The sequence below is a fragment of the Halomonas llamarensis genome, from assembly GCF_023555005.1.
GTDB lineage: Bacteria > Pseudomonadota > Gammaproteobacteria > Pseudomonadales > Halomonadaceae > Vreelandella > Vreelandella llamarensis.
In genome coordinates this window covers 228,884-344,226 of the sequence record NZ_JAMJPJ010000001.1, presented here as the reverse complement: position 1 = coordinate 344,226, position 115,343 = coordinate 228,884, and the positions used below count along the sequence as shown (strand labels likewise).

The following is a 115,343-nucleotide window of genomic DNA, read 5'->3' as shown; positions in this document are numbered from 1 at the left end:
CCGCGATCAGCGCTTCTGCCTGGGGCTGGTGTTTAGTTAACTCGCCTAATTGGCGGGTCAGCGTTTGCATCTCTTGCCAGGTGTCGGTGCCGGGGGAGTAAAGCGTGAATGAGGTGACCGGGGCGATTCGCTCCAGGCGCGGCGTCAAACCGGAAAACATAGGGGAAATCAGCGTCTGCTTCGGGGGCGCGTGGGCCAGCAGTTCTAGGTTGGGCTGGGAGCGTAGCCCCATATCAGTGGTGCTTTCGGGGATGCGCGGCTCGCCCACCCATTGATGGTAGTCACTTTGCTGGGCGACGCTGCTGACAGGCGCGCCAATCGCCAGCAAGGTTTCGGCAATCGTCCAGTCCATTGTAGCCCACTGCGAAGAGGCCAAACTGCTTTGTGGCCCCACCAATATTAACAACACGTACGTAATAAAAGCGGGCAAAGAGCGTAACGGCATGCGCATCAAACCACCACTGCCGTGTCGGTCATCCGAAAGCCTGCGGTATTGACGTCAAACATGGTGGCTCTCCTGCCCGTTAACGCAGCGATATGTGGACTTATTAGCAAGGCGAATTCTAATCAAATAAAAAGTTTTATCAAACGCATTGGTGCATACGAACGGTTGGTGTTGCGATATGTAAGAGTAATAATTATCATTTGTTGCCGTATGATCTCCACATGACGATATCCACAAAGGCTCGCGTCTCATGTTTTACTCCTTGCTCCCCGCTATTCCGTCATCTTCGCCATTAGCACCGCAACCGTTAGCCGCCGCTGTTCGATGGGCCCTGTGTGCCTCAGCGTTAGGCTGTTTTGCATTTGGCGCGTCGCCGTTGTTGGCTCAAGAGAATATAGGCGAAAAGGACACCATGGTGGTGGTCGGCTCACGCACACCGACTCAGATTAACCAGATTCCTGGCACGGTGTGGGTAGTTGACGATGCGCAGCTAAAAGAGCAGATCGAAAGCGGCGCCGATCTAAAAACCGCGCTGGGTAAGCTGGTGCCGGGACTCGACCTTGCTCCCCAAGGGCGTACTAACTATGGTCAGAACCTGCGCGGACGCAGTGTCCAGGTGCTGATCGATGGTGTTTCGCTCAATAGCTCCCGCGGCCTGTCCCGTCAATTCGATTCCATCGACCCCTTTAACATCGAACGCGTGGAGGTTCTCTCCGGTGCAAGTAGCCTCTATGGCGGCGGAGCCACTGGTGGGATCATCAATATCATTACACACAAGGGTGCTGCAGGGGGTCCCGATTGGCGCACCGAGGTCGGCGTCACCACGAGCTTCAATGCCAGCGACGATCTCGACAAACGTATCGCTCAATCCGTCAGCGGTGGCAATGAGCGGGTGCAGGGGTACCTCGGCGTAGCGCTGCGGGACAATGGTCGCCACTACGACGGCAACGGCGACGAGATTTTCCCTGACATTGCCCAGACCGACTTGCAGGATAATCGCAGTATCGACGTGCTGGGTAACCTAAACGTAAATTTGGCCGCCGACCAGACACTGGAGCTCGGCGCTCAGGTCTATCGTTCACGCTTCGAGGGGGACCGCGGGGTTTACTTCCCCCACCTGGATGCCGCCACCCCCAATCTTGATGACGCGCAGATCCGTGACGGTTATCGCTCGGACCGTGACCCGACCACCGATCGCCACATGGTCAACCTGCAGTATCATCACGCCGATCTGCTGGGCCAGAACTTCTATCTGCAAGCCTTCCACCGCGAAGAGGAAGCCAGCTTTCAGGCGTTCCCTTACCCGGTCAGCGACGGATCCGAGTTTCGTGCGTCCAAGCAAAATACCGACCTGAGCGGGTTAAAAGCGCTGTTTGATGCCGAGCTGACCGACAGTATCTCGCTCACCTATGGTGCGGATTACGACCGCGAACGCTTCGATGCTAACCAGATGATATTCGACAAGAGTATCTCGGACGCCACCGGCGGCCTCGTTCAAGACGCCATCAACGTCACGCCGCGCTATCCGGATTACCAAGTCGATACGCTGGCGGCTTTTGCCCAAGGCGATTGGCAGGTGACGGAGGAACTCGCGCTTTCAGCGGGCGTGCGGCGACAGCACATGGATGTCGAGGTGGGCGATTTCAACGCCATTCCCGGCGGTGAGAACGACTACGACGCCACGCTGCTAAACGCCAGCGCTTTATATGATTTCGGTAATGGCCATCAAAATTGGTTGCGCTATAGCCAAGGCTTCGAGCTGCCCGACCCGGCCAAATACTATGGCAAGAGCGCCGAGGTCAGTGTCGCCGAAAATCCGCTATCCGCCATCGAGACTGACCAGGTCGAACTCGGCTGGCGTTACCAGGGAGGGGATTGGATGACGCAGGCCGCGCTCTACTATTCGTGGTCCGACAAGGCAGTCGAAAACTCCCAGGACCTGAGCGTCACGGTGGTTGACGATAAGAAGCGCGATTATGGCCTTGAGGGGGCTGTAACCCGCTACTTTGACAATGGCTTCGAAGCAGGTAGCACGCTCCATCTGGTGCGTTCCGAGCAAAAAGCAGAGACGGGTAGCTGGAAGAAGCGCGACGCTCGCTATGCCTCTCTTTCCTCCGCCACGGCCTTTGTCGGTTGGACAGACTATGTGCGTTCGGCGCGCCTGCAGGCCAATCACGCTTTTGATCTAAAGGACGCCGCAGACCGTGAGATTGATGGCTACACCACGCTGGATCTTGCTCTGAGCCAAAAAACCGATGTCGGTAAGTTCAGCCTTGGCGTGCAGAATTTGCTCGACGAAAGTTACTCCACGGTTTGGGGGCAGCGCGCTGCGATGTTTTATTCGCCCTATTATGGCCCGGAGTACCTCTATGATTACCAAGGCCGCGGCCGTACCTACAACGTGACGTGGTCGTTGGCTTACTGATGTGTTCAGGACACCGCCGCCCGGGCTTTGTCGGACGGTGGTGCCTGATGGGAACGAGATTTTACAGCGATAGTCGACGACAGTACCTGTACCTGACGACATCGTAGGAGACGCCATGAATAGCGACAACATGAATGAAAGCGGCGATTTCTGGTGCGACTACGGCAAGTCGCGCAGCGTGATCGGCAGCCTGACGTACCGCGGGTGAGTGTGACCCGCGGCGCCGTTCGTCAACATACCCCGCGCGATCTACAGGCCTACGGCCGGCGTTATGGCCTGGAGTACCGAGTTCCGGCACTTTCGCTCCAGGCCGATGTGCCCGTGTTGCGTGGCGTGGTGCAGGAGCGCGTCCTGGGGCCGGGGATGCAGCTGGTCGCCTCCGATGTGGAGGTGTTGTATCGCTACGAATCTTGTTCCCGGACGACGTCTCCGCTCTCCATTATCGTCCTGCTGGAAGGGCATGCTGAGGTTAACTTGGCGCGCCAAACCCTGGCCCTTACACCGGGCATGGCCTTGAGCGTTCGCCTCGATGCTCATCATGGCTTACAGGCTTTCCAGCCGGCAGGTCAGCGCCTGCGCGCCCTTACCCTGGGGCTCGACGAGACGCGCCTGAACCAGCTGGACGAGGGCGTTTCAAGCGAGCATGACTCGCGCATGCGTTCTTGGCACTTGCCGCCTGCTTTGCGCGAAAGCCTGGAGCACGCCCTGGCAGTGCCTCTGGCAAGCCCTGCTCAGGGCTTGCTTCTTGAAGGCCTTGGGCTGCAGCTGTTGGCACATGGTCTCTTCCCCAGGGAAGCTGCCAAGAGCATTTCGCTTTCAGCCCCCGGTGAGCGTCAGCGCCTGGAGCGGGTGCGCGACACGCTGCGCCATGACCCAGCCCAGCACTACTGCCTGGAAAACTTGGCCGAGCTGGCCGTGATGAGCCCTGCCAGCCTGAGACGCAAGTTCCGCGCTGCCTTTGGCTGCTCGGTGTTTGATTATCTGCGCGAATGCCGGTTGAGCCTAGCCTGCAGCTACCTTCACAAAGGTTACAGCGTGCAGCAAGCGGCTCACTTCTCCGGCTATCGCCACGCTAGCAACTTCGCCACCGCCTTTCGGCGTCGCTTTGGTGACTCACCAAGTTCCCTGTCGCGTGTAAGCTGAGCGCCGCGCATAGCCGATTGAGCATCTTGCATACCTTTTTCGGTCTTCAAAAAGTAACAATTCTCATTACACGCGAAACCCTTTTCACTATGCAGGAAACGTCCCTATGCCGATTCCACGCCCCTTGGCGCTGGCGGTATCGCTTGCCGCCTCCAGTACGGTCCTGACGGCCAACGCCCAACAAAATGACGCACTCGACCCGCTCACCATAACAGCTCAGGCGGCCACCAAGACGGAGACACCGTTCGTCGAGACACCCCAGACGGTATCCGTGATTGAACGCGAGACCTGGGAGGCCAGGGGAGCCGAGACCGTCCAGCGTGCCGCCAGCTACACGCCCGGCGTCTACACCAATCAGATCGGTGCCTCCAACCGCTACGATTACCTCGTTCTGCGCGGTTTCACCGACGGCAGCATCAACAACACTTACCTAGATGGCCTCAAGGTGATGAGCGATGGCGGCTCCTTCAGCTCGTTGGTCATCGACCCCTATTTCTTAGAGAACATTGAGGTGGTCAAGGGGCCGGCCTCGGTGCTTTACGGACGTGCCTCACCCGGCGGCCTGGTGGCTCAGACCCGCAGGCGCCCCGAGTTCGAGCATAGCGGCGAGCTGCGGTTTGGCGTAGGCAATAACGACCAGCGCAGCGTTGCCTTCGATCTCACCGGGCCGCTGGATGCCGAGCGTCGCGTCGCCTTCCGCTTGACCGGCCTCGGCCGTGCCGCCGATACCCAGTTCGGCCCTGTGGAGGAGGAGCGTTATGCGTTGGCGCCACAGCTGACCTGGGACATCACTGATGCCACCAGCCTCACCCTGCACGCCTATTTGCACCAGGACCCGGAAGGCGGATATCACTCGGGATTGCCCTTCGAAGGCACGGTCGAGGATCGCAACGGCCGCCGGATTGACAACACCTTTTTTGAAGGCGAAGACGATTTTGATCGGTTTGAGCGCGATCAGACCATGCTTGGCTATGAGTTGACGCATCGTTTCAGCGATAACCTGACAGGCCGTCAGTCGTTGCGCTACACAGAATCCGATGTTGAGCTCGAGCAGGTCTATGCTTTCGGCTGGGCCAGTGACGCCGAGCTAAACCGCTACTACTCCAGCGGCGACGAGTCGCTTCAGGCACTGGCGGTGGACAACCAGCTTGAAGCGAATCTGACCACCGGCTTTGTGGAGCACACGTTGCTGGCTGGCCTTGACTACCAGCAGCGGGACAATGATGTTATCTGGGGCTCGGGAGCGTTCCCGACCATCGATGCTTTCGACCCGCAATATGGCGCCGACCCCACTGCCCTGTACGCGGATATTCGCCGCCAACGCGAACTCGAACAGACAGGCGTCTATCTCCAGGACCAGCTGGCGCTGGGCAACTGGCGTGTGAATTTGGGGGGGCGCCACGATTGGGTGGATATCACCAATACCGAACGCGACAGCGGGGCCGAGAGCGAGCTGGATGACACCCAGTTTAGCGGTCGTGTTGGGGCACTCTATCTATTCGGCAATGGCCTGGCGCCCTATGCCAGTTACACCACTTCCTTCAGCCCCAATTCTTCCGTCGACCAGCATGGCGATTTGATAAAACCTTCCGAGGGTGAGCAGGTCGAGACCGGGCTGAAATACCAACCGGTTGGCACGCAGGATCATTACAGTCTGTCGCTATTCCACATTACCCAAGAGAACTTGGCCACTAAACGTGCCAGCGAAACCTTCTTCCGGGCCACCGGCGAGATCGAATCTCAAGGCGTCGAACTGGAAGCGCAACACCAGCTTAGCGACAACGTGAGCCTGCAAGCCGGCTACAGCTACACCGATGTGACCCTCAAGAAGACCCGTGATGCCAACGAGGGCAATACTGACAACTGGGTGCCTCGCCACAAGGCGTCGGTTTGGGGTCAGTACCGCGTCCAAGAAGGTGCCCTTGCGGGCTTGGATGCCGGCCTCGGTGTGCGTTATTACGCCGATATCTACGTGGACGAGGCCAATACCGAGAAGCTGCCTGATTACACCCTGGTGGATGCCGCCCTGGGCTATGACCTGGAAAAGCTGGGGCTTGACGATGTTTCGGCGCGGCTCAATGTCACTAACCTGCTCGACGAAGACTATGTGGGCGGCTGCAATAGCCTAAACTTCTGCTACTTCGGCGCCGAGCGCAGTGTTAAGGCGACTGTCAGCTACAACTTCTGAGCCTAATTGGCGCTCTTAAACGGCCCTTCGGGGCCGTTTTTCATGTTACTGGTCTTGAGAGCGCTGATCTTCGTTAAGGGCGCTTTCCGGGCGGCTGCCTGTGGCACCGTTTCCGCTGGGCGTTGGCTCGCTTGCGCGCCCCTCTTTGGCATCGATGGCGGCTTCCAGCGCAGCGACCTGGTCTTCCAACGCTTCGACGCGAGAGCGGGTACGCTGCAGTACGTCCATCAAGATGTCGAAATCCTCCCGCGAGACAAGCTCCAGGCGATCAAAAGCGCCGCGCACCACTTGCTGCACTCCTTTTTGAATATCTTCCGGCGCTTGCGAGGCGTTCTGCAGGCGGTCACCGATTTGCTGTGCTAGCTGGCCAATACGGTCGTGAGGCATCATGGCTCTCTCCTTTATCAGTGGTAAGTCACTCCCGTAAGGATACGCAACCCAGGGCTTTCGCGCATGTGCCCGGCGGCGAATCGGCCAAAATTATCCTGTGAAATCCGTTGCATTGTAATGATGCAGAGTGGCTAGGGCTTTGCACTTTCTTGGTGCGTGGGGAAAACGTGTGGCGCGGCGCAGTGCTTTTTATTGCATGTGTAGTATAAATGTCGGTCTTTATATTTTTGTTTTTGAAAGATTTTTTTATATGTGGCACGCAATACGCATTAGCCAAGGAAAGCACCTGGTACAGGCAGCTCATGTTGCTTTTGCCAGCACTTGTTAACCACGCAAGGGAGATACGGGATGAAACTCATCACCGCCATCATCAAGCCGTTCAAGCTCGACGACGTGCGCGAAGCGCTGGCCGATAACGGCGTTCAAGGTATTACCGTGACTGAGGTAAAAGGCTTTGGTCGTCAGAAAGGCCATACCGAGCTCTATCGTGGTGCGGAGTACGTTGTCGACTTCTTACCCAAAGTCAAAGTGGAAGTTGCTGTCGATGACTCGCGCCTGGAAACGGTGCTTGAAGCGATCTGCAGCGCGGCAAACAGCGGCAAGATTGGCGACGGTAAAGTGTTCGTCACGCCGCTAGAAGATGTGATCCGCATTCGCACCGGTGAGCGTGGCGCTGACGCCGTATAAGCCCACCGACACCTCTTTTCTTGTCAGATGGAGATTTTCCTATGAACGAGTTTGCTGAGCTGAGTTACGCGCTCGATACGTTTTACTTCTTAATCTGCGGCATATTGGTGATGTGGATGGCCGCCGGCTTCTCCATGTTAGAAGCAGGGCTTGTGCGTTCCAAAAACACCGCTGAAATCTTGACCAAAAATATCGCGCTGTTTGCCATCGCCTGCACTATGTATCTGCTGGTGGGTTACTACATCATGTACTCAAGCAGCGCGGGCGGTTTTTTGCCTAACTTGGGTTTCTTGCTCGGCGGTGAAAACAGCGTCGATGCGGTCACCGCCGGTGGTGATGACGCGCCTTACTACTCCATGCGTTCTGATTTCTTCTTCCAGGTCGTCTTTGTGGCCACGGCCATGTCGATTGTGTCTGGTGCGGTCGCTGAACGTATGAAGCTGTGGGCCTTCCTGGTTTTCGCCGTGGTGATGACGGCAGTTATCTACCCGGTTTCCGGCTACTGGACCTGGGGCGGCGGTTGGATTGATGCCATTGGCTTCTCTGACTTTGCCGGTTCGGGCATCGTCCACATGGCTGGCGCTGCAGCGGCACTGGCGGGCGTACTGGTCCTTGGGCCGCGTAAAGGCAAGTACGGTAAAGACGGTTCTATCCGTGCGATTCCCGGTGCTAATTTGCCGCTTGCCACCTTGGGTACGTTCATTCTGTGGATGGGCTGGTTTGGTTTTAACGGTGGCTCTGAGCTGAAAGTTTCCGATGTGGATTCGGCCAATAACGTGGCTCAGGTGATGGTGAACACCAATGCCGCGGCAGCAGGCGGTGTGATTGCCGCGCTGATTTTGGCTAAGCTGTGGTTCCGCAAGGCGGATCTCACCATGGCGCTTAACGGTGGGCTCGCCGGGTTGGTCGCGATTACCGCTGAGCCGCTGGCGCCGACTGCCTTAGGGGCAATGTTAATCGGTATGGTGGGTGGCGTGATCGTGGTGGCCTCCATCGTGATGCTCGATAAGCTCAAGCTTGATGACCCGGTGGGCGCGATCTCGGTCCACGGCGTGGTTGGCATCTGGGGTTGCCTGGCGGTGCCGCTCTCTAATGGCGATGCTACTTTTGGCGCCCAAATCATCGGCATGATTGGTATCTTTGCCTGGGTCTTTATTGCCAGCCTAGTGGTATGGCTGATCATCAAGGCGATCATGGGGGTCCGCGTGACCGAAGAAGAAGAGTATGAAGGTGTCGACCTTACTGAGTGCGGTATGGAAGCCTACCCCGAGTTTAGCGTCGCGAATAAATAAGCGATGCCTACCGAGTGAGCTGGCGTGCTCCTCTTGGCCTCCCTTCGGGGAGGCTTTTTTATTCTTGCGCAATGGCGGTGTATGCTTGGTAAGTTAACGTGTGACTCACCAGCGCTAGAGGACATTCTATGAAACTGATTTCTGCCATTATCAAGCCGTTCAAGCTTGATGACGTACGCGAATCGCTCTCCGATATCGGGGTGCAAGGTATTACCGTGACGGAAGTGAAAGGCTTTGGCCGCCAAAAAGGCCACACTGAGCTCTACCGTGGCGCCGAGTACGTGGTGGATTTTCTGCCCAAGGTGAAGCTGGAAGTGGCCGTAGACGACGACATGGCCGAGCAGGTAATCGATGCCATTACGCAAGTAGCCAATACCGGTAAAATTGGCGACGGCAAAATCTTTGTCATGCCGCTTGAGCAGGTGATCCGCATTCGTACCGGCGAAACGGGCAAAGACGCGGTGTAGTAGGGGTGGCCGGTTGTCCTTCGACAAGCTCAGGATGACCGGCAACAGGTTGCGCTTACGTAAGACCGACGAAACCGTTCGCTCTGAGCCTGTCGAAGAGCAGGTGATTCTGTTTTTCCTCTTACTTTATTTTTCCACTGACACTATTTTTCCACGAAAGCGCGCTCGATGACGTAATCGCCGGGCTCGCCCATGCGCGGGGAGATATTCAGGCCCAGTTCGTCGAGCAGGGCGCTGGTGTCGTCAAGCATGGCGGGGCTACCGCAGATCATCGCGCGATCCTGGCGTGGGTCGATGGGCGGAAGGCCAGTGTCTTCAAATAACTTGCCGGTGCGAATATGGTCGGTGAGGCGGCCCATGGTGTGGAAATCTTCACGCGTGACCGTGGGATAGTAAACGAGCTTCTCGGCGATTTCTTCGCCCAGGTACTCGTGTGCTGGCAGCTCGTTGGTGATGAAATCAGCGTAAGCCAGCTCAGAGACAGCGCGTACGCCGTGTACCAGCACCACGTTTTCGAAGCGTTCGTACACTTCCGGGTCTTGAATCAGGCTTAAAAATGGCGCCAAGCCCGTGCCGGTGGAGAGCATGTAGAGATTGCGCCCCGGCAGCAAGTCGTCGGTCACCAGCGTGCCAGTGGGCTTGCGGCTGACCATGATTTGATCGCCCACTTTTAAGTGCTGTAAACGCGAGGTGAGTGGGCCATCCGGTACTTTGATGCTGAAAAACTCCAGATGGTCTTCATAGTTGGGGCTGGCGATGGAGTAAGCGCGCATTAAGGGTTTGCCGTTGACTTCCAGGCCAATCATCACAAACTGGCCGTTTTTAAAGCGCAGGCTGCGCTCACGCGTGGTGCGAAAGCTAAATAGTGTGTCGTTCCAGTGGTGAACACTGAGCACTTCTTCCAAGGCAAATTTGCTCATAATGGCTGGCTCCTCATGCAGGCCGCGCTAACGCATCGGCTTAATATGCTTAAAAAGAATAAAAAATAGATTAAGTGTTGCTGCCAAGTCTAAGAAAGCGTGGTATATCTGTTAAGCGAATTATATTGATAACGTTTATCTATTATATAGATATGGGTCAGGCTTTATGCATTTTACCTTGCGCCAGCTGGAAGTTTTTGTGGCAGTGGCACAGCACGAAAGCGTCTCCCATGCGGCAAAGGCGTTGTCACTCTCACAATCCGCCGCAAGCACGGCACTGGCTGAACTTGAGCGCCAGTTTGATTGCCTGTTGCTGGATCGTCTGGGCAAACGCTTGAAACTCAATGCGCTGGGGTTCCAGTTGCTCCCCAAAGCCGTCGCGCTTCTTGACCGTGCTGAAGAGGTCGAAGAGCTACTGCGCGGCCAGCAAGGTGTGGGCGTGCTGGACGTGGGCGCCACGCTCACTATCGGCAACTACTTGGCGACACTGCTGATTAGCGACTTCATGCAGCGCTACCCAGGGAGCCGGGCGCGGTTGGCGGTGCGTAATACCCGCCATATCATCGAGGGGGTGCGCCAGCACACGCTTGATGTCGGCCTGATCGAAGGGCTATGTGACGATGAGCGGATTATCAGCCAGCCGTGGGTCGAAGACGAGCTGTGCGTGTTCTGCTCACCGCGTCATCCGCTTGCCGGGCGAGAGCATTTAGAGCTTGATGAGTTGCTGCGTGAGGATTGGATTATGCGCGAGGAAGGCTCCGGCACACGACTGACGTTGGAGCAGGCCGCCCGCCATCGCCGTGGGCGTTTTAACACCTTGCTTGAGCTTGAGCATACTGAAGGGATTAAGCGGGCGGTGGAGTCTGGCTTGGGAATTGGCTGCATCTCCCGGCTTGCGCTGCGCGACGCCTTCCGGCGCGGTAGCCTGGTACCGCTACCCACGCCGGAGCTTGATCTAAAGCGCCAGTTCACCTTCATTTGGCACCGGCAAAAGTACCTCACTACCGGGGTGCGCGAGTTTTTGCGCTTGTGCCGCGAAATGACCGCGGGCGCCAAGCGCAGCGATGATATTACACTGCCGCCAATTCCCTAGCGGCGCGTTTCAGGCGCGGGTAACGCTGAGCCCTGGCGGCCTGATTCCAACGTAAACCCATCGACCAGCTCGGCAAGGTGGTCGGCTTGGCCTTTTAACTGCTCGGCAGCGGTAGTGGACTCTTCTACTAGAGAAGCGTTCTGCTGAGTCATTTGGTCCAAGTCGCTCACCGCAATGCTCACCTGGCTGATGCCATCGTTTTGCTCTTTGGCTGCCGTGCTGATGTCGCCTAACATTTGCGTTACCCGCGTCACGCTTTGTGCAAGTTCACGCATGGCCGCTTCGGCGTCGCGCACCATTTTGGTACCGCTTTCTACCTTACCTGCTGAGGCTTCGATGCGTTGGCGAATATCTTTGGCAGCCTCGCTGCTGCGTGAGGCCAACTTGCGTACCTCATCGGCAACCACTGCAAAGCCTCGACCGTGCTCACCTGCCCGGGCGGCCTCCACCGAGGCGTTCAGGGCGAGCAGATTGGTTTGAAAGGCGATACCGTCAATCACGGAGACAATACTGTGAATCTCCTCGGAAGTGGCTTGAATATCATCCATGGTGGCCACCACCTGCTCAAAGGCGCTATCGGTTCGGGTCGCCAGCTGCGAAGCCCCTTGAGAGAGCCCGCTAGCTTCTTCAGAAGCGTGAGTGGTGTGGCTGACGGTGCTGCTGATCTCCTCCATGGCAGAAGAGGTTTGTTGCAGGCTGGCCGCGGCTTGCTCAGTACGACGTGAAAGGTCGTGTCCCCCTTGGGTGATCTCGCTAGCCGCATGGTTGACCGCTTCGCTGCTGTGGCGAACATCCAGCAGAATGGTCTGGATTTTTTCGGCAAACGCATTGAACTGCCGTGCTACCGCTGCGCTCTCGTCGCGGCCGTGTACCGGCAAGCGTTGGGTAAGGTCCCCGTGACCCGAAGCGATCTCTTGCATACGGCTGGCGAGACGTTTGAGCGGGTAGGCAATACGCCCGCCTATCCACCATAACGCCAGTAGCCCTAGCGCGGCGACGATGAGGCCCACCAGGGTCATGCCCATCGCATCGTGCCGACGCTGCTCGCCCAGCACGTTTTGCAGGGCGTTAATGTCGGCGAGCACGGCCTCTTCGGGCAGCTGTACCATTAATACCCAAGGCAATTCGCTGTCGCCGATAGTGATCGGCTGATAGCGCTCGATCATGCCGTCGTGCGTCCCGCTTTGCAGGCGTTGCTGCTGAGCCGCAGTGGTCACGCGCTTCAATATATCATCGTCAAGCACCGTCTCGGCGTGCTCGCCCAGCGTCTCCGTGCTTTGGGTATCTGCGACTAGACCGCCTCGGCCGGCCACCAGTGTCATCCGGCCAGCGCCGTCATATAGCGACTGGTTGGCGTCCTCAAGAAGTTGTTGGATGAAGTTGAGCGACAGATCCACGCCTGCTGATCCGCGAAATTCGCCATCCACCACTATCGGCGCGTTGAAGGAGGTCACGAGTAGCGTCTCGCCGTCGTAGTCGTAAGACGCGGGATCGATGATGCAGGGTGCCAGCGTTTCGCGGGGGCACAGATAGTATTCGCCTTCGCGCACGCCGGAAGCCATCAGCGACTGGCTTTCCATGGTGTCGCCCAGCGGCAATACCGCTAGCTCGCCGTCGTCGGTGCGGTACCACCAGGGCATGAAGCGCCCGCTACCATCGTGGCCGTAGCGCTCATTACCGGCGAAGCGGTCATCGTTGCCGAAGGCGTCGGGCTCCCAGCCGATGAAGGCGTCCAGTAGCGCGGGGGTTTGTGCAACGGTGTTGCGCACCATGTTGGAGAGCTGACGGCGGCTCAACCACAGCGCTTTCAGGCCTTCTTCGTCTTCTTGGCCCATCAGCGCATTGGTGTCGGCCAGTTGGGTGGCCAGTGTCATGGCGTTTTCCAGCTCGCGCTGAATGCGCTCGCCTTCCGCGCTGGCGACCGCATTCAGGCGCGCACCCAGGGCGCTTTCCAACAGCTCACTGGTGTGCTGTTCCACGGTTTGCTGGGTGCGCGAGGTGGCGATCAGATTGTAAGCCACCAAGACCACGACAATCGCCAGCAAGCAGGGGCCGGCCAGGGCGATGACGAAGGTACGTAACGAACGAAAGTGCATTAATGATCTCCCCATCAGTACGCTTTAGGGGCATTGAGTGCTGGCGCGGCAGCGCTCTCCGATAGCCTAAAGCGGCTGATGGCACCGGTGAGGTGATCGGCTTGATCTTTAAGCTGCTCGGCCGCAGTGGTCGATTCCTCCACCATGGCGGCGTTTTCCTGCGTCATCCGGTCAAGCTCGGCCACCGCCACGTTTACCTGGCTGATACCGTCGCTTTGCTCGCTGGCAGCGGAGGTGATTTCACCCAACACGTCGGTGACGCGGGTAATGTGATTGACGATGTCGTCCATGGTTTCGCCGGCGCTATGCACCAGCTTGGTGCCATATTGGACCTTGCCTTGGGAGTCTTCGATCAGGTTTTTGATGTCGTTGGCGGCGTCATTACTGCGCTGGGCCAGCTTGCGGACTTCTGCCGCCACTACGGCGAACCCACGGCCGTGCTCACCGGCGCGTGCGGCCTCTACGGAGGCGTTGAGCGCCAACAGGTTGGTCTGGAAAGCGATGTTGTTCATCAGTGTAACGATATCGCCAATTTTGCCCGAGGATTCGGCGATATCTTCCATCGTCGACGTGACCTGTGACACCGCTTCACCGCCACGACCCGCCACGTCCGACGCCGCCTGTGATAGCTGGTTGGCTTCCTGGGCAGACGACGAGGTGTGCTCGACCGTGCTGGTAATTTCCTCCATTGAGGCGGAGGTTTGTTGCAGGCTGGACGCGGTATTTTCGGTACGGCGTGATAAATCCTGGCCGCCGTTAGCGATTTCCGTCGCCGCGTTGTGAACCGCTTCACTACTGGAACGAACATCCAACAGTACGGCGTCCATGATGGCGACAAAACGGTTAAACGCTGCCGCGATATGGGTGACTTCGTCGTTACCTTCTTCCGGCAGACGCTGGGTTAAGTCGCCCTCGCCTGAGGCAATGTCGTTCATGGCATCGCGCGCAGAAAGTAAACGCCGTAGCAGCAGCTTGAGCAGCAGGCTCAGCACGATAGCTGTTAAAACAGCGACAATGACGAGCGTTAGCGTGGAGGTAGTGGCGATAGCGCGCAGGCCCGCCGTGGCCTCGTATTCATCAAGTGCCACGATTAACTGCCAGCCGCTGTCACCGCCAATGTGGCTACCCAACAGGCGTTTATCGCTGCCCTGAAGCGTCATGGGCGTCGGTTGGTTGGCTTTTGTAATGGCGCGCAGTTTTTCCGGCGTTAAGGCGCTACTGATGACGTTGGCGCGTTCTAAGGTGAGGTTCGCATCGGGGTGGGCCACCAGGGTGCCATCGGCGGTGGTCAAAAAGGCGAAGCTGGAATCCGTCGGGGCGATGTTGGCGACGATCTCAATCACGGCGTTAATGGTGATATCGGCGCCAATCACGGCGGTGAGTTCGCCGTCTGCATAGTAGGGCCTGGCAAAAGTGATCACGAGATCGCCGGTCTGTGCATCGACATACGGCGCGGTAACGATGGTGTCCCGCTCGGAAACGGCGGCTTTGTACCACGGGCGCTCGCGCGGGTCGAAGTTACTGGGAGGCTGCCAGTCGTTAAAAAAGATCGTCTCGCCTGTATCGGCGTAGCCAATATAAGTGGCCATAAAGTCGCCGGAGGCGGTGAGCTGGCGCAGGGCGGCGCTTGGATCGTCGCTCTGTGCTGCTTCATCCATGCTTTTAAGCATCGAGCGGCGGGCATCAAACCACTCGTTAAGTGCTTGAGTGTTGCCGTTTACGACCGCGTTGAGGTTGCGGCTAATTTGGGCGTTGTTGTGGTGCTTTACCGTGGCGTAGCTAACGAGGCCGTTGGCGATAAGCGCAATAGCGACCGCCGCTAGAGCAGCGAGCAGGATGCGGACTCTTAGGGATGCAAACATGGTAGCTCTCAAAATCAGGAAACATGAAAACGCTGCGCGGGTGCCACGCAGCGTTGACGTAAGTTGCCTATATCGGCAGAGATACCTCGTTCTTTAGTTGTAAGCGAAAAACGATTTATATGACTAACGCAGATCGCTAACCGCTTCTTGAATATTCGCAAGCGATGCTTTGGTTAAGTCTTTTGACAGCGTGTGAATGATGAGCTTTTGTGTGGTGGCATCGATTTTTTCACGCAATAGACCTAAGAACTTGGGCGGGGCAACCAAAATAAGTTTGTGGATCTGGTTTGCTGTGCGTGCAGTGTAAAGACGTTGGGCGACCTCCTTGGCGAATAACTCGTTTTCATGCTGTGAAGCGCTACCTTCTTCACCAGAGGAGCGTGAGGTGGTGGACATGGATTCGTGGACATCCGCACCGCGACCATCGGTGATTAAATCGCCTTCGTGTAAGCGTCCTTCTGCGTGGACTAAACTCTCTTTTTCTTCTAGCGTTAGTGTGTCGCGGGTAAAAATGCGCGCTCGTGCGGCGTCGGCTACCACGATATAGGTTGTCATCGTACGCGTGCTCCTTCTCTTCGCTGGTGCTTACCGCTGGCTTATTTCGCCATGGCAAGGGTCTCTTTCACCATGGCAAGCGTTAGCCATTTGGTCAAACGCGAGCGAGCAGCACTAATGCAAATTAACCGTACTGTGCTAGGCTCAATGCGTTCAACAATGCTGAGATGCGTCTGACTATGCCTGCTCCCCTTACTCCCGATGTCCCGCGTCTACTCAATGCGCTCGCTACCGGTAGCGCGGCGCTAGTGCAACGGCGTTTTTGGAGCAATGGCGTTAATCAGCTGTTGGAAGCGCTGGGAGAGGCCTCGGGCGTGAGTCGCGTATGGATTTTTCAGTTGCTAGAGCAAGCACCAAGTGGGCTATTGCAGGATTACGTGTTCGAGTGGGCGGCCACCTCTGACTACCGTCAGTTGACGCAAAAGCGTTTTCGCTTTTTTACCATGGCGATTGATGATCCTGAGTACGCCGATATGGTCACGCGCCGGGCGCGCGGTGATGCCCACACTTGCATTGTGTCTCAACTGCCAAACGGCTCATTGCGTGAGAACTTAGAGAGCCAGCGAATTCGCTCAATGGTGACGGTGCCCATTATGGTCAACGGCCAGTGGTGGGGTACGCTCGGGTTTGACGATTGTGAGCGCGAGGTAGACTGGGAAGGCCCCGGGCTGCAAGCATTGGCCATTGCTGCGGAGTTGATTGCTTCAGCGATTTACCGCCACCAGCTCAATAGCCGCAAGCGGCAGGTTGATTTGCTCCAACGTGTTGCTGCTTGCGGTGCCTGGGAGATTAACCCCGCCAGTGGTGCCACCTGGTGCTCTTCGGGACTGTTAGCCACCCTGGGTTACCCGCCGGATTATGCCCGCCTGCCACTACGGCGGCTTTTAGCGCATATCGTGCCGGAAGATCGCCGCAAACTATGGGCGCTTTTGCGTCACTGCTGTGGCGTGTGTAACGGCAGTTGCCGTTTAGATGTGCGCTTGATCGATCAGCAAGGAGACACCCGTTGGCACGAACTGGTGCTTGAAGCCAATTACGTCTCCGGTGGACGGCTCGCGGGTATAGCTGGCTTGGCGATTGATATTTCGCAGCGCAAACAAGTCGAAGTGCAGGCACAAACCGAGGCCGAGTTTGATGAACTGACCGGCGTGTATAACCGCCGCGGCATGGTGCGCTATATTCGTGAGCTGCTAAATAGTGGGAAGTGCCAGCGCCCGTATTTACTGCTGTTGGACATTGACCACTTCAAACATATTAACGACCGCTACGGTCACCCGGCCGGAGATGCCTTGCTCAAGACTCTGGCGATGCGTCTTGCCGCAGAGTTACGCCCCGATGACTGCCTGGTGCGCTTAGGCGGGGAAGAGTTTGCCATGGTTGTGGCTGAGCTGGGTGAGGCGCAGGTGCTTCAGCTTGCCGAGCGCTTGCGCTGCTGTATTGCCGACGACCCGTTTGTACTTGATGCGTTGCCCGGCATCGGAGGCACGCTGAGCAACCGCAAGGTCAGCGTGCCGATGACCGTTAGCCTGGGGGTGGCCACCATGATGCCGGGTGGCAATGTCGGGCACTGCCAATCGATGGCAATCGCCCAAGCCGACCAAGCGCTTTATCTTGCCAAAGAGAGTGGTCGCAACTGTGTGGTGGCCTATTGGCAGCGCTAGGTTAAACGCTCGCTTTGGGCAACAAGACGTGGCTTAAAGCACCTTGCTACGCAGCAGACTCGTCACGGCCTCGCCAATCAGTACTAACACGATGATGGCGATCAGGATGGTGGCCACGGTCTGCCAGGCAAAGGTATCAATCGAGCCTTGCAAGATAACCCCAATACCACCCGCGCCTACCAGCCCCAGAACCGTCGATTCGCGAATGTTGATATCCCAGCGCAGAATCACGATGGCAAAAAAGGCAGGCATGACTTGGGGAACCACCGCATAGGCAATTACTTTGGCTTTAGAGGCCCCGGTGGCTTCCATGGCCTCAACCGGGCGCCGGTCAATCTCCTCAATTGCCTCGCCCATCAGCTTGCCGATAAAGCCGATGGAGCGAAATATGATCGCCAGAATACCGGCGAGTACCCCAGGGCCGAAAATCGCCACGAACAGCAGCGCCCAGATAATGGTGTTTACCGAACGGCTGGCGACCAGAATAAAACGCCCAAGCCATAGGCAGGCCCGGTTTGGCGTGGTGTTCTGGGCGGCAATATAGGCCACCGGTAGGGCCAGAAAAATCGTCAGGAAGGTGGCCAGGGTGGCGATATGCACGGTTTCGATCAAGGCGCCAATGATGTTGTTTAAGCCTTCGCCACTGGGCGGCCACATACGGGCGCCAAGCCCGGTAATCTGATTGGGCGCATCCCATACCCAGGGCCAGAAGATATCAATATCGCGCACCGCCCAAAAAACCAGCATCGCGGTGGCGAGAAGCACGGCAAAGCGGATAAGACGCTGTTTGGGGTTATGGCGCTGCCAAACGTGGTCGGCAAGCTGTTGAGCGTGATCTACCATATTTTTTTCCTTACCCAGCCGCTGATGCCTTCGCTGAGCAGAATGACGGCGATAATCACCAGCAAAATGGCAAAGGCGAAATCGTAATCGTAGCGTCCAAAGGCGTTCATCAGCGTGCTGCCAATGCCGCCCGCGCCGACAATCCCGACCACCGCCGAGGCGCGCAGATTACTGTCCAGTTGATACATGGAAAGCCCTACCTGGCGCGGTAGTATCTGCGGAAAGACCGCATAGAACAGTATGGCCCCATAGCCTGCGCCTGCGGCCTTCATGGCCTCTACCTGGCCCCAGTCAATTTCTTCGATCTCTTCGGCGAGCAGTTTGCCGACAAAGCCGATCGAATAGAGGATCAGCGTCAAAATCCCCGCGAGCGGGCCAAACCCGACGGCGGCCACAAAGAGGATCGCCACGATAACCGGATGGAAGCTGCGCGAGATAATAATCACCGCCCGGCCGATGATGTAAATGGGCATCGGGGCGATATTACGCGCCGCCATGACGGCAAAGGGGATCGACAGAAGCACCCCGACCAGGGTGGCCATAATGGCGATTTGAAAGCTTTCTTTGAAGCCCGTTATCAGCAGCTCATAGCGCTCAAGGTTGGGCGGGAAACCACCGCCAAAAATTCGCCCCGCGCGGGGTAGGCCTTCTGCAATCCGTGCCCAGTTGAACGGCAGTGAGCCAAAGGCCCAGACCAGGTAGACGACGCCGACGATGATCAAGCCGTAGCGCAGCAGCGGGTTGGCAATAAACGGCGGCTTTTTCCAGGTGCGGGGTGTCGATGATTGAGCGTCAGGAGGCGTCATGGGCGTGCTCCTCCGCGGGGGTATCGGTGATCGCATCGTCCGGCGCGTCAATCCCGCCGTAGATGGCATCCAAGGCGTCTTTATTGAAGTCGGCAGGCAGACCATCAAAGATCATTTTACCGTGGCGTAAGCCCACGATGCGCTCGGTATAGGTCTTTGCCTGGGCGACGTTGTGAATATTAATCAGCACCGGCAAAGAGAGCTCGCTTGCCAGGCTTTGCAGCAGGACCATAATCTGCTCTGACGTACGCGGGTCGAGGGACGCCGTGGGCTCATCGGCAAGCAGTACGTCAGGCTCCTGCATCAAGGCGCGAACGACGCCGACTCGCTGGCGCTCGCCGCCGGAAAGCTCATCGGCGCGCTTGTTGGCGTAGTGAGCGATGCCGACGCGTTCCATTAGCACAAAGGCACGCTCGATATCGGCCTGGGGGTAGCGGCGTGAAATCGCCTGGTAGAGGTTCACGTAGCCCAATCGTCCGGCCAGCACGTTTTCCATCACGGTTAACCGGTCCAGCAGGTTAAAGCCCTGGAACACCATGCCAATTTTGCGTCGCGCACGGCGTAGTTGCGCCCCTCTCAGGCGTAAAAGCTCATGGCCGTTAAGCTTGATAGAGCCGGAGGTCGGCTCGACGAGGCGATTAATGCACCTCAGCATGGTGCTTTTACCCGCCCCCGACGCGCCTACGATAGCAACAACACTGTTTCCCTCTACCTTGAGGTCAAGCTCTTTTAGCACGGCTTCATCGTGGCCATAGCGTTTGACCAGATTGGTAATTTCCAGCATGTGTTCGTGTCCATCGTCGAGAAAATAACCGCACCGCCAATGGCGGTGCGTTAGATTTTACTCTTCCAGGTTTTCAGGCGTATAGCTCACGCCATTAGCTGCCTGGATTTGACGAATCACCTTCCAGTTGTCTTTGTAATTGATAGGAATGAACTTCTCGACGCCTTCAAACTCTTCACCGAGCTCGGTGCCCGTAAAATCAAAGCTGAAGAAGGCTTCTTCAATTTTGTCCACCAGGTCCGGATGCAGGTCGTGCGCGTAGTTGTACGAAGTGGTGGGGAAGCTGTCGGATTCGTAGATCAGACGCACGTCGTCTTCATCGTACAGGCCCCGCGCGGCCATTCGCTCGACGACTTCTGATGCCACCGGGGCAGCGTCATAGTCTTGAGCCACAACGCCGAGCATGGACTGGTCGTGGCTGCCGGAGTAGATCACTTCGTAATCTTCACCAGGGGTGGCGCCAAGCTCGGGCAGTAACGCGCGAGGGGCTTGGTTGCCCGAGTTGGAGGTCGGGGACGTGTGGGCGACACGCTTGCCCTTGAGGTCTTCTACTTCATGGATATCGGAATCGACATGGGTGAACAGCTGCAGAGTGTAACCAAATCGGCCGTCGTCGGAGCCCATCAGGGCAAACGGTACAGCACCGGCGAGATTCACCGCGAAAGGCGTGGGACCGGTGGAGAACCCGGCGATATGCAGCCGTCCGCTGCGCATGGCTTCAACCTGGGCGGCATTGGACTGCACCGCGAAGAAGCGCACATCGCGCTCGGTGACGTCTTCCAGGTGGTCGATAAAGGGCTGCCAGATATCTGAATAGATGGCCGGGTCTTCTACCGGGGTGTAGGCGAAGATCAGCGTGTCGGGATTGGCCCACTCCGATTCATTGCTGGGGCGGTCTGCCACCATGTTGCCATCTTCGTCACAATAGATATCCGCTAGGTCGCCTCGCTCACATTCAGCGTAGGCGTGGGTGGATAGCAGAGCGAATAGCGATATAGCGGTGAACATTGCAAGCGGGCGCTTGCGGAAGAGCGGCGTTGTCATAGTAAGCCTCGTTGTGCGTTGTTTTTGTGTTGTGTTCCCTCATCGGGATTTTCTACTAAGAAAGCGGGAAATGTTTCATAAGTGGACATTGGGTGTGAAGGATGATTATTTTTGAAAGCTGACACTTTCAATCTAGGGTTTGTGACGAACTTATGTCAAATACTTTACAGTCGCCTTACGACCATTGGCGCAATCGCTATTTATTAATGCGCCATGGCCATAGCCAGGCCAACCAACAGGGCGTGATTGTCAGCTCGCCAGAGCGCGGCGTGGCGGATTTCGGCCTTTCAGCGCTGGGCGAGCAACAGCTTGCCCAGCGGGTGGCCGATTGGCAGTGGCCGACCCCCACTCGCGTCGTGCATTCGGATTTTTTGCGCACGTCGCAAACGGCGGCTCACATTGCCGCCGCGTTTGGACTCACGCCAAGCGTGGAGACGCGCTTGCGAGAACGCTATTTTGGCGAGTTGGAGGGGCAGGGCGATGATCGCTACCCCAGCATATGGGCGTTGGATGCCCAGAACGCAGAGCATCAGCATCACCAGGTCGAAGCGGTGAGCGCGGTGGCAGAGCGTATGTGTGCCGTCATAGACGCTTGGGAGCAGCAGGCCAGCGGAGAAATCATTGTCCTGGTTAGCCACGGCGATCCGCTGCAAATCCTGCTCACGGCACTGGCCGGAAAGCCGCTGAGCCAGCACCGTGAGCAGTCAGCTCTGATCCCCGCCAGTATTACGCAAATAGGTGGTTAGACCTTGTCGTCAGTCGGCGGAAGTCATTAGCGTAGACTTATCGCTTTCCCGTGGTATCGCTTACTTTTGTACATTGTTTTTAACGGCGTGTTTAAACGCCTTATAAGCATTATGGGCCTCAAGCGAGACCCATAATGACGTACTTATCAACAGCTACTTGGTGGCAGGGGTTGTGGGTTAATGCCCCAGAATCTGGCTTAAGAACAACTGAGTGCGTTCGGACTGCGGGTCGTTGAAGAAGGGCTCGGGCGCGTTCTCTTCGATGATTTGCCCCTGGTCCATGAAGATTACCCGGTCAGCCACGGTTTTGGCGAAGCCCATTTCGTGAGTTACACAAATCATGGTCATGCCTTCCTCGGCCAGCTCCACCATGACGTCCAGTACTTCTTTAATCATCTCGGGGTCAAGCGCGGAAGTCGGCTCATCAAATAGCATCACGTCCGGGTGCATGCACAATGAGCGGGCAATCGCCACGCGTTGTTGCTGGCCGCCGGAAAGTTGCCCCGGATACTTGAGTGCCTGCTCGGCAATACGCACTCGCTCAAGGTATTCCATGGCTAATGCTTCGGCCTCTTTGCGCGGCTTTTTTTGTACCCACATCGGCGCGATACAGCAGTTTTCCAGTACCGATAAATGCGGGAATAAGTTGAAGTGCTGAAATACCATGCCGACGCTGCGGCGAATTTGCTCAATACGCTTCACGTCTTGGGTCAGCGGAACACCGCCCACGACGATGTCGCCTTTTTGGTGCGCTTCAAGGTGGTTGATACAGCGAATCAGGGTGGATTTACCCGAGCCTGAGGGGCCGCATACCACGATGCGCTCGCCACGCTTGACCTCAAGGTAGATATCTCGCAGTACGTGGAAATCGCCGAACCACTTATTGACGTTTTGCATCTCGACCATCAAATCGGCGGTATTAGTGGCTGCTTGTGTCATGTTGGAATCCTACTCAAAACCTGGATGTTTAAACGCATAAACGCGACATTACTGCTTATGACCGGTATTTAGCTTGCGCTCTAGGTACTGGCTGTAGCGCGACATGCTGAAACAGAAGGTCCAGAAAACAAACGCGGCAAATACATAGCCTTCTAATGAGAAACCTAGCCAGCGCGAATCAGAAAGCGCCGCTTGCACGATACCCAGCAGATCAAACAGCCCAATGATCATCACCAGCGTGGTGTCTTTAAACAGCGAGATAAACGTATTGACGATACCGGGAATCATCATCTTCAGCGCTTGTGGCATGATGATCAGCCCCATACGCTTCCAATACGTCATCCCCAGCGCCGCCGCCGCTTCATCCTGGCCTTTGGGAATGGCCTGTAAGCCGCCGCGAATTACCTCCGCCATGTAAGCACTTTGGAACAGCGTCAGGCCTATCAGCGCACGAATAAGGCGGTCAATGGTGATTTCGGAGGGTAAAAACAGCGGCAACATTACCGAGGCCATGAACAAGATGGTGATCAGCGGCACGCCGCGCCAGAACTCGATGAAAACCACGCAGAAGGATTTGACGATGGGCATGTTGGAACGTCGCCCAAGCGCCAACACAATACCGATGGGTAGCGCGCCAATCATCCCGACGCTTGCCAGCAGCAGCGTCAGCATTAAGCCGCCCCAGCGGTGAGTGGAAACGCGTGGCAAGTCAAAGTAGCCACCGTGTAAAAGCACATAGGCGATGACCGGGAAGCCTAATAAGGCAAACACGGTCACCCAGCGCTTAAACGGCAAGCGGGGAATGACCATCCAGGCAATAATGCCGGCGAACATGGCGAATACGATGTTGGCACGCCAATACTCCTCGCTGGGGTAGAGGCCATAAATAAACTGGGAAAAACGCGCGTTGATGAATACCCAGCAGGCGCCCACCCGTGAGCAATCTTCACGGCTATCGCCCACCCAGTCGGCATTAATGAAAACCCACTGAATCGTTGGCACCAATAGCAGATACAGAACATACAAGCCTAATAGCGTGAAGATGCTATTGACCGGGCTGTTGAACAGGTTGCCGCGTAGCCAGGCGATGGGGCCAATGGTGCCTTTCGGCGCTGGCTGCTCGGGTATCATGTCTTTGTTGTGAATCATAAAGTCGCCTCCGGCCTAGCGTTCGACCAGCGCAACGCGAGCGTTGAACCAGTTCATGAACATGGACACCAGCAAGCTGATGATTAAATAAACCGCCATGGTCATGGCAATGACTTCGATGGCCTGACCGGTCTGGTTAAGCGTGGTACCGGCGAAAACCGAGACGAGATCGGGATAGCCGATGGCGGTGGCCAGTGACGAGTTTTTAATCAGGTTGAGATATTGGCTGGTAAGCGGCGGAATGATGACCCGCATGGCTTGGGGGATCACCACTAACCGCAGCACTAATTTGCGCGGCAAGCTCAGTGCCTGGGCGGCTTCCGTTTGACCATGGGGAATGGCTTGAATACCCGAGCGCACGATTTCGGCAATAAACGACGCGGTGTAGATAGAAAGCGCCAGCCACAAAGCTAAAAATTCGGGAATGATGGTGATGCCACCGCCAAAATTAAAGCCGCGCAGTACCGGCATTTCCCAGGTAACCGGTACGCCAGTGACGACGAGCACTAGTAGCGGGAAGCCAAAAATAATCACCAACGACATCCAGAAAACCGGCAAGCGCTTGCCGGTGGCTTCATGACGTCGCTTGTTCCACATCACCAGGGCAATGGTGGCGATAATTGCCACGATAAAGGCGGCCGGAATGAGCCCGAATCCCGATTCAAACAGCGGTTCGGGCAGGTATAGCCCGCGCACATTGAGGAAAATGGCTTCGCCAAACGCCATGCTCTCCCTGGCGCTGGGTAAGGTACGCAGCACAGCGAAGTACCAGAAGAAAATCTGCAACAGCAGCGGAATATTACGGAACGTTTCGATGTAAGCATTGGCTAAACGCGCGATGAGCCAATTCGGTGATAACCGCGCGATGCCGACAATAAAACCAATAATCGAGGCAGCTAACACACCCAACCCACCGACCAGCAGTGTATTGAGCAAGCCGATCACGAAGGTGCGGGCGTAGCTGCTTTGGGAGGAGTACTCGACTAACGTTTGACCAATACCAAAGTCGGCTGTGTCATTCAAAAAGCCAAAGCCGGTAGTGATACCGCGGGCATCCAGGTTGGCTTGGGTATTGCCGATAATATAGATCAGGAAAGCCGCGACAACGGCGACTAAAATGAGCTGAAAAATAAGTGCGCGCTTTGCGCGGTCTCGCCAAAACGGCGGCTTGTGGCCGACGGGGCGAGCGTCTTTGGGTCGTACAGACATGGGTGGCGTCTCCGCGATACGCAAGGTCAGTCAGATGGCCCGCCATGCACTTGAATAAGAGCGGCGGGCCGGGGGTCAAGCGAGACGCTTAGCGAATCGGCGGGGCGTACTGGAAGCCACCTTCGTTCCACAACGCGTTAACACCGCGTTCAATTTCCAGCGGCGAGTCCATGCCCACGTTGCGGTTGAAGCTTTCAGCGTAGTTGCCGACTTGGCTTACGATATTGTAGGCCCAGTCAGCCTCAAGGTTCATGCCTTCGCCATAGTTGCCGTCCTGACCCAGTAGACGTGCGATATTGGGGTCTTCGGATGCCAGCATGTCGTCTACGTTATCGCTGTTAACGCCTAATTCTTCGGCGTTAAGCATCGCGAACAGTGACCATTTGACGATGTTGAACCAGGTGTCGTCGCCTTGGCGAACCACCGGACCTAGCGGCTCTTTGGAGATAACATCCGAAAGAATCATAGAAGCTGAGGGGTCGCTAAGCTGAATACGCAGAGCAGCCAGTTGCGATGTATCGGAGGTCAGCACATCACAGCGGCCCGCTTGATAGCCACCCACGGTTTGCTCAGAGGTATCAAAGACGATGGGGTTGAATTCCATGTCGTTGGCACGGAAGTAATCGGCCAGGTTCAGCTCAGTGGTGGTGCCGGACTGGATGCAGATAGACGCGCCGTCTAGCTCATCGGCACTGGTAATCCCCAAGTCGCGCGCGACCATGAAGCCTTGGCCGTCGTAAAAGCTAACGCCAGCGAAATTAAGGCCCAGTGTGGTATCGCGGGTGGTGGTCCAGGTGGTGTTGCGCGAAAGCACGTCAACTTCGCCGGATTGTAGCGCCGTGAAGCGTTCCACCGCGTTTAAAGATATATAGTTAACGGCATTCGCATCGCCCAGCACCGCTGCGGCTACCGCGCGACATACGTCAACGTCTAAGCCCTGCCAGTTGCCTTTATCGTCCGGCGCGGAAAACCCTGGCAAACCATCGCTCACACCACACTGAACGGCGCCTCGCTCCATGGTGTCTTCCAAGGTGTCGGCTTGGGCGGTTGCAGCACCGGCTAACGTAATGGCACCCGTGGAGGCTAGCAGTACGAGGTGTTTTTTGTTCATCATGGTTGTTTCCCTTCTTCGATTTAATGTCGTTATGCATGCAAATGCATGACACTAAAAACTAGCAAGGAATATGCCAAGGAAGATACGTCGCTAAATTCAGCGGTTTTCAACGTAAAATCAGCGATCTTTAGGCACGTTTTGTGGCAAAACGTGCATAAGGTGGCTAAGGGCGCACTTTACTGGTGCATATGTGTGCAGCGCGCCGCTAAATTGATTAAGCGAGCGCGTTGCGCATAAAGGGCGGTAACACGAGTGCGCCACGGTGGGTATCAGGTGTGTAGTACTGCAGCGGCATCTCGTGGTCTGCGGCAGCCTCTTCGCGAAAATAATTCACATCCGTCTCTTTACCGGCAAGCGTTACGCTCCACCAGCCGGACGGATAGACCGGCTGGGGAAACGGCAGCGTGGCGACGCTATTGAAGCCCGCTTCGCGCATGTCGTGGCGTAGCTCGCGGATGATGGTACCGCTATGGTAAAGCGGTGATTCACTTTGTTGTACCATCACGCCGCCGGGAGCGAGGATGCGGTGGCAACGCGTTAAAAAGTCGGTTTTGAACAACCCTTCCGCTGGGCCGACCGGGTCGGTGGAGTCGATGATCAGCACGTCGATGCTCTCATCGGCGGCATCGTCCACCCATTTCACGCCATCGGCAAACAGCAACTCGGCGCGCGAGTCGTTGTTGGAGGCCACCAGCGCTGGGAAGAAGCGTTCAGCCGCTTTGGTGACCTCTTTATCGATGTCGATTTGCGTGACGTGCTCAACGCCTGGGTGGCGTAGCACCTCTTTTAAGGTGCCGCAGTCGCCGCCGCCAATGATCACTACCCGCTTGGGATCCTGATGGGTGAACAACGCCGGATGAGCAATCATTTCGTGGTAGAGAAAGTTGTCGCGATCGGTCAGCATCACGCAGCCATCGAGCACCATCAGGTTGCCGTAGGTGTCGGTGGCGTACACTTCAAGGTGCTGATAGGGGCTTTGCACGTCGAGCAGTTTTTCACTCACTTTGAGTGAAAAGGCGCTGCCATGGCTGTCAAACACTTCGGTAAACCAGACGTCATGCGGTAACGGGTTCATTGGGTCGTGATCTCCCGATGATACTGTGGGCTGAGGTCATGCAGCGCGTCCATAAAGGCGGTAACGTGGTCGGGATTGGTGAACTGGTTGATGCCGTGACCAAGGTTGAACACATGGCCGGGACCAGGGCCGTAGCTCTCCAAAACCCGTGCGACTTCGGCGCGAATGGCGGACGGGCGAGCAAACAGCACATTGGGGTCAAGGTTGCCCTGCAGCGCCACTTTGTGCCCCACGCGGGCGCGGGCGTCGGAAAGCTCTGTCGACCAATCTAGCCCCACGCCGTCTGCGCCTGCACAGGCGATATGCTCAAGCCACTGGCCGCCATTTTTGGTGAACATAATCACCGGCACGCGGCGCCCGTCATGCTCACGAATCAGCCCAGAGACGATTTGCTCCATATAACGCAGCGAAAATTCCAAGTAGGCCGGCGTTGAGAGCGCCCCGCCCCAGGTGTCGAAAATCTGCACGGCTTGCGCGCCGGCGCGAATCTGCGCGTTCAGGTAGTCGGTCACCGCGTGGGCGAGTTTGTCGAGCAGCTGGTGCATGGCATCCGGCGTATCGTAAAGCATGGTTTTGACGTGGCGGAAGTCTTTGCTCGAGCTGCCCTCCACCATGTAGGTGGCGAGTGTCCAGGGGCTGCCGGAGAAGCCGATCAGCGGTACGCTGCCGTTGAGTTCGCGGCGAATGGTCGAGACCGCGTTCATGACATAGTCCAAATCGCGCTCGGCATCGGGCACTTTCAGCGCGTCCACCTCTTCCGGGGTACGCACGGTCTTTTTGAATTTCGGTCCCTCGCCGGTGACGAAGTAGAGCCCTAAATCCATCGCATCGGGAATCGTGAGGATGTCCGAGAACAGAATCGCCGCATCCAGCGGATAGCGCTCAAGCGGCTGCATGGTGACCTCGCAGGCCAGGTCCTGGTTGCGGCACAGGTCCATAAAGCTGCCCGCATCGGCGCGGCTGGCGCGGTACTCCGGCAGGTAGCGGCCGGCCTGGCGCATCATCCACACGGGCGTGCGGTCGACGGGCTGGCGGGCCAGCGCGCGGAGAAAACGATCATTGTGTAGTGCTTGAGGCATAATAAGGACTCTCGGCGTCGAATGGCTCTTAAGATAGGTATACGATGGCACCGATTATAGGGCAGCAGGGCCGCCGGATGATATGCCACGCGCTCATTGGATTAGGCGTTCAGCGCGGCAATTGCTGACGGTTCCTGCTAAAATAAGCAATCATTTTATTAACACGCTTTTCATGTACGGGTGTGCTGATCACCGAGGTAACCTGTGACCATTCGCTTTATTGCCGCTTCCCAGCTGCCCACCGCTTGGGCGACGTTTACCATGCACGGCTTCGAAGACGAGGCGACGGGCAAAGACCACATCGCCTTGACGTTAGGCGATGTGGCTGGCGACCCGCCTGTATTGGGGCGCGTTCACTCTGAGTGTCTAACCGGCGATGCGCTGTTTTCGATGCGCTGTGACTGTGGCTATCAGCTGCAGGAAGCGCTTAAACGCATCGCGGCGGAAGGGCGGGGCGTACTGCTTTATCTGCGCCAGGAAGGCCGCGGGATTGGCCTTTTAAACAAAATCCGCGCCTACCATTTGCAAGATCAAGGCGCCGATACGGTCGAAGCCAACGAGCGATTGGGTTTCGGCGCCGATATGCGCCGTTACGACCTTTGCGTGCCGATGCTCGATCACCTGGGCATTACCGCGCTCAAGCTGATGACCAACAACCCTCGCAAGGTCGATGCCTTAACCCGCGATGGCGTCAGTGTTGTCGAACGTTTGCCGATTACCACCGGGCTGAACCCGCATAACGAACAGTACCTCACCACCAAGGCAGGCAAGCTCGGCCACATGATGGCGTTGGATGATTTCACCCAGGCAAGCGACGTGGATATCGAGCGAAAGGGGTGATTCAGCGGGGGCGTTAGATGAGGAGTGCCCTGTAATGAAGACCGAACGTGAAGCGCCGTCTGAAGAGCAGGGCGAATTTAGCGAGATGGAAGAGCGGTTGCACAGCATTAGCCACGGTATCGGTGCCGTGCTTAGCCTGGTGGGAATGGCGTTACTATTGGTAACGGCGAGCTTAGCGAGTCATGTTGACCCGTGGAAGATCGTCAGTCTGAGTTTGTATGGTACGACGCTGATCCTGTTGTATACCGCCTCAACCCTTTACCACGGCATTCCTCATCGGCGCTGGAAGCGGTACTTTAAGTTACTTGACCACTGCTCGATTTACCTACTCATCGCGGGGACTTACACCCCCTTTCTGCTCGTTAATATGCGCGATACCACAGGGTGGGTGCTGTTTGCGGCAGTGTGGGGGCTGGCGCTGGTGGGCATTGCGGGAAAATTGCTTTGGCCTGAGCGTTTTGCGGTATTACGCGTGGTGATCTACCTGCTTATGGGCTGGATGATCGTACTGGCCTCAGATGAAATGGCGGCCAGTTTATCGTCGACCGGCATCGTCTTGCTGGCCGCCGGGGGCGTCTTCTACACGCTCGGGGTAATCTTCTACGCCGTGCGCGCTATCCCTTTCAATCACGCGATTTGGCATCTGTTTGTGATCGCTGGCAGCGCCTGCCACTACTTTGCGATTTATAGCACCGTTCTGCCCCACACAGCGGTGGCGACTTAGCGTACAGCGACAACTAAGCGTCCAGCGATGACTAAGCGTCCGGCGACAACTAAGCGTCCAGCGATGACTAAGCGTTCGGCGATGATTTAGTGTTCAGCGGCGGCTTTTTCACGATCCATGGCTTTAGCCATCGCCGGGCGCTTGGCATGACGCTCACGGTAGGTGCTAAGCGGCTCCGGTAGGCGGTGTTTCATACCCGACGCCCAAGTTAGCGTATGCGTGAGAAACAGGTCGGCCAAAGTGAAGGTGTCACCGACCAGGTTTTCCTGACCATGGTAGCGCCGCTCCAACACGTTTAACGCGCGCTGAAACTCCCAGGCACAGGTTGGCAAAATGGCCGGAATGCGTTTCTCCTGCGGCAGTGCAAACTTATGTTTCGCTTGTGTCCACAGTGGTTGTTCCAGCTCGGTGACGATAAAACTAAGCCATTGATCGACCTGCGCGCGAATGGAGAGATCGTGGGGTAATAGCGCGCCATCGCCATACTTCTCAGCCAGGTAACGGCAAATAGGCACCGACTCAAATAGCGTGAACTCGCCGTCTTCCAGCACTGGCACCTTGCCGTCGGGGTGGCGTGCCAAGTGCTCGGGCGTCTGCCCTTCACCTTGGTCTAACGCCACGTGCTGGCAGCGGTATTCGACACCGAGCTCCTCAAGCGTCCAAGTGGCGCGTAGCGAGCGGGCATTAGGATAGCTATAGAGCGTAATCATGGTGCCTCCTGCAAGGGGTCTTGAAAGAAAGTTTTGAAAAGAGAGTCTTGAAAAGGGAGTTGAAAGGGTGCCAGGCAGGATTATCCCCGCGCTTTAGTGATGCGCTCATAGGCGTTGGCGATCTCGCTGGTTCGCGCCTGCGCCACTTCGCGCATGCTTTCGGGGAGCCCTTTGCCCGCCAGTTTGTCTGGGTGGTTCTGGCTCATCAGGCGGCGATAGGCCTTTTTAACGTCGGCGTTGCTGGCGTCTTCCGAAACGCCGAGCACCTGGTAGGCGTCTTTTAGCGCTTCTTCGCTGGTGCCTTGAGAGTTGGCGGCCGCGCCGTGCAGCATCGCTTCGATTTGCTGCACTTCGGTCTCGCTGCAGCCGACGCCCCGGGCCACGCGAAGCATCATCTCTTGCTCGCTGTCGTGCAGCACCCCATCGGCGGCAATCGCTGACAGCTGAACCTGCAGGAATACCTGGCGCATGACGGGCTGGTGGCGGGTAAGGCGGTTTACGCTGGCAAGCTCGGCGTCAAGGTCGAAGTCGTCAGCGCGGCCGCGCTCAAACGCCGCGCGTGCCCGGTTGCGCTGTTGACCTTGCAGGCGCATCTGGTCGAATAATTTTTCGGCAATGCCCAGCTCGCCGTCGGTCACTTTACCATCGGCTTGGCATAGGCAGCCCATGACCGAAAAAATAGACTCAAGAAAGCCCTCTTGAAGGCGCATACGCGCGGCATTAAGGCGGCGTTTGAGGCGCCGCCCTAGCCACCAGCCCAGGCCGCCGCCAATCAATAAACCAGGCGGGCCGCCAATGGCCAGGCCGATCAGCGCAAACACAACAATCAGAAATAACATGGCAGTCTCTAGCGTTGAAAATAATAAAGGTTACGGCAGTCGGGCGCGGATGGCACGTTCAATCCCCGCGGCATCCAGTTCGCAGTCGCGTAAAAGCTCGGCGGGGGTGCCGTGTTCAACGAAGGCATCCGGCAGGCCCAGGTTTAACACTTCTATTTGAACGCCTTCGGCGGCAAGGAGTTCGTTGACGGCGCTACCGGCGCCGCCGGCAATCACGTTCTCTTCCAGGGTCACCAAAAGCTCGTGCTCATCGGCGGCGTGGAGCACTGCGTCGCGGTCGAGCGGTTTGATCGAACGCATGTTGATATGCGTAGTGTTTAAGCGCTCGGCGACGTCGGCGGCGGGTCCGTTTAGGCTGCCAAAGGCGAGTAGCGCAATGCGCGTGTCCTCGCCGCCCTGAACGCTGCGGCGGATCTCGGCCTGGCCGATGGGGATTGGCTCAAGGTTCTCGGGAATCTCGGCGCCGGGCCCGGTCCCACGCGGGTAGCGTACCGCCGCAGGGCCGGGGTGGTGGTAGGCGGCGCTTAGCATGGCGCGGCACTCGGCTTCATCCGCCGGGGCGAAAATCACCATGCCGGGCACGCAGCGTAAAAACGAAAGGTCCATGCTGCCGTGATGGGTGGGGCCGTCTTCGCCCACCAGCCCTGCGCGGTCGATGGCAAACGTCACGTCGAGCGCTTGCACGGCGACGTCGTGAATCAGCTGATCATAGCCGCGCTGCAAAAAGGTCGAGTAAATCGCCACCACCGGTTTCATATTTTCGCAGGCCATGCCAGCGGCGAGCGTCACTGCGTGCTGCTCGGCAATCGCCACGTCAAAGTAGCGCTCGGGGTATTGCTGGGAGAAACGCACCAGGTCGGAGCCCTCGCGCATTGCCGGGGTTATCCCCATCAAGCGGCTATCCTCAGCGGCCATATCGCACAGCCAGTCGCCGAAAACGTTGCAGTATTTTTTCTTTGCCGGCGGTTTCTTGTCGGCGGCTGACTTAGCTAGCGGTGCCGGTTTGGCGTCTTCGGGTTTTTCCAGCTTGGTAATCGCGTGGTAGCCAATTTGGTCGGCCTCGGCGGGTAGGAAGCCTTTGCCCTTTACCGTTTTGATGTGCAAAAACTGTGGGCCATCCAGCTCGCTTAAGTGGGTCAGCGCTTGGGTGAGCGAGTCCAAGTCGTGGCCGTCGATGGGGCCGACGTAGTGAAAGCCCATCTCCTCGAACAGCGTGGCGGGGCTGACCATGCCTTTCATGTGCTCTTCAGTGCGGCGCGCTAGCTCCAAGGCGCCGGGCAGGTGGGAAAGCACCTTTTTGCCCTCTTCACGCATCTTGAGATACGGCTTGCTGGACAGCACCCGCGCGAGATACGTCGCCATGCCGCCGACGTTTTCGGAGATCGACATCTCATTGTCATTGAGCACCACCAGCAGGTTGGCATCGACGTGCCCGGCGTGGGCCAGCGCCTCAAACGCCATGCCCGCGCTGAGCGCACCGTCGCCAATAATCGCGCACACACGGCGGTTTTCGCCCTGGGCGCGAGCAGCGAGCGCCATCCCCAGCGCGGCGGAAATCGAGGTACTCGAATGGCCCACGCCGAAGGTGTCGTACGCGGATTCGGCGCGGCGCGGGAACGCGGCGAGCCCGCCGTGCTGGCGAATGCTCAGCATCGCGTCACGCCGTCCGGTCAGCACTTTGTGCGGGTAGGCCTGATGGCCCACGTCCCATACCAGGCGGTCTTGCGGGGTGTTAAAAACGTGGTGCAGCGCCACAGAAAGCTCCACCACACCTAAACCGGCGCCAAAGTGGCCGCCGGAGACGCCGACGCTGTACAGCAAGTAGGCGCGCAGTTCATCGGCGAGCTGCGCAAGCTGCGCTGTGTTCATGGCCCGCAGCGCCGCGGGATGATCAAAAGAGTCGAGCATCGGCGTGGCCGGGCGCTCGCGGGGAATCTCGTCGAACAGCTTCATGGGCACTCGTTTATCCGAATCGCTAATGGTCGCGCTTGATCATGTAATAGGCTAACTCGGCCAGCGGCGCCGCGTTCTCGCCCAGCGGGGCAAGCGCGGCGATGGCCTCGTCAATTAGGGCTTGGGCTTTACGCTGTGCGCCCTCAAGCCCGAGCAAGCTAGGGTAGGTGGGCTTTTCCCGGGCCGCATCCGCGCCGGAGGTTTTACCTAGTGTTGCCGTATCGCCGGTGACATCCAATACGTCGTCGTGAATTTGAAAGGCGAGGCCAATCGCGCGGGCGTAGCGAGATAGCGACGCTAGGCGCGGGTCCGTTTCGGCGACCGCGATCAAACCGCCTAAGCGCACGGCGGCTTCGATCAGCGCGCCGGTTTTGTGCGCGTGCATGTGCGCAAGGGCGTCAACCTCCGGGTGGCCGCCCACGGCGTCTAAATCCAGCGCTTGGCCAGCCACCATGCCATCGCGACCGGAGGCGGCGGCCAGCGTGCGCACAAGGCTGCCTAAGCGCGGGTGGGGCGTGTTGGCCAGCACCTCAAACGCCAGCGTCTGCAGCGCATCGCCGGCAAGAATCGCGGTGGCTTCGTCATAGGTGATGTGGACGGTGGGCTGGCCGCGGCGCAGGTCGTCGTCGTCCATCGCCGGCAGGTCATCGTGAATCAACGAATAGGCGTGGATCAGCTCAATGGCGGCTGCCGGGGCATCGAGTGCTTCGTCATCGGCGCCTAGGGCGCGGCCTGCAAGGTAAACCAAAAGCGGACGCAAGCGCTTGCCGCCGACCAGCAAACCGTGGCGCATGGCCGCCTCTAATCGCGGGGCGGTGGCCGGGCGCGCCTCGAACAGCGCGGAAAGCGTGGCATCGACGCGGGCATTGCTTGCGTGGTGTAGGGTTTTCAGAACGGGCACCTGGGTGGCTACCATGGCGGATTCTCCTCGCCGGCGGCGTCATCGTCCGGCGCATTAAACGGCGTCACCGCCAGCCGACCGTCGCCATCTTCGCTTAGCGCGCGCACTTTCAGCTCGGCATTATCCAGGCGATTTTGCGCCTCGCGGGTAAGCCGTACGCCCTGTTCAAACGCCGTGAGCGAATCCTCAAGCGACAGCGCGCCTGATTCCAACCGCTCGACGAGCGTTTCTAGCTGCTCCACCGTAGCCGCGAAGTCCTGCGGAGGGACGTCCTGCGGGGAGGAAGATGTCGTATCACTCATTGCCGATGCCTGCCGTCTCTCAAAGCTCACGTTTGTTTAAGACCAGTGTCATGGAAAATGGCCGCTCAGTATACACCGAGCACCCCCCGGCGCGTCTGCCCGCGTTTGGCCAAATGTGATTTAACGGGCGGGTAAATGCATCGCGTTCATGCTGAGCGCGTAGACTTTTCATCCGTATCGCCCCGCGCGGGCGCCGTGGCTGTGCTAATATACGGGTCTTTCGTGAACCGGTACACGGCGCAAGCGCCGACTAATGAGGTTGATTCAGCCATGGCTAAAACGTCCCTGGACAAGAGCAAGATTAAGATCCTGCTACTCGAGGGCGTCCACCAGAGCGCGGTGGACAATTTCCATAATGCAGGTTACGAGAACATCGAGCACCTGCCGACATCGCTAGATGAAGAAACGTTGATCGAGAAGATCCGCGACGTTCACTTCATCGGCCTTCGTTCGCGCACGCAGCTTACCGAGCGCGTGTTTGCGGCGGCAGAGAAGCTCGTTGGCGTTGGCTGTTTCTGTATCGGAACCAACCAGGTCGACCTTGATGCCGCCCTTAAGCGCGGTATTGCGGTCTTTAACGCGCCGTACTCCAATACTCGCTCGGTGGCCGAGTTGGTGCTGGCCGAAGCGATCATGTTGCTGCGCGGCATTCCCGAAAAGACCGCCCGCGCCCATGAAGGCGGCTGGCTGAAATCGGCGAAAAATTCCCATGAAGCTCGCGGCAAAACGCTGGGTATCGTGGGTTACGGCAGTATTGGCGCGCAGCTTTCCGTCCTTGCGGAGTCGCTCGGCTTTAACGTCATTTATTACGATGTCATCGCCAAGCTGGGCATGGGCAATGCTTCCCAGGTCGGCAGTCTTGAAGAGCTTCTACGCCGCGCCGATGTGATCAGCCTACACGTGCCGGATTTACCTTCGACCCGCTGGATGATCGGCGAGAAAGAGATCGCGGCGATGAAACCCGGCGCGATCTTTATCAACGCCTCGCGCGGTAGCGTAGTGGAAATTGAGCCGCTGGCCGAAGCGGTGAAAGCCAGCAAGCTCAACGGCGCGGCGATCGATGTGTTCCCGGTCGAGCCGAAAGGCAACGACGAAGAATTCGTGAGTCCGCTGCGCGGGTTGCCCAACGTGATTTTAACCCCGCACATTGGCGGCTCGACTTTGGAAGCGCAGGAGAATATCGGCATCGAGGTCTCCGAGAAGCTGATCACCTACTCCGATAACGGCACCACCGTGACCTCGGTGAATTTCCCCGAAGTGGCGCTGCCCGCGCACCCGGATAAGCACCGCCTGTTGCATATTCACGACAACGTGCCGGGTGTGCTTTCCGAGATCAACCGCGTGCTGTCGGAAAACGGCATCAATATTTCCGGCCAGTACCTGCAGACCAACGAAAAAGTCGGTTATGTGGTGATTGATGTGGACAAAGCCTACGGCCCGCAGGCGCTTGAGGCGCTGAAGAAAGTCACGCACACGCTGAAAATTCGCGCGCTTTATTCGGCGCAAAACAGCTAGCTTGGTCCAAAACAACCAAACGCTGAGTGAATTTCGCTGTCATATCTGACGCCCCGCTATCGCGGGGCGTCGTCGTTGTTAATGGTCCGCCCTTTACGGGGGCGACAACCGGAGTTTTACATGCCACACCCCACCGAAACGCCGCCCATTTTGGTCGCGGCGATGTACAAATTTGTCACGCTGGATGATTTTGAAGCGCTGCGCGAGCCGCTGCGCCAAACCATGCTGGATAACGGCGTTAAAGGCACGCTGCTGTTGGCTCGCGAGGGGATTAACGGCACCGTTGCGGGCCCTCGCACGGGCGTTGAGGCGCTGCTTGCCTGGCTTACCGCCGATCCACGCTTGCGCGATATCCCCCATAACGCGGCGCATTATAAAGCGTCGTACTGTGACGAAATGCCGTTTTATCGCACCAAGGTCAAACTCAAAAAAGAGATCGTGACGCTTGGCGTGCCGGGGATCGACCCCAACGATACGGTCGGTACTTACGTTGAGCCCGAGCAGTGGAACGACATCATCGCCGACCCGGAAGTGCTGGTGATCGATACCCGCAACGATTACGAGGTCGACATCGGCAGCTTCGAAGGCGCGATTGACCCCAAAACAGCGACCTTCCGCGAATTCCCTGACTACGTGCGCGCGCATTATGATCCTACCCGGCACAAAAAAGTCGCTATGTTTTGCACCGGCGGCATTCGCTGTGAAAAAGCCTCCAGCTTTATGCTGAAAGAAGGCTTTGACGAGGTTTACCACCTGAAAGGCGGCGTGCTGAACTATCTGGAAAAAGTCCCGGAAGAGCAGTCATTGTGGCGCGGCGAATGCTTTGTGTTTGATAACCGCGTCACCGTGCGCCACGATTTAAGCGAAGGTGAATTTGAACAGTGCCACGCCTGTCGCCGACCGATTTCCGCCGAGGATATGCGCTCGCCGGATTACGAGCCGGGCATCAGCTGTCCGCACTGTATCGATTCGCTGCCGGAGAAGACCCGCGCCGCCGCGCGCGAACGCCAGCGCCAAATTGAGTTGGCTATCGCGCGCGGCAAGCCGCACCCCCTTGGGCGCGACCCGCGCGATTCTAAGCGATAGGAGAACAATGACAATGACGCCAACAACCGCGGATACGCTGGTAACACGCGATGACAACCAAGGCGTGGTGACCTTGACGCTCAACGCCCCGAAAAGCTTCAACGCGCTTTCCGAGGCCATGCTCGATGCGTTACAAAGCGCGCTTGATGAGATCCAAGCCGACAACAGCGTGTGCTGCGTGGTGCTCGCCGCCGAAGGCAAAGCCTTCTGCGCCGGGCACGATTTAAAGCAGATGCGCGCTAACCCCGATAAAGCCTACTATCAGACGCTCTTTACCCGCTGTGGCGCGGTGATGCAGTCGATTGTGAATCTGCCGGTGCCGGTCATTGCCAAGGTGCAAGGCATTGCGACCGCCGCTGGCTGTCAATTAGTCGCGAGCTGCGATTTGGCTGTGGCGACCAAAAGCGCGCGCTTTGCCGTGTCCGGCATCAACGTGGGACTTTTTTGCTCGACCCCGGCGGTGGCGCTGTCGCGCAATGTGCCGCGCAAGCGGGCGATGGAAATGCTGATGACCGGCGAGTTTATCAGCGCCGACACCGCCGCCGAGTGGGGCCTGGTTAACCGCGTCGCCGAGGATGATAGCGTGGATGAAGCGCTCGCCGCGCTCACCGACAGTATCCGCGCCAAAAGCGCAGTGGCGGTGCGTACCGGCAAAGCCATGTTCGCCCGCCAGCTCGCCATGCCACTCGATGAAGCCTACGCCTTTGCCGGTGACACCATGGCCTGCAATATGCTCGCCGACGACGTGGCCGAGGGGATCGATGCGTTTATTGAGAAACGCCCGCCCGAATGGAAGCACCGCTAGGGCGCGTCACTTTGCCTGCGCCGTGTGTTTGAGGTGAGCCTAAACGTTGGAAAGCGTTTCCGTAAACGCGACAGTCGGCGCTAAGGCGGGTTATCCTGACGCCTTTTGCGCCGTTAGGAGACGTTAGGGTGAGTGAGGTTAAGCGCAGAGTCGCCGGGCGGCCGGCAAGTGCCACCAAAGCAAGCGGTAGCCATAGTCAATCGTTAGTGCGCGGGTTGACGCTGTTAGAATACCTGTCGCAAAGCCCGCGCGGGCTTTCGCTTTCTGAGGTGGCGGAAACGGCGGAGCTTGCGCCGTCTACTACGCATCGGCTGCTGCAGGCCCTGCAAAGTCAGGGCTTCGTTACCCAGGAGAACGAGCAGGGGCTGTGGCGCATTGATGTCAAAATGTTCCGTATCGGCAATAGCTTTCTCGAAGCGCGGGATTTTGTCGCCACCAGCCGCCCGTTTCTGCGCCGTTTAACCCAAGCCACCGGTGAAACCGCCAACCTCGGCATCCGCGACGGTGACACGGCGGTGTTTCTTGCCCAGAACGAATCTCCCCAGATGATGCGCATGATCACCCGCTTAGGCTCGCGGGCGCCGCTGCATGCCTCCGGCGTGGGCAAAGCGCTACTGGCGTGGATGCCCGCCGACGAGCGCGCGCAGCTACTTGAAGGCCGCGAGCTGGTGCAAGCCACCGACAACACCCTCGCCACGACCGTATCTTTGCAAGACGAGATGGCCCGCATTCGCGCCGATGGCTTTGCCTGCGACCGCGAGGAGCATGCGATCGGCCTGCACTGTGTCGCTGCCTGTATTTACGACGAGCACGGTAGCCCCTTGGCGGCGATTTCCGTTTCCGGCCCCATGGCGCGCATTCCCGAAGCGCGGCTTCAGGAGCTCGGCGGTTTGGTGCAGGCCACCGCGGCGGAAATTACCGCGCAGCTGGGCGGCCGCGTGCCGGTGTAGCGCTCTTTGCTTAGCCTCTTTGTTATTGCGCTGGCGAGCGCCACGTTGCTGCCCGGGGGCTCGGAAGTATGGCTGGCGCGGCAGTGGTGCCTGAATGAGCCTGCACTCGCGCTGTGGGGAGTGGCCACGCTGGGCAATACGTTGGGCAGTTTAATCAACGTGGGGCTTGGGCGTTATGCCCGCCAGTTTCAAGACCGCCGTTGGTTTCCCGCCTCCCCGCAAGGTCTCGCCCGCGCCGAGCGTTGGTACCACCGCTTGGGTGAATACAGCCTGCTGCTCTCTTGGCTACCGGTGATCGGCGACCCGCTCAGCGTGCTGGCGGGTGTATTTCGCTTGCCCTGGTGGCGCGCCATGTTATGGATTTTGCTGGCGAAGGGCACACGTTATGCCCTGGTATTGGTTCTGGCGCAAACATGGCTGTTGCCTCTATGCTAGGCCCATTAAGACAGCGACAATCGCCTAGGCTGTCGCATTAACGACGTTTCAGGTTCAGTCTTCAAAACCCAGTTTTCAAAACCCAGTCTTCAAAATAGGTCTCAATAGGGAGATAGAAGCGTGACGCGACTACGATTTTTGCCTTGGTTTAGTGTTTGGCTATTCGCGCTCTTGGCGTTGATGGTAACACCGGCCATGGCACAAACCGCCAATGAAGAGGGTAATAGTGAGCAGGTCACCTTCAGTCACCTGGCCGATTTGCTGGAAAACGAGCAGTCGCGCCAGGAGCTGGTCGAGTTACTGCGTAACCAAGCGGCGCAGGTGCCTGGCGGGCTGGAAAGCGAAGCTGCCCAAGGCAGCGAGATGGTGCCCGAAGAGGTATCGCTGCCGCGTCAGCTAGCCCAGCTCACCAGCCGTGTGGTGAACGATGTCGGCGGGCAGTTAGAGCAATCGGTAGCCATTGTCAGCGAACTGTTCAGCGGCGCTGGCGCCAGCACGTTTGAACTGTCAGCGTTCACGACGGCGGCGATTAACTTGGGGTTGGTGATTCTCGCTACCTTTGTGCTGTTTATGCTGTTTCGTCGGCTGTGCAAACCGCTATTCGGCAAGATTAGCCTCTGGTCGCAAAACGGCACGGGGTTAACGCCGGTACTGCGGCTGATTGTGTGCGTCGCAGTGGCCGCCTTGGTGGATGTGCTGATCGTCGCTTTTGCCTATGTCGGCGGTAACCTCATCGCCACCTTTGCGGTGGGTGAGAGCGGGGATCTCTCTACACGCGCGTCGCTATTTCTCAACGCCTTTCTGGTGATTGAGCTGATCAAAGCCGCGGTGCGGATGCTGTTCTCGTCGCGCTACGAAGGGCTGCGGTTGCTGCCGATTTCCGCACCCGAGGCTTCCTACTGGAATCGCTGGCTGGCACGCCTTGTTGGCATGGTCGGCTACGGGCTGATGGTGGTCGTGCCGCTGGTGAACTTCTACGTGGCACCCGCCCTCGGCCAGGCGTTGGGCACCTTGATTATGGTGGCCGCGTTTATTTATGCCGTGGCGGTGATTTTGAAAAACCGCGTGCGCCTGCGCGACAACTTAATCGTGATGTCCGCCAACGCCAGCTTTACCGCTAGCCGCGTGTCGCTGCAGCTCTTTGCGCGCAGCTGGCATCTTTTTGCATTGCTCTACTTTTTGGTGGTGTTTGTGCTGACGCTCACGCGCCCTGGCGATGCGCTGCCCTTTGTGATGGTTGCCACGCTGAAAACGCTGGTGGCGGTGGTGGTCGGGCTTTTGGCCTCGTCATTTCTCACTCAGACCATTGGTCGGCGGATTACGCTTTCGGCGGAGTTGCGTCGCAAGCTGCCACTGCTGGAAAAGCGCCTGAATAGCTATGTCCCCAACGCCCTGCGGATTCTACGCACGGTAATCGGTATCGCGGTGATCATGGTGGTACTCGATGCCTGGGGCGCCTTTGATCTGGCGACGTGGTACGCCTCTGAGCGCGGTGCTAACCTCGTCGGGAACCTTACCAGTGTCGCGGTGATTTTGATTTTTGCGCTGGGGGTCTGGCTGGGGCTGGCTAGCCTGATCGAGCATAAACTCAACCCGGAAACGGGCTACGGCGAACCGTCCGCCCGGGCCAAAACTCTGTTAAGTCTGTTCCGTAACGCCCTGGCGATTGCCATGGTGACCATCACCGGCATGATCGTTTTGTCTGAAATCGGCATCAACATCGGCCCGCTGATTGCCGGTGCCGGTGTGCTCGGTTTGGCGATTGGTTTTGGTGCCCAGAAACTGGTGCAGGATGTCATCACCGGGATCTTTATTCAGGTGGAGAACGCCATGAATACCGGTGATGTGGTCACGGTGGGCGGCATTACCGGCACCGCCGAGAAGTTGAGCATTCGCTCGGTGGGGATTCGCGATCTCTCCGGCACCTTCCACTTGATACCGTTTTCAAGCGTGGACACCGTGTCTAACTACATGCGCGAATACGGCAACCACGTGGGTGAATACGGCATCGCTTACCGCGAGAGCATCGATGACGCCGTGGATCAGCTCAAGCTAGCCTTTGAAGACTTGAAAGCCAGTGAAGAGCACGGCTACAAGCTGCTGGATGACCTTACCGTGGCCGGTGTCACGGCGCTGGCGGACAGCTCGGTGAATATCCGCGTGGTAATCAAAACCACGCCGGGCGACCAGTGGGCCGTGGGCCGCGCCTACAACCGCTTGGTCAAGCTGCGCTTCGACGAGGCTGGCATTGAGATTCCGTTCCCGCATACCACGCTCTACTTCGGCGAGGACAAGGAAGGCAACTCACCGGCAGCGAACGTGCGGGTGCTTCAGGCCCAGGGGGATCGCACGACCTCTCAAGCGATCAGCCACGACGACCCGGAGCACGGTGTGCAAACCTCCGCGGAGGCAGATCAGACCAAACCCACCGACGATGACGTGTCCTAAAACGCCACGTTCGCTAGGCAAAACGGGCCGCCCCATTGGGCGGCCCGTTTTGTTGTGCGCCAGGCATGGCGCGTAAGACATCGCATACGAGGCTATCGCACCTGGGCGAGAGTGCAATGATCCTCAAAGCCCCATGGCTATCCAGAAGGGGCGGTAGTAAATGCGGCGGGTAGGTGGGAGGGAGGTCGCGCGTCTTAAAGACGTATTGGCCAACGCTGCGTGAGCGGTTGTTGGTCGACGCGTATCACCCCAGCCCGATCCGAGCCACCACGATCCCCAAGTCCAAGGGTGGGACGCGGCAGCTCGGTATTCCCACGGGTACCGACCGCCTAATTCCCATCATGAGTGGGCAAGCGGCAGGTGGTGAGGGCTTTAGCGTCAGTATTTATGCTTACTTTAATTTTTTCGAATGGAACAGGCGATAAAAGTAGCTTTTGTTGGAATGCTCGATCCATTAGCATGCTAATTAACAGAGGGAAAACATTCTTCTGTACCAACAGAAAGGAGACGTATCATGAAACTCAGGACAACGCTTTTAGCTCTTGTCATTGCTGCCGTTCCAATGGTCGCACAGGCCGGTCAGGCATCCGAGCGTACCATGCAGTTGAACGAGCCCCTGAAAGCGTCGAGTCAGGCTATTCATCAGAATGCTGACACAGCGGCGGTATCGGTCATGGATGTTTCCCAGAAGAGCGTGATCGAGGGCGACAGCACGGCCATGAAAAAAGCGCGCATTATCCTTAAAGCAAAAAATCAGCACGAGACAGATATTGAGTCGAGCGCTGATCAACTGGAACCGGCACGCAAAGCGACCACCTAACTGCGATCGCTTATAATGTGCTAACCGGCCTAAGAGCTTCAGGGCCTCGACAAGTCGTCGGGGCCCTTTTTTTTATGGAGCGCCAGGCATGGCGGGGTGAGATGGCCATAATCACCAAAGCTCGGTACTTGCACGGTTACCGACCGCCTAATCCAGCAAGCGCTGTCCCAGGACACCCAAGGCGGACCACTCAGCCCGCTACTGGCGAACATCCTGCTGGACGACATGAATCAGGCCCTGCCGAGAAAGTGGTTCAACCATCGAGGGCTGATCTCGGTACTGGATACGGTAAGATGGCTTAACCGTTCTTCATGAACCGCCGTGGTACGGAACCGTACGCCCGGTGGTGTGAGAGGACAGGGGAGGCGACTCCCCTTCTTACTCGATTGTTACGGTGGTTTTTAGCACGTTAAGGCGAATAATTCTCCGAGTGGCGTCCCTCGACGTTGATCGATTCGCCACCATCGACAAACAAAATCTGCCCCGCCACAAAGGGGTTATCCAGTACGTAGTGAAGCGCGGCCACGAGGTGTTCCGGGTCGCCTTGTCGCTTGGCCGGGATGCCTTCGATGCGCCATTGAATATAGTCGCTCGTGCGCTGCGAAGCAGGCAGCACCACGCCGGGGGCGATGCCGTTGATACGGATGCGCGGGGCAAACTCCAATGCCGCCATGCGAGTCATCTCGGCCAGGCTCTTTTTGGATAAGAGATACGCCGCATAGGGATACTGGTGGTAAGCGATTTTGTTATCGATGATGTTGACCACGCAACCCACTTCAACGGCGTCGGCAAAGTGGCGCGTCAGCAGCAGCGGGGTGAACATATTGACGCGAAACTGGGTTTCCAGCATGCCCAAATCCGTGTCGGCAAGTTTTGCGGGCTCGTACGCCGAGGCGCTGTTAACCAGCACACTCAAGCCGGTGAAGCGCGTTTTGACGTTTCTGATCAGCATGCCAAGATCATCTTCCGGGGCATCGCTTAAAAAGTTGCAGGCGAAGACCTCGCACGCGCGGCCTTTCTCACGAATGCCTTTAGCGACCTCGTCGGCCTCATGGCGCGAGCTGTTGACGTGCAGGGCGATATCGTAACCGGCGTCCGCCAGTGCTTCGGCAAAGTGGCGGCCCAGGCGTGTTGCGCCCCCTGTCACTAGTGCAGCGTTTGCGCTCATGTCGGTGTCCTCATGGCAAATGGCTTTATCACGGTGGTTTTATCTTAATGACCGTTACTCTCTGCGGCAGGAAGGCCGTTGTCAATAAGTTGTACAGTACTTCCACAGATAGGGCTTGCACAAAAAAAAGGAGGCGCTAGGCTAATAAACCAACACTACGACCCGGCCATGCCAAGGATGTGTTTATGCCTCACGCTTCAGCGACGTCTCCCACCGTAATGGCTACGCCGCCGCGGCACGAGTGCGTGATTTCGGTGGGCTCGAACATCGCCCCCGAACATCATTACGCGCAGGTGATTGAGATTCTTAACAACGAGTGCGAGTTGATCGCTCACACCACCCCCATTCTCACGACGCCGGTGGGGTATCAGGCGCAGCCGGATTTTCTCAATAGCGCCGTGCTAGTGGCCATATCGGTCACCCGGGCGGACTTCAAGGCGTATCTTAAACGCGTGGAGGACCGGCTAGGCCGCGAGCGCGGGCCGATTAAATCCGGCCCACGGACGATGGATTTGGATATCGTCGCCTGGGACGGCGAGGTGGTCGACGATGGCTATTACCAGCACACCTACGTGCGCGAACCGGTCGATGCGCTTCTCGCCGAAAGCGGGCGCACGCTAAGCGACGGCCGTTAATGCTAGGGCTCACAGGTTCTTACGGCTTGCCATGGTTGCCAAAACGAGATGACTTCTATCCAATAGCGCTTTTGTTTGCTATCACCATGAGGTGCCTGTGTCTGATCACACCCACGCGAACGATGCCATGGCGCTGTTTATTGCCCTCCACCAGTATGATTGGCAGGGTTTCTTCGATCCCAATTCGCTGCAGCGCGGCAAGCGTTATGCCAGCCAGGGACGCGTGCTGGATGGGGTCACCCTGGAGCGTGATGAAGAGTGGCTGATTCTGTCAGGAGCGGTGGAGGGCAGCGAGAAGCGGCCCTATAAGACTCATATCACCATCAACATTATTAGTCTCGATGATGAATTTATCACCGACTGTAGCTGTCCGGTGGGCGTAGGGTGTAAGCATGCTGTCGCGTTGATCCAGACCTTCCTGAACCAGATGGGCAATGGGCCTGAGGTTTTCGCAGCGAGTCAGCCATTACACCCCGCCTCGGGAAAGCCGGGCGAGCAGGAAACTCTCAAGCAGCGTTGGGAGAAATGGATCAAAGAACTGGCGCAGCCTTCGGTACCTGCAAATGATGGAAATCGCGTCGAGGCGACGTATCGGCTTGCGCTGTTCATGGACAGTCGCGATCGGGCTGGCCAGACGCCTGTTCTCTCGGTGCTACCTGTGTGGCTGCGTCCCTCCAAGCAGAAGTCCCGCGGCAACGGCTGGGTCTCACCTCGCAGTATTGAGGTAAGCGCGTCGGGCGCGCTATTGCCAGCCCCCGAGGCGGGCTGGCTGCCCGAGCAGGAGGAGGCCATTGATCAGCTAATGCATGGCGAGCATGTGATGAGTTGGTCAAGCACGCAAAACAGCTGGGTGCTAGTGTCCCACGCGTTTCAGGCCCGAGCCTTGTGGGCGCTACTGGAGAGTGAAACGCCCCCTTTGCTGTTTTATCGCAAGCAGATGAGCGCCAGGCTTGAAGTCGGGTCTACCTGCCAGCTGGCCTCCCGTTGGCAGGCGGATAGCCAGGGGATACAGCGGCTACAACCGACCACGTTGCCAGAGGGCTTCCTCTCATCTGAGGCGGTGATCGCCAGGGTCGGACGGGGCCTTTGTTATCTCGACCCCGAGCGAGGGTTGTTTGGTCGGATGGACGGCGCGCCTGAGCTACTGAGCAAGCTGCAGCGGTCACCGCCGCTGCCCCCTGAAATAAGTGAATGGCTGGGCGAGCGGCTTCGTCAGACGGAAACGCTTGCTGATCAACTGCCAGCCCCTACGCGGGTAGCGGAGCAAACGCTCAAAGACGTCACTCCCCGGCTGAAGGTGACGATGTGCGTGGCGGAAGGCCAGCTTGGGTTTCGCCACGGCGCGCCCCTGCCGCGTTGGGTCCAAGTGGGTGCCGCCGTGGTGAGCTTTGACTACGACGGCATTGAAGTGCCGCCCGAAGAGGGCAGCAGCGCTAAAGGATACCGAGAGGGCCAGCGGTTGACGATTCAGCGCGATGTCCAGGCAGAACGGTCTCTGGTGCGTAACCTGCCCTCGGGCATGGTGACCCTGGAGCATTTGAGCCAAAAGGACACCGTACCCGCGCATCTGGATCTGCCACCCTGGACATTGCTGCTGCCCCTTGAGGGCACGCCGCCTTCAGGTGCCACCGAGTGGGCCACGCACCTTGCCGGCCCTGATGGATGGTGGGAAATGATCGACACCTTGCGCCAGTCGGGCTGTTTGATCGAATTCAGTGATGACTTTCCTGAGGCGCCCATCTATCTCGAACCCGAAACATGGTATGGCGAGCTGGAACCGGCTGGCAACGGCTGGTTCGATCTGGCATTGGATATCGAGGTAGAAGGCGAGCGGCTCAACCTTCTGCCCATTTTGCGACAACTGCTTAAACGCGCGGATTTCCCGCTGGAACCCACCGACAATGAAGCCAGCGACGCGAGCTGGACGTTAGGAGTGGGGGAACATCGCCACTTGATACTGCCCTTGTCCCGGCTGCGGGCGTTGATGGCACCGATCTTGGATTGGCTGGGTGATGAGAGCGACCCTGAATCGGCAGTGAGATTGCCATTAACGGCCGCCGAGAAAGTGGCGCCATTGGCCGAGCATGAACGCTGGGCCGGTCGTGATGAGGTGACCGACCTAGCCCAACGCTTACGCGAACTGCCGACAAGCTTACCCAATCCCGTCGGTTTTAGTGGTGAGTTGCGCGACTATCAAGCGCATGGCGTGGCCTGGCTGCGCTTTCTCTCCGAACTTGGCACCGGCGGTATCCTGGCCGATGACATGGGGCTCGGCAAGACCGTGCAAATACTGGCCCATGTGCTCGATGAGCGTGCCCGCGGAGCTCTCAAAGGGCCGACCCTGGTGATCGCACCCACTAGCTTGGTGGGTAACTGGTGCACCGAAGCGGCGCGCTTCGCGCCGGATCTCAACGTGGTGGCGTTGCAGGGTGGCAAAGCGAAGCGCGAACGCCAGTTCGAGGAGGCGCTGCCCGATGCCGATCTCGTCGTCACCACCTATGCGCTTTTGATTCGCGATCTTGAGCGTTTAGGCGAAACGGCATTTGGCTTGTTGGTACTCGATGAAGCCCAAGCCATCAAAAACGCGGCCAGCCAGACCGCCCGGGCAGTTCGCGAGCTTAACGCGAAACGAGCCCTGGCGATGACCGGTACGCCACTGGAGAATCACCTGGGCGAGCTTTGGGCGCAGTTAGATGCCGTGGCACCGGGAGCGCTCGGCAGCCAACAGTGGTTCGGCCAGCGCTTTCGCACGCCTATCGAAAAAGAGAACGATAGTGCGCTCCGCGAGCAGCTATCTCGACGCTTGGCACCGCTGATGCTGCGACGTACCAAACAGCAGGTGCTCGCTGAATTGCCGGCGATGACCGAGACTCGTCGCGAGGTTACCCTGACCGGCGCTCAGCGCGAGCTCTATGAGAGCCTGCGCCTGGCTCAGCACCAGCGGGTACAACAAGCCGTAGCTGAGCGCGGTCTGGCAAGCTCCGGCATCGTCATGCTCGATGCGCTGCTTAAGCTGCGCCAGGTCTGCTGTGACCCACGGCTGGTCAAACTCGACAGTGCCAGAAAAGTAAAACGCTCGGCCAAGCTTGAGCAGCTGCGAGAGCTATTACCGCCGTTAATCGAAGAAGGGCGGCGCATTTTGGTGTTCTCGCAGTTTACCGAGATGCTGGAGTTGATCGGCCAGACGCTGGAAAAAGACGGCATTCCCTACACCACACTGACGGGCGACACGCCCGGCAAGACCCGGACACAGCGCGTGGCGCTGTTTCAGCAGGGGGAGATTCCGGTCTTTCTGATCAGCCTCAAGGCCGGCGGCACTGGGCTTAACCTCACCGCTGCCGACACCGTGATTCATTATGATCCTTGGTGGAACCCCGCGGTGGAGGCGCAGGCAACAGGCCGTGCCCACCGCATGGGCCAACAAAACCCGGTGTTTGTCTACAAACTGATGTGTGCCGGCACTGTGGAAGAGCGTATTAACGACTTGCAGGCGCGCAAGGCAGATCTGGCCGCTTCTATCCTGGAGGGCGGCGCAGAACGCCAGAGCGACGGCCCACTGTTTGACGAAGAAGACCTGGCGCTGCTGTTCGCGCCAGTGACGTAGCTGCCATATTAGCGGAAAGTTGCTCCACGACGTTGAACTCGGATAGCGTCATGTTGCGCAGGTTGTTCAGCCCCTCACGCAGTTCGCGAGCCCGGTCAGACTGAAGGATGTTATCAGTGTATAGGCTTGTCGTACTCGTCGATGAGCACGACAGGTCGCTGACCCGTCTGAGCGCAAGCTTGACGAATCAGGTGTTCGAATTCACCCGCAATATCGGTAGAGAGCATTTTTCTCAACACCGCCCTCCCTTGAGCCAAGAAAGCACTCATGATTTTTACCTAAGAGCCGATAATAGCGTTACAGCCGCTGGATTTTGAGTGGGCTAACTTCCTCTGGAGGCGTGCGTTGATCAGCCTAAATACCAATGTGATGTCGCTTATCGTGCAGAATAATCTGCGCGGCAGTCAGCAGGCCATGCAGACCGCAATGCAGCGCCTCTCTTCCGGGTTACGCATCAATAGCGCCAAGGATGACCCCGCTGGCCAGGCAATTGCCAACCGTATGACAGCCCAAATCAGCGGTATGAACCAGGCGATCCGCAACACCAATGATGGCATCTCCATGGTGCAAACGGCGGAAAGCTCGCTTGATCAGATTAACGACAACCTGCAGCGCATTCGTGAGCTGAGTGTCCAAGCGGCTAACGGCACCAACTCATCAACGGATCTTGTCTCTATTCAAGACGAAATTGACCAACGCTTAGCAGAGATCGACCGTATCGTCGGCGGGAGTAACTTCAACGGCATTGAGCTGATTAACGTGTCAAAGTCGTTAAATATCCAGGTCGGTGCTAACGATGGCGATAGCATCGCGGTGCGTTTTGACGGTATGAATTTGCAGGCGCTAGGCCTGGAGGGGTTTAGTGTACTCGATGATGGCAGCGCGACAGAAAACCCATTAACCGTCATGGATGACGCCATTAAGCGCGTAGATCGTCAACGCAGCTATATGGGCGCCGTGCAAAATCGCTTTGAAAGCGTGATCAATGGGCTCAATACCAACATTATCAACACCTCCGCTGCTCGGTCGCGCATTCAGGATGCCGATTACGCCCAGGAAGTCTCCAACCTTATTCGTGCCCAAATTCTGCATCAGGTAGGCATCGCGATTTTGGCCCAGGCCAATCAGCAGCCGCAGATGATTCTGCGCCTGCTGGAAGGGTTGTAGCGCTCTTATCGTTTACTTCTGGGGTGCGTTAATTTAAAAAAACCATTCCTTTTTTGCAGTATTGCGCTTTTTTTACTTTATATACCGGCTATTATTTCTATTAACATTCCATTTTGGAATGTATTGAGCGTTTTTTTTCGTTTGTGAACCATTGCGTGAATTTGCTTTGATACTGCCATTCACACGAAATGACAGGAGACGTCACGGCAATGGATCTTCCACGTGTAAGTGCCGCGCTGGGTGTCATACACCCGATTTGTATTGCGCGTGGGCGTAATGCTGAAGTTTGGGATGAAGCCGACCAGCGTTATATCGATTTTATCGGTGGCATTGGCGTGCTGAATCTTGGCCATAGCCATCCAGCGGTTGTTGAAGCCGTTAAAGCCCAAGTCGAGACCTTGATGCACTCTGCTTTTAATGCGCTGCCGCATCGAGGCTATCTAGCGGTAACGGAAGCGCTGAATCAGTTCGTGCCGGTCTCGTATCCGTTGTCGTGCATGTTGACGAACAGTGGCGCAGAGGCCTCCGAAAATGCGCTTAAAGTTGCCCGCGGCGTGACGGGGCGGCAAGCGGTTATTGCGTTTGATGATGCTTTTCATGGCCGGACGCTGGCAGCGTTAAACCTAAATGGCAAAGTTAAACCTTACAAATCGGGATTAGGCGCCTTGCCGGGGCCGGTTTATCACCTGCCTTTTCCTGGCCGGGACAGCGGTGTGACAGCCGAGCAGGCGCTGGCTGCGCTGGAGAGGCTGTTTGACGTTGAAATACCCGCAGATGAAGTCGCCAGCATTATCGTTGAGCCCATTCAGGGCGAAGGTGGTTTTCGTTTACTCTGCCCGCAGTTTGCCAAAGCACTGCGAGACGTTTGCGATAAACACAACATCTTATTGATTTGTGACGAAATTCAGTCTGGTTTTGGGCGAACTGGCCAGCGGTTTGGCTTTACCCATTTGGGCATCGAGCCGGATCTCTTGCTAATGGGGAAGAGTATGGCTGCAGGCCTGCCGCTGGCCGCAGTGGTAGGCCGACGCGAATTAATGGATGCGTTGCCCAAAGGTGCCTTGGGCGGTACTTACTCGGGTAATGCAGTGGCCTGCGCGGCTGCACTGGCCGTGATGGATGTCATGCAGGAAGAGGCGCTAAGTGCATGGTCAGATGCACAAGAAGCGGCGATTATCAGTGCTTATCAGCGCTGGAAAGCAAGCGAGCGCTTCCCCATGATGGGGGCGATGACAGGCATTGGCGCCATGCGCGGCATTGTCTTTGAAGACACTGAAAACGCGACGGGGGCAGAGCACCTGGCCAACCTGTTGGCAGCCGGTCGTGATGCCGGGGTTTTATTAATGCCCAGTGGCCGTAAACGTAATGTCCTGCGCTTATTGCCGCCTTTGACCACCGAACCAGAGATCATGGCAGAAGGCCTGGGGCTCATCGAGCAGGCGCTGGAGACGCTCAAGGCATGATCGCAACGCTGGGTGAGGTGCCGCTGGCAAGTCATTATGCTGAGTTCCTAGACGCGCTGGCGGCCTGCGGCTTTGAGGGCGAAATCGCCCCGGATTATGCCAATCGCACGGTGCTTTCCACCGACAACTCAATCTATCAGCGCCTCCCGCAGGCGGCGGTCTACCCCAAGCATGGCGAAGATCTAGAACGCCTCACCCGTTTGGCCGCACAAACCACCCATCGGGGAATTGTGTTAACGCCCCGCGGCGGCGGCACCGGCACCAACGGTCAGTCGCTAACAGACGGTATCGTGGTGGATGTCTCCCGTCATATGCACCAGATCCTAGAGATCGATGTTGAAAGCCGCCGGGTGCGCGTCCAGGCGGGGGCGATCAAAGACCAGCTCAACGCGGCGCTCAAACCCCACGGGCTGTTTTTCGCCCCGGAGCTCTCCACCTCCAATCGCGCCACCCTTGGCGGCATGATCTCGACCGATGCCAGCGGCCAGGGCAGTTGCGAATACGGCAAAACCCGCGATCACGTACTGGAACTGGATACCATTCTGATCGGCGGTCAGCGCCTACACAGCCGTGCCTTAACCCAAGACGAAGAACAGACCGAGCGCCAGCAGGCAGGCATTCTTGGCCGCGTGCATACCACCGCCGCCGAGATTATCGACCAGCAGCGTGAGCTGATTGCGGCAAAATTTCCGTCGCTCAACCGCTGTTTAACCGGCTACGATTTAGCCCACCTGCGCGATGGGGACGGCCAGCTTAATCTCAACAGCCTGCTGTGCGGCTCGGAAGGTTCATTAGGCTTTTTGAACGAAGCCGTGCTCAATGTGCTGCCCATCCCCAAGCACTCCACGCTGGTCAACGTGCGCTATACCAGTTTTATGGACGCCCTGCGTGATGCCAAAACGCTGAAAGCCGCCAGCGCTCGACCCACCTCCATCGAAACGGTGGATGACACCGTCCTCCAGCTCGCCATGGAGGACTTTGTCTGGGACAGCGTGGCCGAGTTTTTCCCGGCCACGAGAACGGCGCCGATTCGTGGCATCAATCTGATCGAGTTTAATGACGACGATGAGAGCGCCCTGGCCGCCCGGGTTGAAGCCTTCACCAACCATCTAAGCCAATACACCAGCGTAGAGCGACTGGGCTACACCCTGGCCGAAGGGCGCGGACAGATTCAGAAAGTCTATGCCATGCGCAAACGTTCGGTGGGCCTGCTCGGCAATGTCCAGGGCGAGAAGCGCCCGATTCCATGTGTGGAAGATACCGCCGTGCCGCCGGAGCATCTGGCGGACTTTATCGCCGAGTTCCGCGCCGCGCTCGATGCCCGCGGGCTATCCTATGGGATGTTTGGCCATGTGGATGCGGGGGTGCTGCACGTACGCCCCGCCATCGATATGAAGGATCCCGAGCAGGAGAAGCTGATTCGCGCGGTGTCCGATGAAGTGGCAGCGCTCACCCAAAAATACGACGGCCTGCTGTGGGGCGAACACGGCAAGGGCGTGCGCTCGGAGTACGCTCCCAGGTTCTTTGGCGAAATCTACCCCAGCCTGCAGCGGGTCAAAGCCGCCTTTGACCCCTTCAACCAGCTTAACCCCGGCAAGATCGCAACGCCCTCCGAGAGCGACAAGCTCATCGCCAAGGACAGCGCCCCTGATCTGCTGACCATCGATGGCGTGCCGATGCGCGGCCAGCTCGACCGCACCATCGACGAGCGTGCCTGGCAGGCCTACGACGCCGCGGTCTACTGCAACGGCAACGGCGCCTGCTATAATTACGACCTTGACGACCCCATGTGTCCCTCCTGGAAGGCCACGCGGGATCGCCGCCATTCACCCAAAGGCCGCGCCAGCCTGATTCGCGAATGGCTGCGCCTGCAGTCTCAGGCGGGTATCGATGTGGTGGAAGAGTCGCGCAAGAAAAAAGCCGAAGGCGGCTGGGGCTTTATCAAAAGCTTCCCGCAGCGGGTAGCCAACACGCTGAGCCGCAAGCAGCACCACGATTACTCTCACCAGGTTTACGACGCCATGGCCGGTTGCCTGGCGTGCAAATCCTGCGCCGGGCAGTGCCCGATCAAAGTGAACGTGCCGCAGTTCCGTTCGCAGTTTTTAGAGGTCTACCACGGCCGCTACCTGCGCCCGCTGCGCGACTACGTGATTGGCGGCACCGAGTTTATGCTGCCCACCCTGGCCAAGGCCGCGCCGCTGTATAACGCGGTGATCGGTCAGCGCTGGGTAGAGCAGTTAATGCGCCGCACGCTGGGCATGAGCAATTCCCCTACGCTTTCACAGGCTAGTGTTAAAAAGCAGCTCAACGCCTGGGGCATCGCCGAGGCAACGCCGCTCTCGCTGGCGCTGTTAACCGAACAGCAGCGCGCCAACAGCGTGATTATTGTTCAGGACGCCTTCACCACCCACTTTGAAGCCAAGCTGGTGATGGATGTCGTCGAGCTGTTATCGCGTTTAAACCTACGTGTGTTTGTGATGCCCTTTTCGGCGAACGGCAAACCACTCCAGGTGCAGGGCTTTTTGGGCGCCTTCGAGCGTACTGCCGCCAAGCAGGCAGAGCGGCTGGGCACCCTGGCGCGCTTTGATATCCCCATGGTGGGTATCGACCCGGCGATGACGCTGACCTACCGCCAGGAATACGTCAAAGCACTAGGAAATAAGGCCGTACCGGACGTACTGATGTTGCAGGAGTGGCTGGTCACCCGGCTCAACACCCTTGCTACCCGCCCGCTTAAGCTCACCGACCCAGGCTTTAAGCTGCTCTCCCACTGCACCGAGAAGACCAACGCGCCGGGCAGTCCCAAAGCGTGGCAGCAGGTATTTGCCGCCTTTGGTTTAGAGCTTGAGCTAATGGCCACTGGCTGCTGCGGTATGTCCGGCACCTACGGCCACGAAACCCGCAACGCCGCTACGTCAAAAACGATCTACGCCCAGTCCTGGCAGCCCCAGGTCGAGGCAGAGGAAAACGCAGGCAAGCTACTGGCCACCGGCTACTCCTGCCGCAGCCAGGTGAAGCGTTATTCCGCACAAACGCTTGAACACCCACTTCAAGCGCTATTGGCGCAATTGACGTCGGTATCTCACCGTTATCCTAACAATAGGCAAGAGAGAGCAATAAAATGACCCTTCTTTCCACCAATGATGTTCGCGACCGTTTCTCTAAGGCCATGTCGGCCATGTATCAGGCAGAAGTGCCGCAGTACGGCACGCTGCTTGAACTGGTGGAAAGTGTTAACCAGGAAACCCTTAGCCAGCAGCCTGAACTGCACCGTCGACTGGAAGCTCAAGGAGAGCTGGCACGTTTGACTGTAGAGCGCCACGGAGCGATACGTGTGGGAACAGCTGACGAGCTTTCCATGCTGCGCCGTCTGTTTGCCGTCATGGGCATGTATCCGGTGGGTTATTACGACCTTTCTGAAGCGGGGGTGCCGGTTCACTCAACGGCCTTCCGGCCCATTGATGATGACGCTCTGGCAATGAACCCTTTCCGGGTGTTTACCTCGCTACTGCGTTTAGAACTCATTGAAAGTGAAGCACTGCGCCAGCGTTCAGAAGAAATTCTGGCGAAACGCGATATTTTTACCCCGGGTGCGCGTGAGCTCATTGAGCGTCATGAAACCCAGGGGGGATTAACCAGTGAGGAAGCCGACCAGTTTGTAACGGAAGCACTGGAAACCTTCCGCTGGCACCAGGATGCCACTGTTGATCTGGATACCTATCAGGCCCTACATGATGAGCACCGGTTGATTGCTGATGTGGTGTGCTTCCGCGGGCCGCATATCAATCACCTGACGCCGCGTACCTTGGATATTGACGAAGTACAGCGCCGCATGCCGGAAATGGGCATGAACCCAAAAGCCGTCATTGAAGGGCCGCCGCGCCGTGACTGCCCCATTTTGCTGCGCCAAACCAGCTTTAAAGCGTTAGAAGAACCCATTCGCTTTGCCGGTGACGCCCAAGGTACCCATACCGCACGTTTTGGTGAAATCGAGCAGCGTGGGATGGCGCTAACGCCGAAAGGTCGCGCACTGTATGACCAGTTGCTTAATGAAGGCCGCAAACAAACCGCTGGGCTGGATAACGATGAATATCAAAGGGTCATGCAAGACGTCTTTGCCAAGCTTCCTGATAATGACGAGGCCATGCGCCGGGAGGGCCTGGCGTATTTTCACTATCACCTGACAGCCGCAGGTCAGGCCGTTAAAGAGAGTGCCGGTCAAGATATGGAGGTGTTGATCGAACAAGGCCTGGTGGAAGCCCAGCCAATTACCTATGAAGACTTTCTACCGGTCAGCGCGGCGGGCATTTTCCAATCGAACCTGGGGGGAGGGAAGAACGAGGCCTATGCGGGTAACGCTAATCGTGGCGCCTTTGAAGCAGCGCTAGGTGTTCAAGTAACGGATGAACTATCACTCTATGCGGAACGCGAAGACGCTTCTAAAGCCAAGGTGTTGGCAGATCTACAAGGCTGAACCCGCGTCCCCCCCTATTAGGCAGCACAAGGATGGCTGCCTGGTGCATTGAAAGGTTAAAACAACGTGCGTCTGCGATTCACCCGAGGCGCACGTTGTGATTGAAGACCTATCGATGCGTTATTAGATAAGCACTCGTAGACACTGGCCCGCATGATATAGCGAGAAACCGCTTTCATAGGCACAGCTCCATAACGGGCGTGCTTTAATGGGTTTAGGCTGCGATAACGGCAGAGGGAGCAGGCTGTCATCGCCCTTGGCAATATAGTGAGCAAACCCCTCACCAACCACGGTACCGGTGGTAACACCGCGCCCGTTGTAACCGGTGGCTGACAATATTCCGGGGGCCGGTTCAAAAATACGTAAGGTGTGGTCAGGGGTAAAAGCGACCTTGCCCGTCCAGGTGTATTGCCAGCGAACGTTGCCGAGCGCAGGGAAGTAGTGGTTTTGTATCGTATCGGCCCAACGGGTCAGGTAGGCCAGCGGCTTGCCTTCGCCTTTGCCCAGGCTGCCCAGTAACAGGCGACCCTCCTTATCGCGACGGATGCTGCTCAGCACAGTTCGCGTGTCCCAGGCACCTTGCTTGCCTGGAAGAATCGCCTCGGCGGCTTCGCCGATGAGGGGCTCTGACGCAAGCTGATAGAAGTGGCCAGTGAAAAAGTGCTTGCGGATTTGGTTCCAGTCATCTTCTGTATAGGCGTTGGTGGCCATCACCACTCTGTTCGCGGTCACGCTACCGTCTTGAGTCAACACGCGCCAGCGATCTCCTTGTCGCTCGATACCGGTGACTGCACTGTGGCAGTAAAGCGTGGCGCCTAAGTTGGCTGCTGTGCGAGCAAGCCCTCGCGTATAAGCGCATGGATTGATAGTGCCCGCGCGCTCATCAAGAAGCGCTGCCTGTATCTGGGACGTGCCGGTCGCAAGCTCGCATGCCTCACCTTCCAGGAGCGTCACCGACGCCCCACGGTTTTGCAACTGATCGCGACGGCGGGCGAGTTCTTGGCAGCCTTTGGCGTTATGGCCAAGGTGCAGCGTGCCTGTTCGGGTAGCATCGCATGCGATCCCATGGCGCTCGATGAGATCGAAGACCTTTGACGGCGCGCCGCCCAGCACCGTGTTAGCCCGCTCACCGTCGTCTTTGCCTAGTGCGGCCACAATGTCATCAGGGGGTATCCAAAGCCCGGCATTGACCAGACCAACATTGCGTCCTGACCCGCCACTGGGGATATCCCTCGCCTCCAGCAAGGTTGCTTGGATACCTTGCTCGGCCAGATGCAACGCGGTGGAGAGACCCGTAATCCCGCCGCCCACGACACACACATCGACCTCTTCATGGCTGGCTAACGCGGGGTATTCGGGAGGTGTTTCAGCGCTCGTTTCGGGCCAAAGGCAGCGCTCGGAGAGTGTTGTTGGCATTTTAATACCTCCTTAAAAAGAAGCGCAGGCCGGCCCAAGGCCGACCTTATGTGGCTATTAAGTCGCTTGAGAGGTGGGAACAGAGTGTGGCGCTTCAGTCGTGTTTGTTTCAGGCTGCTCAGGTTCGTCGCGGGGAATAAAGCGGCCGGTGAGTGCCCAAAGCAGTCCGAATAGCGGCGATAGCCAGCAAGCAAAGGCGAAAGGTGCATAAGCCAGTGTGGGTACACCGATGGTCGACGACACAAACCCACCGCCCATGTTCCAGGGAATCAATGGAGAAGAGAGCGTGCCGTTGTCTTCGATTGAGCGCGACAGCGTACAGGTTTTGTAGCCCATGGCCTGATACTGACCTCTTAGCAAACGGCCGGGTAACACCAGCGTTGTATACACATCGCCGATAATCGTGCTCACCGCGAGCGTCGTGCCGGAGCTTGTCGCCACCAGGCTGAAGCGACCTTTGATCAGCCGCATTAGCTGCTTGATGATCGCATCCACAGTGCCATACGCCTCCAGCATGCCTGCGAACCCCAACGCAAAGAACGTCAAGGTAACCACCCAGGTCATGGAGAGCACGCCACCACTGCTTAGCAGTGCATCAATCGCCGAATTGCCGGTATTGCTGCTAAAACCATTCTGCATGGCATCGAATACGGCGTGTAAGGTTTCGCCTTGCACACCGATGGCCACCAAGCCGCCTATCGCCGCACCGGTAAAGATGGTGGGAAAGGGAGGAAACTTGAACAGTGCCAGACCAATCACAACGACGGGTGGGATCAGCGTTACCCACGAAAGTGTAAAGGTGTCATCAAGGGCCTGGCGAAAGGTGGCAATATCCGTGCTGCTTTCAAACTGACCGCCATAGTCAGCGCCCAACCACACATAAAGCACCAACGCTATGAGCATTGCGGGCACTGTGGTCGCCATCATGCTGCGTATATGGCTCCATAGATCCGTTTCACAGACCGCCGGTGTTAAATTGGTCGTCTCTGATAAGGGCGACATTTTATCGCCAAAGAAGGCACCTGAAACGAGTGCCCCGCCAGTCAGGTGCATGGGAATGCCCAACCCCTCGCCGATGCCCATCAGGGCAAGCCCGAGTGTCCCTACCGTCCCCCAGGAAGTGCCCGTTGCGAGCGATACCAGGGCACTAATCACACAAGTAGCGACGAGGAAATAGGAGGGCGAAACCAGTTGAAAACCATAATACATCAGCGTGGGCACTGTGCCGGAAAGGATCCAGGTGCCAATCACCATGCCAACCGCCAGGAGAATGAAAATGGCGGGCATGCCGAGCTTGACCACCTCCAGCATGGAGGCTTCCATTTTTTCCCAGGGAACGCCCCGTATACGCCCGCATATGGCGCAAATCATAATGCCGAAGGCTAACGGAATATGGGGGGTAAAGTCGGAGAAGATAAAAAACTGCAGTATAAGAATGGCGGTAGTGGCCAGCAGCGGTAGTAGCGCCATCGCGAGGCCCGGCGTCGGGCCGATTTGGACATCGTCACGCATACATCACCTTCTTTTTTATGTTGTTCGTAAGGGCTCCTTGCATAAGAGCCCTTGCTTGATGGGGAAGGGTTAGTCGAATTTAATGCCTTGAGCTAACGGCAGTTCGCGGGAGTAGTTCACGGTATTGGTTTGGCGACGCATATAGCTCTTCCAGACGTCAGACCCTGACTCACGACCGCCGCCGGTCTCTTTCTCGCCGCCAAAGGCGCCGCCAATTTCAGCGCCACTGGGGCCGATGTTGACGTTAGCGATGCCGCAATCGCTGCCGACGGCGGAGACGAAGGTTTCAGCCTCACGCACATCGGTTGTAAAGATGCAGGATGACAGCCCCTGGGGAACGTCATTATTGGTGGCAATGGCCTCATTCAGCTCTTGATAGGTGAGCACATAGAGAATGGGCGCAAAGGTTTCGTGCTTGACCAGCGAATTTTGCTCGGTTACCTCAACAATGGCGGGTTCCACATAGTAGCCGTCATCGTTATTGGCAACGTCGACACGTTCGCCCCCGAAGACATTCGCGCCCTGCTCACGCGCTTTGGCCAGTACGCTCTGCATTGCGTCGAAGGCCTGGTGATCAATCAGTGGGCCTACCAGACTGCCTTCCAATGGGTTGCCAATGCTCACCCCTTGGTAAGCCTTTTTCAGCCGCGCCAACACGTCATCCTTGATGGACTCATGAACGATCAAGCGGCGTAGCGTGGTGCAGCGCTGGCCTGCCGTACCGACCGCGGAGAAGAGAATGGCGCGCGTCGCCATGTCCAGGTCGGCACTGGGTGCCAAAATCATCGCATTGTTGCCGCCCAGCTCGAGAATGCTACGGCCAAAGCGCGCCGCCACGTTGGGACCGACTTCGAGACCCATACGGGTGCTGCCAGTGGCACTGATAAGCGCCACGCGTGAGTCATCCACTAGCTGCTCGCCTGCTGCCCGTTCGCCAATAATCACCTGGCTCAAATGCTTGGGCGCTTCATCACCGAACGCCTCAATCGCGCGATCCAATAATGCTTGGCAGGCGAGTGCTGTTAACGGGGTTTTTTCAGAAGGCTTCCATAGCAGGCTATTGCCACATACCAGGGCCAGGGCCGAATTCCATGCCCAAGGGGCAACAGGAAAGTTGAAGGCGGTAATCAGGCCAATCGGGCCCAATGGATGCCAGCTCTCACGCATATGGTGGCCGGGGCGCTCGGAAGCAATGGTTAGGCCAAACAACTGGCGAGATTGGCCAACGGCGAGATCGCAAATATCGATCATTTCCTGAACTTCGCCCAGGCCTTCCGGAAGGATTTTGCCGCACTCCCAGGTGACCAACTCGCCCAATGATTGTTTATGTTCGCGCAGTTGCTCGCCAAACAGGCGAACCAGTTCACCGCGGCGGGGTGCTGGCACACGCTTCCAGGCTAAAAAAGCTTTTTCTGCATTCGCGATAGCGGTATCCACTTCGCTGCTGGTGGAGGTTGTTAGACGACCAATCTCGCTGCCATTAATGGGGGTGGTCACAACAAGGTCACCGCCTTGATACTGCTCTTTTGCGACGCCCATTTTTTCCATCAGGGAATGAATCATTGCTTCACCAAATATTGAGTTGTGAGTAAATTGTTTGCGGGGCCAGTATTGCTAGGGTATTGGTGAGCCATCAAACGATGTTTATGAAAAATATCATTCCTTTATTTCATAAGGTGGGTTGGGATGCGACGTCGACATTTGCCTTCATTAAGCGGCTTGCACTGTTTTGAAGCAGCTGCACGTCATCTAAGTTTCACCCGTGCAGCGGATGAGCTCAGCTTGACCCAGAGCGCCGTGAGCAAGCAGGTTTCGCATCTGGAAGCGACGCTGCAACATCCGCTATTCAGGCGGGTAAGAAAGCGGTTGCATCTAACGCCGGAAGGGGCGGTTTACTTGAGTGAAGCGCGCAAAATCCTGGCCCAGGTGGAGATGTCGACGCGCTATATGCAGTCCTATGGCGTGGAGTCCGATGTATTGAATGTTGCCACCTTGCCCACTTTTGGTGCGCGTTGGCTCATCCCACGATTGAACGGATTTCGTTTTAAACACCCGAGCATTAACCTCAATATTTCGAATCGAGCAGAACCCTTTGACATGCAAAAGGAGCGCATTGAGATTGCCTTCTTTTTTGGCCATGGGGTATGGCCGCGTGCCGAATGCGTCAAGTTATTGGATGAGGAAGTCGTGCCTGTGTGTGCGCCTAGCGTGATGGAGCAAACGGACGTCAATGACCCGCTCGCACTCACCAAGATGATCCTGTTGCAGGTATCGACGCGTCCGGAAGCCTGGCACGACTGGTTTGAAGCCCAGAACCTATATACCGAGCACAGCTACCACGGGCCAAGGTTTGATACCTTTTATATGGCACTAAGAGCCGCGCGAGCAGGGTGTGGTGTCGCGTTAGTGCCGAAATTTCTTGCTCAGGAAGAGCTTGATGAGGGGAAACTAGTTATTCCCTGGCCGTTCTCACTCAACAGTCAGGATGCTTACTATATGGCCTACCCAGAACACATGGCTGATCTGCATAAGGTCAAATCATTTACTGAATGGATTAAAGCGCGACTTTAAGTGCCAAGCAGCGTTACTCGCTGCTTAGCACTTTAATGCGTTACTCGGTAATGCCCTGTTCCCGCGCCATGGCGTAAGCAGCCTTGGGGCCGTGCCATAGCGTAGGCAGCAGGATCAGCGAAACGGGAATGGCGGTGATCACGATAAACTGCTGTAGTGCGCTGATTTGCCCGGCGCCCATGTTCAGCAATAACGCCGCCATCAGCGCCATGGCGATCCCCCAGAAAGCGCGAATGTAAGGGTTGGGGTTGTCATGACCGGCACCGACAACGGCGATGGCGTAGCTCATCGAGTCACCGGTAGTCGCCACGAAAATGGTCGTTAACAGCAAAATCGCCAGTGCCATCCAGGTGCCGCCGGGCAGCGCCTGCGCAACGGTTAGTGTGGCCACGTCAAACTGGAAGTTGTTCAGCGCTTCAGTCAGCTCAATGGCACCGCTGAGCTGGTAGTAGATGCCTGACCCACCGAGCAGGGTAAACCATACGCTGGTGGCAATCGGTGCGATAACGGCGACCGCGACAATCATTTGGCGAATGGTGCGGTCACGAGAAATGTGCGCCACAAAAATGGCCAGAAGGTGCGTATTTCTGGCATTGGCGGCGGGGGTAAAGGCCAGGCCAATGGCGATGAAAAAGGTGGCGATCAGCAGTAGTTCAAAATAGGTACCGAACACGCGTGCCATCCAGGCGAAGCCGGTACTGATGCTATTGGCAACTACATCAACGTCGTAAAGCGACAGGCCAACAAAGGCCACGATAAAGCCAATTAGCAGCCGCAGATGATTCTGCGCCTGCTGGAAGGGCTGTAGAGATCCCTAAGAAGCCATTTGCTTATGCAGCTTAAAGCTCATGCGCCTGCTCTCGGAGGAATGGCTGAAGAAACGCCCTGGATGTCAGCAACGAATACCCTCTATAGTTCATCTGACCATCAAGGACCCTACAGCTAAAGAGAGCTACGAAATGACCCAAACAACCTTGCTTCCCACCGATGAGGTTCGCGACCGTTTCTCTAAGGCCATGTCGGCCATGTATCAGGCAGAAGTGCCGCAGTACGGCACGCTGCTTGAGCTGGTGGAAAGCGTGAACCACGAAACGCTTCACCAACAGCCTGAGCTTCATCGCCGCTTGGAAGCCCAGGGCGAGTTGGCCCGTTTGAGCGTAGAGCGTCATGGAGCGATTCGCGTGGGAACCGCCGATGAGCTTTCCATGCTGCGGCGGCTGTTTGCCGTGATGGGGATGCATCCGGTGGGCTATTACGATCTTTCCGAAGCGGGGGTGCCGGTTCATTCAACCGCCTTCCGGCCTATCGACGATGACGCCCTGGCGATGAACCCTTTCCGCGTTTTTACCTCGCTACTGCGTTTAGAGCTCATTGGAAGCGAGACGCTACGCCAGCGTTCAGAAGAGATTCTGGCCAAGCGAGATATTTTTACTCCGGGCGCGCGGGAGCTCATCAAGCGCCACGAAACCCAGGGCGGGTTAACCAGCGAAGAGACTGACCAGTTTGTCACGGAAGCGCTGGAAACCTTCCGTTGGCACCAGGATGCCACGGTCGATCTGGAGACCTATCAGGCCCTACATGACGAGCACCGATTGATTGCCGACGTGGTGTGCTTTCGCGGGCCGCATATCAATCACCTAACGCCGCGCACTTTGGATATCGATGCAGTACAGCGCCGCATGCCGGATGTGGGCATGAACCCCAAAGCGGTGATCGAAGGGCCGCCGCGCCGTGACTGCCCCATTTTGCTGCGCCAAACCAGCTTTAAAGCGTTAGAAGAGTCGATTCGCTTTGCCGGTGATGCGCAAGGTACCCACACCGCGCGCTTTGGTGAAATTGAGCAGCGCGGCGTGGCGCTAACACCGAAAGGCCGTGCGCTGTATGACCAGTTGCTTAATGAAGGCCGCAAACAAGCCGCTGGGCTGGATAACGATGAATATCAAAGGGTCATGCAAGACGTCTTTGCCAAGCTTCCTGATAATGACGAGGCCATGCGCCGGGAGGGTTTGGCGTATTTTCACTATTACCTGACAGCCGCAGGTCAGGCCGTTAAAGAGAGTGCCGGTCACGATATTGAAGGGTTGATCGAACAAGGTCTGGTGGAAGCCCAGCCAATTACTTATGAGGACTTTCTACCGGTTAGCGCGGCGGGCATTTTCCAATCAAACCTGGGGGAAGGGCAGAATGATGCCTACGCGGGTAACGCGAATCGCGATGCCTTTGAGGACGCGCTGGGTGCTTCGGTCACCGACGAGCTATCGCTCTACGCAGAGCGCGAACGGGCATCGAAAGCGAGTGTGTTGGCGAGGTTAAAAACGGGTGCATCTTATGACACGGCATAAATATGACTCAAGACGACACTAGGCGGTGTCCTTTGGCAGTGAGGTGTTCGGCCAGAGTGGCAATATGAGCGGGGCTAACTTCACAGCAACCGCCGACGATAGTAGCACCCTGTTCAATCCACTTTAGCGCATGCGCGGTGTAGGCTGCGGGGTCAAGATCTGTGCGCGCTGTTAGCTTGTCCACTGTACCACCGGGTTGAAGTGGGGCGATGGAGGTAAAACCGTTGGCGTACCCGCCGAATGGAACGCCAAGGTTAGCAAGCTCATGCATAGCAGTCGTTACCGCTTCTGGCACGGAACAGTTCACCACGATGCGCTCAGCGCCAAGGGACACGACGTCTCGTGCCACTGCTGCCAGCAGTTCACCGGAGCGCAAGCGTGTACCATCGTTGTCATCCACCGTAAACGCTACCCACACTGGGCGCTGACTTTCCACTGCTGCCACCGTAGCAGCACGTGCCTCGCGAGCCAGCGACATCGTTTCGCACAGAAACACATCAACCCCGTCAGCCTGGCGGGCGACGATGCGCCGATAGTCACGCTGGCAGGTAGCGTCGTCTGGCACGCTATCTGGGTGATAGCTTGCAACCAACGGCGGTAAGCAACCGGCGATGCGCACTTCCTGATGGCTACCATCGCGCGCTTGATGAGCGGCACTCAGCGCAGCAGCATGCAGCAATTCAAACATACCGGGCTTGCCGTCGCGGGCTAAGCGCAGCGGTGTTGCACTGTAGGTGTTGAGCGTGATGACACGGGCACCGGCTTCGATAAAATTGCGGTGAACGTGAGTCACCAGGTGAGGCTCGTCGAGCATGACCTGGGCAGACCACAGAGGTGACACGGGTCGATGACTGAGCTTCCTAAGTTCTTGGCCCATCCCGCCGTCGAGCAGCACTATGTTTTCTTTGTCATGGATCATCAGGTTGATATCTTCTTTTGGCTTGAAAGTACGACGTTATTATATACCAAGTAAACTATAAATAACGTTAATGCATTGATTTTAATTGATGTTTCGTTATTCCCTCAGGGGCGCCCGTCTTCAGCGAGTAGGCGACAAAAGTGTGCCCCCAAGAGTCGTCATCACTTACCACCATAAAGGCTCAACCTAGCTTAGGCGTAGCTCTGGCAAGTATGTGTACATATATGTACAACTATAGGTAGCTTTTGTATGACTTCTTGGTTTTTAATGTTCTATGGTATCTATTTACACAAAGTAAAGGCAGCGGTGATAACAGAGACACCACGCCAAAACGGGGTGAGATGGTCAGGCGCTATTTCAAGCCCTATAAAAAGGTCAAATGCTAACGTTTTGGTTTGCCGCTTTAGTAAAAAGCCTGATGAAAGCCCATATTTTTAAAGATAAAAAGGTGTTCTAAGAGATGACTATTACACGCTCCCCCGCAGGGCTCCAAGCATCAACATCGTCTGCTCTCTTCCCTCGCTCCGTAATGCTGGCGGGTGAAGACCCTGAAGCAACACGCCGAGAGATCGAGGCCTGTTTTACCGCGACGTTCGACCGCTACGAGTCGCTTTTTACCACGCTAGTGAGTGAGGAAGCGTACGTTCGAAAGTCTATCCCGCTTAGGCACCCGCTGATTTTCTACCTTGGGCATACCGCGACGTTTTTCGTCAATAAACTGGTGCTGGCGAAACTTCTGCCGACGCGTATTGATCCGAATATGGAGTCTATTTTCGCGGTTGGTGTCGATGAAATGAGCTGGGATGACCTGAATGATGACCATTATGAATGGCCGTCAGTCAGTGAGGTGATGGCGTATCGCGGCTACGTTCGCACAGCGGTGCTCAGTTTAATCCGTGAGCTCCCGCTGTCGTTGCCCGTTGGGTGGGACAGCCCGTTCTGGCCTATTGTGATGGGTATCGAGCACGAGCGGATTCATCTGGAAACGTCATCCGTGCTGATTCGCCAGCAGCAGCTTCATCTGGTCACACCTCAGTTGGAATGGGAGCCTGTTCGGGTGAGCGGTGAACCGCCGGAAAATAGCCTGATTACCGTGCCGAAAGGGGAAGTGAAATTAGGTAAGTCCTTCGATGACGCTTATTACGGTTGGGACAACGAATACGGCCATCATCACGCTAATGTGGATGAATTCAAGGCCAGCCAGTTTCTGGTCAGCAACAGTGAGTTTCTGGAATTTGTTGAAGCAGGCGGGTATCTGACCGATGAGTTCTGGACGGAAGAAGGCCTGGGCTGGCGCAACTTTGCCAAGGCAACGCATCCGACATTTTGGGTGTGGAAAAACGAGTGGTTTTTGCGCTTGATGACCGAAGAGGTCGAAATGCCTTGGGACTGGCCGGTGGAGGTCAACTTCCACGAAGCCAAGGCGTTCTGTCACTGGAAGAGCGAGCAAATTTGCCAGCCGGTGCGCATGCCGACAGAAGATGAGTGGCATCGTCTGGTTGAAGAGGCAGGTGTCACCGAGCTTGCAAGCGACGCGCCTGCCAATGCCAACCTGCACTTGGATCACGGCGCCTCTTCCTGCCCGGTCACGCGCTTCCAGCATGGCCAGTGGTTTGATGTTGTCGGCAACGTCTGGCAATGGATGGAAACACCCACCTATCCGTTTCCAGGCTTTGATGTGCATCCGCTATACGATGACTTCACCACGCCGACGTTCGATAACCAACACAACCTGATCAAAGGCGGCTCCTGGATTTCCTGTGGTAACGAAACCCGGCTTAGCGCCCGCTATGCGTTTCGCCGCCACTTCTTCCAGCATGCGGGCTTCCGCTATGTGGTGTCGGATGCCGAAGTCAAGATGCCCAGCGCCTACTACGAAAGCGATGCCCGCATGACCGAGTACGCGGAATTCCATTATGGCGATGAGTGGTTTGGCGTGGCCAACTTCCCGCAGGCCTTGGCCAACAAGGCGCTAGCCGCCATGGCCGGTCGTGAAAAGAAACGCGCTCTGGATTTGGGCTGCGCCAGCGGGCGCGGCAGCTTTGAGCTGGCCCGTGAATTTGAGCAGGTTGACGGCGTAGACTTTTCGGCCAACTTTATCCGCCAGGGCGCGGAAATGGCCGAGCAGAAAGTGCTGCGCTATACCCGGGTGGAAGAAGGCGAGCTGGTTAGCTACCAAGAGCGCACGCTGGCGAGCCTGGGGCTTGAAAACGCCGCGAGTCGCGTTAGCTTTCACCAGGGCGATGCCTGCAATCTCAAACCGCAGTTCAGCCGCTATGATCTCGTGTTGGCCGCGAATTTGATCGACCGCCTGTATAAACCTGCCCAGTTTTTGCAAACCATTCACGAGCGCATTAATGCGGGCGGCATCTTGATGGTCGCCTCGCCTTATACCTGGCTGGAAGAGTACACGCCGAAGGAAGAGTGGATTGGTGGGTTCAAGAAGGATGGCGAAAACGTCAGCACCTTGGATGGTTTGAAGGCGCTGCTTGACCCCCACTTCCGTATGGTCAGCGCGCCTGAAAAAGTGCCCTTTGTGATTCGCGAGACCATGCATAAATATCAGCATAGCCTCTCGGAAGTGACGCTGTGGGAGCGTCGCGCCTAGCGAGGTTTATAAAACAAGCTGCTCAATGGCCCGGTTAATCGATGCATGTTCGGTTAACCGGGCGAACAGACTTTCATCGGCTTCACCGTTGATCAATCCCAGTAATACTCCCAGTACGGCGCCTCGGTGTACGTTGTCACCGCCAATTTCGGCGTTGATCTGCAAGGCTTTTAACGGAGTTTTGTGGTATTTGCAGGCAAGATATAGCACCGCGGGCCAGGCATCCGTAATGTAACAGGCGGTGGATAAAACACGTCCGACCACCTCGCGTTCGGTATACTGGCTTTCAACCAGCTTTGTCAGGTCACGCTTTGACAGGCTTCGGGTGGCCTTGAGTAGAGACTCCTCTACCAAGTCGTCACTGTCTCTAAATAACAAGCCGTCAATCAGTTCCACATAGGCGTCACACACGTCCGCCAGAAAACGGTCCGGGTGGGTCAAAGCAAGGTGCTGACGGCACAGCTTGCGGGTATCCGCCAATGAGGTGCCTTTCAGGCGTTCGCTAATGACAAGCGGCGCAATGGTGATCAAGCCACCAATCGAAGGTGTGTCGTGAGTCACTGCGCCACACTGCTTGGGCGGCAACCCCTTTTCCAGATTGGCGAAAAAACCGCGATGGTAAGATTCGGCGTAAGTATCCGGGTGGGCGGGTATCTCTGCCGTCATCAGCTGGATGTAGGCCTGTAAAAAGGCATCGCTATCATAATGCTGGTCGGGTTCTGCCAGGGTGTGCATGAGTGTTAACGCACAGTGGGCGTTGAGCGTGTTATCGCCTGGGCTCATACCCTGATGATAATGTACGTTTGGGCGATTCCAGTAGCTTTGCTTCCCCTTCAGAATGACACCGCCGACAAGCTCGAGCTGTTGGCTGCCTGCACGCTTGCGGCCACCTCCGCTGGTGGAGTGCATCGACATGATCGATGAAGGATGAAAGTCAGGCGGTGCTTCGAAGGTGTTGATTCCCTCAGGAAACGCGCGGTCAATATCGTGAACGCTGTAGAACCAGTGCACGGGCATGGCCAGTGCATCGCCAATAAACAGGTTTCTAAGCGCGGCAATCGCTCTTGATGATACGTTATCTGTCATGGGTCTGATCCTTTAACGCTGTGTCACTAATGTGTGACGATGCTGTTGTTGAAAATCTTTGTAACATCATCGCGCTGTATTAAACATCCTGCTGTCGAACACGCACTCCCAAACTGTTGCGGCAATAAACCCCTTCCATTAGACTGATACGACTTGCTTGACGGGGTGCCGGTGAATCCGGCTGAGATGGCGCAGGTGTGATGCCAAGAGCATGTCCACCACAAGCGCTGGTCCCGCTGAACCTGATCCGGCTAATGCGTTGCTGCTTTTATGATAGGCAGCGCGGGTACCGGCGTAGGGATCAAGCGATGGCCATGGCTTCTTTTCACGCCGCCTTCCGCGCCATTTCCTCGATCTCACCCGCCTGCCCTCCGGATCATTACTACCGGAGGCATCATGGGCTACCGCTTTACTGATCTCACCACCGCCTGCCAGCAAGAGTGGCGCGCCTATATCGAGCACGATTTTGTGCGTCAGTTGGGCAACGCCACGCTGCCAGAGGCGTCGTTTCGCCACTACTTAAAGCAGGATTACCTGTTTTTGATTCACTTCGCCCGCGCCTACGCGCTGGCGGCTTATAAAAGCCCCACCCTCGCCGATCTTCGCCAAGCTCACGAAGGCTTAAAAGCCATTGTCGATGTGGAGCTAGGGCTGCACGTGGGCTTTTGCCAGGAATGGGGGATTTCCGAGCAAGAGCTGGAAACGCTTCCCGAAGCCAAGGCCACCCTGGCCTATACCCGCTATGTGCTGGATACCGGCAACCGCGGCGATCTGCTCGATTTGCACGTGGCGTTGGCCCCCTGCTTGGTGGGCTATGGCGAAATCGCCAACTGGCTGAACGCTCAGCCATCTACCCTGCGCGGCGCGCAAAACCCCTATGACGCCTGGATAGCCATGTACGAAGGCGACGAGTTTCAGGCCGCCATGCAGGCGGAGCTTGAATGGCTCAACACCCGCCTTGCTGACGTTACCCCCGCCCGCTTTGCCGAACTAAGCAAGATCTTCCGCGATGCTACCCGCCTGGAAATCGACTTCTGGCAGATGGGCATAGAGCGAATAGACCAAGACCTGATAGACGCCGACCTCACCCACTAACCCTGTAAAACAATAATCTCACGGAGACCACAATGAGCAAGACTAGCCACTTTTTAGCCGAAACCGCCCAGGTTGATGCCGCCGCCATTGCGCCGCTGCCCGGCTCGCGGAAAGTGTATGTCGAAGGCTCGCGGCCGGATATCCGCGTGCCATTCCGGGAAATTTCGCTATCGCCGACCAAAACCACCGGTATTGATGAAGAGAATCCGCCACTGCTGGTGTACGACACCTCCGGTCCTTATTCCGACCCGAACGCCAGCATCGATTTACGCAAAGGCCTGCCAACGTTACGCCGGGCCTGGATCGAGGAACGTGATGACACCGAGTTTCTCGCGGGCCCTACGTCGGATTACGGCAACCGCCGCGCCAACGACCCCACGCTCGCCCAGCTGCGCTTTGATTTAACCCGTACCCCGCGCCGGGCAAAAGCGGGCAAAAATGTGACCCAGCTTTATTACGCGCGCCAAGGCATTATCACCCCCGAGATGGAATTCATCGCCATCCGCGAGAATCAACGTCGTCAAACGTTAGGTACTGCTGAAGTCGAGCGCATTCTGGGCCATCAGCATGCTGGCGAGGGGTTTGGGGCACGCCTACCCGACGAGATAACCGCGGAGTTTGTACGCCAGGAGGTCGCCAAAGGGCGGGCGATTATTCCCAATAACATCAACCACCCGGAAAGCGAGCCGATGATTATTGGCCGTAACTTCCTGGTCAAGATTAATGGCAACCTGGGCAACTCGGCGGTCACGTCTTCTATCGAAGAAGAGGTGGATAAGATGACCTGGGGCATCCGCTGGGGCTCGGATACCGTCATGGACCTGTCCACCGGCCAGAACATCCATGAAACCCGGGAATGGATCATTCGCAATGCCCCGGTCCCCATTGGCACGGTGCCCATCTATCAGGCGCTGGAAAAAGTCAAAGGCGTGGCTGAAGACCTCACTTGGGAAGTCTTCCGCGATACGCTGATCGAGCAGGCCGAACAGGGCGTGGACTACTTCACCATTCACGCGGGGGTACTGCTGCGTTACGTGCCCCTCACCGCCAAGCGGGTGACGGGCATTGTGAGCCGCGGCGGCTCGATCATGGCCAAGTGGTGCCTGTTCCATCACCAGGAGAGCTTCCTGTACACCCACTTCGAAGATATCTGCGAAATCTGCAAGCAGTACGACGTGGCGTTCTCCCTCGGCGATGGCCTGCGCCCCGGCTCGGTAGCCGATGCCAACGATGAAGCACAAATGGCAGAGCTTAAAACCCTGGGTGAATTGACCCATATCGCTTGGAAGCACGATGTGCAGGTGATGATCGAAGGCCCCGGCCATGTGCCCATGCATCTGGTGAAAGAAAACATGGATAAGCAGCTGGAGTACTGCGACGAGGCCCCCTTCTATACGCTTGGCCCGCTGGTCACGGATATCGCCCCTGGCTACGACCACATTACCTCCGGCATTGGGGCGGCGATGATTGGTTGGTTTGGCTGCGCGATGCTCTGCTACGTGACCCCCAAAGAGCACCTGGGCCTACCCAATAAAGACGACGTTAAAACCGGCATCATCACCTACAAGATTGCTGCGCATGCGGCGGACTTAGCCAAGGGCCACCCGGCCGCCCAGCGGCGCGATAACGCCCTTTCCAAAGCGCGCTTTGAGTTCCGCTGGGAAGACCAGTTCAACCTGGGCCTAGACCCGGACACCGCCCGTGAATACCACGACGAAACCCTGCCCAAAGACTCCGCCAAGGTGGCGCATTTCTGTTCCATGTGCGGGCCGAAGTTCTGCTCCATGAAGATCAGCCACGAAGTGCGTGAATACGCTGCTGAACACGGCCTAGACGGCGATCAGGAGACAATAATGAAAGGCATGGAAGAGCAGGCGGAGAAGTTTCGCCAGAAAGGCAGCGAGTTGTATCAGGAGGTGTAATCTAGCGGCCTACCGACCAGCTTAACTACGCAATGTGGCTCTTGAGGTTAACAAACCTCGAGAGCCACTTTTTTACTTAAGGGGGAGATAACAAAGAAAGCTTTGTGTATGATTATCATTCACTGAATAATCAGGCCAACGAGCCATTTAAAACCCAAACGATTCAAGGAACGGATACCCGATGAAAACCAAACTTTCCCTGGCGGTTACCCTTGCCCTGGTCAGCGCAGGCCTGCTCAGCGGCTGCAGCGACGATAACGCGTCAGCCGAAGAAGCATCGACGCAGGAAACGATGTCGACGCTGATTTATATCCCGGTTGATTCGCCCTACTTCATGGCCTCAAGTGACCCAATGCCTGAACAGGAGGCCTTTGCTCTCTATCAGCGCATGCAGCCCATGATGACCCTTGAGTCTGATCTGGATGAACTGCGCGACACACTGGCCGATATTGACGATGAAGTGCCGCGTTCAATGATGAAACTGCTGATCGCCATGGGTGAAGAGTTGGACGGTGTTGAATCACTGGAGGATGTGCATGCCTTGGGCCTGAAAGTGAGCCCCCAGGCCGCTTTCTACGGATTGGGCATCTTGCCTGTGTTGCGCATGCAACTGCAGGATGAAGAGGCGTTTCGCGAAACGCTTCAGCGCGTCCTGACCAAGGCAGAGATCACCCCAAGCACGGCCACCACCAACGGCACTGACTATTGGGTGCTGACACCCGAGGCGCCGGTCAAGGCGATCCTGGCCATTATCGATCAGCAGTTGCTGATGTCTGTTGTGCCGCAGGATGCCAGCGACGAGCTACTATCGCAGGTGCTGGGTAACGACTTGCCTGGCAGCAACATTGGCGATTCCGGCGCACTGGCAGAGATTGAACAACGCCATGACTTTACCCCTTACGGTGCCGGGGAGGTCGACTTTTCACGCTTGCTTAATGAGCTGAGTACCCCTACGCATTCAGGGACTCAAGCATTGATGGACGCCGTTGAGGCAGAGCAACTGGATCTATCTGCCTGTCAGGCTGATATTGACCGTATTACCAGCCGTTTCCCCGGCCTTGTTATGGGCATGCGCGAGTACAACCAAGACCGCATTGAGATGAATGTCATTCTGGAAACCGATGAAGCGATTGTCAGCGACCTTCGCGCCCTGACGACTCAGGTTCCAGGTCTTGGCAGCACTGAGGGCATCGCCAGCATCGGGATGGGCCTGAATTTACCGTTACTGCTTCAGACGGTTCAGCAATATGCTCAGCAAGTGCGTCAGAACCCCTTCAGTTGTGATGAGCTGCAGGATCTGAACAGCGCCTGGACCGAGATCAACATGGCGATGAATAACCCCGCCACCATGATGGTCGGCTCAGCGCTATCAGGCTTGAGGGCTCGCATCGACAGCCTGACCATGACCGATGGCGAACCCAGTGGTAGTGGTATCCTGACCCTTGCTTCACCAAACCCCATGGGGCTGGTGTCTACCGCAAGCGCCTTCTTGCCTGAACTAGGAACGCTTGGACTTGAGCCAGGTGGAGAAGCCAAGCAAATCGAAGCCATGATGCTGCCGCCAGAAACACCGGCGCTCTATGCGGCCATGTCTGACAATGCCATTGCCCTGGGCGCTGACATCAGCGATCCCGCGTTACTGCAGAAAGCACTAGAAGCCCCTGCTTCAGAGCGCGACCTACTGCTTCACGGCCACCTTACAGGTGAGTTCTATCATTCGCTGTCTGATGTGATGGAGCAGATGCCTTCCGACGAGGTGTCCGCGTCTGATATTGACGTCTTCAGGCAGTATGCTGACATCTACAAGAGTATGGAGTACTGGCTCAGAGTGGATGATGCAGGCGTTGAAATGAGTTTCTCGGCGGAATTGGAATAAGACCTGGCGGCTATTGCCGCCAGCAAATATACCAGCACGTCTACGTGCGCGAATCGGTCGATGAGCTAACTGAGTGAAGGCGAAGACAAGGGGCGCTCCTCGTGCCAATGGCTATTCGTGGGGATCCGTCAGAAGTAAAGGTGATCGGCTGCTTGGTTGTTCTCATCAGCATGCTATGGGGATTAGTCGGCGTTTTAACTGGTCAGCCCCGCCATCCCCATCACAAACTTGAGCCCCAACGAAATCAGCAATAGAACACTCACACTCGAAAGCCAGATAGTGACTAACCAGCCCAGGCGCTTGGCGAGATGTTTCATTGCCTTACTCCTCAATACGTATGGTGACAGGGATTAATGATAGGCATCGCCAGGTTTCACCTTGCCGCGGAAGACGTAGTAGCTCCAGGCGGTGTACATCAAGATAATTGGCAAGATAAACAGCGTACCCACCAGGGCAAAGCCTTGGCTTTGGGCGGGGGCGGCGACCTGCCAGATGGACGCATCAGGTGGGATAATCGTCGGCCACAGGCTAATGCCCAGACCGCTGTAGCCTAGAAAGACCAGCGCCAGTACCAGCATAAATGGCAGCGCAGTATCTTGAAAGGCGATAGCGCGCCATAGCCACCAGCCGGTCAGCGCAACTAACAGCGGTACCGGTAAGAACCACAGCAGATTGGGCAGTGAAAACCAACGTTCTGCAATGTTCGGGTAGGCCAGCGGCGTCCATACGCTGACGAAAGCGATCATTAACAGCAGCCCGAGGATCAGCGGCTTAGTGGTCCGGTACATGTGTTGTTGCAGGGCGCCGTCGGTTTTCATAATCAGCCAGGTGCTGCCCAGTAGTGCATAGGCAAAAAGCATGCCAATGCCGCAAAACAGCGAAAAAGGCGTGAGCCAGTCCAGCGAGCCACCGCTGAAATGAGCACCATCGAAAGCGATACCCTGAATATAACCGCCTAAGGCAACGCCCTGTGCAGCGGTCGCCATTAACGAGCCGCCAATAAAGGCTTTGTCCCATACATGGCGTTGCTTGGGGGAGGCTTTGAAGCGAAACTCAAAGGCGACACCACGAAAAATAAGCCCCAGCAGCATCACGATTAGCGGAATCGCCAGCGCTTCCAACACGACGGCGTAGGCGAGGGGGAAGGCGGCGAATAGTCCCGCGCCGCCTAACACCAGCCAAGTTTCGTTGCCGTCCCACACTGGGGCAATGGTGTTCATCATAATGTCGCGTTCCTGCTCGTCATGAGCGCGTAGAAAAAGCAGGCCAATGCCTAAGTCAAAACCATCCATAACCACATACATCATCACGCCAAACAGTATGATAATGGCCCAGGTGAGTGATAGATCGATTCCCATAGTGCACCCCCTATCCTTTAGTGAGTCGTCAGCGATTCGTTAGCCGCCGAGAGAGGGCGGGCCGGCGTACGTTGATGGCCAGGGCCACCTAAGGCGGGCGAGGAAGGATCACTTGGGCCTTTATTGACCAAGCGCATCATGTAGATAACGCCGGTGCCGAAGACAGCCAAATACACCACCACAAAAACACTCAAACTAATGCTTAGGTGGACAGTGCTGTGCGCGGAGGCTGCATCGGCGGTTTTTAATAACCCGTAAACTACCCAGGGTTGGCGGCCCACTTCGGTGGTAAACCACCCTGCCAGTAAGGCCACGAGCCCCGCTGGCCCCATGCATAACGTGAACAGTAGAAAGCGGCGGGATTCGTATAGCCGTCCTTTGATGCGCAGGGTGTTGCCCACGATGGCAAGTAAGATCATTAACACCCCAAGCCCCACCATCAGCCGAAAGCTCCAGAACACGATGGTCGAATTGGGACGGTCTTCTGGGGCGAACGCCTTAAGCGCGGGAATTTGCTCGGTCAAACTGTGCTTTAACAGCAGGCTGCCCAGTACGGGAATCTCCACTTTGAAGCGTGTCTCTTCGGCCGCCATATCGGGCCAGCCGAACAGAATCAGCGGAGTGGGTTCGCCGCTACTGTTATCCCAGTGCCCTTCGATAGCGGCGATCTTGGCGGGCTGGTGTTCTAGGGTGTTAAGGCCGTGAAAATCACCCACCACGGCCTGAAGCGGCGCGGTTATCGCCATCATGATCAGCGCCATGGAGAGCATGGTGCGAACTTCAGGCGACTGTTTGCCTCGTAGCAATAGCCACGCGGCAGAGGCTGCGACAAACAGCGCTGTGCTTAAAAAAGCCGCCAGCGCCATATGGGCCAGTCGGTAAGGGAAAGACGGGTTGAAGACAATCTTCATCCAATCAACGGGAATCACCACGCCATCGATAATCTCGTGGCCTTGCGGGGTCTGCATCCAGCTGTTGGAGGAAAGGATCCAAAACATCGATACGAGCGTGCCCAGCGCGACCATGCAGGTAGCAAAAAAGTGTAACCCTCGTCCGACCCGCTCCCAGCCAAATAGCATCACCCCTAGAAAGCCGGCTTCCAGGAAGAAGGCAGTGAGCACTTCGTAGGTAAGTAGTGGCCCCGTGACGCTGCCCGCGAAGGCGGAAAAACCGCTCCAGTGGGTGCCAAACTGGTAGGCCATCACAATGCCCGAGACCACGCCCATGGCAAAGTTGACGGCAAAGATTTTTGACCAGAAGTGGTAAAGGTGACGATAGGTATTTCGCTGGGTCTTTAACCATAGACCTTCCAGCACGGCCAGGTAGCTGGCTAAACCGATGGTGATGGCGGGAAAAATAATGTGAAAGGAAATAGTAAAGGCGAACTGCACCCTGGCCAGATCAATGGCCTCAATTCCGAGCATGGCGCTTCCTCCGATGACAGCCACTGTCTTAACTAAAGAGTGGGCCGGTATAGCCGCTGTGTGGCTTCATCGGAATAGTCTATCGATTGCTGTGTTGCATAACAGGTTCAGCTTTTCAGTAAAAAACCATATCAGTTGCTTGAGTAGCTGGGTTGGAATAGCGGGCCAAAAGAGCGGATTAAAAGAGGGTTAATAATCTGCCCAAGGTTTCCATACCTCGCTCGCTGCGTGGCGTCCAGGGGTGGCCGTAGCTCAGGCGCACGCAGTGGCGAAATTGTTGGGTTGCCGAAAAAATAGGGCCAGGCGCTAAGCTAACGCCCTGGTCGAGCGCCATATTAAATAGTTGCAGCGAATCAATCTGCTCGGGAAACTCGACCCACAAAAAGTAGCCGCCCGCGGGGCGGGTGATGCGGGTATTGGTAGGAAAGTAGTGATCTGCCGCCGCTAACATGTGGCCTTGTTGGGCTTCTAAGGCATGACGGAGTTTACGCAAATGGCGGTCATAACCGCCGTACTGCAAATAGTCGGCAATCGCCGCTTGAGCGGGCACGGAAGGTGAGATCGTCGTCATCAGTTTTAGCCGCGAAATAGCCTCGGCATAGCGGCCACCCGCGACCCAGCCGACGCGATAGCCAGGCGCCAAGCATTTTGAGAAAGAGCTGCAGTGGATGACCAAACCTTCGTCATCAAAGGCTTTTGCTGGCGCAGGTGGTGTGCTGCCAAAGTACAGCTCGGCATACACGTCATCTTCCAGCATCGGCACTTGGTGCTGTTTTAACAGCTGATAAAGCGTTCGTTTACGCTCTTTGCTTAGGCTGGCGCCGATTGGGTTTTGCAGGTGGCTCATAAACCAGCAAGCTTTGATTGGCAGCGTCTCTAGCCGTTCTGCCAACACGTCGAGGTCGATTCCCTCTCGTGGGTGAACCGGAATCTCCACCGCACGCAGTTTCAACCGCTCCAATACTTGCAGGCTGGCATAAAACGCTGGGGACTCAATCGCCACCAGATCCCCCGGCTGAGTCACGCACTGCAGGGCGAGATTAAGTCCCTCCATTGCCCCATTGGTAATGACCAGCTCTTCCATCGGTAGCTGGATGCCACCCAGCATGTAACGTAGAACAATTTGCCGACACAGATCAGTATGCCCCGTGGTCATGTCGGCCACCACCTGTTGGGGTGAAAGCTCGCGTAACCCTCGCGTCATACTGGTACTTAAGCGAGAAAGCGGAAACAGCTCGGGGCTCGGGAAAGCCGAGCCGAAGGGCACTGTTCGGTCATCCTGCAATGAGCCAAGCACCGAGAACACCAACTCGCTAACTTCTACATCTGCTGGGTCGGTGGGCTGCGATGTCACCCGTGGCTCGCCCAGCAAGCGCCGGGCGTGCTCACGGACAAAATACCCCGAGCGCGCCCGTGCAGTGATAAGTCCTTGGTTTTCCAGTAAGTAGTAAGCCTGAAACACCGTGGAGGGGCTAATGCTGTGATGGCGGCTGGCCTGGCGCACCGACGGGATGCGTTCGCCTGGGCCAAGTACACCCTCGCGAATTAGCGTGGCTATCTCATCGGCAAATTGTTCGTAGCGTTTCATTGGATAAGATGACTCAATTTGATCAATAAAAAGCATATCAGAAGGTGAGCTTATCGGCTGTGTTGGAGTCACTGATACGCAATATTTCTCTAAAACTGCGCCTGTTTGTATCCCTGCTCAGTGGAGATAGTAGTGGCTAGTAATCGGCGACGCGCCTCGACCGTATAGACCTCCATCCCTCCTTTTCTGGATATCGGTATGACGCAACGCATTCCACTGCAAAACTTAACCACTGAAGCGGCGGTTGAACACCACACGCCTGCCTCCAAGCCTCAACAGCTCGGGCATATTTATGTGCGGGAAATGAGGGGATTTTTTCAGCGTATTCGACGCCGTTCTAACTGGCTGCTGATGGCGCTCTATTTTGGCTTGCCGTGGATCAATTGGGGCGACCGGCCGCTGGTGTGGTTTGACCTTTCTGCGCAGGAATTCCACCTGTTTGCGGCGACGTTTTATCCGCAAGACTTTATCTTACTCACCTGGATTTTGGTGCTCTGTGCGTTTGGCCTGTTTTTGATTACGGTGGTAGCCGGGCGGGTATGGTGCGGCTATAGCTGCCCGCAAAGCGTATGGACGTTTTTGTTTATTTGGTTTGAACATCGCCTGGAAGGGCCTCGGCACCGTCGCATACGCCGTGATAAAGCACCACGTAGCCTGAATACACTATGGCGCAAAGTAGCCAAACATTCGGCCTGGTTGCTGATTGCGCTGGCAACAGGGGTGGCTTTCGTCGGTTACTTCACGCCCATTAGGGCGTTAGTGGTGGATTTATTCGCTTTGGACGTCCACCCCTTGGCGCTATTTTGGGTCGGTTTTTTTACGCTTTTTACGTATCTGAACGCCGGTTGGTTACGCCATCAGGTGTGCCTGCATATGTGTCCTTATGCGCGTTTTCAGTCGGCGATGTTCGATGCCAATACGTTGATTGTTTCCTACGATGCCGCTCGTGGTGAGCCGCGTCGTAATACGCACCAAAAGGGCGCTGAAGCCACTCGCGTTGGCGACTGTATCGATTGTGAACTGTGCGTTCAGGTATGCCCGACAGGTATCGATATTCGTGACGGGCTGCAGTATGAGTGCATTGGTTGCGCGGCATGTGTCGATGCCTGCGACAGCGTGATGGCGCGCGTCAATAAACCACTAGGCCTTATTCGTTACACCACCGAGCGTGCGCTAGAAGGTAAAATCACTCGGTTTTGGCGTCCTCAGCTGTTTGTGTACGCAGGGGCATTACTGTCGATGGTGGCGCTACTTATCGGCTTTTTGAATGCCCGTGTCCCTATCGATGTGGAGGTCGCGCGGGATCGTCAGGCACTGTTTGAGAGTGCTGAGGATGGGCATATTGTCAATTACTACAATGTGACGCTGCGCAATCAAGACACCCAGGTTCATCGCTATGCATTGACAGCAACGGGGTTGCCCGGGCTGCGTTTGCGGGGCATGGATACCATCGAGGTGGCAGCTTTTGAAACGCGCCACTTGCGGGTTTCGCTTACCGCCGATGGGGAGTTGCTGACGCAACCCAGCCATCCTGTCGAGCTACGCTTCGTCGCATTAGATGATCCTTCAATAACGAACGTTAGCGAAACACGCTTCCTGGGGCCTTTAAGAAGTGAGTAACCTAAACAGAACGTTTAAAGGTACATAGAACGGTGCGTAGAAAGGTAGATATCGGGGTCCTGGGTAAATATTGCCCCGGGGCTTTTTCAGCATCACACCGTGAGCCAAGCCTTAAGGCAAGGCGAGTGTTATGGCAAGGCAAGCTGGCGGAATATCGCGGCTTATATTCTATTCGGGAGAAGTATACGTAAACGCAAAAAACCCCGCACATGGCGGGGTTTTTAACTTACCGGGTTAGCCGGTAATAAACATCATAATTCGGGGATTAATCCAGAACCTTGATATTAGAAGCCTGAAGGCCTTTTTTGCCCTGAGTGATGTCAAAAGAAACCTTTTGGCCGTCTTGCAGTGACTTAAAGCCGTCTGCTTGAATTTCAGAGAAATGCGCGAACAGGTCGTCGCCATTGTCTTCCGGAGCGATGAAGCCGAAGCCTTTAGTATCGTTGAACCACTTTACTGTACCAGTTGCCATGATCGAAATCCTCGATGTAGCGAAATTAAGCCGGGAAATACCCGAATTGCTGTGGGTAGAACAAGAAACTTTCACCAGACTCAATGCTATATGCTTCGATACTGCTGACAACGTTCGACTTGCTAACCAACTGCGAACATCTTGCACCTTTAATGCGGTGTTCGTCAATAGCGTGCGTGAAAAAAGTTTGGGAAGGTGTCTATCGTGGAAAATCTGCCGCGTTTTTAACAGTGGCGGCCGGGAATCAGAATCTGGTCCGCTACGACGTAGCCTTTTCTTGCCGAAGGTCCCCTTTTGGGATAAATTGGCGGGATGAGAGTCATCGCCATTAAAACGCTGCGCGACTTCTGGGAGCGACACCCCAACGCCAAGGCGCCGCTGGAAGCCTGGATTGATGAGGTCAAGCACGCCGAATGGAGGGACACGCACGATATTAAAGCACGGTATCCAAGAGCGAGTATCTTGGGTAATAAACGCGTCGTATTCGATATAAAAGGAAACGATTATCGCTTGATTGTCTCGGTTGCTTATACGTTAGGCGCTGTCTATATCAAGTTTGTTGGCACTCACGCAGAGTACGACAAGGTGAACGCGGAAACCGTAGACGTGGAGTAAATCATGGATATTCGCCCCATTCACAACGAAGTTGATTATAAAGTGGCTTTGCGCGATGTTTCAGGCTACTTCGATAATGAGCCAGAGCCCGGCACAGAAGAAGCTGATCGCTTTGAAATCCTGGTAACGCTAATTGAAGCTTACGAAGCAAAGCATTATCCGGTTGACCTTCCTGATCCTGTTGAAGCCATCAAGTTTCGTATGGATCAAGAGGGACTGACGCCGAAGGACCTAGTGCCCGCTATTGGGCGTATCAATCGGGTTTACGAAATTCTGAATCGAAAGCGCCCCTTGAGCCTTGCGATGATCTGGCGTCTTCACGAGATGTTTGGTATCCCCGCTGAGAGTCTTATCAAGCCCCCTGCTGATAGGCTGCAAGCCTCTTAGTCTCTTAGCCTCTTAACACACGATCCCTCCGATTGGTGGATTGGTGGCGACTGATTTAGGAAACTTGCACTCGCGACGCTCTTTGCTGATACTGTTTTCATATACAGCTAAAGGGGCCGCGAGTATGTCGTTGACCGTTTCATGGGTAGGCAGGGCAGATGCCGCTGCCGTAACGCATTCATTGCCGTTTTTCTCCAGCGCCGTTCGCGCGGGGTTTCCTAGCCCGGCGGATGATCACCTCGATACCGACTTGGACCTGCATCGCCATGTAGTGAAACGCCCGGCGTCGACGTACTTTGTCCGCGCCGAAGGCGACTCCATGATCGGCGACGGTATCCATCACGGTGACTTGCTGGTCGTCGACCGCAGTTTGGACGCGCTGTCAGGGCGCATCATTGTGGTTGCCGTCGATGGCGAGCTGACGGTCAAACGGCTAGAACGCGTTGGGCAGCGGGCGCACCTGCGGGCCAGCAACTCGGCTTACCCGCTAATCCCGTTGGAAGGGCGCGAGTCCCACGTCTGGGGCGTCGTGACCCATGTGCTGCACAGCCTGCCAGGCGCACCGCTACCATGATGGCCTTGGTGGACTGCAACAACTTTTATGTATCGTGCGAGCGAGTGTTTAATCCGGCGCTGGAAGGTCGCCCGGTCGGAGTGCTTTCGAACAACGACGGCTGCATTGTCGCGCGCTCAGGCGAACTTAAAGCGCTGGGCGTGGAAATGGGCACCGCCATGCACCTGCTGCCCCCACCGATACGACGCCAAACCGTGCTGCTATCGAGCAATTATGCACTGTATGGCGATATGTCTCGCCGCGTCACCGAGGTGCTCGCTGAGTTCTCGCCACATGTTGAAGTCTATTCCATCGACGAAAGCTTTGTGGGGTTTCAAGGCTTTGACCCGTCAACGCTTCAAGCGCGCGGAAAACGGCTGCGCGAAACCGTGCGTCAATGGACGGGCATACCGGTGTCGGTGGGATTTGCCCCGACGCGGGTGCTGGCCAAAATCGCCAACCACATGGCCAAAAAGCACCCGGCGTGCCAAGCTGCAGGCGTTTGCCAACTAGATGCCGATAGCCCCGCCACCCACGCTGTCCTCAAACAGCTACCGGTCACCGAGCTTTGGGGCGTGGCGCGGCGTACCGCCGAACGACTCAACGTGATGGGGATTAACACCGCTTGGCAGCTGCGCGAAGCCGACCCGAAGCACATACGCAAACGCTTCTCCGTGGTGCAGGAACGCATGGTGTGTGAACTGCGCGGCCAGCCGACGATTCAGCTGGATGACATGAGCGAGCCCAAGCAGCAGATCATGGTCTCGCGCTCCTTTGGGCGGCTCACCGGCAATCCGCACGATCTACGCGAAGCGCTTCGACACCACGCGGCTCGCGCGGGAGAGAAGCTACGCAAGCAAGAGAGCGTCACCAGCGCCGTCATGGTGTTTGTGCGCACCAACCCGTTTCGCCCCGATTTGCCGCAGTACCGCCACCGCGTCATCGTTTCGCTCGATCGCCCCACCGACGATAGCCGTGAGCTTATCGCCGCCGCCGTTCAAGGGCTCAGGCGCCTATGGCGCAAGGGGTATCGGTACCAAAAAGCCGGCGTGATGCTGCTCGATCTTTCCCCCAAGGCCACTCGCCAACTCACGTTGAACGAGGCACCGCAAACGGCCACCGAGGCAAAACGCCGTGAGCGGCTGATGGCCACGGTTGATAAGCTCAACCGTGAGCTGGGTAAAGGCACGATTCAGCTGGGTTTACCTCGGCAGAACAACGCCTGGGCGCTACGCAGTGAACGCCGCACGCCGCGCTACACCACGCAATGGAGTGAACTCGCCAGGGTAAAGCTATAAAGCGGTATTGATACGTTAACGATCATTCTTGTTAATCCGTGGTGCCATCGGCGTATCATGGCGTTAGCGTATAAGGAGAATGCCAAGCCATGGCTCGACCCCCCCCATTTTTCAATGCCGTTTTTCTGCTGCTGCCTCGGGTGGCTGGCTTCGCTTGGCGAGTGCTGTGCCATTTTTTGAAGAACCGCGGCATCCTGCTGGCCGGTGGGGTGGGCTACAATATTTTGCTTTCCATCGTGCCGCTGTTTGCGTTGCTGGTCGTGCTGTTGACCCAAGTGGTGGACGAGCAGCATTTGCTCAGTGTGCTGAGCGTACAAGTGCGCCATCTCGCACCCGCCCATGCCGAGGTCCTGCTGGACGCCGTTCGTGACCTGCTGGATTCCGGCGATGTCATCGGCATCCTCAGCTTTCCTATCCTGCTGCTTTTCAGCTCATTTGCCTTTCGTATGCTCGAAGACGCCTTGGCGATCATCTTCCATGCGCCGGAGAGCCTGCATACGAAGCGCAGCGCCTGGGTATCCGTGATGCTGCCTTATGCCTTCATGCTGGTGCTGGGGGCAGGGCTCATGGCATTGACGCTGGCGGTCACCCTGGCAAGCTCGCTCAATACGCTGATATTGGCGATTTTCGAGCGGGAACTGCCGTTGGCCGGGCTTTCCGAGCCGGTGCTTAACCTAAGCAGTTTTATCGGAGTGTTTTTGTTGTTCAGTGCCATTTATAAGGTGCTCCCGGTTGTGCGCATCGCCTTACGCCGAGCGGTGGTGGGGGGCTTCGTGGCGGCACTGTTATGGGAAGGGGTGCGGTTGTTGCTGGTTTACTATTTTGCCAACCTTTCGTTCGTCAGCACCGTCTACGGCTCACTGGCGACGCTGGTGATCGTGCTGCTGAGCTTGGAAGTAGGCGCCATTATCTTGTTGCTGGGCGCCCAGGTCATTGCCGATTTGGAGCGCAATACACGCCTTGGCCTGCCGTGGTATGTCGACCCCAGCCGCCAGGCCATTACCCGAATTGACTGATCAATACGCGCATTAAGCGTGTGCTAAGCGCTTAAGTAGCTGCTGGCGCCGGTTTTCGCTCATGAACGCTTCTTCAATGGCGTTACGATTGAGACGACGAAATACCGCTTCATCCCAACCAAACGCCTCTGCACAGGCCATATGGTTCGCCAGCAGCCCGCCGCCGAAATAGGCCGGGTCGTCCGAGCTGATGGTGACGTTTAGGTTTTCCGCCAACAAATTGGGAAGCGGGTGGTCGCGCAGGTGATCGACGACTTTCAAGCTCACATTGGAAAGCGGGCAGACGGTCAGCACGGTTTGGCTTTCGCGTAAGCGCTGCACTAAGGCATCGTTCTCTAAGCAGCGAACCCCGTGATCAATGCGCTGCACGTCAAGGAGATCCAACGCCTGCTCGATGTAGTCAGCGGGCCCTTCTTCGCCAGCATGGGCAACCCGCACCAGGCCGAGCGCTTTTGCCCGCGCAAACAACGCCTGGAACTTCTCAGGCGGGTTACCGCGCTCGGCACTATCCAAGCCAATCGCGTCAAGAAACGTCCAGTACGGTGCAGCTTGTTCCAGCACGTCAAGCGCCTCGTCAGCGGGCCGGTCGCGTAAAAAGGCCATGATCATTCCGACCGATAAATCGAGCGAGGCCTCGGCGTCTTGTTTCGCGTGCAGCAAGCCCGCCATGACGACATCTAACGGCACGCCGCGCTGAAGGTGCGCTTGCGGGTCAAAGTGCATATCAATATGCACAACGCCCTCTGCCCTGGCGCGCTCGAAGTAATCTATCGCCAGGTCATAAAAGTCCTGCTCAGTTTGCAGCACGCTCATGCCTTGAAAGTAAATATCTAAAAAGCCTTGCAGGTCATTAAAGTGATACGCGGCTTTGGCCTCCGCGACGGTCGCATATGGAAGCGTCATGTGGTTCCGCTTGGCCAGCGCAAACATAAGCTCAGGCTCAAGCGAGCCTTCAATGTGCAAGTGGAGCTCTACGTTGGGTAACTGCGTTAAAAAATCTTGCATATCGGGCTCCTTGCTTACAAAGGGGAAAATGGCGTTAGTATTGATAGTGCCAGGGTTGATAGTGTCAGTATTGATAATGAAAGAAGGGCGCAGCAAGTGGCCCGCGCAGTATTGTATTTAGCCGCTAGGCGGCACGTTCCCCCGCAGTGCTTTGGTCTTGCCTTTACGCGTTTTCGCATCCACCCGCTTACGCTTGGCGGACCGTGAAGGGCGTGTCGGCTTGCGCGCTTTTTGCTGTTTTACCGCTTCGCGAATGATCTCGCGCAGGCGGTTGAGCGCGTCCTCGCGGTTATGCTCTTGGGTGCGAAAGCGCTGCGCTTTGATGATCACCACGCCCTCTTGGGTGATGCGGTGATCTGTCAGCGCCAGTAGCCGCTCTTTATAGAAGGGCGGAAGGCTCGAACGGCTAATATCGAAACGTAAGTGGATGGCGGAAGCGACCTTATTGACGTTCTGGCCGCCAGCGCCCTGGGCCCGAATCGGGTGCAGTTCGATTTCCCAATCGCCCAGTTCCACGGTGTTGGAAATGCGCAGCATAAGGCTCCTTAACGCGATGGCTGATTGACGCTTTGAGCAGCGTGATAAAAAACGTAGCTTAGCATGCCCTTTGGTAAGCTCAGACCGTTCATCCCGAGCCTGTCGAGGGAGGGGCTTCGACAAGCTCAGACCGAACGACTGCTCTTATGCGGGGTGAATGCGCGGCGCATAGCGCGTAAAATGGCGGACTTTTGCACTTCAACTGGACCCTTCCGTGATCGCAACCGCCAATATCACCATGCAGTTCGGGGCTAAGCCCCTGTTTGAAAACGTCTCCGTCAAGTTCGGCAACGGCAATCGCTACGGCCTGATCGGGGCCAACGGGTGCGGCAAGTCGACCTTCATGAAGATTCTTGGCGGTGACCTGGAGCCGACCGCTGGTCAGGTGATGGTGGATGCCAACACCCGGCTGGGTAAGTTGCGTCAGGATCAATTCGCATTCGAGGACGAGCGCGTCATCGACACCGTGATCATGGGCAACACCGAGCTTTCGCAGGTCGCGGCGGAGCGTGAACGCATCTATTCGCTGCCGGAAATGAGCGAAGAAGACGGCATGGCGGTGGCTGACTTGGAGGTGCGCTTCGCCGAGCTTGACGGCTACACCGCCGAGGCGCGCGCGGGTGAATTGCTGCTGGGGCTCGGCATCCCGCTTGAGCAGCACTTCGGCCCCATGAGCGAGGTATCGCCAGGCTGGAAGCTGCGGGTGCTGCTGGCCCAGGCGCTGTTTTCCGACCCCGATGTGCTGCTGCTCGACGAGCCGACCAACCACCTGGATATCAATACCATCCGTTGGCTGGAAGATATACTCAGGGCGCGTAGCAGCACCATGATTATCATTTCCCACGACCGCCACTTTTTGAACAGTGTCTGCACCCACATGGCGGACCTGGACTACGGCGAGATTACGCTGTTCCCCGGCAACTACGATGACTACATGACCGCGGCCACCGCCGTGCGCGAACGCCAGCACGCCGACAATGCCAAGAAAAAGGCGCAGATCGCCGAGCTGCAGCAATTCGTCAGCCGCTTCTCGGCCAACGCCTCCAAGGCAAAGCAGGCCACCTCGCGGGCGCGCCAGATCGACAAAATTAAACTCGAAGACATCAAACCCTCAAGCCGGGTGAGCCCGTTTATCCGCTTCGACCAAGCCAGAAAGATTCACCGCAATGCGGTCAACGTCGAGGCGATTACCAAGGGCTACGACGACACCCCGTTGTTCGAGCGGCTTTCCATGACCATCGAGGCTGGCGAGCGCATTGCCATCATCGGCCCCAACGGCATCGGCAAGACCACGCTGCTTAAAACCTTGGCTGGCGAGCTGCACCCGGACGCCGGGGAAGTGAAGTGGACCAACAGTGCGGACTTGGGCGTCTTCGCGCAGGAGCACGGCGACGATTTCGCCGTTGATGCCACGCTGTTCGAATGGATGGCCCAGTGGACCCAAGGCGGCGAGCAGGTCGTGCGCGGCGCGCTAGGGCGGATGCTGTTTTCCAGCGACGAGATCGATAAATCGGTGAAAGTGATTTCCGGTGGCGAGCAAGGGCGCATGCTGTTCGCTAAGTTGGCGCTGACCCAGCCCAACGTGCTGCTCATGGACGAGCCCACCAACCACCTCGACATGGAATCCATCGAGGCGCTCAACCTGGCGCTGGAAAACTACCCCGGCACGCTGATTTTCGTCAGCCACGACCGTGAATTCGTGTCCTCGCTTGCCACGCGCGTGCTCGACATGAGCGGCGACGGCATCGTCGATTTCAGCGGCAGCTACGATGATTACCTGCGCAGCCAGGGCGTGGTCTGATCGCTAGGCGATTACCTTAAGCCCTGACGTTAAGCACTCACCAGCCGTGCCTGGCTGGTGCCGTTGCCGAGCGGTTCGATTTGGATTTGCACCGGGATGCGTTCGTGCATTTCTTGTACGTGGGAAATCACCCCGACGCGGCGGCCAAGCGCTTGCAGGCCGTCGAGCGCGTCCATCGCCAGCGCTAGCGATTGCGGGTCGAGGCTGCCAAAGCCTTCATCGATAAACAGCGACTCAATCACCAGCTCCCCTGAGGCCATCGACGCAAGCCCGAGCGCCAGCGCCAACGACACCAAAAACGTCTCGCCGCCCGAAAGCGAATGCACCGAGCGGCGTTCATCGGCCATGTCCAAGTCCTCCACTAGCAGGCCAAGCTCGCTGCCGCCGCGTACCAGCCGGTAACGGCGGCTGAGCCCGGTAAGGTGCGCGTTGGCGTGCTCCAGTAGCTGCTCCAGGTTGTAGGCTTGCGCGATGCGCCGAAACGCCTTGCCGTCGGCGGAGCCAATCAGCTCGCTAATTTGCCCCCAGCGGCGGTATTCGGCGCGGGCGGTGTCGAGCTCGGCCTGGCCGGCTTGCTGGCGCTCGCGTTTGCGCTCGTCATCGCGCAGGGCGTGGGCGGCCTCATCGCGCGCGCGCTGGGCCTCTTCTAGCCGTGGCGTTAGCGCTTGCTGTTCGGCGTTGAGCGCGTCAAGGCTTGGGCTGAGCTCGGCCGCCGTGACGCTGGCTGTCGGCCCTTTTTCGCGCTCAAGCTGGGCCTGGTCGTTTTTGAGTTGGGTTAACCGCTCGGCGGCGGTGTTGGCCCGCTCGTCTAACTGCAGCATCGTTTGCGCGGCCGCGTGCTGCTGTTCGCTAGCGGTGTCGCGCGCTTGCTGCGCGTGGGTGACCGCTTTATCCAGCTGCTGCTGCCAGGCATCGGGGCTTGCGTGGTCACCAAGCAGGCTCGCCAGCTGTTGTTGACAGGTATCCCGCCGTGCGCGAAGCGGCGGCAGCTGCGTCTCAAGCGTCTGTAACTGTTGCTCGGCGCTGTTCTTTTCGGTTTCCAGCCGCGCAAGCGCCAAGGCGTCATCGCGCAGGGCGTTTTCCAGCGGGGCCAGGGCGTCTTCGGCCTCAGCCAGCTGGGTAAGCGCTTGCTCGTGGCGTTTGCGCGTGGCGCTGCTTGCTTGGTGCTGCGCCTGCAGCCAGCTTTCGCGCTTATCGATCTCGCCGTTGGAAAGCTCAACGCTGGCAAGCTCGCTGTAGAGCGGGTGCGCCGTGAGCGCTTGGTCGGCGGCGTCGCGCTGCTGTCGCGTGTGCTCAAGCTCAAGGGTGTGCTGCTTGAGCGCGGCGTCCACGGCGCGGTACTCGCTGACAAGCGCATCGCGGTGCTCGCGGGCCGTGTCCAGCGCCTGTTGGGCCTCTTGCAGCTGGTGGGCTTCGTCGGCTTCTTGCGCGGCCAGCTGGGCGGCTTCCGGCGTGGCGGGCGGGTGATGGCGAAACGGGTGCTCAAGCCCACCGCACACCGGGCAGGGCTCGCCTTCCTGTAGGGCGGCGCGAAGGGTGGCGACGCTATCGCTACGCACGGCGCGGGCGCGCTCCACAAACGCGCTGACGCTATCGAAATGGCGCTGTGCGTCGTCGAGTTGCTGGCGCGCCGTTTTGCCCGCGTTCAGCAATTGTTCGCGCTGGGTTTGCGCCTGCTCACTCTGCGTGCTGAGGCGCCGATGGGCCTGCTCTGCGTGGGTAAACGCTTGCCAGCGGTCGGTCAGTTTCTCCAGCGCCAACAGGCGGTTGGCGGCCTGGTCTAGTGCCTCGCGAGTGGCGCGGCGGGCGTGATCCAGGTGTGGCGTCTCGCCAAGCAGCGTTTTCAGTGTGGCCTGCCACGCCTCAAGCTCGCGCTGATGGGCGTGTTGCGCTTGCTGGGCTTTGTGGAAATCGTCGGTGAGCGTGGCGACAAGGCGTTGCTGCTTACGCTGTGCGTCTTGCTGCTCGCGTAGTTGCTCTTCGACACTGGCAAGCGTCAGCGCCTGCTGACGCGCTTGGTTCAACGCCGGGGTGGCGGTCTTGCGGGCTTCGTGGGCGCGAGTGAGTGCGGTGTCTGCCTTTTGCAGCGTGCTTGCGGCTTCGGCGTGCTCGGCGCGGGCGCGCTCTTGGGTGCGGCGCGTTTCCTCCAGCGTGGCGGTAAGGCGCGCCGCTTCGGTGGCGATCTCGATCTGGCGGGTGAGGGCCTGGCGCTTGTCAGCGAGAGCGTTAAGCGCTTGCTGGCTTGCGTGGGCGTTACGTTCAAGCTCGGCACGGGTGTCGGCATTGGCGGGCACGTCGTCGGCAAGCCGCGTTTGTAACGCTTCGACCGCGCGCTTGGCAGTGCTTGCGCGGCGGTAAGCCGCTTTGGAAATATGCGAGTACTCGGCGGTGCCGGTCAGGCGCTCTAACAGGTCGCTGCGGGCGTTGTCGTCGGCGGTGAGAAACGCCGCGAACTCGCTTTGGGCGAGCAGCACCGCGCGGGTGAACTGGTCAAAGTTTAGCCCCAAACGCTCAACGAGCAGGCGGTCAAATTCGCGCTTCTGCGTGGCCAGCAAGCGATCTGCATCAAGGTCGCGCAGCGATTGCTCCACCGCCTGTAGACGCCCGCTGGCTTTTTCGCGAGCGCGGCGCACGAACCAGCGGGCGCGGTAGCGGCGGCCATCGCGGCCGAGAAAATCCACCTCGGCGTAACCGCTGGCGGTGCCACGGCGCAGCAGGGTGCGGGCATCGCTGGTGGTCAGCGTCGATGCCGGGGTGTCGTCGATCTGGCTATCACGATTCGGCGCTTGGCGCAGCCTCGGCGTGCTGCCGTAAAGCGCCAGGCACAGCGCATCCAGCAGCGTGCTTTTGCCCGCCCCGGTGGGGCCGGTAATCGCAAAAAGCCCCGCCTCCGCCAGCGGCGCGGCGGTAAAGTCGAGTTCCAGCGGGCCGGGCAGGGAGGCCAGGTTTTCCAGGCGTAGGGCGAGAATTTTCACACGCGGCTCTCCTGGGTCTCGTCGCTATCGTCGGCGTCGAGCACCTCTTGGTGCAGGCGGTCGAAATCGGCGAGCACTTCCTCGTCCGGCGGCGCGCCCCAGCGCCCTTCCCAGGTTTTCGCGAACAGCTGGCGCGGGCCTAAGGTTGCCAGGCTGACCGGCGTGGCAGTGGCTTTTTCGGCCACGTTGGGCAGGCGACGCTCTAATCGCAGCAGGCGCAGCGCGCGGCCCTCCAGGGCGGCATCGATTCGGGCGCGCAAATCAGGCAGCGGGGCGTCGAGCATCACGCGTACCTCAAGCCAAGGCCAGAGTTCTCTTGGCTGCGCTGGGTCGTCGTCTAAGGCGTTAAGCTGGGTGAGTACATCGTCAAGCGGCGCAGGGCCGATACGGTGCATGGCCACCGGGCGCGGCACCGGGATGGCTTCGGTGTCGGCGAGCGTTTCGCCGTCAAGCGTGACGACCACCACTTGGTGCGGGTAGTTAACCTCACTGAAATCCAGCGGCAAGGGGCTGCCGCTATAGCGGATGCGCGGCTCGCCCACTTGCTGGGCGCGGTGCAGGTGGCCAAGGGCCACGTAGGCGATCTCCGGCGGAAAAAGCGCGGCGGAAATCGACTCCTCGCCGCCGATCACAATCGGGCGCTCGCTCGCTTCTGACACCGCCGCGCCGTGCAGGTGAGCGTGGCTCATCGCCACTAGCGCCTGGCCGGGTGCGCACGTAGCTTTCGCCGCGTCGATCAGCTCACGATGCACCCGCGTGATACCGCTCACGTAGTCGTTATCGGCGGGCTCGTGCGCCTCGTTTGGCTGGGCAACGCCGGTGACTTCCGCCGGGCGCAAAAAAGGCAGTGCCAGGCACCAGGCGCGGGTGTCGCCGGTGGCATCGGTCAGCGGCACCAGCAGGCGCTTGGCATCCAGGTGGCCGTCATCCTGCCAGTTTACTCGGCCTAACGCGTGGGCGCGCAGGCGCTTCATCAACGGCGCGGGCAGTTCAATGCGGTTGCCGCTGTCGTGGTTACCGGCGATCAGCACGATATCAAGGCTCGGCAGCCGCTCGTGGGCGCTGACGATAAAATCATAAAACAACGCCTGGGCGCGCAATGACGGGTTCACCACATCGAAAATATCCCCCGCCACCAGCAGCGCATCCGGCTCGCGCTCGGTGAGGGTGTCCAGCAGCCAGGTAAGAAAAGCACGGTGCTCGGCGTGGCGCTCCTGGCCGTGAAAACGCTGGCCTAAGTGCCAATCCGCGGTGTGAAGCAGCTGCATGGGTGTCCTTTCCCTCTTAACGGGGTCGCATTTTCGAAAAGTGCGTATACGATACCCATGATGTCAATACCGTGCACGCCCCATTTCGCTCGATAAATCGGGCTCCCACCCGCACGGCCCGTGCTGTAGGGGCGCTATTTATGGCGCGAATGTCTCCCGCTGCCTCGTTTTTCAGCTCGGGCTGCTGAAGGAGGCGTATTGGTGCCGTGCTCACTCATGAGGTAGCAAAAGGCGTGTTTGGTTCTCTTAGCAAGGCTTTTTAAGATTCACCTAGCGCGCGTAAAAAGGGCGGGAAGCCACTTATCGCCTAGTGTGTCCTGCAAGCGGCAAAAACGGCTGGAAAATGCCTCAATCTTGAGAGCAAGCGCTGGGTTTTGCTCAAGATTAATCACCGTTTCTAGCGTTAAAGGCGGGCTAAATACTTGGTTATCGGCATAGTCGAGATGCTTAATCTCTTTCTCAACCACTCGTGCCAAAAACAATAACCTCGCTTGAGTATCAGCTGCGAGTTTCACAACGGCACTCCTTGCTCCTGAGCGACACGATGAATGGCGGTTTTTTGCAAATTAGGGGCGCTTAGCACAATATCGATTTTTCGTTCGCCGAGCTTAAGAATAAGCGCTGTCTGAACCTTCGCGACGCCCCAAGCGGGTTTTTCCACCGGATGTGGCACCGTTACCATCAAATCGATATCACCGCCTTTTGCTGTATCATCCACCCGGGAGCCAAAGAGCGTGACGTACGCTTCTGGGCCGAATATGTCTTTGACAGCACGTTTGATGACATGAATATCTGTGTTTTGTAGGCGCATAATGATGCTCACGCTCCAAATGGCTAGCGGTGAGTATACGATACCTCTTTCTCAATTACGCGCATGCCCCATTTCGCCCGATAAATCGGGCTACCACAAGCACGGTTTAACTTGTGGGAGCGCAATTCATTGCGCGAATGCCGTTCGGTCTGAACTTGCCTCGTGCCACCGCACGCATGATACTACCCCCATTGGCATAAACAGATAGCAAGAGGCCGTTATGGCGTTAGCTGATAGCGATATCGAGTACATCAAGGCGCATCTTGGGGAATGGTTAGCCGAGCAGAGCTTGGGTAAGCCTCCTGCCGTTTATGAGATTGAGCTACGCGAACGCATGGTGCGTGTAGAAGATGAGCTAAGGCACCAGCGCGAACTGATGCAGCAAGGCTTCCAACTCATGGAGAAGCGCTTTGAGCAGGTCGATAAGCGTTTTGAAGCCATGCGTGAGGATATGGACAAGCGCTTCGAGCAGATTGACAAGCGCTTTGAGCAGGTCGATAAGCGTTTTGAAGCCATGCGTGAGGATATGGGCAAGCGCTTCGAGCAGATTGACAAGCGCTTTGAGCAGGTCGATAAGCGTTTTGAAGCCATGCGTGACGATATGGACAAGCGCTTTGCGCAGGTCGATAAGCGCTTTGAAGCCATGCGTGACGATATGGACAAGCGCTTTGCGCAAATAGACAAACGTTTTGACAAGCAGGACGAGCGCTTTGAAGCTGTGCTCAAGCGCCAGGACAAACAGTTCTACTGGCTACTCGGTTTTATTGCCACCTCGCTAGGGTTAACCCTCACCGCGCTACGTTTTATGGGGTAGACCCTCAGTTGTCCCGTTCGGTCTAGCTTGTCGAAGGCCGTCCCTTCCAACATCCCTTCGCCCGATAAATCGGGCTCCCACCAGTACGGCTCAAGTGGTGGGAGCGCAATTCATTGCGCGAATGTTCTTCGCACTGAGCCACCCACGTTCGGTCTGAGCTTGTCGAAGACCGTCCCTCGACAGGCTCGGGATAAACGGGGTTGAGGGCTCAGGGATGAGCGGGGTGAGCTTGCCTCGTGCCACCGCACGCATGATACTACCCCCATTGACATAAACAGATAGCAAGAGGCCGTTATGGCGTTAGCTGATAGCGATATCGAGTACATCAAGGCGCATCTTGGGGAATGGTTAGCCGAGCAGAGCTTGGGTAAACCTCCTGCCGTTTATGAGATTGAGCTACGTGAACGCATGGTGCGTGTAGAAGATGAGCTAAGACACCAGCGCGAACTGATGCAGCAAGGCTTCCAACTCATGGAGAAGCGCTTTGAGCAAGTCGATAAGCGTTTTGAGCAGGTCGATAAGCGCTTTGAGCAAGTCGATAAGCGTTTTGAGCAGGTCGATAAGCGTTTTGAGCAAGTCGATAAGCGTTTTGAAACCATGCGTGAAGATATGAACAAGCGCTTTGACAAGCAGGACGAGCGTTTTGAAGCCGTGCTCAAGCGCCAGGACCAACAGTTTTACTGGCTGCTCGGTTTTATTGCTACCTCGCTAGGGTTAACGCTCGCTGCGCTACGTTTTATGGGGTAGACCCTCAGTTGTCCCGTTCGGTCTAGCTTGTCGAAGGCCGCCCCTTCCAACATCCCTTCGCCCGATAAATCGGGCTCCCACAAGCACGGCCCGGTGTGTAGGAGCGCAATTCATTGCGCGAATGTTCTTCGCACTGAGCCACCCCCGTTCGGTCTGAGCTTGTCGAAGACTGTCCCTCGACAGGCTCAGGATGAGCGGGTTTAGTGGCTCGAAGTGAGCGGGGGTAGGCGCACCATGCGTTGCGCGAACTCAGTGGTGCGTTTCAACTTCCTCAATTTCTGGGCGAAATATGACGTCAGGCTTGTGATCTTGCTAACCTTCACTCACTATATCTTAATTGATATAGATACTAAGGAGTCCTCCTGTCGAACCGATGCGGCATTTGCTTCGTGTGTTCTACGTCGCTAATCGTGAGGATGCGATGTATGTGTTGCACTGTTTTCAAAAAAAGTCACAGAAAACGTCGAAAAAAGACATAGAGCTAGGAAAGCAGCGCTACAAAGACTTACCCTGACAGCGAGGTGATAACCATGATGACCAAGTTTGAAAGTGTCTGGGATGCTATTGAAGATACCCCGGAGCAGGCCGCTAAAATGCGCCTACGTTCTGCCCTTATGCGCCAGGTAAGCGATGTGGTTAATGGTTGGGATGTCCCCCAGGTTAAAGCCGCGAAGCGACTGAACATCACACAGCCACGCCTGAACGACTTGATACGCGGAAAAATCCACAAATTTAGCCTGGATGCGCTAGTCGAAATCGCTGAATCCGCACACCTCCATGTTGAGCTCAGCGTGACAAATGAAGGTGAAGTAGCTTAACGAAGCGGATAATAAAGGCAGGCGCCATAAACACCCCTTCGCCCGATAAATCGACCTCCCACCCGCACGGCCCGTGTTGTAGGAGCGCCATTCATTGCGCGAATGCTGTTCGGCACTGAGCTTGTCGAAGTGTGAATCCCCTAAAACGGCACTTTCCGCCGTCCGGTTTGAAACTCCACTACCTTGCGGTAAATCTCTTTTGCGCGCTCTATCGCGTCTTGCTCCATTTCATCTGGCTCGACCGTGCGGTTGCCGCTTATCCCCCCGGTGCGCAGCAGTTCCTTCACATCCGGCCGATGGCCCTCTAAAAGGTGCTCTAGGTTGGTGTGTATCGACTGCAATTCCAGTGTGAAATCTCGGCGTTGCTCTAGCCGCTTAGTTAAATCTTTGTGGTCGGTGGCGCCGTCAATCAGCGTGGCGAGGGTTTTGGTCACCAGCTTCTGCGCCCGGTCCAACCGCGGGATGATGATAAATACCACGTCATACAGCTGAATGGGGGATTCATAGTGTGGGTAGGGGCTACTCATAAGGCATGGATCATAAGACGCAGGACGCTATCGTGAGAGGGACAACCAACGCGCGCATTCTACTCGCCCTCGCGACGCATTTCAGTAAGCGTGGCGTCGGTGATGGGTTCGCGCTTGGCGTCAAGAATCTGCCCGCCCAGCGCGGCGAGTTCGTGGGTGAAGGCGATTAAATCATCCGGGCTGCGCGAGACCTTACGCGCGTTCAAGAAGCGGATCAAAATGGAAACGCCCTGCACCGGCGCGTGCTCGCCCTCTTGGTGTAGCGGCGGAAGCTTCCCCGGCGAGGTGGCGCTGGCGACCATCAGCGGGTAGCCCTTTGGCCCCGGTGGCAGGTGAAAGGCACCCAGCTCCGCTTCATAAAAGGCGTTTTTCTCCCTGAGCATCTCGCCCAGCGCCGTATTGATGGCCTGGCTTGGCGCATCAAACACCACAAACAGGCACTGTTCCGTACGTTTTTTGCTTTTGGCGGGCTTAGTTGGCGCGGAGGGTGTGGGCTCAACTGGCTGAGCGGTGGTTTCTTCCGGCATGGTAGGTGGCGCTTGCTCACGGCGCGGCTTTATCACCACCCGGTAAAACAGCACCAGAGTGATAAGCCCGAATACAATCGCGGCGCCGGCCAGCAGTATGGGGAGTTGTGTGGATAACATAGGTGTTACCTATCGCGTTTGGAGATAGCTACAGTGTACGCGCCACCCGCGCGGCAGCAAGTGAGGATGAGAAACCTCACCGCCTGTTACCAAGAATTACATTATTTTTTGCGACAAAGCCTAAAGGTTTCCCCGCCTGCGCCGTAATCATTAATAACGGCACACAATGTGGCCGAAAAGCGGGCCTTCTAGGCCAGTGTCAACGTAAAGGAGAATCACCATGTCAGTGATCAATACCAACATCACCTCGATGATCGGCCAGAACAACCTGAGCAAGTCTCAGAATGACTTGCAAACCTCCATGGAGCGTCTGTCTTCAGGCCTGCGTATCAACAGTGCCAAGGATGACGCGGCGGGTCAGGCAATCGCCAACCGTTTTACTTCACAGATCACCGGCTTGGGCCAGGCGCAGCGTAACGCCAACGATGGTATCTCCATCGCCCAAACGGCTGAAGGTGGTTTAAACCAAGTCAACGACAACCTGCAGCGTGTGCGTGAACTGACCGTACAGGCCTCCAACGGCACCAACAGCCAATCGGATCTGGAATCAATCCAGAACGAAATCAACCAGCGCATGTCAGAAATTGATCGTATCTCCAAGGAAACCGACTTCAACGGCACAAAAGTGTTAGCAGAAAATGGTGACCTGAGCATTCAAGTGGGTGCTGACGATGGTCAGACCATCAGCGTCGGTTTGCAGCAGATAACTTCCCAGACTTTGGGCTTGGATGGCTTCAACGTTGATGGCAGCGGTGAAACACAAAACCGCGGCGCTACTGTGACTGACCTGATTGCTGCCGGTGGTGCAACAAATGGTGGAGACAATACTTACCGTGTTACCACCACCTTCGATTCTGCATCACTTGAGCAAATCCTTGGTGAAATAGAGAACGGCGATACCGTTACTACGGCTGTAGGGAGTGCAACAGACGAAACAGCATATACGTTCGACGCTGCGAGTGGTGACTTCACCTATACCGATACGGTCGCAGCTGCTGATGTTGACGATCTCGCTGCTGCAAACACGCCTGCCAGTGGTACCGCTTCTGGTACTTATGAGTTCACTTCTGGCTCTGTCGCCAACTTTGAGGTGTCTTCAACCGGCAACATTACCATTGGTGGCGAGGCAGCGTACCTATCTGCTAGTAACGAGTTGACCACCAACACTACTGCTGGTGGCGGGACTCAAGCCACACTTGAAGATGTATTAAATGCAGGCACTGATGCTGATGCCGCCGTAACTATTGGTGGCACTACTTATAGTGGTGACGGCACTGATCTGACATTCACGAATACCGCTTCTCAAGGAGATGTGCTGGCAGCCGCAGATGGCACTAACACTAATGTGGATATGTCTAGCGGTCTGACCTCAGCCACTATTGCATTCGATAATGCGGGAGACACGACAGATGCATTTGTTGATTTCAATGATGAAGTGACCACTCAGCAAACATTCGTAACAGACTATTCCGTCAACCCGGAAACGGGTGAAGTCACGGTGTTGGCCAACTATGAAAATGACGGCACTACTGAGTACGATGGTCAATATGCCCTTGATGTAGGTGAGACCGCCAATGTTAGTGCCGAAGGTCGACTGACGACAGACGAAACCAGCGCTGGTGAGCGCACCGAAGATCCGCTGGCGGCATTGGACAGCGCCTTGGCTCAGGTTGATGGTTTGCGATCTGACTTGGGTGCCATTCAGAACCGCTTCGAATCCGCCATCACTAACCTGCAGACCAACGAAACCAACCTTTCTGCGGCTCGTTCACGCATCGAAGATGCTGACTACGCCTCTGAAGTGGCCAACATGACCCGTGCGCAGATCTTGCAACAAGCAGGCACTTCTGTACTGGCCCAAGCCAACCAGATCCCGCAGAACGTACTGTCACTGTTGGGCTAATTTATTTGATTGCGTAACCGCTTTTAGATAACACAAGCGGGGGCCAGCGGCTCCCGCTTTTTGCATTATTTTTGGCGCTGGTTTACTTTGAACGGCCTCATCGCCTTTGACGTTGGATTCGATATGTGTGCATCTCCTCTCTCAGAAAAAAATGCTAACCGTTTAACAAAAATGTTAAGCAAGAAAAACTTTCAAAAGGTGCTGGAAAACGTTAGCAGCCTTGAGTCCACACACTCCGAATCTGCGGATCTATTTAAGGTAAAAGGCACTGCTCTTCTAGAAACAGGAAAAATAAAAGAAGCAATAAGCGCATTGGAAAAGTCACTCACCTTAGCGCCGGAAGATTCAGAGGTGCTTTACAATCTAGGAGTTGCTTACTATCGCAATGGTGATGTGGCTGCTGGAATAAAGGAAATAGATAAATCGCTTTCCAAACGCCCCGAGGACGCCAAAGCCTTATGTGCAATTTCCAAGATGCTGATTGACGGTGGGTACTTTAAAAAGGCGTTGGAGTACTTGGGAAAAGCAGAAAAGCTTAAAAAAATGCAGAATTCAGTGTTGATACTCCAGGCAGACGCCCTCTCTAAAGCAACAAAACTAAGTGATGCATTAGAAGTTTATAAGAAAATCGAAAAACAATACCCAAATGACTTAGGTAGTATTAATAACCTTGGTAATACTTACCGCATGTTAGGTCAGTTTGATAAGGCCGACTCAATATTTTCCAAGCTAATTAAAAAAGACCCAAAAAGGTCATCTTCATTTTCAAGTTATTTCTTCTCTAAGCATTATAACCCTAAGTATAGTGCAGAAAGCTTTTTTGAAGATGCCAGCAACTGGGATCTTCAATATGCTCCCAAGAAAGTTGAGCGAAAAAAAGCAATAGATACTAATCCACAGAGGCGTTTGCGTATTGGTGTGTTGTCATCTGGTCTACGCATTCATCCTGTCGGCAACATGATTACATCTATTTTAGAAAATCTTCCTGAAAGTGAATTTGAACTTATTGCCTATTCACTTAGCCATATCAATGATAAGCGTGCTCAGCGGCTTAAAAAGTGTTTCGATGAATGGAATGCTGTCATTCACTTAAGTGACGAAGATCTTGCGGAAAGACTCCGACAAGATGATATAGATATTTTATTCGACATGTGTGGTCACTCAGAAGGTCAGCGACTGTTAGCTATTGCTGAAGAGCCAGCACCTCTTATCATTAAGTGGGTAGGAGGGTTGATTAATACAACAGGGCCCAGCGCGATTGATTACTTGCTAAGTGATAGCGTGGAAACTCCAGAAGGGGTAGATGATTACTATATCGAAAAATTGATTCGTATGCCGGATGATTATATTTGTTATCTTCCTGCCGAAAAAATCCCCCCTGTTCGGGCGTTACCTGCACAAAAAAACGGTTATATAACTTTGGGTTGCTTTAATAACCCCTCGAAACTCAATGCAGAGATCATTGCACATTGGGCAGAGGTTATGCATCAACTGCCTAACAGTAAGCTTTTCTTGAAAGGTAGCCAGTATGAAGGCGAAGATTTTTTAGAACAGACGAGAAAGCAGTTTTCAATTCATGGCATTGAAGCTGAGCGCTTGATTATGGAAGCTTTTTCACCCCACTTCTTTCTTCTTGATGCCTACAACCAAGTGGACATAGCGCTTGACCCTTGGCCTTATTCAGGTGGTTTAACTACATGTGAAGCTCTACTGATGGGAGTGCCGGTGGTGACCATGCCAGGACCGACCTTCGCAGGTCGCCATAGCGCGACTCACTTAGTGAATGCGGGCCTACCGGAACTGGTCGCTAAAAGCTGGGAAGAGTACCGCCAGCGGGTTCTTGAGTTAGCTAAAGATTTGGAAAGCCTAACAGTAATTCGCAAAGGTTTGCGCAAGCAACTTCTCGCTTCACCGGTATGCGATGCTCCACGCTTTGCCAAACATTTCTCTATTGCCATGCGTGCGATCTGGGAGCGCTACTGTGAAGGCCAGGCACCTGAAGCGCTCACCTTCAATAAAGAAGGCGATCTGTGGTTTGAAGATGACAAGCAGCTGCTAGATATTCAGGTAGATACAACACCGCGCATAAGCAAAGCAAAAGGTAGCCAATCACAAGAGGCCGGTTTCTCCTGGCAGCTGCAGGGCAAGCTCATTGGCATCGACAACGGCGCCACCCTGGTTAAACAGCCTGCCGTGCAACAGATGCTAGAACTAAAAAGCCTGGAGCTTATCGCCTTCGATCCTGCAGGGGAGCTCAACAGCGCCACGGCCAACAATACTGAAGGCTTGCACCATTACCCCGGCGCCCTGCTCGGCAATGGCGAGCCGGCCACTCTCTATGCCACGCTTGACCCGGTGCATACCGCCACCCTCAAGCCGCTGGAAGATACCAGTAAGGTGCTGACCAAGCTGCCGGTATCGTCCCTTCCGCTGGATGGCATTGACGGTCTGCCATCGCTTGACTGGCTGGTGCTAGATGCTAGGCACGATGCCAGTTCCATTCTTGAACACGGCTCTCGGTCACTGAAAGACGCGCTGCTGCTGGATGTCACCGTTGCCTTCCAGCCCACCCACGAGCACCAGTCAAGCCTCGCTGAGTTGCAGCACTGGGCCAGCCGCAATGGTTTCCGCTTTTACCGGCTCAATAGCCCTCAGCACATCAGTCACTTGCCGAAGAGCGTGCCGACAGAAAAATGCCAAGCTACCGAATTGCAAAGCGCTGATGCGCTATTCCTGCCTAACCATGAGCGCCAGGCCCAGCTGACGGATAACCAGCGCACCAAACTCGCGTTCCTGCTGCATACGGTGTACGGCATTAAGGATATGGCGTATGGATTACTGAAGGAGATAGATGAGGAGAAGGCGGAGGGGTATTTGGCTGGAGAAGGGCTTCTCAAAAAGCCATCGCCAAAAGCACACCAGGAAATTCCAAACGACATTGATGATGATACAATTTCGGGTGCGCTCGATAAATTAATGCAGTGAGAAAAAATATGCTACCTATTCAAAATAAATCACCAGGAAATATTAAAAAAAACAAACCAGCAGCTGGCAAACCTGGTGATAGTGATTTCTTAGCTATTCTACGCACAGCAAAAAATAAAGAGTTAGAAGCATTTGCAAAGCTATTAATGCCTCACATTTCTAACCTGGAACTTCGCCAACCTAGAATATGGGGAGACCGCTCTCGATTGCATTTGGAAAAAGCGACAATTCCTATAAATGATCTCTTGGTAAATACTAGGTCGGGCCATGTTACTATCAAGGAGGATTGTTTTTTTGGCCATCGCTGCATGCTTTTGACAGGCACCCATGACTACAAAGAAATAGGTATGAAGCGTTTAAAAGCCGTGCCCGATAGTGGGCGGGATATTACGTTGGAGCGTGGTGTCTGGCTCGGCTCTGATGTAACAGTATTAGGGCCTGTTCATATTGGAGAGAATGCGGTTGTAGCTGCCGGCAGTTTGGTCACTGAGGACGTACCTGAAAACACTATTGTAGCAGGCCGCCCAGCAAAGCCTGTCAAGAAAATTGACGGAAGCGAAATATGATTAAAAACGATAAAAACATCATCTTCACCATCACGCATGGCCGTACTGGCACAACCATGCTAACTGAAGTTTTTAAAATATTTGACGACACTCGAAGCGAGCACGAGCCCGAACCAAACTATGCAAATGTGCTACCATACGTTAAAGAAAACCCTCGTTATGCTATTGAGTTCTTAGAGAAAAAGATAAAGGCAGTTAATGCCATAAAAGAAAAAAATTATGTTGAAACAAGCAATGTTTTCGGTAAAGGTTTTTTTATACCGTTAATAAGAATGGGTTTTTACCCTAATTTAATTTTTTTAAATCGCGATTTTAGAAAAGTAGCTGAGAGCCTTTTTAAAAGGGGTAGCTTCCCTATGCGCACAAAAATGGGTCAGCATTTTTCAGCAGACCCTTCATTTCCTGGCACTCTTCCTATTTTTCAACCTGAAGCTTTAACAGACTATCAAATATGCTTCTGGGGTGTGCTCGACTCTTTCTGGCGTCAAATACGTGCTGCAGAGATATATGATGAGGAAGGTTGTAAATATGTATGGGCTTCTGCAAGTGATTTTAATGATTTTGATAAAACTGTCGAAATGGGTGAGTATTTAGGACTTTCTATAAAAAATAAAGAAGAATCTAGATTAATGCATGAGAAAAAAGCGTCTGTCCATCATAATCCAAACAGAAGTTCTTCTCGTGCGGAAGAAGTAAGTATAAGGTTTGACGAGGAAGAAAGGGAGGTTATCGATAGAATTGCTTTTTATGAGCCATTTTTTGTAAATAAAGTAATAAATTCTTCGTATTTTGACAAAAACCTAGCAAAGAAATTAATGTAGAAAACGGTTTTATAATTTGGTTTCAGCTCAAATAAGGCACGACTAAGCGTGGTTATCCAAACGGAAACATCCAAGGCGTAAGCACCAACACTCCGACACTGTACACAAGGCTCACCGGCCAGCCAAGGCGCCAGATATCCTTCAAGCGATACTGGCCGGTGGAGTACACCATTAGGTGTGTCTGGTAGCCAAACGGCAGCAGAAAGCAGGCACTGGCGCCGTAGGCGACGGCCAGCATAAACGGCGCTGGGTCGGCGCCAAAACTCTGTGCCGTGGCCCATGCCACGGGGAAGCTAAGCGCCGCCGCAGCGTTGTTGGTCACGGTTTCGGTGAGTAGCCAGGTGAGTAGGTAGCAACCGACGAAGGCAGCATACACACCATAGCCGCTAAACAGGGCTTGTACGCCGTGAGTGATGATCTCCGCGCCGCCGCTTTGGCTAAGCCCGTGCGCAATGGCTAGCGCTGAGCCAGTGGTCAACCATAGCGTAAATGGAAAGCGCCGACGCAGTTCGGCGAGTTGTAGCGTGCCGCTGAGCAATAAGGCGCCTAGCAAGAGTAATAAGCCGTGAAGGAGCGGCAGCACTTGCGTGGCAGCGGCTATCAACGTGAGCGCGAAGCCGCCCACCGCCAGAAGGTTCTGCCAACGGCCCAGCGAGGGCCGCTGTAGGCTGTCATCCAGCAGGTAAAAGTTGCGGGTAATGTTGTGGTGCTGGTGAAAGTCCGGCCCGATGGCAATCAGCAGACAATCCCCGGCTTTCAGCGGGATGCGCCCTAGCTGGCCTTTTAACCGCTGGTTACCGCGCCGAATAGCCACAACACCTGCATCAAAACGGCTGCGGAAGTCGACGTTTTGCAGCGTCTGATGAATCAAAGGAGAGTCGTGGGAGAGCACCACTTCCACTAGGTTATCAGTCAGCAGTTGGTTGGCTGAGTGGCCAAACAACGCGAGGCCGGGAAAGCGCTGCAGCGCGTGCAGTTTGCTGATATCGCCGGTAAACGCCAACGTATCGCTGGCTTGCAATGGCATATCCGGTCCCACGGGGGTGATCAGTCGGCCCTCGCGCTCGATTTCGAGCAAGTAAAGGCCTTCAAGCTGGCGCAGGCCATTCGCTTCGATGCTGTGGCCGATCATCGGTGAGTCAGGCGTTACCTGCGCGGCGGCAAAGTAGTGCAGCGCGGCCTCATTAAAAGGGGCTGCGTGGTGGGGTAGGCCGCGCGCCTGCCAAATGAGCATGCCCAGGCTTAGCAGCGCCACCGGAACGCCCACCCAGCTAAATTGAAACAACGAAAACTCTACACCCGTCGCCTCAACGGCAAAGGAGTTCACCACCAGATTGGTGGAGGTGCCCACAAGCGTTGTGATCCCGCCCAGCACGGCGGCGAAGGAAAGCGGCAATAGCAAACGCGATGGGGCAAAGTGCGGTTGCTTGGCCACTGCGCTCATCAACCCAGCGACAACGGCGGTGTTGTTAAAAAACGCGGAAAGCACGGCGCTGGCCCCCACCAGTTTTGCGGTGGCGTGGCGTTCGCTGCCGTGCATTAAGCGCTTCGATAATGTGGTCAGCCACGGGGAGCGCTCCAATGCTTGAGAGACCATTAACAGCACGAGCAATGTGACCAGCGCGGGGTTGGTGTAGGCGTTTAGTAGCTGTGGCGTTTCCACCCAGCCTGCTAGCGCATAAAGCACGGCGATGCTGGTAAACGCCACTGCCGGGGCAACGCGCCCGCTAAGCAGTATCGCCAGTAGGCCAAAAAGAGAGAGGAGCGCTAGCCAAGCCATACAGCGTGTGCCTTTTGTCAAACGTCAGGGTGAGCGGCGGGTATGAGCCACTGTAGTGTTCGTGGCACTATAACAAAATCATTTTATGGATATAGCACGCGGCGCTAATGCCGCCGGGCGAGGCAAAAGGGCAGCGCATGCACACATTGACTCATCTACAGCGGCTTGAGGCCGAAAGCATCCAGATCATGCGGGAAGTAGTCGCCGAGACCGACAACCCGGTGATGCTCTACTCCGTGGGGAAAGACTCCGCCGTGATGCTGCACTTGGCCCGTAAGGCGTTTGCGCCCTCGCCACCGCCGTTCCCGCTGTTGCATGTGGATACGCGCTGGAAGTTTCGGGCGATGTACGAATTTCGCGACAAAATGGCCGAAGAGATCGGCATGGACCTGCTGGTGCACATCAACCCAGAGGGCGTGGAAAAGGACATTAACCCCTTCACCCACGGCTCGGCGATCCACACCGATGTGATGAAGACCGAAGGTTTGAAGCAGGCACTGGATAAGTACGGCTTTGATGCCGCCTTTGGCGGGGCGCGCCGTGATGAAGAAAAATCCCGTGCCAAGGAGCGGATATTCTCGTTTCGTACCGCACAGCACCGCTGGGACCCGAAAAATCAGCGCCCGGAATTATGGAAGCTGTTCAATACGCGCAAGCACAAAGGCGAGTCGATCCGGGTATTCCCGATCTCCAACTGGACCGAGCTGGATATTTGGCAGTACATCTACCTGCAGAATATTCCCATCGTGCCGCTTTACTACGCCGCCGAGCGCCCGGTGGTCGAGCGCGACGGCGCTTTGATCATGGTCGATGACGCGCGCATGCCGCTGGAAAAAGGCGAAGTGCCCATGATGCGTAAAGTGCGTTTCCGCACGCTGGGGTGCTACCCGCTGACCGGGGCGATTGAGTCCGAGGCCGATACGCTGCCCGCGATTATTCAAGAAATGCTGCTAACGCATACATCAGAACGCCAGGGGCGCGTGATTGACCACGACAGCGCGGCTTCCATGGAGAAGAAAAAGCAAGAGGGGTACTTCTAATGGCGCATTCATCGGACCTTATCGGCGCAGATATTGAACAGTACCTCAAAGCCCACGAGCATAAAGGGCTTTTACGCTTTATCACCTGTGGCAGCGTGGATGACGGCAAAAGTACGCTCATTGGTCGGCTGCTGTTTGAGTCCAAACTGCTGTTTGAAGACCAACTCGCTGCCATTGAAGCGGACTCCAAGAAATACGGCACCCAGGGCGGCGAGATGGACTTTGCCCTGCTGGTGGACGGCCTAGCCGCTGAGCGCGAGCAGGGCATCACCATTGACGTGGCGTACCGGTTCTTCTCCACTGATAAGCGCAAGTTCATCGTCGCTGACACCCCAGGCCACGAGCAGTACACCCGCAACATGGTCACCGGCGCTTCCACTGCCGACGCCGCCATTTTGATGGTCGATGCCCGCTACGGCATCTTGACCCAAACACGACGTCACAGTTTTTTGATGGCGTTGATGGGCTTGCGCCATGTGGTGGTCGCAATCAACAAAATGGATCTGGTCGACTACTCCAAGGTGCGCTTTGACGAGATCGTCGAGGAGTACCGCGCCTTCGCCAAACAGCTGGGCCTGGAGAACATTACCTTTATCCCCATGTCGGCGCTGAAGGGCGATAACGTCATCGAGCATGGTGTGAACATGCCGTGGTACCACGGCACCACCTTGATGGGGTACCTGGAAACCGTCGAGATCGACGATGACCGCTTGCAGCGCGCGCCCTTCCGCATGCCGGTGCAGTGGGTCAACCGCCCGAACCTCGATTTCCGCGGCTTTACTGGCATGGTTTCCAGCGGCACGGTTAAACCCGGTGACGCCATTCGCGTGCAGCCCTCCGGCAAAGCCAACCAAGTGGCGCGCATCTATACGTTTGATGGCGACCTTGACGAGGCGGTGGCGGGGCAGTCGATCACCCTTCTGCTCGAAGACGAAATCGATATCTCCCGCGGGGATGTAATCTCGGGGGTGGAGCAACCAGCGCATACGGCGGATCAGTTTGAGACCACGCTGGTGTGGATGGATGAGCAGCCGCTACTGCCTGGGCGACCCTACCTGATGAAGCTCGGTACCCAGACGGTGACGGCCACAGTTACGGACATCAAGTACCAGGTGAACGTCAATACGCTTGAGCATACCGCCGCTAAGCAACTCGATCTCAACGCCATTGGTATCTGTACGCTAAGCGTGAACAGAGCAGTGGCGTTTGACGCTTACAAAGATAACCAGGATACCGGCGGTTTTATCCTCATCGACCGGATGACGAATAACACCGTGGGCGCGGGGATGCTGCACTTTGCCCTGCGCCGCAGCCAGAATATTCACATGCAGCACGTGGATATCGACAAACAAGCGCGCGCCGAAGCGAAAACGCAAAAGCCCGCCGTGCTATGGTTTACCGGGCTCTCCGGGGCAGGCAAATCGACCATTGCCAATCTGGTGGAGCAAAAGCTCTTCGCCCAAGGGCAGCACACCTATTTGCTTGATGGCGATAACGTGCGCCACGGCTTGAACCGTGATCTCGGCTTTACCGATGCCGATCGCGTCGAGAATATCCGCCGCGTGGGTGAGGTCGCCAAGTTGATGGTGGACGCGGGGTTGATCGTGCTCTCGGCGTTTATCTCGCCGTTTCGCAGTGAGCGCCAGGTGGCGCGTGACTTGGTAGGCGAAGGTGAGTTCATCGAAGTCTTTGTCGACGCGCCGCTAGACGTAGCCGAAGCGCGTGACCCCAAAGGGCTGTATAAGAAAGCCCGCCGAGGTGAGCTAAAGAATTTCACCGGCATCGACTCCGCCTATGAAGACCCCGAAACACCGGAAGTGCATCTCAAGACCGCTACCAGCAGCCCGGAAGCGGCGGCAGACGCCGTGATCGCCGCGCTTCGTGAGCGTGGGTTGATCAACTGAACAGGATTCGCCCGGTAAATCGGGCTCCCACCACTGAGTTACCTTGTGGGAGCGCAATTTATTGCGCGAACAGGCTAAACAAGGCAGGGATACAATGGATATGACGAAATTGTTAGAGGATGTTGATCGCCTTGCCCGCGACGCGGGCAAGGCAATCATGGCGGTGTACCGCCGTGAGTTCAACGTCGAAGAGAAAGACGACAAAAGCCCGCTGACCGAAGCGGATAAGGCGGCACACGAAATCATTGTTAACGGTTTAAATGCCTTGCCGATGGGGATTCCGGTCCTCTCCGAGGAAGACATTGATGCCTTCCCTGTGCCAGATGCCGAAGGCCGCTACTGGCTCGTTGATCCACTTGATGGCACCAAGGAGTTCATCAAGCGCAACGATGAATTCACCGTTAATATCGCCTTGATCGAGCAAGGTAAACCGGTGCTCGGCGTAGTCGTGGCGCCTGCATTGGGTACCGCGTATCTCGCCGCCGAAGGCCTGGGTGCGGTGAAGGTCGAAAAAGACGGCACACGTCATACGCTGCAAGTGGCCGGAAGGCCTGATGCCACGACGCCTTGGCGTGTGGTGGGTAGCCGTTCCCACCCAAGCCCGGATCTCGCGGATTGGCTTAACAAGCTCGGTGAGCATGAGATGCTGCCCATGGGTAGCTCGCTGAAACTCTGCGTGATTGCCGAAGGCAAAGCAGATGTTTACCCGCGCCTAGGCCCCACCTGCCTGTGGGATACCGGCGCCGCGCAAGCGGTGGTCGAGCAGGCTGGCGGCCGGGTGGAAACCTTGGAAGGCGAGCCGCTTGGCTACGCCGTGCCAAGCGAAACACTCAACCCGCACTTTGTGGTGTGGGGCAATGGGTAAATTGATGACCAATAATGAGCAACAACGCGTCATCGACGAGCTGCAAGCCGTAATCGATGAAACGCAGCAGACCATCGAGCGCTTCGAGAACACCGGCATGGAAGGCGATATGTCGGAAGATTACGGCAAGCTGCTGGCGATACTGGATGACGCGGTGAAACAGCAGCGTGAGCATACCAAGGTGATGTTGGATGCTGGCGACCCTTCGACAGGCTCAGGGTGAGCGGGAGGGAGGAAAGAAAGCAGCTCAGTACTGCGTTTCGGCACGCAGCTTTTCGACTTCTTCAATGGGTAGTTCTTCGATCTCAGCGATCAGCTGATCATTCATTTCGGTCAAGGTAATCAACTTGCGAGCGGCATTGCGCTTGCTTTCCAAGGCACGCTGCTCGGCTTCCCTTATGCGCTGCTCGGCTTCCCTTATGCGCTGCTCGGCTTCTTGGCGTCCTATTTGACGCTCTTTTTGCACCAGATTTTCTAAGTTTTCTGCCAACATATCTTTATCCTCCACCAAGCTGTTGAGCTGATCCAAATTGATATCAGCCTCAAGGCGATACAAATGACGCTTAATCCAACGGGTGACGACCTTATCAACTCGGTCTTTATTGGGATCAGCCTGAATAATTGCCACGATTCGATCCACGGCGCGCTGCAGGGTTTCCCAGCTTTCCCCGGCGTTTTCGACGCTAAACACGCCACTCAACGGCGTCTGTACCAAGCCTAACTGCTCATCAGTATAGCGACTTTCTTCCACCAGATAGTAACGCAAATGCGGCTGGTAGACCTGCAGGAAACCCGGTGGTTCTGGTGTGATCATTTCAAAGATATCTAGCGGTGCCGTCCAGCGTTGCGAGCCGTTATAAAGCACCACTGGAAACACGGGCGGCAAGCCTTGACCGGGCGTGATGGTTTTTTTCTTGAGCAGTTCACTATAAAAGCAGGCCACGTAGTGCATTAGCCGGATCGGCATGGTGCGATCCACCGCTGACTGAAACTCCAGCAGAATGTACAAATACACGTCTTGCGTGACACCTTCCCAAGTGACTTCTACCGACCACACCACATCTTCGATCTTTTCCTCAAACAGCGGCGTAATGTAGTGACCGCTGTGATTTTTGAGCGTCGTGAAGTCCATCAGCTGGGCAATCTCGGCAGGCACAAAGCCTTCAATAAGCTGCTGAACGAACTCGGGGTGGCTGAACAGTTCTTTGTAACCGGTATCATGGTGGTTTTGCTGTTTACTGGCCATGCGCGCTCCTGTCTCAATGCGTTTTATTTTACCACAGCGCCGCCTTGTCCAGTGCTCATGCGATAGCGCCTTCGCTAACTCACCGACACTTCCCTTGCCATTGTTTGTACTATCGAGCCCTCTTCACATCGTGCCAGTGGCGCTCGCTCATAAGGTTTCTCGCATGGCTTGTCATTCCAAAAATCGCTGACCACCCGCCAACGCTAGGCCTTGCTCCTGAATTCAGGCTTGAAGGCAGCAGCGTGTGCCTATAAGGGTGATGTTGGGTGCTGGCGACCCTTCGACAGGCTCAGGGTGAGCGGAAGGTTCAAGAGGGCGATCCTTCGACAGGCTCACACTTCGACAAACTCAGTGCGAGCGGGGAGGCAGGTGGGAAAGCAGCTCAGTGCTGCGTTTCGGCACGCAGCTTTTCGACTTCTTCAACTGGTAGTTCTTCGATCTCAGCGATCAGTTGATCATTCATTTAATGCTCGGTGGATGAAGGCTTGTCATTATCGACGCATGGCGATGATTGATGTACTATGTACACAGCGCAATACATTGATTGAAGGATGCGCCTTACGTGAGTCATACCATTGAATTTATTGAAACGCCGACCTTTACCCGGCAAATCCAGACGATGGCGACGGACGATGAACTGAAAGAACTCCAGCGCGCGCTCATCGCGCAGCCGGATAAGGGCGATTTGGTTCAAGGCACGGGTGGGCTACGGAAGATCCGCATGGCGTTGAGGCATCAAGGCAAGCGTGGCGGCGCTCGGGTCATTTACTTCTTGGCCACCGCCGACACCATCTACCTGATATTGGCCTACCCTAAGAGCGTGAGGGATAGCTTGACGCCCGCCGAGAAGGGCACATTGAAAACACTGACCCACCAGTTGAAGGGGGAGGTTTCCGAATGAGCATTTTTGACGAACTCCAGACATCGCTGCAGGAAGCCGTCGACATCAAGCACGGCAATTCACAAGATGCCCGCGTCACACGCCACGAGGTGGCCGATGTGAAGGCCATTCGCGCCAAGCTGCATGTCTCGCAGGCAGAATTTGCTAACGCCATGGGAACCAGCGTTGATACGATTAAAAGCTGGGAGACAAAACGCCGCAATCCTACAGGCTTGGCGGCTAAGGTGCTGGCGACGATTCAGGCTAACCCGTCATACTTCAACGAGTTAGCCTCTCACTAATCGCTCCTACCGATAAAAAAGCAAAGCTTATTCGACGTGAGAGCTGAAAGTGTAACCACATGCTCGACACTCGACGTTATCAAGCACTTTGTTATCCAGCTCTGGGCCGAGTTTGGAACCTGCTACGCCGCCCGCAGCACCGGCGGCTAGGCCTGAAAAGACAGCACCCGCAAGAGAGCCAACCCCCATCCCGACAGGCTCAGCGAATGCCATGATAACCGCTCCTGCTTTTGCTCCGGTCAGCGAAGCTGCTGCACCGGAAACCGATCCGATACCACCGGCGACCTTACGGCCGAAATTGCGTATAATGACGTGATTGTCTTGCTCTCTAACAAGATGGTGTTTTTTAGATCATTCATTCACAAAGCCGGTCAGTGGGTCCCGTACTATCTGTTTGTGCGGGAGCATCAGCTTATAGCTGTGATCGTGACGATTATGAGTTTTGGCGACCATAAGCGCTCCTGTCTCAATGCGTTTTATTTTACCACAGCGCCGCCTTGTCCAGTGCTCATGCGATAGCGCCTTCGCTAACTCATCGACACTTCCCCTGCCATTGTTTGCTACTATCGAGCCCTCCTCACATCGTGCCAGTGGCGCTCGCTCATAAGGTTTCTCGCATGGCTTGGCATTCCAAAAATCGCTGACCACCCGCCAGCGCTAGGCCTTGCTCCTGAATTCAGGCTTGAAGGCAGCAGCGTGTGCCTATAAGGGTGATGTTGGGTGCTGGCGACCCTTCGACAGGCTCAGGGTGAGCGGAAGGTTCAAGAGGGCGATCCTTCGACAGGCTCACACTTCGACAAACTCAGTGCGAGCGGGGAGGCAGGTGGGAAAGCAGCTCAGTGCTGCGTTTCGGCACGCAACTTTTCGACTTCTTCAACCGGTAGTTCTTCGATTTCCGCGATCAGTTGATCGTTCATTTACGTCAACGCTATCAATTTTCGGGCTGCATTACGCTTGCTCTCTAAAGCTTCTTAACGGCCTCTTTCTTCCCACTGTTCAGGCCATTTTTTGATTCGTTCTGCCGGTATGTCGTGTACCTCATGCAAATTGGTGAAATCACTTCCACCTCGTCAGTCTGACAGCAGCTCTTCCAATGTCTCGGCACGGAAGATGCGCTTACCCCATGCCTCAAGCTGCTCAGCATCAGCCGCGTTGAGCTTATTCTGAGCCCAGTCAGGGCACTCGCCATACTTTGAAGCAATCTGCATTTTTAAAAACTTAGCTTCACCTTTCACTTCTCCTCTCGCTTCTCCTCTCGCTTCTCCTCTCGCTTCCCACTGCTCAGGCCATTTCTTGATCCGTTCTGCTAGCATGTCGTGTACCTCATGCAAATTGGTGAAATCACTGACCTCTGGGAACTCCAGTTCAGGAGCTCGGTTAGGCAGGAAAACACGGTAGAACCAAACGATGATCGCTCGCCTCAAACTGGCTTGTTCTGGACCACTTAGCCACTCTGCTAAATGCCCCATCGCTTCCGATACATCTTGCTCATCGCGATGCTTCTCAATACGAAATACTGCTGCCACAATATTGCGCATTTCATCCGACCAGCCCGGTGCATCAACAATCGCTCCTTCGTCGAGCAGCAAATAGCGCAGATTAGGCCGGTAATCCTCCAAACCTCCCGGTACCGGTTCGACCAGATCCGCGATGTTTTGTGCCGCTGCCCAGCGTTTTTCTCCATTATAGAGCACGATTGGCAGCACCGGTGGCAGTTTGCCACTTGGCGTGAAGGCTTCCTGACGAATCAGGTCCTGATACAGCAGCCCTAGGTAGCTCATGATCCGCACGGCCATGAAATCATCTTCGCGTGATTGGAACTCCAGCAGGAGATAAACGTACAACCACCGGTCTCGCCACCATATCCGCCAAATCATGTCATCTTCGCGGTCGCGCAGCTCATCGGTGATGTAGGTGCCGCTCACCTGCTCCATCTGACTGAAATCTAGCTGTTCCACCCAGGCTTCATTCACAAATCCGGTCAGCAAGTCTCGCACCATCTGTTTGTGCGAGAACATTAGCTTATAGCTGTGGTCGTGACGATTATGGATCTTAGGGGCCATGCGCGCTCCTGTCTGAATATTCGTACTTTACCACAACACGCCCGATCCCAAGTCCATGCGATAGCGCCTTCGCTAACTCATCGACACTTCCCCTGCCATTGTTTGCTACTATCGAGCCCTCCTCACATCGTGCCAGTGGCGCTCGTCTATAATGAGACGCAGCACACCGTCGAGCGCTTCGAGAATATCGGCATGGAAGGCGATATGCCGGAAGCTTACGACAAGCTATTGACGATTCTCGATGATGCAGTGAAACAGCAGCGGGAGAATACACGAGTGATGTTGGATGCTGACCACCCTTCGACATGCTCAGGGTGAGCGAGCGCCGAAAATAGAGACGAGAATACGATGGATATGACCGACTTATTAAACACCGTAGAACGTATTGCTCGCGAGGCGGGCGATGCCATCATGACGGTGTACGCGCGCGAGTTCAGCGTGGAAGAGAAGGAAGATAAAAGCCCGCTGACCGAGGCGGATAAAGCCGCGCATGAGATTATCGTCCGTGAGCTCAACGCGCTACCGCAGGGCATTCCGGTGCTCTCGGAGGAAGACGAGCAGGGTTTCGCCGGGCCAGACGAGGACGGCCGCTACTGGCTGGTGGACCCGCTCGATGGCACCAAGGAGTTCATTAAGCGTAACGATGAGTTTACCGTCAATATCGCGTTGATCGAACAGGGCAAACCCGTGCTGGGCGTGGTGACCGCGCCTGCGCTGGGCACAGCATATCTTGCCGCAGAAGGCATGGGCGCGGTGAAAGTCGATGAACATGGTGCGCGCCATACACTGCACGTGGCCGGTAAGCCCGCTGCTAATACGCCCTGGCGGGTCGTGGGTAGCCGTTCGCACGCAAGCCCGGATCTCGCCGATTGGCTAACAAAACTCGGCGAGCACAATATGCTGCCCATGGGCAGTTCACTGAAGCAATGCGTGATTGCCGAAGGTAAGGCCGATGTTTACCCGCGCCTAGGGCCAACTTGCCTGTGGGATACCGGTGCCGCGCAAGTGGTGGTTGAGCAAGCCGGGGGCCGGGTGGAAACACTGCAAGGCGAGCCGCTTTCCTACGCTACACCGCGCGAAAAACTCAACCCGCACTTTGTGGTGTGGGGCACAGTAACGCTTCGTAATACCGGGTGATCACCCGCCCGTTATCGAGGTTTTGAAAGCCTCAACGTGGGTGTTTAAGTGGTTCGCTTAACTTATATTAGATAGTATAGATTCATTAAGTTGCTTAACTGGCGTGGGCTGCTCAGCTTGATATATCTCAATGCTAGTCGGCACCTTTGTCGGCGATAATAGCGTGTAACCTAATACCGAGAAGGTCATGGATTCGACAACACTCCCGTTTTTGATCGCGATTTTAGCGGGTTGGGTAAGCCTTAACTGCGGCTTGATAGTGATCTACCTGCTGGTAACGGGGGAAACCCTGAACGTGAATTTAGGCTTTCGTCAGCGCAAACCCCGTAAGCCACCAAGCAGCGCTGCCACTCCCCCCGCAGATGATTCTCCCGTGCTGGTAGATGAGAACGCCGGTGCGTGGGGGCTATTTGTCATGTTTGATGACCCCACACTTGCGTTAAATGAACGCTTGGGCATGTTGCTTGGCGCCGCTGGGGCCGTTTATGAAAGCAGCAGTAAATCTTTCACCTTGGCGGGCGAATCGCCGCGCAACCCGATTTATATTGCCAATGCGTACCCACCGGGTCGGCTACCGTCTTTTAATAATGATAACGGCCAGATCCCGGTCAAAGGCGTCAGCGTGAAGATGCTAAAAAAGAGCCGCAATGCAACGCCGAATAAACTTCAGCTGGTGCGTTTGGTAAACCTTTCAAAAGAGCTCGCCCGTGCTGGGGGCAAGGTGATGGATGTGGAAAAGCAACCGGTGACGGCCAGCGGTCTTCAGGCGGTTATCGACGGCAACGCGAAGATGTGAATGAACGCTACCCGTGCATTCCATTCGGGGTGTGCTATTTTCGTGGTCGCTGATATTTTTTTGCCGTTTATGGGGGCGTTGTGAGCCAAGCCACTGCCAATATTTCCGCTTATGAGGTGATTTATGACCTCATTCCTAAACTTAACACCATGAAAAAAGAAGTGAATACTACGCTCAAAGTCAAGGGGAAGACGAACCAAACGGCGGCGCAGAAGGCGCGTTACGAGTCGTTGCAACAGGAGTTTGAGCTGGAGCTTATGATGATTCGTCTGAACTTGGAGCACCTGTTAAATCGCTACGAGACCGAGCTAGAAGCGGTGACTCAAGACAAGCGCCGCGATGTTTACCTTGCCTTGGATGCTCACGAGGCGACGGCGGTTGAAAGTGCAAGATCGCTGTATCAGCGGCTGCAGGCGTTAACTCAAGCGGAGCGGTAAGCGGATAGTGGCTAGCTGGCATTACATATTGATACATAAAAAGTGGCACTTGGCTTCAAGTTCGCCATCTTAAGGCCGATTATTTAGTGTATAAGTTAAATCAGTAGGGCGCGTAAAAGCGTCGAATACATCGCATTATGCTTCGTCGGTGTCGAGCAGTGGCTCTGTAGAAGAAGTCGCACCGCGAAAAAAAGGATGGTTTGGTATGTCGATTTCATCTCTTGGCGTTGGTTCTGGGCTGGATCTTAACGGTCTGTTGGATCAGCTGCGCAGCGCGGAGCGAGAAAAGCTGGTGCCTGTTGAACAGCAGCTAGAATCTCAGAAGACAAAAATCTCTGCTTACGGGACGCTTGAAAGCGCGCTTTCTGGGTTTCAGAGCAGCGCCAGCGCGCTAAACGATACCTCGTTGTACGAAAGCCTCTCTGCTAACATTAGCGGGGAATCGGTAAGCGCGGCAGCAGATGAAACGGCGATGCCGGGCAGCTACAACATTGACGTGACGTCGCTTGCCACGCGCGGCACGCTGGCTTCAACCGGTGTGGCCGAGTCAGATACTGCCATCTCTGGCGCCGAACAGCAGATGACGTTCACCTTTGGCGATGGGTCGACTCAGGATGTCACTATTGCAGCGGATAGCTCGCTTGAAGGTATTCGCGATGCCATCAACGCCGATGAAAATTCTGGCGTCAACGCGACCATTATTAACGACGGCAGTGGCACCGATGAGTTTCGCCTGGCACTAAGCTCCCGCGAAACTGGCGCGGATGCTTCGATTTCAAGCTTTTCATTTGATGGCACCGATCCAGCGCCTTTCGCGGCCGACACCACGAATACCCATCAAGCAGGCACCGATGCGAAACTGGATGTCAATGGCATCACCATCACCAGTGAAAATAACCAGGTAGAGGGCGCGATTCAAGGCGTCACCTTGAACCTGCAAAGCGAAGGCACAAGCACGGTAGCCGTTGAGCAGGATACCCTCGCCGTGCGTGAGGCCGTAACGGGTTTTGTCGATTCTTATAATTCGCTGAAAACCTCCATTGGCGAGCTGACCTCTTTTGACCAAGAAACCGGGAAGGCCGGTGAGCTCAACGGTGACAACACGGTGCGCAGGGTTGAATCAACGCTGCGTAGTGCGCTGAGCGGCGGCGTTGCCTCGGGCGGAGATGGTTTCTCGATGCTTAGCGATATTGGCATCACGCTTGAGGTAGACGGCACGCTCTCGATAGACGAAGGCCGTCTGGACGACGTTATTGCCAACGACCAGCAAGCACTATCGGATTTCTTCGCCGGTGGCGAGAACGCCACCGGTTTGGCTGAGCAGATCGACACAAGCGTTGGTCAAATGTTGAGCGGCAACGGTTCCGTTCAGGGCGCGATTAACGGCGCCGAAAATCGTATCGAGTCGCTTGGTGATCGCTTCACACGCATGGAGCAGTCCATTGATCTGACCATTGGCCGTTTCCGCGAACAGTTCGGCCAGCTCGACAGCATGATTGCCGAGATGAACCAGACGAGTAGCTTTTTGACGCAGCAGTTTTCCTCAATGGAGGCACAGCTCAACGCTGGTAACTAACGCGCGGATGCTTCAACCGCTTGATGTTATAACAAAAAGCCCGCTAATGCGGGCTTTTTGTTGGTAGGTCGTTTGCCATGACACGACAAGCTGATACAGTTAAATAACAAAAAGGCGCTAAAGAAGGCGCTTTTTCAGTCGATAATGATAAGTAATGAAAACCGTGGACCGACAGTGCGCTCTGTCTTCTTTTACGCTAGCGTCGCGCAACACGTGTTTGGTTTAGCCTTTAACACTGAGGACTCCCAGTATGGCGACAATAACCTCTCTCGGTATTGGCTCCGGCCTAGACCTTAATGGCTTGCTTGATCAGCTAAAAGACGCTGAGCGCGGTAAACTCGCGCCGATTACGCGTCAGCAAGAGCAGCAAAATGCCAAAATTTCCGCTTATGGCAAAATTCAATCCTCCCTGGATGGGTTTAAAGATGCCGTCGACGGGCTCAACGACCCCCAACTCTACCAGAGCCTTTCGGCTAACGTGCGCGGCGACGAGATTACCACCACCACCAGTGCCGAGGCGCTGCCGGGCAGTTATCGCGTCGAGGTTACCCAGCTTGCCACCA

The 115,343-nt window shown here is 56.4% G+C and carries 102 protein-coding genes, 1 pseudogene and 1 riboswitch (2 of these 104 running past the window's edge); of the genes and pseudogenes, 57 read left to right on the top strand and 46 right to left on the bottom strand.

The window, feature by feature from the left end:
- Window positions 1-451: the 5' portion of an ABC transporter substrate-binding protein gene (locus M8006_RS01540; protein WP_488592955.1), read on the bottom strand. The gene continues 434 nt to the left of window position 1, outside the view; only the first 451 of its 885 coding nucleotides appear in the window; it begins with the start codon at window positions 449-451; its stop codon lies off the left edge, out of view.
- Window positions 452-695: 244 nt separating this feature from the next.
- On the opposite strand from M8006_RS01540, the gene M8006_RS01535 reads away from it, so the two are divergent.
- The 3 genes from M8006_RS01535 (at window position 696) to M8006_RS01525 (ending at window position 6,201) form a co-directional block, all read left to right on the top strand.
- On the top strand, window positions 696-2,870 hold the full coding sequence (locus M8006_RS01535) for a TonB-dependent receptor (protein ID WP_250079333.1): 2,175 nt from the start codon (window positions 696-698) through the stop codon (window positions 2,868-2,870).
- 204 nt (window positions 2,871-3,074) lie between these two features.
- Complete coding sequence (locus M8006_RS01530; RefSeq protein ID WP_250079332.1) at window positions 3,075-4,013, top strand: helix-turn-helix transcriptional regulator; 939 nt, start codon at window positions 3,075-3,077, stop codon at window positions 4,011-4,013.
- A gap of 106 nt (window positions 4,014-4,119) precedes the next feature.
- Complete coding sequence (locus M8006_RS01525; RefSeq protein WP_250079330.1) at window positions 4,120-6,201, top strand: TonB-dependent siderophore receptor; 2,082 nt, start codon at window positions 4,120-4,122, stop codon at window positions 6,199-6,201.
- A gap of 45 nt (window positions 6,202-6,246) precedes the next feature.
- On the opposite strand, the gene M8006_RS01520 is transcribed toward M8006_RS01525, so the two are convergent.
- Complete coding sequence (locus M8006_RS01520; protein WP_250079328.1) at window positions 6,247-6,591, bottom strand: accessory factor UbiK family protein; 345 nt, start codon at window positions 6,589-6,591, stop codon at window positions 6,247-6,249.
- A gap of 348 nt (window positions 6,592-6,939) precedes the next feature.
- On the opposite strand from M8006_RS01520, the gene M8006_RS01515 reads away from it, so the two are divergent.
- The 3 genes from M8006_RS01515 (at window position 6,940) to glnK (ending at window position 9,037) form a co-directional block, all read left to right on the top strand.
- Window positions 6,940-7,278, top strand: a complete 339-nt coding sequence (locus M8006_RS01515; RefSeq protein WP_250079325.1) for a P-II family nitrogen regulator — start codon at window positions 6,940-6,942, stop codon at window positions 7,276-7,278.
- Window positions 7,279-7,319: 41 nt separating this feature from the next.
- The gene (locus M8006_RS01510; RefSeq protein ID WP_250079323.1) at window positions 7,320-8,570 is read left to right on the top strand and encodes an ammonium transporter; all 1,251 of its coding nucleotides are present in this window, start codon (window positions 7,320-7,322) and stop codon (window positions 8,568-8,570) included.
- A 128-nt stretch (window positions 8,571-8,698) separates the two neighbouring features.
- Complete coding sequence (gene glnK, locus M8006_RS01505) at window positions 8,699-9,037, top strand: P-II family nitrogen regulator (protein WP_009098335.1); 339 nt, start codon at window positions 8,699-8,701, stop codon at window positions 9,035-9,037.
- A gap of 143 nt (window positions 9,038-9,180) precedes the next feature.
- On the opposite strand, the gene M8006_RS01500 is transcribed toward glnK, so the two are convergent.
- Window positions 9,181-9,957, bottom strand: coding sequence for a ferredoxin--NADP reductase (locus M8006_RS01500; protein ID WP_250079321.1), 777 nt, complete (start codon window positions 9,955-9,957; stop codon window positions 9,181-9,183).
- A 166-nt stretch (window positions 9,958-10,123) separates the two neighbouring features.
- On the opposite strand from M8006_RS01500, the gene M8006_RS01495 reads away from it, so the two are divergent.
- Entirely contained in the window at window positions 10,124-11,050 is a 927-nt protein-coding gene (locus M8006_RS01495) for a LysR family transcriptional regulator (RefSeq protein WP_250079319.1), read from the top strand.
- On the opposite strand, the gene M8006_RS01490 is transcribed toward M8006_RS01495, so the two are convergent.
- The 3 genes from M8006_RS01490 to M8006_RS01480 all read right to left on the bottom strand — a co-directional run bounded on the left by M8006_RS01490 (window position 11,047) and on the right by M8006_RS01480 (window position 15,563).
- The gene (locus tag M8006_RS01490) at window positions 11,047-13,146 is read right to left on the bottom strand and encodes a methyl-accepting chemotaxis protein (RefSeq protein WP_250079317.1); all 2,100 of its coding nucleotides are present in this window, start codon (window positions 13,144-13,146) and stop codon (window positions 11,047-11,049) included. The two genes, M8006_RS01495 and M8006_RS01490, sit on opposite strands and share 4 nt — an antisense overlap.
- A gap of 14 nt (window positions 13,147-13,160) precedes the next feature.
- Window positions 13,161-15,008 (bottom strand): methyl-accepting chemotaxis protein, encoded by a 1,848-nt coding sequence (locus M8006_RS01485; RefSeq protein ID WP_250079315.1) that lies wholly within the window; start codon window positions 15,006-15,008, stop codon window positions 13,161-13,163.
- A 123-nt stretch (window positions 15,009-15,131) separates the two neighbouring features.
- On the bottom strand, window positions 15,132-15,563 hold the full coding sequence (locus tag M8006_RS01480; RefSeq protein ID WP_250079313.1) for a host attachment protein: 432 nt from the start codon (window positions 15,561-15,563) through the stop codon (window positions 15,132-15,134).
- 179 nt (window positions 15,564-15,742) lie between these two features.
- Between M8006_RS01480 and M8006_RS01475 the strand changes: the two genes are divergently transcribed.
- Window positions 15,743-17,224 carry a sensor domain-containing diguanylate cyclase gene (locus tag M8006_RS01475; RefSeq protein WP_250079311.1) on the top strand — a complete coding sequence of 494 codons (1,482 nt, stop codon included), beginning with the start codon at window positions 15,743-15,745 and terminating at the stop codon, window positions 17,222-17,224.
- Window positions 17,225-17,257: 33 nt separating this feature from the next.
- Here the strand turns inward: M8006_RS01475 and phnE (M8006_RS01470) are convergent, their stop codons facing one another.
- From phnE (M8006_RS01470) to phnD, 4 genes are read right to left on the bottom strand one after another with little or no spacing between them, the layout of a single operon-like run.
- Window positions 17,258-18,067 (bottom strand): phosphonate ABC transporter, permease protein PhnE, encoded by an 810-nt coding sequence (gene phnE / locus M8006_RS01470; RefSeq protein ID WP_250079309.1) that lies wholly within the window; start codon window positions 18,065-18,067, stop codon window positions 17,258-17,260.
- Window positions 18,061-18,873 carry a phosphonate ABC transporter, permease protein PhnE gene (gene phnE, locus M8006_RS01465; protein ID WP_250079308.1) on the bottom strand — a complete coding sequence of 271 codons (813 nt, stop codon included), beginning with the start codon at window positions 18,871-18,873 and terminating at the stop codon, window positions 18,061-18,063. Before phnE (M8006_RS01465) ends, phnE (M8006_RS01470) begins: the two co-directional genes overlap by 7 nt.
- Window positions 18,860-19,657: a phosphonate ABC transporter ATP-binding protein gene (gene phnC / locus M8006_RS01460; protein WP_250079306.1), complete on the bottom strand. Its 798-nt coding sequence runs from the start codon at window positions 19,655-19,657 to the stop codon at window positions 18,860-18,862. Before phnC ends, phnE (M8006_RS01465) begins: the two co-directional genes overlap by 14 nt.
- Before the next feature lie 57 nt (window positions 19,658-19,714).
- Window positions 19,715-20,701, bottom strand: a complete 987-nt coding sequence (phnD, locus tag M8006_RS01455) for a phosphate/phosphite/phosphonate ABC transporter substrate-binding protein (RefSeq protein ID WP_250079304.1) — start codon at window positions 20,699-20,701, stop codon at window positions 19,715-19,717.
- Window positions 20,702-20,853: 152 nt separating this feature from the next.
- Between phnD and M8006_RS01450 the strand changes: the two genes are divergently transcribed.
- Window positions 20,854-21,447, top strand: a complete 594-nt coding sequence (locus M8006_RS01450; protein ID WP_250079302.1) for a histidine phosphatase family protein — start codon at window positions 20,854-20,856, stop codon at window positions 21,445-21,447.
- A 177-nt stretch (window positions 21,448-21,624) separates the two neighbouring features.
- Here M8006_RS01450 and M8006_RS01445 read toward each other — a convergent pair whose 3' ends face one another.
- The 6 genes from M8006_RS01445 to hemE all read right to left on the bottom strand — a co-directional run bounded on the left by M8006_RS01445 (window position 21,625) and on the right by hemE (window position 28,012).
- The gene (locus M8006_RS01445; protein WP_284046879.1) at window positions 21,625-22,386 is read right to left on the bottom strand and encodes an amino acid ABC transporter ATP-binding protein; all 762 of its coding nucleotides are present in this window, start codon (window positions 22,384-22,386) and stop codon (window positions 21,625-21,627) included.
- A 48-nt stretch (window positions 22,387-22,434) separates the two neighbouring features.
- Window positions 22,435-23,535: an amino acid ABC transporter permease gene (locus M8006_RS01440; protein ID WP_250079300.1), complete on the bottom strand. Its 1,101-nt coding sequence runs from the start codon at window positions 23,533-23,535 to the stop codon at window positions 22,435-22,437.
- Between the two features lie 15 nt (window positions 23,536-23,550).
- Window positions 23,551-24,744, bottom strand: a complete 1,194-nt coding sequence (locus tag M8006_RS01435) for an amino acid ABC transporter permease (RefSeq protein WP_250079298.1) — start codon at window positions 24,742-24,744, stop codon at window positions 23,551-23,553.
- Window positions 24,745-24,832: 88 nt separating this feature from the next.
- Entirely contained in the window at window positions 24,833-25,858 is a 1,026-nt protein-coding gene (locus tag M8006_RS01430; RefSeq protein ID WP_250079296.1) for an amino acid ABC transporter substrate-binding protein, read from the bottom strand.
- A 214-nt stretch (window positions 25,859-26,072) separates the two neighbouring features.
- On the bottom strand, window positions 26,073-26,933 hold the full coding sequence (speE, locus tag M8006_RS01425) for a polyamine aminopropyltransferase (protein WP_250079294.1): 861 nt from the start codon (window positions 26,931-26,933) through the stop codon (window positions 26,073-26,075).
- Window positions 26,930-28,012, bottom strand: a complete 1,083-nt coding sequence (gene hemE, locus M8006_RS01420; protein ID WP_250079293.1) for a uroporphyrinogen decarboxylase — start codon at window positions 28,010-28,012, stop codon at window positions 26,930-26,932. The genes speE and hemE overlap by 4 nt, the downstream gene beginning before the upstream one ends.
- A gap of 204 nt (window positions 28,013-28,216) precedes the next feature.
- Here hemE and ribA point away from each other — a divergent pair, with 204 nt between their 5' ends.
- Both ribA and trhA read left to right on the top strand, forming a co-directional pair.
- Window positions 28,217-28,852 (top strand): GTP cyclohydrolase II, encoded by a 636-nt coding sequence (gene ribA, locus M8006_RS01415; protein ID WP_250079290.1) that lies wholly within the window; start codon window positions 28,217-28,219, stop codon window positions 28,850-28,852.
- A 34-nt stretch (window positions 28,853-28,886) separates the two neighbouring features.
- Window positions 28,887-29,576, top strand: coding sequence for a PAQR family membrane homeostasis protein TrhA (trhA, locus tag M8006_RS01410; protein ID WP_250079288.1), 690 nt, complete (start codon window positions 28,887-28,889; stop codon window positions 29,574-29,576).
- An 86-nt stretch (window positions 29,577-29,662) separates the two neighbouring features.
- On the opposite strand, the gene M8006_RS01405 is transcribed toward trhA, so the two are convergent.
- The 5 genes from M8006_RS01405 to M8006_RS01385 all read right to left on the bottom strand — a co-directional run bounded on the left by M8006_RS01405 (window position 29,663) and on the right by M8006_RS01385 (window position 34,281).
- A complete protein-coding gene (locus M8006_RS01405) occupies window positions 29,663-30,286 on the bottom strand; it encodes a glutathione S-transferase family protein (RefSeq protein WP_250079286.1) in 624 nt (207 codons plus the stop codon).
- 80 nt (window positions 30,287-30,366) lie between these two features.
- On the bottom strand, window positions 30,367-31,125 hold the full coding sequence (djlA, locus tag M8006_RS01400; RefSeq protein ID WP_250079281.1) for a co-chaperone DjlA: 759 nt from the start codon (window positions 31,123-31,125) through the stop codon (window positions 30,367-30,369).
- 30 nt (window positions 31,126-31,155) lie between these two features.
- The gene (gene dxs, locus M8006_RS01395) at window positions 31,156-33,078 is read right to left on the bottom strand and encodes a 1-deoxy-D-xylulose-5-phosphate synthase (protein ID WP_250079280.1); all 1,923 of its coding nucleotides are present in this window, start codon (window positions 33,076-33,078) and stop codon (window positions 31,156-31,158) included.
- Between the two features lie 22 nt (window positions 33,079-33,100).
- Entirely contained in the window at window positions 33,101-33,994 is an 894-nt protein-coding gene (ispA, locus tag M8006_RS01390) for a (2E,6E)-farnesyl diphosphate synthase (RefSeq protein ID WP_250079278.1), read from the bottom strand.
- Window positions 33,988-34,281: an exodeoxyribonuclease VII small subunit gene (locus tag M8006_RS01385; protein ID WP_250079275.1), complete on the bottom strand. Its 294-nt coding sequence runs from the start codon at window positions 34,279-34,281 to the stop codon at window positions 33,988-33,990. The genes ispA and M8006_RS01385 overlap by 7 nt, the downstream gene beginning before the upstream one ends.
- 270 nt (window positions 34,282-34,551) lie before the next feature.
- On the opposite strand from M8006_RS01385, the gene serA reads away from it, so the two are divergent.
- The 7 genes from serA to M8006_RS01350 all read left to right on the top strand — a co-directional run bounded on the left by serA (window position 34,552) and on the right by M8006_RS01350 (window position 42,340).
- Window positions 34,552-35,796 (top strand): phosphoglycerate dehydrogenase, encoded by a 1,245-nt coding sequence (serA, locus tag M8006_RS01380; protein WP_250079272.1) that lies wholly within the window; start codon window positions 34,552-34,554, stop codon window positions 35,794-35,796.
- A gap of 120 nt (window positions 35,797-35,916) precedes the next feature.
- Window positions 35,917-36,882: an oxygen-dependent tRNA uridine(34) hydroxylase TrhO gene (gene trhO, locus M8006_RS01375; protein WP_250079270.1), complete on the top strand. Its 966-nt coding sequence runs from the start codon at window positions 35,917-35,919 to the stop codon at window positions 36,880-36,882.
- Between the two features lie 13 nt (window positions 36,883-36,895).
- Window positions 36,896-37,687, top strand: coding sequence for an enoyl-CoA hydratase (locus M8006_RS01370; protein WP_250079268.1), 792 nt, complete (start codon window positions 36,896-36,898; stop codon window positions 37,685-37,687).
- Between the two features lie 128 nt (window positions 37,688-37,815).
- The gene (locus M8006_RS01365) at window positions 37,816-38,637 is read left to right on the top strand and encodes an IclR family transcriptional regulator (RefSeq protein WP_250079267.1); all 822 of its coding nucleotides are present in this window, start codon (window positions 37,816-37,818) and stop codon (window positions 38,635-38,637) included.
- Between the two features lie 6 nt (window positions 38,638-38,643).
- On the top strand, window positions 38,644-39,072 hold the full coding sequence (locus M8006_RS01360) for a YqaA family protein (protein ID WP_250079265.1): 429 nt from the start codon (window positions 38,644-38,646) through the stop codon (window positions 39,070-39,072).
- 120 nt (window positions 39,073-39,192) lie between these two features.
- A complete protein-coding gene (gene ybiO, locus M8006_RS01355) occupies window positions 39,193-41,520 on the top strand; it encodes a mechanosensitive channel protein (protein WP_250079263.1) in 2,328 nt (775 codons plus the stop codon).
- Between the two features lie 514 nt (window positions 41,521-42,034).
- Window positions 42,035-42,340 (top strand): hypothetical protein, encoded by a 306-nt coding sequence (locus tag M8006_RS01350; protein WP_250079261.1) that lies wholly within the window; start codon window positions 42,035-42,037, stop codon window positions 42,338-42,340.
- Window positions 42,341-42,749: 409 nt separating this feature from the next.
- Here M8006_RS01350 and M8006_RS01345 read toward each other — a convergent pair whose 3' ends face one another.
- Window positions 42,750-43,508, bottom strand: a complete 759-nt coding sequence (locus tag M8006_RS01345; protein ID WP_250079259.1) for an SDR family oxidoreductase — start codon at window positions 43,506-43,508, stop codon at window positions 42,750-42,752.
- A gap of 185 nt (window positions 43,509-43,693) precedes the next feature.
- Between M8006_RS01345 and folK the strand changes: the two genes are divergently transcribed.
- Both folK and M8006_RS01335 read left to right on the top strand, forming a co-directional pair.
- Window positions 43,694-44,143 (top strand): 2-amino-4-hydroxy-6-hydroxymethyldihydropteridine diphosphokinase, encoded by a 450-nt coding sequence (gene folK / locus M8006_RS01340; RefSeq protein WP_250079257.1) that lies wholly within the window; start codon window positions 43,694-43,696, stop codon window positions 44,141-44,143.
- 97 nt (window positions 44,144-44,240) lie between these two features.
- Complete coding sequence (locus M8006_RS01335) at window positions 44,241-47,747, top strand: DEAD/DEAH box helicase (protein ID WP_250079255.1); 3,507 nt, start codon at window positions 44,241-44,243, stop codon at window positions 47,745-47,747.
- A gap of 113 nt (window positions 47,748-47,860) precedes the next feature.
- Here M8006_RS01335 and M8006_RS01330 read toward each other — a convergent pair whose 3' ends face one another.
- Window positions 47,861-48,016: an AAA family ATPase gene (locus M8006_RS01330; RefSeq protein WP_250079254.1), complete on the bottom strand. Its 156-nt coding sequence runs from the start codon at window positions 48,014-48,016 to the stop codon at window positions 47,861-47,863.
- Window positions 48,017-48,092: 76 nt separating this feature from the next.
- Here M8006_RS01330 and M8006_RS01325 point away from each other — a divergent pair, with 76 nt between their 5' ends.
- The 4 genes from M8006_RS01325 to hglS (M8006_RS01310) all read left to right on the top strand — a co-directional run bounded on the left by M8006_RS01325 (window position 48,093) and on the right by hglS (M8006_RS01310) (window position 54,851).
- Window positions 48,093-48,914, top strand: coding sequence for a flagellin N-terminal helical domain-containing protein (locus M8006_RS01325; protein WP_284046878.1), 822 nt, complete (start codon window positions 48,093-48,095; stop codon window positions 48,912-48,914).
- Between the two features lie 209 nt (window positions 48,915-49,123).
- Complete coding sequence (locus tag M8006_RS01320; protein WP_250079252.1) at window positions 49,124-50,377, top strand: 2-aminoadipate transaminase; 1,254 nt, start codon at window positions 49,124-49,126, stop codon at window positions 50,375-50,377.
- Window positions 50,374-53,502 (top strand): D-2-hydroxyglutarate dehydrogenase YdiJ, encoded by a 3,129-nt coding sequence (gene ydiJ, locus M8006_RS01315; RefSeq protein ID WP_250079250.1) that lies wholly within the window; start codon window positions 50,374-50,376, stop codon window positions 53,500-53,502. The genes M8006_RS01320 and ydiJ overlap by 4 nt, the downstream gene beginning before the upstream one ends.
- Complete coding sequence (gene hglS, locus M8006_RS01310; protein WP_250079247.1) at window positions 53,499-54,851, top strand: 2-oxoadipate dioxygenase/decarboxylase HglS; 1,353 nt, start codon at window positions 53,499-53,501, stop codon at window positions 54,849-54,851. The genes ydiJ and hglS (M8006_RS01310) overlap by 4 nt, the downstream gene beginning before the upstream one ends.
- A 123-nt stretch (window positions 54,852-54,974) precedes the next feature.
- Here hglS (M8006_RS01310) and amaA read toward each other — a convergent pair whose 3' ends face one another.
- From amaA to amaB, 3 genes are all read right to left on the bottom strand, one after another.
- Window positions 54,975-56,267 (bottom strand): L-pipecolate oxidase, encoded by a 1,293-nt coding sequence (gene amaA, locus M8006_RS01305; protein WP_250079245.1) that lies wholly within the window; start codon window positions 56,265-56,267, stop codon window positions 54,975-54,977.
- 57 nt (window positions 56,268-56,324) lie between these two features.
- The gene (gene nhaC, locus M8006_RS01300; RefSeq protein WP_250079243.1) at window positions 56,325-57,779 is read right to left on the bottom strand and encodes a Na+/H+ antiporter NhaC; all 1,455 of its coding nucleotides are present in this window, start codon (window positions 57,777-57,779) and stop codon (window positions 56,325-56,327) included.
- A 69-nt stretch (window positions 57,780-57,848) separates the two neighbouring features.
- Window positions 57,849-59,342: an L-piperidine-6-carboxylate dehydrogenase gene (amaB, locus tag M8006_RS01295; protein ID WP_250079241.1), complete on the bottom strand. Its 1,494-nt coding sequence runs from the start codon at window positions 59,340-59,342 to the stop codon at window positions 57,849-57,851.
- Between the two features lie 123 nt (window positions 59,343-59,465).
- Between amaB and gcvA the strand changes: the two genes are divergently transcribed.
- Window positions 59,466-60,350, top strand: coding sequence for a transcriptional regulator GcvA (gene gcvA / locus M8006_RS01290; RefSeq protein WP_250079240.1), 885 nt, complete (start codon window positions 59,466-59,468; stop codon window positions 60,348-60,350).
- A 40-nt stretch (window positions 60,351-60,390) separates the two neighbouring features.
- On the opposite strand, the pseudogene M8006_RS01285 reads toward gcvA, so the two are convergent.
- Window positions 60,391-60,927 (bottom strand): annotated as a pseudogene (locus M8006_RS01285) (BCCT family transporter); the annotation flags it as partial.
- Window positions 60,928-61,309: 382 nt separating this feature from the next.
- Here M8006_RS01285 and hglS (M8006_RS01280) point away from each other — a divergent pair.
- Window positions 61,310-62,692 (top strand): 2-oxoadipate dioxygenase/decarboxylase HglS, encoded by a 1,383-nt coding sequence (hglS, locus tag M8006_RS01280; protein WP_250079239.1) that lies wholly within the window; start codon window positions 61,310-61,312, stop codon window positions 62,690-62,692.
- Window positions 62,693-62,699: 7 nt separating this feature from the next.
- Here the strand turns inward: hglS (M8006_RS01280) and M8006_RS01275 are convergent, their stop codons facing one another.
- The gene (locus M8006_RS01275) at window positions 62,700-63,611 is read right to left on the bottom strand and encodes a homocysteine S-methyltransferase family protein (protein WP_250079237.1); all 912 of its coding nucleotides are present in this window, start codon (window positions 63,609-63,611) and stop codon (window positions 62,700-62,702) included.
- Window positions 63,612-64,071: 460 nt separating this feature from the next.
- Here M8006_RS01275 and ovoA point away from each other — a divergent pair, with 460 nt between their 5' ends.
- Entirely contained in the window at window positions 64,072-66,219 is a 2,148-nt protein-coding gene (gene ovoA, locus M8006_RS01270; protein ID WP_250079234.1) for a 5-histidylcysteine sulfoxide synthase, read from the top strand.
- Window positions 66,220-66,225: 6 nt separating this feature from the next.
- Here ovoA and M8006_RS01265 read toward each other — a convergent pair whose 3' ends face one another.
- Window positions 66,226-67,305, bottom strand: coding sequence for an ADP-ribosylglycohydrolase family protein (locus tag M8006_RS01265; RefSeq protein ID WP_250079231.1), 1,080 nt, complete (start codon window positions 67,303-67,305; stop codon window positions 66,226-66,228).
- A gap of 151 nt (window positions 67,306-67,456) precedes the next feature.
- A riboswitch (TPP riboswitch) is annotated at window positions 67,457-67,623 on the top strand.
- Between the two features lie 78 nt (window positions 67,624-67,701).
- Here M8006_RS01265 and tenA point away from each other — a divergent pair.
- From tenA to M8006_RS01250, 3 genes are all read left to right on the top strand, one after another.
- Window positions 67,702-68,400 carry a thiaminase II gene (gene tenA / locus M8006_RS01260; protein ID WP_250079230.1) on the top strand — a complete coding sequence of 233 codons (699 nt, stop codon included), beginning with the start codon at window positions 67,702-67,704 and terminating at the stop codon, window positions 68,398-68,400.
- Between the two features lie 32 nt (window positions 68,401-68,432).
- Complete coding sequence (gene thiC, locus M8006_RS01255; RefSeq protein WP_250079228.1) at window positions 68,433-70,322, top strand: phosphomethylpyrimidine synthase ThiC; 1,890 nt, start codon at window positions 68,433-68,435, stop codon at window positions 70,320-70,322.
- A 181-nt stretch (window positions 70,323-70,503) separates the two neighbouring features.
- Entirely contained in the window at window positions 70,504-72,198 is a 1,695-nt protein-coding gene (locus tag M8006_RS01250) for a hypothetical protein (RefSeq protein WP_250079227.1), read from the top strand.
- Between the two features lie 194 nt (window positions 72,199-72,392).
- On the opposite strand, the gene M8006_RS01245 is transcribed toward M8006_RS01250, so the two are convergent.
- From M8006_RS01245 to mapR, 4 genes are all read right to left on the bottom strand, one after another.
- Window positions 72,393-72,515 carry a DUF2474 family protein gene (locus tag M8006_RS01245; RefSeq protein ID WP_250079226.1) on the bottom strand — a complete coding sequence of 41 codons (123 nt, stop codon included), beginning with the start codon at window positions 72,513-72,515 and terminating at the stop codon, window positions 72,393-72,395.
- A 33-nt stretch (window positions 72,516-72,548) separates the two neighbouring features.
- Window positions 72,549-73,556, bottom strand: a complete 1,008-nt coding sequence (gene cydB / locus M8006_RS01240) for a cytochrome d ubiquinol oxidase subunit II (protein ID WP_250079224.1) — start codon at window positions 73,554-73,556, stop codon at window positions 72,549-72,551.
- A 17-nt stretch (window positions 73,557-73,573) separates the two neighbouring features.
- The gene (locus M8006_RS01235) at window positions 73,574-74,980 is read right to left on the bottom strand and encodes a cytochrome ubiquinol oxidase subunit I (RefSeq protein WP_250079222.1); all 1,407 of its coding nucleotides are present in this window, start codon (window positions 74,978-74,980) and stop codon (window positions 73,574-73,576) included.
- A gap of 178 nt (window positions 74,981-75,158) precedes the next feature.
- Complete coding sequence (gene mapR / locus M8006_RS01230) at window positions 75,159-76,568, bottom strand: GntR family transcriptional regulator MpaR (RefSeq protein WP_250079221.1); 1,410 nt, start codon at window positions 76,566-76,568, stop codon at window positions 75,159-75,161.
- Between the two features lie 198 nt (window positions 76,569-76,766).
- Between mapR and ccoG the strand changes: the two genes are divergently transcribed.
- On the top strand, window positions 76,767-78,188 hold the full coding sequence (ccoG, locus tag M8006_RS01225; RefSeq protein ID WP_250079218.1) for a cytochrome c oxidase accessory protein CcoG: 1,422 nt from the start codon (window positions 76,767-76,769) through the stop codon (window positions 78,186-78,188).
- 265 nt (window positions 78,189-78,453) lie between these two features.
- Here ccoG and M8006_RS01220 read toward each other — a convergent pair whose 3' ends face one another.
- Complete coding sequence (locus tag M8006_RS01220) at window positions 78,454-78,660, bottom strand: cold-shock protein (protein ID WP_250079216.1); 207 nt, start codon at window positions 78,658-78,660, stop codon at window positions 78,454-78,456.
- Window positions 78,661-78,972: 312 nt separating this feature from the next.
- Between M8006_RS01220 and M8006_RS01215 the strand changes: the two genes are divergently transcribed.
- The 5 genes from M8006_RS01215 to M8006_RS01195 all read left to right on the top strand — a co-directional run bounded on the left by M8006_RS01215 (window position 78,973) and on the right by M8006_RS01195 (window position 82,529).
- Window positions 78,973-79,275 carry a type II toxin-antitoxin system HigB family toxin gene (locus tag M8006_RS01215; protein ID WP_250079214.1) on the top strand — a complete coding sequence of 101 codons (303 nt, stop codon included), beginning with the start codon at window positions 78,973-78,975 and terminating at the stop codon, window positions 79,273-79,275.
- A gap of 3 nt (window positions 79,276-79,278) precedes the next feature.
- Window positions 79,279-79,662, top strand: a complete 384-nt coding sequence (locus M8006_RS01210; protein WP_250079213.1) for a helix-turn-helix domain-containing protein — start codon at window positions 79,279-79,281, stop codon at window positions 79,660-79,662.
- A 124-nt stretch (window positions 79,663-79,786) separates the two neighbouring features.
- Window positions 79,787-80,236, top strand: a complete 450-nt coding sequence (locus M8006_RS01205) for a LexA family protein (RefSeq protein ID WP_250079211.1) — start codon at window positions 79,787-79,789, stop codon at window positions 80,234-80,236.
- Window positions 80,233-81,513: a Y-family DNA polymerase gene (locus M8006_RS01200; protein WP_250079209.1), complete on the top strand. Its 1,281-nt coding sequence runs from the start codon at window positions 80,233-80,235 to the stop codon at window positions 81,511-81,513. The genes M8006_RS01205 and M8006_RS01200 overlap by 4 nt, the downstream gene beginning before the upstream one ends.
- A gap of 89 nt (window positions 81,514-81,602) precedes the next feature.
- Window positions 81,603-82,529, top strand: a complete 927-nt coding sequence (locus M8006_RS01195; protein ID WP_250079208.1) for a YihY/virulence factor BrkB family protein — start codon at window positions 81,603-81,605, stop codon at window positions 82,527-82,529.
- 12 nt (window positions 82,530-82,541) lie between these two features.
- Here M8006_RS01195 and M8006_RS01190 read toward each other — a convergent pair whose 3' ends face one another.
- Both M8006_RS01190 and arfB read right to left on the bottom strand, forming a co-directional pair.
- A complete protein-coding gene (locus tag M8006_RS01190; protein WP_250079206.1) occupies window positions 82,542-83,534 on the bottom strand; it encodes an adenosine deaminase in 993 nt (330 codons plus the stop codon).
- Window positions 83,535-83,651: 117 nt separating this feature from the next.
- Window positions 83,652-84,071 carry an alternative ribosome rescue aminoacyl-tRNA hydrolase ArfB gene (arfB, locus tag M8006_RS01185; protein WP_250079204.1) on the bottom strand — a complete coding sequence of 140 codons (420 nt, stop codon included), beginning with the start codon at window positions 84,069-84,071 and terminating at the stop codon, window positions 83,652-83,654.
- A gap of 214 nt (window positions 84,072-84,285) precedes the next feature.
- On the opposite strand from arfB, the gene M8006_RS01180 reads away from it, so the two are divergent.
- Window positions 84,286-85,872 carry an ABC-F family ATPase gene (locus tag M8006_RS01180; RefSeq protein WP_250079203.1) on the top strand — a complete coding sequence of 529 codons (1,587 nt, stop codon included), beginning with the start codon at window positions 84,286-84,288 and terminating at the stop codon, window positions 85,870-85,872.
- A gap of 29 nt (window positions 85,873-85,901) precedes the next feature.
- Here the strand turns inward: M8006_RS01180 and M8006_RS01175 are convergent, their stop codons facing one another.
- The 4 genes from M8006_RS01175 to M8006_RS01160 all read right to left on the bottom strand — a co-directional run bounded on the left by M8006_RS01175 (window position 85,902) and on the right by M8006_RS01160 (window position 90,926).
- Entirely contained in the window at window positions 85,902-88,847 is a 2,946-nt protein-coding gene (locus tag M8006_RS01175) for an AAA family ATPase (RefSeq protein ID WP_250079201.1), read from the bottom strand.
- Window positions 88,844-90,115: an exonuclease SbcCD subunit D gene (locus tag M8006_RS01170; protein ID WP_250079199.1), complete on the bottom strand. Its 1,272-nt coding sequence runs from the start codon at window positions 90,113-90,115 to the stop codon at window positions 88,844-88,846. The genes M8006_RS01175 and M8006_RS01170 overlap by 4 nt, the downstream gene beginning before the upstream one ends.
- Before the next feature lie 266 nt (window positions 90,116-90,381).
- Window positions 90,382-90,630, bottom strand: a complete 249-nt coding sequence (locus M8006_RS01165; protein ID WP_250079198.1) for a hypothetical protein — start codon at window positions 90,628-90,630, stop codon at window positions 90,382-90,384.
- Window positions 90,627-90,926: a nucleotidyltransferase domain-containing protein gene (locus M8006_RS01160; RefSeq protein WP_250079196.1), complete on the bottom strand. Its 300-nt coding sequence runs from the start codon at window positions 90,924-90,926 to the stop codon at window positions 90,627-90,629. The genes M8006_RS01165 and M8006_RS01160 overlap by 4 nt, the downstream gene beginning before the upstream one ends.
- Window positions 90,927-91,146: 220 nt before the next feature.
- On the opposite strand from M8006_RS01160, the gene M8006_RS01155 reads away from it, so the two are divergent.
- The 4 genes from M8006_RS01155 to M8006_RS01145 all read left to right on the top strand — a co-directional run bounded on the left by M8006_RS01155 (window position 91,147) and on the right by M8006_RS01145 (window position 93,305).
- Window positions 91,147-91,740 (top strand): hypothetical protein, encoded by a 594-nt coding sequence (locus M8006_RS01155; protein ID WP_250079194.1) that lies wholly within the window; start codon window positions 91,147-91,149, stop codon window positions 91,738-91,740.
- A 294-nt stretch (window positions 91,741-92,034) separates the two neighbouring features.
- The gene (locus M8006_RS01150; RefSeq protein WP_250079191.1) at window positions 92,035-92,487 is read left to right on the top strand and encodes a hypothetical protein; all 453 of its coding nucleotides are present in this window, start codon (window positions 92,035-92,037) and stop codon (window positions 92,485-92,487) included.
- A gap of 373 nt (window positions 92,488-92,860) precedes the next feature.
- Window positions 92,861-93,001, top strand: a complete 141-nt coding sequence (locus tag M8006_RS18110; protein WP_284046877.1) for a type II toxin-antitoxin system RelE/ParE family toxin — start codon at window positions 92,861-92,863, stop codon at window positions 92,999-93,001.
- 16 nt (window positions 93,002-93,017) lie between these two features.
- Window positions 93,018-93,305 carry a helix-turn-helix domain-containing protein gene (locus M8006_RS01145; RefSeq protein ID WP_250079188.1) on the top strand — a complete coding sequence of 96 codons (288 nt, stop codon included), beginning with the start codon at window positions 93,018-93,020 and terminating at the stop codon, window positions 93,303-93,305.
- A gap of 140 nt (window positions 93,306-93,445) precedes the next feature.
- Here M8006_RS01145 and M8006_RS01140 read toward each other — a convergent pair whose 3' ends face one another.
- Window positions 93,446-93,832, bottom strand: coding sequence for a hypothetical protein (locus M8006_RS01140; protein ID WP_250079186.1), 387 nt, complete (start codon window positions 93,830-93,832; stop codon window positions 93,446-93,448).
- Window positions 93,833-93,891: 59 nt separating this feature from the next.
- A complete protein-coding gene (locus M8006_RS01135; protein WP_250079185.1) occupies window positions 93,892-94,479 on the bottom strand; it encodes a cell division protein ZipA C-terminal FtsZ-binding domain-containing protein in 588 nt (195 codons plus the stop codon).
- Between the two features lie 220 nt (window positions 94,480-94,699).
- Here M8006_RS01135 and M8006_RS01130 point away from each other — a divergent pair, with 220 nt between their 5' ends.
- The 4 genes from M8006_RS01130 (at window position 94,700) to M8006_RS01115 (ending at window position 100,754) form a co-directional block, all read left to right on the top strand.
- On the top strand, window positions 94,700-96,382 hold the full coding sequence (locus M8006_RS01130) for a flagellin N-terminal helical domain-containing protein (protein ID WP_250079183.1): 1,683 nt from the start codon (window positions 94,700-94,702) through the stop codon (window positions 96,380-96,382).
- Window positions 96,383-96,505: 123 nt separating this feature from the next.
- Complete coding sequence (locus M8006_RS01125) at window positions 96,506-99,367, top strand: O-linked N-acetylglucosamine transferase, SPINDLY family protein (RefSeq protein ID WP_250079181.1); 2,862 nt, start codon at window positions 96,506-96,508, stop codon at window positions 99,365-99,367.
- An 8-nt stretch (window positions 99,368-99,375) separates the two neighbouring features.
- Window positions 99,376-99,933, top strand: a complete 558-nt coding sequence (locus M8006_RS01120) for an acyltransferase (protein WP_250079179.1) — start codon at window positions 99,376-99,378, stop codon at window positions 99,931-99,933.
- A complete protein-coding gene (locus tag M8006_RS01115; protein ID WP_250079177.1) occupies window positions 99,930-100,754 on the top strand; it encodes a hypothetical protein in 825 nt (274 codons plus the stop codon). The genes M8006_RS01120 and M8006_RS01115 overlap by 4 nt, the downstream gene beginning before the upstream one ends.
- A 52-nt stretch (window positions 100,755-100,806) precedes the next feature.
- Here M8006_RS01115 and M8006_RS01110 read toward each other — a convergent pair whose 3' ends face one another.
- On the bottom strand, window positions 100,807-102,534 hold the full coding sequence (locus M8006_RS01110) for an SLC13 family permease (protein ID WP_250079174.1): 1,728 nt from the start codon (window positions 102,532-102,534) through the stop codon (window positions 100,807-100,809).
- Window positions 102,535-102,641: 107 nt separating this feature from the next.
- On the opposite strand from M8006_RS01110, the gene cysD reads away from it, so the two are divergent.
- From cysD to M8006_RS01090, 4 genes are all read left to right on the top strand, one after another.
- The gene (gene cysD / locus M8006_RS01105; RefSeq protein WP_284046876.1) at window positions 102,642-103,574 is read left to right on the top strand and encodes a sulfate adenylyltransferase subunit CysD; all 933 of its coding nucleotides are present in this window, start codon (window positions 102,642-102,644) and stop codon (window positions 103,572-103,574) included.
- Window positions 103,574-105,478: a sulfate adenylyltransferase subunit CysN gene (cysN, locus tag M8006_RS01100; protein ID WP_250079169.1), complete on the top strand. Its 1,905-nt coding sequence runs from the start codon at window positions 103,574-103,576 to the stop codon at window positions 105,476-105,478. Before cysD ends, cysN begins: the two co-directional genes overlap by 1 nt.
- A gap of 100 nt (window positions 105,479-105,578) precedes the next feature.
- Complete coding sequence (cysQ, locus tag M8006_RS01095; RefSeq protein WP_430886805.1) at window positions 105,579-106,343, top strand: 3'(2'),5'-bisphosphate nucleotidase CysQ; 765 nt, start codon at window positions 105,579-105,581, stop codon at window positions 106,341-106,343.
- Window positions 106,336-106,566, top strand: a complete 231-nt coding sequence (locus M8006_RS01090) for a hypothetical protein (RefSeq protein WP_250079165.1) — start codon at window positions 106,336-106,338, stop codon at window positions 106,564-106,566. Before cysQ (M8006_RS01095) ends, M8006_RS01090 begins: the two co-directional genes overlap by 8 nt.
- A gap of 24 nt (window positions 106,567-106,590) precedes the next feature.
- Here the strand turns inward: M8006_RS01090 and M8006_RS01085 are convergent, their stop codons facing one another.
- Window positions 106,591-107,589, bottom strand: a complete 999-nt coding sequence (locus tag M8006_RS01085) for an Rpn family recombination-promoting nuclease/putative transposase (RefSeq protein WP_250079163.1) — start codon at window positions 107,587-107,589, stop codon at window positions 106,591-106,593.
- Window positions 107,590-108,151: 562 nt separating this feature from the next.
- On the opposite strand from M8006_RS01085, the gene M8006_RS01080 reads away from it, so the two are divergent.
- Window positions 108,152-108,490 (top strand): type II toxin-antitoxin system RelE/ParE family toxin, encoded by a 339-nt coding sequence (locus M8006_RS01080; RefSeq protein WP_250079161.1) that lies wholly within the window; start codon window positions 108,152-108,154, stop codon window positions 108,488-108,490.
- Window positions 108,487-108,771: a NadS family protein gene (gene nadS, locus M8006_RS01075; protein ID WP_250079160.1), complete on the top strand. Its 285-nt coding sequence runs from the start codon at window positions 108,487-108,489 to the stop codon at window positions 108,769-108,771. Before M8006_RS01080 ends, nadS begins: the two co-directional genes overlap by 4 nt.
- Before the next feature lie 27 nt (window positions 108,772-108,798).
- On the opposite strand, the gene M8006_RS01070 is transcribed toward nadS, so the two are convergent.
- Entirely contained in the window at window positions 108,799-108,984 is a 186-nt protein-coding gene (locus tag M8006_RS01070) for a hypothetical protein (RefSeq protein WP_250079158.1), read from the bottom strand.
- Window positions 108,985-109,841: 857 nt separating this feature from the next.
- Complete coding sequence (locus tag M8006_RS01065) at window positions 109,842-110,834, bottom strand: Rpn family recombination-promoting nuclease/putative transposase (RefSeq protein ID WP_250079156.1); 993 nt, start codon at window positions 110,832-110,834, stop codon at window positions 109,842-109,844.
- Between the two features lie 129 nt (window positions 110,835-110,963).
- On the opposite strand from M8006_RS01065, the gene M8006_RS01060 reads away from it, so the two are divergent.
- From M8006_RS01060 to fliD (M8006_RS01035), 6 genes are all read left to right on the top strand, one after another.
- Window positions 110,964-111,152 (top strand): hypothetical protein, encoded by a 189-nt coding sequence (locus tag M8006_RS01060; protein WP_250079154.1) that lies wholly within the window; start codon window positions 110,964-110,966, stop codon window positions 111,150-111,152.
- 30 nt (window positions 111,153-111,182) lie between these two features.
- Window positions 111,183-111,971 (top strand): 3'(2'),5'-bisphosphate nucleotidase CysQ, encoded by a 789-nt coding sequence (gene cysQ / locus M8006_RS01055; protein ID WP_250079152.1) that lies wholly within the window; start codon window positions 111,183-111,185, stop codon window positions 111,969-111,971.
- A gap of 187 nt (window positions 111,972-112,158) precedes the next feature.
- Window positions 112,159-112,767: a hypothetical protein gene (locus M8006_RS01050; protein WP_250079149.1), complete on the top strand. Its 609-nt coding sequence runs from the start codon at window positions 112,159-112,161 to the stop codon at window positions 112,765-112,767.
- A gap of 80 nt (window positions 112,768-112,847) precedes the next feature.
- Window positions 112,848-113,204, top strand: coding sequence for a hypothetical protein (locus M8006_RS01045; RefSeq protein ID WP_250079148.1), 357 nt, complete (start codon window positions 112,848-112,850; stop codon window positions 113,202-113,204).
- A gap of 205 nt (window positions 113,205-113,409) precedes the next feature.
- A complete protein-coding gene (gene fliD / locus M8006_RS01040; protein WP_250079145.1) occupies window positions 113,410-114,780 on the top strand; it encodes a flagellar filament capping protein FliD in 1,371 nt (456 codons plus the stop codon).
- A 250-nt stretch (window positions 114,781-115,030) separates the two neighbouring features.
- Window positions 115,031-115,343, top strand: the beginning of a protein-coding gene (gene fliD, locus M8006_RS01035) for a flagellar filament capping protein FliD (protein WP_250079142.1). The gene runs 1,100 nt beyond the window's last position; only the first 313 of its 1,413 coding nucleotides appear in the window; the start codon lies at window positions 115,031-115,033; the stop codon falls past the right edge of the window.

Bases quoted from the DNA above. Each gene is read 5' to 3' on its own strand.
- M8006_RS01535 (WP_250079333.1), top strand. From the start codon at position 696: ATGTTTTACTCCTTGCTCCCCGCTATTCCGTCATCTTCGCCATTAGCA.
- M8006_RS01525 (WP_250079330.1), top strand. From the start codon at position 4,120: ATGCCGATTCCACGCCCCTTGGCGCTGGCGGTATCGCTTGCCGCCTCC.
- M8006_RS01520 (WP_250079328.1), bottom strand. From the start codon at position 6,591: ATGATGCCTCACGACCGTATTGGCCAGCTAGCACAGCAAATCGGTGAC.
- M8006_RS01515 (WP_250079325.1), top strand. From the start codon at position 6,940: ATGAAACTCATCACCGCCATCATCAAGCCGTTCAAGCTCGACGACGTG.
- M8006_RS01510 (WP_250079323.1), top strand. From the start codon at position 7,320: ATGAACGAGTTTGCTGAGCTGAGTTACGCGCTCGATACGTTTTACTTC.
- glnK (WP_009098335.1), top strand. From the start codon at position 8,699: ATGAAACTGATTTCTGCCATTATCAAGCCGTTCAAGCTTGATGACGTA.
- M8006_RS01500 (WP_250079321.1), bottom strand. From the start codon at position 9,957: ATGAGCAAATTTGCCTTGGAAGAAGTGCTCAGTGTTCACCACTGGAAC.
- M8006_RS01495 (WP_250079319.1), top strand. From the start codon at position 10,124: ATGCATTTTACCTTGCGCCAGCTGGAAGTTTTTGTGGCAGTGGCACAG.
- M8006_RS01490 (WP_250079317.1), bottom strand. From the start codon at position 13,146: ATGCACTTTCGTTCGTTACGTACCTTCGTCATCGCCCTGGCCGGCCCC.
- M8006_RS01485 (WP_250079315.1), bottom strand. From the start codon at position 15,008: ATGTTTGCATCCCTAAGAGTCCGCATCCTGCTCGCTGCTCTAGCGGCG.
- M8006_RS01480 (WP_250079313.1), bottom strand. From the start codon at position 15,563: ATGACAACCTATATCGTGGTAGCCGACGCCGCACGAGCGCGCATTTTT.
- M8006_RS01475 (WP_250079311.1), top strand. From the start codon at position 15,743: ATGCCTGCTCCCCTTACTCCCGATGTCCCGCGTCTACTCAATGCGCTC.
- phnE (WP_250079309.1), bottom strand. From the start codon at position 18,067: ATGGTAGATCACGCTCAACAGCTTGCCGACCACGTTTGGCAGCGCCAT.
- phnE (WP_250079308.1), bottom strand. From the start codon at position 18,873: ATGACGCCTCCTGACGCTCAATCATCGACACCCCGCACCTGGAAAAAG.
- phnC (WP_250079306.1), bottom strand. From the start codon at position 19,657: ATGCTGGAAATTACCAATCTGGTCAAACGCTATGGCCACGATGAAGCC.
- phnD (WP_250079304.1), bottom strand. From the start codon at position 20,701: ATGACAACGCCGCTCTTCCGCAAGCGCCCGCTTGCAATGTTCACCGCT.
- M8006_RS01450 (WP_250079302.1), top strand. From the start codon at position 20,854: ATGTCAAATACTTTACAGTCGCCTTACGACCATTGGCGCAATCGCTAT.
- M8006_RS01445 (WP_284046879.1), bottom strand. From the start codon at position 22,386: ATGACACAAGCAGCCACTAATACCGCCGATTTGATGGTCGAGATGCAA.
- M8006_RS01440 (WP_250079300.1), bottom strand. From the start codon at position 23,535: ATGATTCACAACAAAGACATGATACCCGAGCAGCCAGCGCCGAAAGGC.
- M8006_RS01435 (WP_250079298.1), bottom strand. From the start codon at position 24,744: ATGTCTGTACGACCCAAAGACGCTCGCCCCGTCGGCCACAAGCCGCCG.
- M8006_RS01430 (WP_250079296.1), bottom strand. From the start codon at position 25,858: ATGATGAACAAAAAACACCTCGTACTGCTAGCCTCCACGGGTGCCATT.
- speE (WP_250079294.1), bottom strand. From the start codon at position 26,933: ATGAACCCGTTACCGCATGACGTCTGGTTTACCGAAGTGTTTGACAGC.
- hemE (WP_250079293.1), bottom strand. From the start codon at position 28,012: ATGCCTCAAGCACTACACAATGATCGTTTTCTCCGCGCGCTGGCCCGC.
- trhA (WP_250079288.1), top strand. From the start codon at position 28,887: ATGAAGACCGAACGTGAAGCGCCGTCTGAAGAGCAGGGCGAATTTAGC.
- M8006_RS01405 (WP_250079286.1), bottom strand. From the start codon at position 30,286: ATGATTACGCTCTATAGCTATCCTAATGCCCGCTCGCTACGCGCCACT.
- djlA (WP_250079281.1), bottom strand. From the start codon at position 31,125: ATGTTATTTCTGATTGTTGTGTTTGCGCTGATCGGCCTGGCCATTGGC.
- dxs (WP_250079280.1), bottom strand. From the start codon at position 33,078: ATGAAGCTGTTCGACGAGATTCCCCGCGAGCGCCCGGCCACGCCGATG.
- ispA (WP_250079278.1), bottom strand. From the start codon at position 33,994: ATGGTAGCCACCCAGGTGCCCGTTCTGAAAACCCTACACCACGCAAGC.
- M8006_RS01385 (WP_250079275.1), bottom strand. From the start codon at position 34,281: ATGAGTGATACGACATCTTCCTCCCCGCAGGACGTCCCTCCGCAGGAC.
- serA (WP_250079272.1), top strand. From the start codon at position 34,552: ATGGCTAAAACGTCCCTGGACAAGAGCAAGATTAAGATCCTGCTACTC.
- trhO (WP_250079270.1), top strand. From the start codon at position 35,917: ATGCCACACCCCACCGAAACGCCGCCCATTTTGGTCGCGGCGATGTAC.
- M8006_RS01370 (WP_250079268.1), top strand. From the start codon at position 36,896: ATGACGCCAACAACCGCGGATACGCTGGTAACACGCGATGACAACCAA.
- M8006_RS01350 (WP_250079261.1), top strand. From the start codon at position 42,035: ATGAAACTCAGGACAACGCTTTTAGCTCTTGTCATTGCTGCCGTTCCA.
- M8006_RS01345 (WP_250079259.1), bottom strand. From the start codon at position 43,508: ATGAGCGCAAACGCTGCACTAGTGACAGGGGGCGCAACACGCCTGGGC.
- folK (WP_250079257.1), top strand. From the start codon at position 43,694: ATGCCTCACGCTTCAGCGACGTCTCCCACCGTAATGGCTACGCCGCCG.
- M8006_RS01330 (WP_250079254.1), bottom strand. From the start codon at position 48,016: ATGAGTGCTTTCTTGGCTCAAGGGAGGGCGGTGTTGAGAAAAATGCTC.
- M8006_RS01320 (WP_250079252.1), top strand. From the start codon at position 49,124: ATGGATCTTCCACGTGTAAGTGCCGCGCTGGGTGTCATACACCCGATT.
- ydiJ (WP_250079250.1), top strand. From the start codon at position 50,374: ATGATCGCAACGCTGGGTGAGGTGCCGCTGGCAAGTCATTATGCTGAG.
- hglS (WP_250079247.1), top strand. From the start codon at position 53,499: ATGACCCTTCTTTCCACCAATGATGTTCGCGACCGTTTCTCTAAGGCC.
- amaA (WP_250079245.1), bottom strand. From the start codon at position 56,267: ATGCCAACAACACTCTCCGAGCGCTGCCTTTGGCCCGAAACGAGCGCT.
- nhaC (WP_250079243.1), bottom strand. From the start codon at position 57,779: ATGCGTGACGATGTCCAAATCGGCCCGACGCCGGGCCTCGCGATGGCG.
- amaB (WP_250079241.1), bottom strand. From the start codon at position 59,342: ATGATTCATTCCCTGATGGAAAAAATGGGCGTCGCAAAAGAGCAGTAT.
- gcvA (WP_250079240.1), top strand. From the start codon at position 59,466: ATGCGACGTCGACATTTGCCTTCATTAAGCGGCTTGCACTGTTTTGAA.
- hglS (WP_250079239.1), top strand. From the start codon at position 61,310: ATGACCCAAACAACCTTGCTTCCCACCGATGAGGTTCGCGACCGTTTC.
- M8006_RS01275 (WP_250079237.1), bottom strand. From the start codon at position 63,611: ATGATCCATGACAAAGAAAACATAGTGCTGCTCGACGGCGGGATGGGC.
- ovoA (WP_250079234.1), top strand. From the start codon at position 64,072: ATGACTATTACACGCTCCCCCGCAGGGCTCCAAGCATCAACATCGTCT.
- M8006_RS01265 (WP_250079231.1), bottom strand. From the start codon at position 67,305: ATGACAGATAACGTATCATCAAGAGCGATTGCCGCGCTTAGAAACCTG.
- tenA (WP_250079230.1), top strand. From the start codon at position 67,702: ATGGGCTACCGCTTTACTGATCTCACCACCGCCTGCCAGCAAGAGTGG.
- thiC (WP_250079228.1), top strand. From the start codon at position 68,433: ATGAGCAAGACTAGCCACTTTTTAGCCGAAACCGCCCAGGTTGATGCC.
- M8006_RS01250 (WP_250079227.1), top strand. From the start codon at position 70,504: ATGAAAACCAAACTTTCCCTGGCGGTTACCCTTGCCCTGGTCAGCGCA.
- M8006_RS01245 (WP_250079226.1), bottom strand. From the start codon at position 72,515: ATGAAACATCTCGCCAAGCGCCTGGGCTGGTTAGTCACTATCTGGCTT.
- cydB (WP_250079224.1), bottom strand. From the start codon at position 73,556: ATGGGAATCGATCTATCACTCACCTGGGCCATTATCATACTGTTTGGC.
- M8006_RS01235 (WP_250079222.1), bottom strand. From the start codon at position 74,980: ATGCTCGGAATTGAGGCCATTGATCTGGCCAGGGTGCAGTTCGCCTTT.
- mapR (WP_250079221.1), bottom strand. From the start codon at position 76,568: ATGAAACGCTACGAACAATTTGCCGATGAGATAGCCACGCTAATTCGC.
- ccoG (WP_250079218.1), top strand. From the start codon at position 76,767: ATGACGCAACGCATTCCACTGCAAAACTTAACCACTGAAGCGGCGGTT.
- M8006_RS01220 (WP_250079216.1), bottom strand. From the start codon at position 78,660: ATGGCAACTGGTACAGTAAAGTGGTTCAACGATACTAAAGGCTTCGGC.
- M8006_RS01215 (WP_250079214.1), top strand. From the start codon at position 78,973: ATGAGAGTCATCGCCATTAAAACGCTGCGCGACTTCTGGGAGCGACAC.
- M8006_RS01210 (WP_250079213.1), top strand. From the start codon at position 79,279: ATGGATATTCGCCCCATTCACAACGAAGTTGATTATAAAGTGGCTTTG.
- M8006_RS01205 (WP_250079211.1), top strand. From the start codon at position 79,787: ATGTCGTTGACCGTTTCATGGGTAGGCAGGGCAGATGCCGCTGCCGTA.
- M8006_RS01200 (WP_250079209.1), top strand. From the start codon at position 80,233: ATGATGGCCTTGGTGGACTGCAACAACTTTTATGTATCGTGCGAGCGA.
- M8006_RS01195 (WP_250079208.1), top strand. From the start codon at position 81,603: ATGGCTCGACCCCCCCCATTTTTCAATGCCGTTTTTCTGCTGCTGCCT.
- M8006_RS01190 (WP_250079206.1), bottom strand. From the start codon at position 83,534: ATGCAAGATTTTTTAACGCAGTTACCCAACGTAGAGCTCCACTTGCAC.
- arfB (WP_250079204.1), bottom strand. From the start codon at position 84,071: ATGCTGCGCATTTCCAACACCGTGGAACTGGGCGATTGGGAAATCGAA.
- M8006_RS01170 (WP_250079199.1), bottom strand. From the start codon at position 90,115: ATGCAGCTGCTTCACACCGCGGATTGGCACTTAGGCCAGCGTTTTCAC.
- M8006_RS01160 (WP_250079196.1), bottom strand. From the start codon at position 90,926: ATGCGCCTACAAAACACAGATATTCATGTCATCAAACGTGCTGTCAAA.
- M8006_RS01155 (WP_250079194.1), top strand. From the start codon at position 91,147: ATGGCGTTAGCTGATAGCGATATCGAGTACATCAAGGCGCATCTTGGG.
- M8006_RS01150 (WP_250079191.1), top strand. From the start codon at position 92,035: ATGGCGTTAGCTGATAGCGATATCGAGTACATCAAGGCGCATCTTGGG.
- M8006_RS18110 (WP_284046877.1), top strand. From the start codon at position 92,861: ATGCGGCATTTGCTTCGTGTGTTCTACGTCGCTAATCGTGAGGATGCG.
- M8006_RS01145 (WP_250079188.1), top strand. From the start codon at position 93,018: ATGATGACCAAGTTTGAAAGTGTCTGGGATGCTATTGAAGATACCCCG.
- M8006_RS01140 (WP_250079186.1), bottom strand. From the start codon at position 93,832: ATGAGTAGCCCCTACCCACACTATGAATCCCCCATTCAGCTGTATGAC.
- M8006_RS01135 (WP_250079185.1), bottom strand. From the start codon at position 94,479: ATGTTATCCACACAACTCCCCATACTGCTGGCCGGCGCCGCGATTGTA.
- M8006_RS01130 (WP_250079183.1), top strand. From the start codon at position 94,700: ATGTCAGTGATCAATACCAACATCACCTCGATGATCGGCCAGAACAAC.
- M8006_RS01125 (WP_250079181.1), top strand. From the start codon at position 96,506: ATGTGTGCATCTCCTCTCTCAGAAAAAAATGCTAACCGTTTAACAAAA.
- M8006_RS01120 (WP_250079179.1), top strand. From the start codon at position 99,376: ATGCTACCTATTCAAAATAAATCACCAGGAAATATTAAAAAAAACAAA.
- M8006_RS01115 (WP_250079177.1), top strand. From the start codon at position 99,930: ATGATTAAAAACGATAAAAACATCATCTTCACCATCACGCATGGCCGT.
- M8006_RS01110 (WP_250079174.1), bottom strand. From the start codon at position 102,534: ATGGCTTGGCTAGCGCTCCTCTCTCTTTTTGGCCTACTGGCGATACTG.
- cysD (WP_284046876.1), top strand. From the start codon at position 102,642: ATGCCGCCGGGCGAGGCAAAAGGGCAGCGCATGCACACATTGACTCAT.
- cysN (WP_250079169.1), top strand. From the start codon at position 103,574: ATGGCGCATTCATCGGACCTTATCGGCGCAGATATTGAACAGTACCTC.
- cysQ (WP_430886805.1), top strand. From the start codon at position 105,579: ATGACGAAATTGTTAGAGGATGTTGATCGCCTTGCCCGCGACGCGGGC.
- M8006_RS01090 (WP_250079165.1), top strand. From the start codon at position 106,336: ATGGGTAAATTGATGACCAATAATGAGCAACAACGCGTCATCGACGAG.
- M8006_RS01085 (WP_250079163.1), bottom strand. From the start codon at position 107,589: ATGGCCAGTAAACAGCAAAACCACCATGATACCGGTTACAAAGAACTG.
- nadS (WP_250079160.1), top strand. From the start codon at position 108,487: ATGAGCATTTTTGACGAACTCCAGACATCGCTGCAGGAAGCCGTCGAC.
- M8006_RS01070 (WP_250079158.1), bottom strand. From the start codon at position 108,984: ATGGCATTCGCTGAGCCTGTCGGGATGGGGGTTGGCTCTCTTGCGGGT.
- M8006_RS01065 (WP_250079156.1), bottom strand. From the start codon at position 110,834: ATGGCCCCTAAGATCCATAATCGTCACGACCACAGCTATAAGCTAATG.
- cysQ (WP_250079152.1), top strand. From the start codon at position 111,183: ATGGATATGACCGACTTATTAAACACCGTAGAACGTATTGCTCGCGAG.
- M8006_RS01050 (WP_250079149.1), top strand. From the start codon at position 112,159: ATGGATTCGACAACACTCCCGTTTTTGATCGCGATTTTAGCGGGTTGG.
- fliD (WP_250079145.1), top strand. From the start codon at position 113,410: ATGTCGATTTCATCTCTTGGCGTTGGTTCTGGGCTGGATCTTAACGGT.